This is a genomic window from Vibrio sp. 2-1-2a, assembly GCF_032648565.1.
Lineage (GTDB): Bacteria > Pseudomonadota > Gammaproteobacteria > Enterobacterales > Vibrionaceae > Vibrio > Vibrio diabolicus.
On the sequence record NZ_WBOH01000001.1, the window covers coordinates 863,276 to 978,618 of the forward strand.

A 115,343-nucleotide genomic window follows, 5' to 3' on the forward strand; every position below is an offset into this window, starting at 1 on the left:
CGCGTGATACTTTTTGTTGGTCGATGACAGAAGGCGCATATCATGTACACCGAGATCCGCAAGAATCTGTGAACCAACGCCAACACGGCGAGACGTGCCTTGTTTTTTAGCAAGCGTTGGGGCTTCACCTTTGTCTTGCGCTTCGAACATCTTCACGCGATGAATAAGTAGATCGGTCGATTCTTCATGGCCAAGAACAACCAGTACACCGCCCTCTTCACCAATCCGTTTCATTGCTTTATCTAGTGTCCAGCTGCGCTCTGCATTACGATCGCTACGTAGCAAGTCGGTAAAAACGTCTTGAAGATGTACGCGAACCAGTGGCGCTTTTTCTTTCAAATCGCCCTTGCACATTGCGTAGTGCACTTGGTTATCAATGGTGTCTTTGTACGTGACTAACGTGAACTCACCAAACTCTGTCGGTAACTTGCACTCAGCCACACGTTCAATCGTTGTCTCAGTGTTATTGCGGTACTCAATTAGGTCGGCAATAGTGCCCAATTTAATACCGTGCTTCTCTGCAAAGATCTCTAGATCAGGGCGACGAGCCATGGTGCCGTCGTCATTTAAGATCTCAACAATCACCGATGCAGGCTCTAAACCAGCAAGGCGAGCCAAATCACAGCCAGCTTCAGTGTGACCAGCGCGAGTCAGTACGCCGCCATCTTGGGCCGCGAGCGGGAAGATATGACCAGGCTGCACCAAATCCGCAGCTTTGGCGTTTGGCGCGACTGCCGCTTGAACCGTACGTGCGCGATCCGCGGCTGAAATACCCGTCGTTACCCCTTCTGCCGCCTCAATCGAAACAGTAAAGTTGGTTGTGTATTGCGCATTATTGTCTTGCACCATTGGTGGCAGACCTAGGCTTTCGCAACGATCTTTGGTCATGGTTAAACAAATCAGGCCACGGCCATAGGTTGCCATAAAGTTGATGGCTTCCGGCGTAATATGCTCGGCAGCCATGATCAAGTCACCTTCATTCTCGCGGTCTTCATCATCCATTAGGATGACCATTTTGCCTGCGCGAATATCATCAATAATTTCTTGTGGCGTACTGATTGGCATAGTCTGTTTTCCCGTTATTCTAAATTTGTTATTGCGGCAGCAATGAAAAAATCATGTTGCAGTGAATGCTGGTGAGGTCAATAGTTTGAGCTTTGCACCAAGCAAGTCAATGAATCTCGCGGTGTTCTGTGAGTCTGCTCTTTATCGCATGCCTCACGCAGCCACTCCCAAGACTTATGCAAAACCGTTTTGCTGTAAAAAGTCCATCGTGATACGAGACTCGGCCTTATCTTCTTGTTGCCCCTGCAGTAAACGCTCCATATAACGCGCAAGTACATCAACTTCTAAGTTTACTTTGCGCCCCACTTGAAACTGGTCAATCGTAGTTTCTTCACTCGTATGAGGAACGATCGTCAGCTTAAAAGCATTTTTACGTAAGTCGTTGACGGTTAGGCTAATACCATCAACAGTAATCGAGCCTTTCTCTGCAACGTACTTGCTAATTTCCGCTGGCATTGCAACCCAAAACTCTATCGCACGGCCAACTGAATTGCGTTCGACAATTTCACCAACCCCATCGACATGGCCAGAAACGATATGTCCCCCCAATCGCGTTGTTGGTAACATGGCTTTTTCTAGATTCACCTTCTCGCCTACTTGGTATTCAGCAAACCCAGTTTTCTTCAAGGTTTCTAATGACAGATCAGCACTGTAATAGTGGCTTCCGAAGTCAACTACCGTTAAGCAAACACCATTGGTCGCGATGCTATCGCCTAACTTAACGTCTGACATATCAAGCGTACCAGTTTCAACCGTGACGGTGATATCTTCGCCCTTCGGCGTAATCGCAGCTAACTTGCCAACTGCTTCTACTATTCCTGTAAACATACTATTTCTTATCTAAGTTCTTTACGTTTGATGGTGGCGGTGATACGAATGTCTACCCCGACCATACGAACGTCTGTAATGTTTAAATCAATGACGTCAGCCATAGCGCTTAATCCTAAAGCACCGATAAGCCCCCGACCATCGCTGCCCATGAGTTTTGGCGCAAGGTAAACAATGAGCTCATCTACAAGATTAGCCTTTATCATCGCACTCGCTAGCGTGGCTCCAGCTTCAACCCATAAGTGATTGATGTGGTGCTCATCCGAGATACGTTTTAATGTTGTTGATAAGTCAATTTGGTCAGCGCCGTCCAATAGAGGGATACAGTCTTCATCTGGGCTAACAATAACTCGCTCTCCATCGGTGTGGAACAGCTTGAGCGCATCCGTTAAATGCTTCTGACGGTCTAAGATTACACGTACTGGTTGACGAAGTTCTTCTCGTAAATACTGCGCTTGAACACTGGTAGGTAAGTCATCCCAACGCACATTGAGTGACGCATTATCATCAATCACCGTTTTGCTGGTAGAGAGAATGCCACCACTCATCGCTCGATAACGCTGCACATCTTGGCGGGCCGCTGGGGAGGTGATCCATTGGCTCTGCCCATTGCTGAGTGCGCTTTGCCCATCCAAACTGGCTGCCATTTTTAATTGAACAAACGGCATGCCTGTACGCATGTACTTTATAAAACCAGGGTTAAGGGCAAGGGCATCTTGCTCTAACAAGCCGATTTGTACTTCAATTCCGGCATCACGCAACATCTGGATGCCCCGCCCCGCAACTTTAGGGTTTGGGTCTACCATTGCGCAAACCACACGTGCTACTTTAGCTTTGATTAGCCCTTCAGCACATGGCGGTGTACGGCCGTAATGAGAGCAAGGTTCGAGCGTCACATAAGCGGTTGCACCAACTGCTTTTTCACCCGCCATGCGCATCGCGTGCACTTCGGCATGCGGCTCACCAGCGCGGTGGTGATAGCCCTCACCAACAATTTCTTCATCACGAACGATGACGCACCCCACATTTGGATTTGGGGCGGTGGTATAAATGCCACGTCTCGCTAACTTAATAGCTCGTGACATCATGGCGAAATCTAAATCAGAAAACGCTCTTTCAGGAGTGTGTTGAGTCATGAGCTACTCAGTCTTCTAGGCGGGCAATCTCTTCGCCAAACTCGCGAATGTCTTCAAAACTGCGGTAAACTGAGGCGAAACGGATATAAGCGACCTTGTCGAGTTCTTTGAGTTGGTCCATGACTAAATTACCAATCATTTCACTCGGAACCTCTCGTTCACCCGTCGCACGCAGTTGTGATTTGATCATGCTGATCGCTAACTCTATAGAATCGGCACTCACTGGGCGTTTCTCTAATGCGCGCTGAATACCGCCAACCATTTTATCTTCATCAAATGGTTCACGGTTGCCATTCGATTTGATCACTTTAGGCATCACTAACTCTGCGCTTTCAAACGTAGTAAAACGCTCGCTACACGCCAAGCACTGACGGCGACGTCGAACTTGATGGCCATCAGCCACTAATCGGGAATCAATAACTTTGGTATCGTTCTCGGAACAAAAAGGACAATGCATATCACCTCCATATCTATACCAAAATAACCTCATGAGCAATCACGAATAACCACACGTTCATGGTTATACGGACTCTATTAAAGCTATTTGGGTATAACGCTTTCAAACCGAAATAAAAGCTCATGTAGTGTAGCGGAATTGGTATGTTAGACAAAACAAAAAGGGGCCCAAAGGCCCCTTTTTCACTCAAGATCTCGTTGAATGTGTTAACTGCGTGCTAAGTAATTCGCTTTACCAACCCACTTGTAGCTAGTTAGCTCTTCTAAGCCCATTGGACCACGGGCATGTAGCTTTTGCGTGGAGACTGCGACTTCTGCGCCAAGGCCAAATTGCGCACCGTCTGTAAAGCGCGTTGAAGCATTCACATAAACCGCCGCCGAACCGACAGAATTGATGAACAGTTCTGAGTTTTCCAAACTATTGGTCATGATCGCATCTGAGTGGCTCGCGTTATGAACACGCATATGATCAATGGCATCTTTCACATCAGACACGACTTTTACACCAAGGGTGTAGCTCAACCATTCCGAATCAAAGTCACCTTCAACAGCATCGCGTACTTGTTTCGCTTGCTCCATGAGTTCTTTTGCTTTTGGCTCTGCCACGAACGTCACTTTTTCGTCCATACGCTCAACGATCATTGGTAGAAACTGTTCTGCAATTTTTTCATGCACGAGCAGCGTATCTAGTGAGTTACACGCAGATGGACGTTGAACTTTAGAGTTCTCAACCACATTCAGGGATTTATCTAGATCAGCGGATTCGTCGACAAAGATATGGCTGATACCAAAGCCGCCAATAATCACCGGAATCGTGCTGTTTTCTTTACACATTTTGTGTAGGCCAGCACCACCGCGTGGAATGATCATGTCGACGTAATCGTCCAGTTTAAGCAGTTGAGAGACTAGCTCACGATCTGGCTTTTCAATGTACTGAACCGAAGCGGCAGGAAGGTTCGCCTTTGCTAGCGCAGACTGAATAACCTTCACTAATTCCATATTCGAGAAAAATGTCTCTTTGCCGCCACGCAAAATGCTTGCGTTGCCGGTTTTCAAGCACAGTGCCGCAATATCAATAGTTACGTTAGGACGCGCTTCATAAATTACGCCCACAACACCCAGTGGTACGCGGCGACGAGACAATGACATTCCATTTTCCAGTACCTTACTGTCGATTTCGCTGCCTACAGGATCGTTCAAGCTAATGACGTTGCGAACATCATTAGCAATTGCAGTCAATCGTTCTTCATTAAGCAAAAGGCGATCAAGCAGTGCGTCGGTTAAACCCGCTTCACGGCCAAGTTCGATGTCTTTAGCGTTTGCCGCCAAAATAGCAACGGAGTTTGCTTCTAGCTCATCAGCAATGATGGCTAATGCTTGGTTCTTCTGCGCAGTTGACGCTGTCGCTAATTCGAAAGCTGCATCTTTAGCAGCTTTACCCATATTCGTTAAATCCACTTTGCTTCCCTCTAATTCTATTCCTGAATGACAACCAAATCATCGCGATGAATCACCTCAGAGCCATAATCATGACCCAAAATAGAGATGATATCTTTACTGTGCTTACCAGTAATTTTAGTTAGGTCATCACTTGAGTAGGCGCTAATGCCACGAGCCACCAACTTACCGTGAGAATTTGTTATACGCGCCACTTCGCCTCGTGCAAAGTCACCACTTACTTTGATTACCCCTTTAGCAAGTAAGCTACTGCCCTTACCGACCACGGCATTTACCGCACCATCATCAATAATGATGTCGCCCGATGCCGCAGGTCCCGCCAGAATCCAGCGTTTACGGTTTTCTAAAGCTTCAGCGCAAGGTAGGAAGCGTGTGCCTTGTGGCTCTGCACTCAAAGAGTCAAAGATAACATTCGGTGCACTACCGGCAGCAATAATAACCTCGATACCAGCGCGGCGAGCGATGTCTGCGGCTTGCAGCTTCGTTGCCATACCGCCTGTACCCAATGTTGTACCACTTCCTCCTGCGATTTTACGCAGCGTATCGTCGATGGTTTTTACTTCCTTGATCAGCTCTGCGTTCGGGTCTTTACGAGGGTCAGCAGTAAACAGACCTTTTTGGTCAGTTAAAAGCAAGAGCTTATCTGCGCCACACAAAATGCCCACCAAAGCGGAAAGGTTGTCGTTATCGCCCACTTTAATCTCACTGGTCGCAACGGCATCATTTTCGTTTACGATAGGAATAATATCGTTCGCAACGAGCGCATTGATGGTGTCACGTGCGTTTAGGAATCGCTCGCGATCTTCTAAATCAGCACGAGTTAGTAGCATTTGGCCGATCTTGATACCGTAAATACCAAACAAAGACTCCCATGTTTGAATCAAGCGACTTTGCCCCACCGCCGCAAGTAATTGTTTACTCGCCATCTCGTTGGGCAATGCGGGGTAACCAAGATGCTCACGGCCTGCTGCAATAGCACCAGACGAAACCATTACCACTGAATGGCCTTGTTTTTTAAGCTCAGCACACTGGCGCGCTAACTCAACCATGTGAGCACGGTCGAGTGCCAGAGTGCCGCCTGTCAGCACACTTGTACCCAGTTTCACAACGACAGTTTGTGGTTGTGAAACAACTGCATTTTGTTGATTCGTTGTCATGATGTCTTCTGAAGTGAAAAACAAATAAAGAGAGGATGTTTTAACAATCAAAGAGGGAATTAACAAGAGAAAAGGTGCGTTTTCGCACCTTTTTGTTTGGTATTAAATGAAAACAACCAAATTAAGCGAAATCGAAAGACTCCGTGTGATATTCGACTTCTAATTTGAAGTGTTCTTCTAAAGTATCAACCAGCTTTTGATGGAATGTGCTCTGCGTCAGATACACTTCCCCTACCGCTTTTTTAGGCAGGGCTTCAGATACCCATTGCCCTTCTTTGTTGTACTTGCCGATATGATATTTGGCAGTAAAGCCTCCTTCGATGGATTCTAAATCCATCCACCAGCCCCAAAATTCACGCTTCTCAGGCGATTTTTTGTCGTCTACACAAACAGATAGACAATCAAAATAATAGCGCCCTTCTTGCGATTGTGGTTCGCGCAGGTAAGGCCCTATCGCCTTCAACTTTGACATCAAGCGAAAGTGAGTCGGGCCCTGAGTCGTCTCTGACATATGAATCTCCGTTTTCATAGTTAAAAGTAAACACCCAAGAATGATTATTATTTTTAATTATCATGAGCTTATTTTTTGCTCAGATATATCACTCTTAACTAATTTAGGAGAATTGTCACCCTAATAATTCATCTTCTAGCCACTTTATAGCTAAATCGAGGGATTGCTCATATCCTTTTGTAATCGTTTTGGAACTGATTTTTTTCGCTCTGCCATACTGGCTAAACAGCGCGACGAGTTGGTTATCACTGTGTGGGGACACCGGATCGCCTTCAAGGCTCAAAGCTAAAATAGGTACTTTGGTTTTTCTACTGCTCAAGAAGCCCTGAACCTTCAATGACCAGGCCATCATCTGGCCCGCCATGCTATTAATATCAACCGCGCTTTTCCCTAAGCGAGAAGCCAACAGATCCAGATACATCTTCGGCATTTTTTGCAGCTTCTCAGGGGAAGTAAAAATATCATGTACGGGTGCGCCGAGGGCTACACAAGCTTTGATCTTCTCTTGCTCAACAAAAGAGAGTCGGATCATGGCATTACCACCAAAACGAAATCCAACTAACCCCACTTTGTGATGATCCACCCAAGGCAATGAATACAGCTCATTTAGTACCGCTTGGTGCAGACAGCTTGAGTTCTCCGTCAAAGGCCAATGAGAACTGTGCCCTACCGAGGGCATGTCAACCGTCAACATCGCAATATCTCGTGGTGCAAGATGATTGCGGAACAAACGCCACATGTCGGTTTGTAACGTATCGAGACCAGCGCTCACCATCACCACAGGCAGTTGTTTGTCGGTTCTTGGCAAATGAAGGTTCGCGATGATTTTGCGATTTTGGTAAGGCACTTCAATTTGCTTGATGGTGTACTTGGTCTTCTCTGCGCCGTCAGAATACGCTTTGTTTGCCAGCACTTGAGCCTGTAAGGCCAAATTATCATTCTTCAGATGTGGGTAGCCTGCGATACTAAAACATAGAGATGCAGTGAAGAGTTCATCGGCGGCCTCCTCACCTTGCATTTCATTTGAACGCTTCTGATGCTCCATGCCGAGCTTAATCCACTCAAATGTCCAGTTGCCGTTGTGGTACCCCATTACGGTGTCTAACCAATCATCATTGGTTCGAGAGTGGGAAGAAGAAGCGATTTTAGAAAGCACACCTTCCATCTCTATCGGAGACAACCCTTGCCAAGCCCATTGCAAGCGGCGCAAATGACGATACCAAGCACGATCTCCCTGCGCCTCTCGCTCATCAAGTATTTTTTGACTGGTCGGCATGTACTGGGTAAGCGCAGAGGTTTCTTTTGCTTGCTTATGTTTCACGAACAAAGTTTCGGAAAGATTTTTACTGACGTCTTCAGACATAGGAAGAACCTTAGGCTATTAGCATGAGTTGTTATGATAATAAAAAAAATGCCCCTATACAGGGGCATTTCTCAATATTCTTTAATAGCGTTTATTTTTGCTTGCGGTTTACAGGCTCAGCATACTGGATTGACATGTCCCAAGGTTGTTCAATCCAAGTGTCTTGCGCGATATCTACCACATAATCATCTAGCAACGCTTTGCCTGAAGGTTTCGCACACACAGCGATCATCTTCGCTTTTGGATACATCTCACGTAGTTTGCGCGCCGTATCACCACTGTCTACTAGGTCTTCAACGATTAGGTAACCTTCACCATCGCCTTCAGGTGCTTTTAGTACCGTCATATCGCGCTGATGATCATGGTCGTAGCTTGAAATACAGATTGTATCAACGTAACGAATACCCAGTTCACGAGCCAAGATAGCGCCGGGAACCAAACCACCGCGGCTTACCGCCCAAATCCCTTTCCATTGCTCAGCTGGCATTTGTTTTTCAGCCAGTTCACGGCAGTAAGTCTGCATTGCATCCCAAGTGATAATGAATTTTTTACTCATTGTAATAACCTAATAATTTGAAAATATGCATCCTCAAAATCTAGCGAACTCACTCAAAAGCGGAATGCTCACTGACCTCTCCAAAACGTATGGAGATGAGGATTTCAAGCTGCGCAAACGATTATTCTACCGAAACACACCGTTAATACCAACGGTGATATCAAAATTCTCTGCCTATTCCGCAGAAAAACCGTCTGAAGTGAACAACGTGAAAAAAGAAAAAGCCAGCGTGAATAAATCCACACTGGCTTTTTGCTCGAGAAATTAACCGACGAGGTATTTGACGATGAAGATGGCAGACATCACCCACACACTCATCGACACTTCACGGCCCTTGCCGCTGAATAATTTGATCGCCGAGTACGCGATAAAGCCTAACGTAATGCCCTCTGCAATCGAGAACGTTAATGGCATTACCAAACAAGTCACAACAACTGGTGATGCTTCCGTTAGGTCACGCCAATCAATGCTTACCAGCCCAGACAGCATCAAAATCGCGACATAGAACAGAGCACCCGATGTTGCGTAAGCTGGGATCATTCCTGCTAGCGGTGAGAACAATAGAGCAAGTAGGAAGAGTACACCAACAACCACTGCTGTTAGACCAGTACGACCACCAGCCGCCACACCAGAAACACTCTCAATGTAAGATGTGGTGTTTGAGGTACCAAGTAGTGCACCTACTGACGTTGCCGTTGAGTCTGCAAGTAACGCTTTGTTTAAACGCGGGATGTTGCCATTCTCATCCGTGAGGCCTGCTTTTTGAGAAACGCCAACTAGCGTACCTGCGGTATCAAACAAATCGACAAATAGGAAAGCAAACACAACGGAAATCATGCCAACTTCAAACAAACCAGAGAAATCCAGTTGCATGAAAGTGGGTGCAATGCTTGGTGGCGTTGACATAATGCCGCTCCACTGCACATCACCAAATAGAAGGCCAAGCGCTGTAACACCAAGAATGGCGATCATCACCGCACCTTTCACACCACGGTGAACAAGCGCGATAGTAAGGAAGAAACCAATCGCAGCCAATACAGATGGCAATGATGTGATGTCTCCCATAGAAACTAATGTCGCGGGGTTATCAACGACGATGCCTGCATTTTTTAATGCGATAAATGCTAAGAAAAGACCGATACCGGCTGAAATACCAGTTCGAAGAGAATGCGGGATCGAGTTAATAATCCACTCACGGATCTTAAATATACTCAAAAGAATAAACAGCAGGCCTGAAACAAACACCGCCGCTAACGCAACTTGCCACGTATAGCCCATTCCCAACACAACAGAGTAAGTGAAAAATGCGTTCAGCCCCATTCCTGGTGCTTGTGCAATTGGGTAGTTGGCAACAAATCCCATGATGAAACAGCCGATAGCGGCCGCAAGACAAGTTGCAACAAAAATGGCACCACGGTCCATACCGGTATCCGACAGGATCGCTGGGTTTACAAAAATAATGTAAGCCATGGTTAGGAAGGTGGTAACACCTGCAATGATCTCAGTGCGCACATTTGTGCCATTGTCACTGAGCTTAAAAAGCCTCTCGAGCATGATCGAATCCTGTAAAGGTAAAAAGTAAACGGTTGCGTAATCGATTGGCGGGAATTATAAAGTTATCAAATAGCAAATTCTAGATAGAATCTTCACTCTAATGCGATTTTTTTCTTTGGATATGAAACCCATTCGCTAATTCTTAAAAGCAAAACAGAAAATATATTCTTATAAAACAACAACTAATAATTATTGCTCAGAACCCAACAACAGAATAAAAACTGAACAATGTACTAAACTTTCAAATAGAAACTGGGCGTTTTAAGCGTCATATCTAGGTGGATTTGACGGGGAAGTCGATAAAACTGAAGAACAGAGAATAGAACCCAGCCTTGATGGCAGAAAATGTGTCAGAAAGAAAAAGTGGAGATAAAAAAACGCCACCCAATTTGGGTGGCGGCGAATCATGTCAGCACTATCACTGAAAAAAAATTCCAATTTATAGGGGTGAACAAACTGTTCGAGTCACATGCGTTGACTTCACTTAGTAGCCAAAGCTTGTTGGGTATACAAAGTTGCCGGTGTAAACAGACTTGCTATTCCAGAACATTGTACTTGGTAAACCTTTCATAACTATCACCTTTTAAATCAATTAAACATTCGTTGATTTCTCGGTTCCTTGGAGGCGATAAAACGGACTCATCCTTTGAGCATTTCATTCTTCTCTCAGAAGCTGGTTACAAATATACCACCAAGAAATTTAATTACAAGGATTTTAGTGACTAGAATCACAAAAAATATATAAATTGACCTTCGTCAAAGTTTAAATGTAATTAAATTACAGTTTTGTGAATTAAAAAATAAAGCCACTTTCAGAATGTATGATAAAGAACACATAGTGCCTGTTATTGTGTTCACAAACTGTGACAGTTCTGAGAGAAATCCTTGTGCACGCGACTACTCGTACTCCTTATCTGGTGGTATGCTAAACGGCAATTTGAAGGCCAAATCGTCTAGCATTTAATGCTATCTCGACAATATTTTTACGGTATATATTTGGCAAAGCACATCAAAAGGAGTCCTCCGTGTCTGAGTTCCATTCTGAGATCAGTACCTTATCACCTGCTCCACTTTGGCAGTTTTTCGATAAGATTTGTTCTATCCCTCACCCATCTAAACATGAAGAAGCATTAGCACAGTACATTATCAACTGGGCAACAGAGCAAGGCTTTGACGTTCGCCGTGATCCAACCGGTAACGTGTTCATCAAAAAGCCCGCGACACCTGGAATGGAAAATAAGAAAGCTGTTGTACTTCAAGCACACATCGACATGGTGCCGCAGAAAAACGAAGACACCGAACACGACTTCACCAAAGATCCAATCCAACCTTACATCGATGGCGAATGGGTAACGGCGAAAGGCACGACGCTTGGTGCAGATAACGGGATTGGTATGGCTTCTTGCCTTGCTGTATTGGCATCTAAAGACATTAAGCACGGCCCAATCGAAGTTCTGCTGACGATTGATGAAGAAGCAGGCATGACTGGCGCATTTGGTCTTGAGGCTGGTTGGTTAGAAGGTGAGATCCTTCTAAACACAGACTCTGAACAAGAAGGCGAAGTCTACATGGGTTGCGCCGGTGGTGTTGATGGCACCATGACTTTCGATATTTCTCGAGAAGCAACACCTGCAGGTTTCGTAACACGCCAACTGACGCTGAAAGGCCTAAAAGGTGGTCACTCAGGTTGTGACATTCACACAGGTCGCGGTAATGCCAACAAATTACTTGGTCGTTTCCTCGCGGGTCATGCGCAAGAGCTTGATTTACGTTTGGTAGAATTCCGTGGTGGTAGCTTACGTAATGCAATCCCTCGCGAAGCGTTTGTCACTGTCGCTCTTCCTGCTGAAAACCAAGACAAACTTTCAGAGTTGTTCGATCACTACACTGATCTGCTTAAAACTGAGCTGGGTAAAATCGAAACAGGTATCGTAACCTTTAATGAATTGCTTGCTAGTGACGCACAAGTATTTTCAATCGCCGATCAGCAACACTTCATTGCCGCACTTAACGCTTGTCCAAATGGTGTCATGCGCATGAGCGACGAAATTGAAGGTGTGGTCGAAACGTCACTGAACGTTGGCGTGATCACTACTGAAGAAAATAAAGTGACAGTTTTGTGTCTGATTCGCTCTTTGATTGACTCTGGCCGCAGCCAAGTTGAGAGTATGCTACGTTCAATTGCTGAATTAGCAGGCGCACAAATTCAGTTCTCAGGTGCTTACCCTGGCTGGAAGCCAGATGCAGATTCCGAGATCATGGCAATTTTCCGTGATATGTATGAAGGCATTTACGGTCATAAGCCGAACATCATGGTCATCCATGCTGGTCTTGAGTGTGGCCTATTTAAAGAACCATACCCACACATGGATATGGTTTCTTTCGGTCCAACAATAAAATTCCCTCACTCACCAGATGAGAAAGTGAAGATTGATACTGTTCAGTTGTACTGGGATCAGATGGTAGCGCTTCTAGAGGCAATTCCAGAGAAAGCGTAATTCAATCACGAAATACAACAAAGGGTGCTTTACGGCACCCTTTTTTGTTTGGCTGGACCAATTTACACGCGATTTTGCGTATAAGCAGCTAGCTCATCCATTGAGGTTTGTGCAACGACCTCGCCATCAATGTAGTAAGTGACAAACTCACCATCGCGCACACCCATGAGTGTCGCCTTCTCGCCGTTATTGTAAGTAATATCCATTTGAACAGTATTCTCATCGATTTGCTGCATTCGACCCTGCTCAATAACACGGTTCTTCGCTAACGGTGCAATTGGCGCCGTCGTTAACGATTTATCTAACTGGTGGTTTACATCAATGTAAGTATCCATCTTTGTATCGAAGATATGTGGCTTACCATTTAAAGGGTTCTTACCCGTCCAAAACTCTAGAGAGTTAAATACGATGTAGTCCGCTGCGATTGCGACACCATAAACAGGTGCTAAAAGCATGTTTAGACCACCTCGAGCGTAACGGTTATCTACAGCTTTCAAGTTAAACCCCATGACATAACCTGTCACGGCATTACTGCCAACGCAACCTGAAAGTGAAACTGCTACAGCAGTCAATGCACCAATTTTAGCAATTGCCTTTTTCATCAAAACCTCTAGTTAGAAATGTTAGACCTCAAATTCGGCGCGGATATTATCGGATAAAAAGTAGGGTTAAAAGTCCGTTTTTTTGTCCCTCATTATCAGTATTATTTTTAATACAGTCACATTTTTTAAGCCTATGATTGCTCTTCCTTCTGTACCTCTCGTTATGTATTAAACTGATAGAAAAGATCATATTGAAAACAAAAACTTCACACATGCTGAGGTTTCGCGCATGACGATTAAAGTAATTTGTCGTGTCCTTAATGAGAATGATTAGTGCGATTTTGCAGCAATTGTTACATTGCTGATAACGCATTTGACAGAGATGGTTTATGGCCAGAAGTAAAAAAAGCAAAGTGTTTGAGCTCTTAGGGCATCAAATACAACCAGGACAACGATTAGAGATCGAATTTGAAGCAGCGAAACTATACACACATTCGCCTTTATCTATTCCTGTGGAAATCATCCATGGGAAACAAGAAGGGCCTGTGTTAATGGTCAATGCTGCTATCCATGGTGATGAGCTTAATGGCGTAGAAGTCGTTCGTCAGATCATTAACCAACTGGATCCACAAAAACTGAAAGGCACTGTCATTGCAGTACCTATCGTTAACGTTTTTGGTTTCATCCATAAATCACGGTACTTGCCCGATCGACGAGATCTCAACCGTTGTTTTCCTGGCAGTGAAAAAGGCGCGCTTGCATCTCGAATGGCACACGGCTTCTTTAACAACATAGCCAAACGTTGTGACTACATTTTGGATCTGCACACTGGGGCCATTCACCGCACGAACTTGCCACAGATTCGCGCAAACTTAAGCAACCCAGAAACTCTGCGTATTGCTCAGGCGTTTGCGACGCCAGTGATTGTTGATTCAGCATTGCGTGATGGCTCTTTACGCAGTGAAGCAGAAAAATGTGATATCCCCGTGCTCACCTACGAGGCTGGCGAAGCATTGCGTTTTGATCCACTGTCAATCAGCGCTGGTGTACTCGGGGTTCGGCGTGTAATGCAAGCCATTGGCATGCTGCGCGCTAGCCGAAAAAAGCTGCCTGAGCCTATCATAGCGAAGTCCACCAGTTGGGTTCGTGCGTCAGGTAACGGTATTTTGCGTACTGTCGTTAATCTGGGAGACAAAGTGGAACAGGGTGAAACTCTCGCCTATATCAGCTCTCCTCTTGGACATGATGAAGTAGAGCTCAAAGCGCCAAAGCGTGGCTTGGTGATCGGTCAACAAACTTTGCCACTGGTTAATGAAGGCGATGCGATCTTCCACCTTGCTTACTTCAACCAAGGTGATGATTCGGTAGAACAAGCCGTTGAAAGTTACATTGAAGGACTAACCGAGTTCGATGTCGAGCCACTGACTACCGGACAGATCCCGTTAGAAACTCAGTAACTCCTACCAAGGACGCACTTGATTAGCTAACAGTGCTCGCACCATCTTGTTTAAAAGCCAATGAGCTCAGCGTCCATGATGCTGGGCTTTTTGTTTTCTGTAAGCTACAGATACTCATCGTAGTTTCCACGAATGGATAAAAAACTTTACAAGCCATCGCAAAAACACATTTGATAATTAATCTCATTATCATTTATTAATAGTAATAATGTTCTTATAATCCGAGCTTCATAAAAACACTATAAATCATCAATATGAAACGATTAAAAAGTCATCCATTCAAAGTAAATCTCATTTCACTGACTTTGCTCTTCCCTCTTTATTCATATGCCGAGACAACGCCAAATGAAGAGCTTGAAGTCATCGGTGTGCGTTATGCCAAACCCATCACCGTTGCTGAGCCTGCGCAAACCACCATTGATTGGTCAGAGATTGAAGAGCAACAGTACTCTAATTTTGCCTCAATGATCGATGCCGTTCCGGGCGCATCATTAGATGGTGGCGGTCGTTCTGGTGGCGAACGTATTAACATTCGTGGTTTTGATGATCCAAGCGATATCGCCGTGTTTGTCGATGGCGCTCCAATTGGCTTTCAACAATACCGCTACGGTACTTTCTTTTTTGATCCGTTCTTGATTGGTGAAGCCGAAATTATCAAGGGCGCGCACGACTATCGAGCACTCAACGGGAAGTTTGGTGGCTCCATTCGCATTAAAACCAAGAGTGTCGATGACCTACTGTACGGTGACAGAAACTTTGGTGCTCGCATCTCAAGTGCATATAACACCAACGGCGATGAGAATGCCTACACGCTAACACTCTATGGTAAAAACGATACTGGTTTTTATTTTCTAGCGAATGGCTCGGTAAAAGATTCTGATGACATTAAAGTCGGTGGTGGTGAAACGCTGGATTACTCAGGTTATGAGCAAGAAAACATGCTCGTAAAAGTCGGTTATGAAAACAACGATCACGAGTTTGAAATTAGCCACACTCGCTACAAAGATGAAGGTCGTAAACCTTGGGCTAACCGCCGCGGAAAAATGCCTAACATCACTGAGTACAACATCAAGAAATACGGATCATTAGAAAAAGCCAAATACGCATACACCGTCGATAATAAATACACAGATAACACCACGACCATCTCTTACCACTACATGCCGACTAACCCGTATATTGATTTCAATATCAAAATGGCACGTTCTGAAAACGATCGTCACTGGGTTCGCCCTGACGTGGCATTCGAGAAAATGTTCGTTTCTGTTGGCGGTTACGGTCACGAGTCTTGGTTGAGTTACGAGCGTGACTATGCTGATGTGTTTAACCAAGCACAGTTCGGAGACCACACTCTAGTCACAGGGCTTCAATATCAAAAAACCGATAGAGACTCATTAGTATTCAACGCATCATACGACAGTAATGAAGCCAAAAACTACGGTTGGTATACCCCTTACTACGAACCATCTGGCACTCAGTCAATTTATGCGGCTTACATTGCTGATCACTATCAAGCAACAGACCGTCTAACCATCACACCTTCTCTGCGTTACGAATACATCAAGAGTGAAGGAAAAGGGAACGCCGCGCCGGATTATAATGATCCAGCCGCCGGACATGACTACGGTGAAACGACGCATAAAGGCTTTAGCCCACGTTTGGATATCGACTTTGATGCGACCAATAATACGCGTTTAAACGCCTCCTACGCCTACGCTTTAAAAGCACCAACCGTTGATAACATCTACTCAGTGCAATATGCGCGAGCTACCGCTACGGCTACTGCTTTGAATCTGGACGTGTCTCGTATCCATGCTTATCAAGCAAGCGTTATCAACTTAACGGAAGGGCTGGTGAACTCTCGCGATAACCTCGCAACAGAGTTAACTTTGTTCTATAACGATGTTAGCGACACAGTTGATATACGAACGGGCGAAAACCTCGACAAAAATACTACTGAGTTACAAAGCTGGAATACAAACCTAGATGGCTTTAAAAACTACGGCTTTGAGCTAATTTCACAATACCGGATTGAAGATTTCTACAGTAATTTCTCAGCAAGTTACATTCGCGGCAAAAACAAAGGCAGTTTATCTGACTCTACAGGTTCAGATGATGATCACCCTGATGTGCCACCATTAAACATTAATCTGGGTTTAGGTTACGAATGGATTCCAGGTTTACGCACTGGCTGGGAAGTCCGTTGGTATGATGCGCAAACCAAAACCAAGGCAAGCGGTAACAATTTAAAAGTGAAATCGCCAAGTGAGCAATACACGCTACAAAACGCTTACGTGGTTTGGGAAATACAACAAGTCGAAGGCTTGAGTGTTGGCGCGGTTGTGAAAAACTTAACCGATCGTTACTACGAAGCATACCTATCTAATGGCGTGCCTTCGCCTGGTCGTGAAGTCAAACTGCACCTCACTTATCAATACTAACCATACCTAAAAGATTCAGGGCAGATATTAACTGCCCTGCTGTTTCTTAACTAACAACCATAATTGCACACTGTTTTATTTATCAGTACTATCACTTCTTTTTGCTTGCATACACACTATGAACAACTTAAAAACACTGTTTCTTCTTGCTTGCTTCGTTCCAGCAAGTCAAAGCCTGGCACAGACTTCCGAGAGCATTGCTGACTACTTACAAGAGCAGAGTCAGCACCAAGTTATTGAGGATCATTACGCAAAACCAACAACAAATAATCTGAATCTAGACGCCAAAGCAAACGCGTTAACTTGGCACGAAGATGGCAAGCCGGATCACTGTCGTTACGCCAAGCAGCCCAAGGACGTCGCAACACATTTCGACTACGGTGAAGCAAACGATCTATCTGACGGATTGCAACACTTTGATTTACCAGAGAGGCACTCGGCAAAGGGTAAGTCAACACATCGCACTTATGCTAATAACCCTCACCTTCTTCCTAGCAATAAACAATTTGCAGCCCCTGAAGACGGTACGTTTAGTCTGTCAGTATCCTCGGATTGTTTTTAAGTCGATACAATAAAAAATGCCCTGAGACAAAGCTCAGGGCATTTTCACCTTTTGTTTGATGGGTGACGTCACCATCTCACCGACTTGAATCTATTCTTCGTCAGCGTCTACTTCAGCGTCACGTGCTTTGCGGGCTTCTTCTTTACGAACTTTTGCCGCTAGTTGTTCTGCTTCACGCTCTTGACGTTGCGCTGCTTTACGCTCGTTACGAACCACTTGGTTTTGGATAAAACCAGCCAGTTCTTGTTCAGCCCAAGCTTGTGCTTTCTCTTCGCTGTCAAAGCCAGTTTCACGCTTTGATACTACAGTCTTACGAGATGTCACTTGGCGAGTGATTTCTGCGCTCCAGCCGTTACGTTTTTCAGTGACGCGGATAGCAAATTTTGGATTCTTAGACATTTCTTTCATTTCCTAAGGGATTTAGGGATCAATCAGGGATTCGGTCAACTTGATAACTCCATCTAAGCTGAGCTGTTTAACACCATCCCTTGGTAAGCGCGGTATTAGAGCATAAAAGTAATCTAAACGCTGCAAGTTTTTTATGCGAGATAATAGATGACAAAGAAGAGGCAGAACAAAGCAACGTTTCGCCTAGTCACGAGAAAGAGCGACGAAGAAAAAAGAGTAATAAAAAAAAGAAAGCGCTGGTCTCTCAACCAACGCTTTACTTAAGCTAGATTAACCTGAGGTTAATTAACCGATATTCTTACGTGCATTTTGGAACATACGCATCCAAGCGCCATTTTCACCCCAACCTTCCGGAGCCCAAGAGTTTGCAACTGTGCGGAATACGCGCTCTGGGTGAGGCATCATGATAGTTACGCGACCGTCTGCTGTTGTTAAACCGGTAATCGCGTTTGGCGAACCGTTCGGGTTGTTCGGGTATTGTTGTGTTGGGTTACCGAGGTTATCCACGTAACGAACCGCAACCGTACCTGATGCCTCGATCGCTGCTAGGTGCTCTGCATCACGTACTTCTACACGCCCTTCTCCGTGGGAAACCGCGATTGGCATGCGCGAACCAGCCATTCCGTCGAAGAATACAGAATCAGATTTCTGAACTTCAACTAGGCTAAAGCGCGCTTCAAAACGCTCAGATTCGTTACGAACAAAACGTGGCCACAAGTCTGCACCCGGGATCAGCTCTTTCAGGTTAGAAAGCATCTGACAACCGTTACATACACCTAAAGAGAACGTCTCTTCACGGTTGAAGAAGGCTTGGAACTGTTCACGAGCTTGTGCGTTAAACAGGATAGACTTAGCCCAGCCTTCACCCGCACCTAGTACGTCGCCGTAAGAGAAGCCACCACAAGCTACTAGGCCATGGTATTCATCCAGAACGGCTTGACCCGTTAGGATATCGCTCATATGAATGTCGGTTGCTTCAAAACCTGCGCGGTCAAACGCTGCTGCCATTTCAACGTGGGAGTTAACACCCTGCTCACGTAGAATCGCCATCTTAGGCTTAGCACCTTTCGCAATGTACGGTGCTGCAACGTCTTCATTTACGTCGAAGCTGAGCTTAACGTTTAGACCCGGGTCAGAGTTGTCTTTCTTAGCTTCGTGCTCTTGGTCAGCACACGCTGGGTTATCACGTAGACCTTGCATCTTATGCGTTGTTTCAGCCCAGATAACGCGTAGTTCGGTACGTGAACGTTCAAGCACAACTGCATCACCAGAAGTGATAATAAAGTCGTCTGAAGCGTTAACTGAACCAATCACATGTGAACATGCCTCTAAGCCGTTTGCCGCCAGAGTAGATAGAACTGAATCCAGATCATCATTCTTAACTTGAACAACCGCACCTAGCTCTTCGTTAAATAGAACGGCTAGCGCATCATCACCCAGCTCTGCGATGTTCGCTTTTACGCCACAGTGACCCGCGAACGCCATCTCAGCCAGTGTAACAAATAGACCGCCATCGCCCTTATCGTGGTAAGCCACTAGCTTGTCATCACGTACTAACGCTTGCATTGCATCAAAGAAGCCTTTTAGCTGCTCAGCGTTATCTACGTCAGCAGGTTTGTCACCCAGCTGTTTGTATACTTGTGCCAATGCTGTCGCACCTAAGCGGTTTTTGCCGTTACCCAAGTCAACAAGAACTAGAGAAGTGTCGCCTAATCCTTCCAAGGTATCAGATGTGCGTAGTTGTGGAGTCACGGTCTTACGTACGTCTTCCACACGACCAAATGCCGTGATAACTAGCGACAGTGGAGAAGTGACTTCTTTACTCTCGCCGTTCTCTTCCCACTTGGTTTTCATCGACATGGAGTCTTTACCAACAGGGATAGTCAAACCTAATGCAGGACAGAGCTCTTCACCCACCGCTTTGACTGCTTCATAAAGACCTGCATCTTCACCTGGGTGACCCGCTGGCGACATCCAGTTCGCAGACAGTTTAATGTGTTTAATATCACCGATGTCTGTTGCCGCAATGTTCGTTAGTGACTCACCAACCGCTAGGCGAGCCGATGCACCAAAGTCTAGTAATGCCACTGGCGTGCGCTCACCCATCGACATTGCTTCGCCGTGGTAAGTGTCATAGCTTGCCGCTGTTACTGCACAGTTTGCTACTGGTACCTGCCAAGGGCCAACCATTTGATCACGAGCAACCAGACCCGTTACTGTTCGGTCACCGATAGTAATTAGGAATGTTTTTTCTGCAACCGCTGGAAGACGAAGTACGCGATCCACCGCTTCATTAAGCTCAATACCATCACGAACAATGGCAGGGCTTTCCACCTTTAGTGTGGTTGCGTCGCGGTGCATCTTCGGTGGCTTACCAAGCAGGATATCCATTGGCATATCGATTGGCGTATTGTCGAAGTGAGAATCTTCTAACGTTAGATGACGCTCTTCTGTCGCCACACCCACCACTGCATACGGTGCGCGTTCACGCTTACAGATTGCGTCGAATGCTTCCATGTTTTCTGGCGCTACCGCTAGAACGTAACGTTCCTGTGATTCGTTACACCAGATTTCCAGTGGGCTCATGCCCGGCTCATCGTTTGGTACATCGCGTAATTGGAACTTACCGCCACGCTCACCGTCGTCGACAAGTTCAGGCAATGCGTTAGAGATACCGCCTGCACCCACATCGTGGATAAATGCGATTGGGTTGTCGTCGCCTAACTGCCAACAACGGTCGATCACTTCCTGACAGCGACGTTCCATCTCTGGGTTTTCACGCTGTACTGACGCGAAGTCCAGATCTTCTGCTGACTGACCAGATGCCATGGAAGATGCCGCACCACCACCAAGACCGATGTTCATTGCCGGACCACCAAGTACGATTAAGCTCGCACCCACTGGAATTTCTTTCTTCTGCACGTGTTCGTCACGAATGTTACCCATACCACCAGCAATCATGATTGGTTTGTGGTAACCACGAATTTCTTCACCCGCATGAGAAGTGACTTTTTCTTCGTAAGTACGGAAGTAACCCAATAGATTTGGACGACCAAATTCGTTGTTGAATGCCGCGCCGCCTAGAGGACCTTCAAGCATGATGTCTAGCGCATTTACAATACGACCAGGCTTGCCGAAGTCGGTTTCCCACGGCTGTTCAAAACCAGGAATACGTAAGTTAGAGGTTGTAAAACCAACCAGACCCGCTTTTGGCTTACCGCCGATACCCGTCGCACCTTCGTCACGGATCTCACCGCCTGAACCAGTCGATGCGCCCGGCCATGGAGAGATTGCTGTTGGGTGGTTGTGCGTCTCTACCTTCATCAAGATGTGCGCATCTTCATGGTGGTAAGTGTATTGACGAGATTTAGGGTCTGGGAAGAAACGACCCGCTTTAGAACCCGTCATAACGGCCGCGTTGTCTTTATATGCAGACAGCACATAGTCAGGTGTCGTTTCGAACGTGTTTTTGATCATTTTGAACAAAGACTTAGGTTGATCTACTCCGTCGATAGTCCAATCTGCGTTAAAAATTTTGTGGCGACAGTGCTCTGAGTTCGCCTGAGCAAACATCATCAATTCAATGTCGTTTGGGTTACGCCCAAGCTTAGTAAAGTTCTCTACCAAGTAATCAATTTCATCTTCTGCGAGTGCCAAGCCAAGGAAAACGTTTGCTTCTTCAAGCGCAAGACGACCGCCCGCTAAGATATCAACATGTGCGACAGGCTTAGGCTCTGCGACTGTAAACAGCGCTGACGCAGCTTCAAATTCTGTAAATACCGTTTCCATCATGCGGTCATGAATTAACGCTTTGACAGCGTCAACTTGAGCTTCTGATAGAACAACTGAAGATTCGACATAATAAGCCGTACCGCGCTCTAGACGTTTCACTTTATCCAAGCCACAGTTAACAGCGATATCGGTAGATTTAGAAGACCAAGGCGAGATAGTGCCTGGACGAGGCGTAACAAGAAGTAGAAGACCTTCTGGCTCATGCTCTTCGATGGTTGGGCCGTAAGTTAGTAACTTTTCAAGTTTTTCTAACTCTTGGTCATCAAGGTCAGACTTTAGATCGACAAAGTGCATAAACTCGGCATAAATGCCAGTTACAGGCAGATCTTGTTCACGACAAAGTTCCAGTAGTTTATTAACACGAAACTCAGAAAGAGCTGGGGAGCCACGCAAAATTCTCATGTGCTTAGGTCTCTTATGCAATTGATTAAGGTGATATTGGAATAAATTCAGACACTTAAAATAAGCCCTGTCGAACCTATGCCGATTCCACCTCGTCATTGCGAGCGCATTATATAGCAATTGTTTTTGTGATGTAACATCAAAAGCAACCGTTTGCGTCATTTTTTTTGTCAAATTTGAATTACGACTAAAATGTCGATAAAACACACAATGTCACGCTATAAGTGTGTGATTCACTTTGCCCCATGAGCTCGCTTTGATATAAAGGCAAATAGAAATTTCCTAAGATGTACCTATTAATGCAAATAAGCCAGCTCAACCGACTCAAGCGCAGCGCCCTAATTTTTGTTTCTGTGCTACTACTCTCTGCCTGCCAGATTGAGTCGGAACCCAAAAGTGAATTCGAAAAAATTCAGGAACGTGGCGTGCTTCGTGTTGGCACGCTAAACAATCAGCTTTCCTATTATATTGGTCCCGATGGTCCCGCTGGGTTGGATTACGAATTGGCGCGTCAGTTTGCGGAGCAGCTCGGCGTCAAGCTCGAGATTAAACCAGCCTTTCGCCAAGCCGAGCTTTTTCCTGCTCTTAAGAAAGGAGATATTGATCTCATCGCCACGGGCTTAAATCAAACGTCACAAGCGGTAAAACGCTTTAGACCGGGCCCTGCTTATTATTATGTAAGCCAACAAGTTGTGTATAAAAAGGGGCAACTTCGACCACGTGATATCGAACAGCTGATTGAATACCAAGCATCGAAAGACAGCGAATCTGACGAAGATACAAATGCAGGCGCGCAAACATTAAAGATCGTCGAACAATCGCAATATGTTCCGACCCTAACCGCATTAAAGAAGCAATACCCAGAGCTGCAGTTTGAAATTGTTGGCGATGCTGACACGAGAGACTTACTTAAATATGTATCCACTGGTGAGTTGCGTTTTACTGTGACTGACTCTGTGGAGCTTTCCCTAGCTCAGCGCCTTTACCCCGATCTTGCGCTCGCGTTTGAACTTACAGAAGATCAACCAGTATCGTGGTTTACTCGACGCTCTGAAGACGAAAGTTTGTATGCGATGCTGATAGAGTTTTTCGGTAACATTAAACAATCAGGAGAACTGTCCACTCTCGAAGAGAAGTACATTGGTCATATTGAAGCATTTGACTACGTTGATACTCGCGCATTCATTCGAGCTCTGGATGACAAATTGCCTAAGTGGGCACCTTTATTCCAAAAGTACAGCGAAGAGTTCGACTGGCGCTTAATTGCAGCATTGGCGTATCAAGAATCACACTGGAAGCCAGCGGCAAAATCGCCAACGGGTGTTAGAGGGATGATGATGCTTACTCTGCCAACAGCGAAAAGCGTCGGGGTAACAAACCGTTTAGACCCTGAGCAATCTGTTCGTGGTGGTGTCGAGTACTTACGTCGCATTGTAGGTCGCGTGCCTGATAGCATCAACGAGCATGAAAAAATATGGTTTGCCCTGGCTTCATACAACATTGGCTACGGCCACATGATGGACGCACGACGACTTACTAAAGCGCAAGGTGGCGATCCAAACGCTTGGGCGGATGTAAAAGACAGATTGCCTTTACTGCGTCAGAAGCGTTACTACAGTCAAACTCGCTATGGGTACGCCAGAGGTGATGAAGCGCGTAATTACGTAGAAAATATTCGACGTTACTACCAATCCATCATTGGTCATGTCAGCCAAAGACCAGCCATTGATGAGAATAGCGATGACTTGCAAGTTATCCCGCCGCTCAACCCTGATATTTTGATATCAGGAGCAGTAGAGACCGTTGTAGAGCAAATATCTGGCGCTTCTGACGTCACGGTTGAAGAAGACACCGAACAAGAAAGCCTTGAAGAATAGACCCGCTGTAAACTAAAAAATGACGAGCCCATGAGCTCGTCATTTTTGTTGAGTCCTAGCGAAAACTTATCTAGAATCCAAGACTCTGAGTGACACCAACCACACTCAACCATTCCTTTGGTTGGTCGCCTTTTTTTCACCGTTAGTTAAACTGATTGCTTTGTAACAGATTGCTTCGTAATCACATGGTTTAGCTCACTGATGAAGCGGCGCTATCGGCTACGCTCTGCCGAAATAACGTCACTCCTATTATTAAGCATCGTATTGAAATTATTTGCTGGCTCTGTGCAATACAGGAGTCAAATGAAGAACGTTTAAACCATCAAATGTTTAGTGCGATTATCGAGCCTATTGTAAAGCATCGATGAACCGCTATTTACTGGTATAAGTCTTGCCTGCAGGAGGTTTTGAATATGAGAAGACGTAGAGTGCAGTCAAAGCGTTTAAATAACACAGTAGCTGCTATCCGACGTAAACGTAAACTGACATGTATGAAAAAGAAAGTAAGTTCACGTAATCGTGTTTTTGTACACTTAGTCAATCACTAGTACGTTCAGGCAAACATCTACCCGGTTGTAGATGTTTGCTAACTCTCACTATTTCCATAATTTTGTCCACTCTCTCCATTTTCTAATGCTTTTTGTGCTTGTTTCTTCGCTTTAATTTCCTTACGGCGACGCTTAAAAAACGCTTGTAGCTGAGTACGGCACTCATCTTCTAGCAGCCCCTTTTCAACTATGGCGTAATGGTAAGCAGCTTGGCTTTCAAACAAATTAAGCACTGTTCCTGCTGCTCCCGCTTTTAAATCTGGCGCTCCAAAAACGACCCGCTTAACGCGGCTATGCAGTAAGGCTCCGGCACACATTGGACATGGCTCAAGTGTTACATACAAAGTCGTATCCAGAAGGCGGTAATTTTCTATCTTTTGGCCTGCTTTACGCAGTGTTTGAATCTCAGCATGTGCGGTAGCGTCATTAGTACCAATAGAGCGATTCCACCCCTCAGCGATAATTTCACCATCTTTGACAAGCACTGCGCCGACAGGTACTTCCCCCTCAGCTTCTGCTTGCTCAGCAAGCACCATCGCTCTACGCATAAACAATTCATCTTGAGGGGTAAACGGATGGTTAGACAAAGGAGGCTCCAAAGAAACAAAAAACGATTGAATTCAGGAATTTTAGCACCAACTTCGGTTTCACTACAGCAACACATCACGGGACAAAGTTTGCAACTCCAAAAAACCTAGTTACAAGACCTATCGATGTTCGTTTGCGAGAACAAAAAAGCGCAGATCGAAGACCTGCGCTTTTTGGCTGCCAATTAGCGGCTTTCACACCCTACACGTTTTTACATTGTGTAAGTGTAAGGAGCTTGAATGCCTAGCGGGATACCTACCATCCAATAAGCAACTAGGAAGATAGACCAACCGATCAACATTGCGATCGAGAATGGCATCATTAGTGACGCAAGCGTACCGATACCAGCCGACTTCACATAACGCTGACAGTAAACCACTACAAGAGGGAAAAATACCATTAGAGGCGAAATGATGTTCGATACAGAGTCACCCACACGGTAAGCCGCTTGAGACAGCTCAGGCGAGATACCAACCGCCATTAGCATTGGCACTAAGATTGGACCAATTAAAGCCCATTTTGCCGATGCCGAACCAATAAGTAGGTTTACAGACGCGGTTAGAAGGATCATACCGATGATGGTCACTTCACCTGGTAGGTTCATCGCTTTTAAGCCTTCTGCGCCATACAACGCTAGCATCGTACCGATGTTTGACTGAGCAAATGCAGATAAGAACTGAGCACAGAAGAACGACATTACAATGTATGCGCCCATGGTTGACATGGTGTCAGCCATCGCTTTGATAATGTCGTTGCTGGTCTTGAACGTTCCAGACACTTTACCGTAAACGTAACCAGGAATGATAAACAGAATAAAGATCAACGGCACGATAGACTTCATTATCGGTGCTGAGAAGGCCGTAATTTCACCTTCAGGCGAGCGAAGTGCTGATGTTTCTGGAATTAACGCTGCAACAAGTAAAGCAATACCCGCCATCATTGCCCAACCTGCATAACGGAATGCTTTTGATTCCAGTTCAGTAAATGAACCTAGGTTTGGCGCGGTTTCCGCATCGTCATCAATTGGCATTTTTGATAAACGAGGCTCGATGATTTTCTCTGTCACGTACCAACCAATCCCCACAATAATGATGGAAGATAGGCCAGTAAAGAAGATGTTCGCTAATGGGTTAACCACGTATTCAGGATCAAGAACCTGCGCCGCGGTTTGCGTAAAGCCTGCAAGTAGTGGATCGATACCAGAAGGGATAAAGTTTGCAGAGAAGCCACCAGATACACCTGCAAATGCTGCCGCAATACCCGCTAGAGGGTGACGACCTGCCGCATGGAAGATAATACCGCCCAGAGGAATAACCAGAACATAGCCTGCATCTGCCGCAGTATGCGACACAATAGCAACCAAAATCAGCATTGGAGTAAGAAGCTTAGCTGGCGTGAAGTTCAGCATCTTCTTAAGACCCGTCGTAATAAAACCCGAAGAATCTGCAACACCCACACCTAGCATTGCGACAAGTACGATACCCAGTGGCGCAAAGCCAGTAAACGTCGTCACCATGTTAGCAAGGAAACTTGCTAGCGCTTCGCCCGTAAGTAAATTAGTGATGGTAAGAGCTTCGCCCGTTCGAGGGTTTGGAAGATCGAATGATACATTCGATAAAAGTGCTGACGCCGCCCAAGTAATGATCAATGCCCAGAAGAACAAAATCGCAGGATCAGGGATTTTGTTACCTGTCCTCTCGATAAAGTTTAAAAAGCGCTCCATCCCGCTCGGCTTCGATGATGGTGCCTTATTTACAGCTTGGTTACTCATGGTAACTCCATAGTGAATGATGTTGGTGCCAAGGCCTATTTGAGTAATTATGACGGCCTACTATCCAACGAGTATTCTAGTAAACACTAATGGAGAAAGCACAAGGTTCTATATTTTTTTTCATAATTGGAGACATATTTTGCAAAAACACCACTTCAATTAAACATAATAAAAACAGTAGCACATCAACTCGATTAACAGTTCAAAAACCATTTATTAACCGTGACAAATCCGGTATCAAACAGGAATTACACCCGCATTTGTCTCAGCGCATGCATGCAATTGAACTTAGTTTTCGAATTCACTGTATTGTGAGATCATCGTTTTAAGCTGAACTGATCGCGTCTCGCCGATTCTATCCTTCCAGCTAGAGGTAATAGTGATAGTTTTCAGTGTTCCTGAAACCGTGGCAGCTGGAACTTCCCACTCGACGACATAAGATCCAGTAACAGAAGAGCCTGTTGCAATAGAAGCAAAATTTGCAGGTGTGATGGTAGACATCGCCGCAGAAGCACCACGCGTCCGGAACCATTCGAGCTGGTTTTCTGCTAGACGCAGTGCTTCAATACTTTTTATGGCATATTCGGATTCGCGTTCTAGATACACGTTTAGCTTCGTTAAACCTAGAGCCCCAACACCGATAAGCAGAAAAGAAATTAGAACTTCAAGAAGGTTAAAACCTTTTTGTTTAGAGATCATTCCAAGAGCCCTTCTTCCATCTAGGAATTGCATGCGCATTCCTTGAATTGTCTATCACATCTTTATTGTATCTAAAGTCCAAAGAATCGAAGAAAACCGCTGCCTGATCTTCACTATCAAAATATTGACCACCAGATACCGTAAAAGAACCATGCTGATAATAAGAAGCTATTGTCCTGTATGAGTCTTCTACAACACTTGGCACATGATTTAGGTGAGCATTGGCTTCGAACCCAACCCAATCCGCTGTTGCCGGAGCATAATCATGATTGAAATGAAACAAGACCCCTTTAAACTTATTTGATGTAGCGCCGGAGCTCGGTGGTCCCATCACGGAGAAAAGACCATCATGAATGAGCACTGTTACGCCATTGGTCGATGATGTAGCATTCACCAAATCATTGTATTCCGATTGCTTGATTTCACAGCTCCCTTCAACCCATAAATGATGCTTCCCTGACTGAATTTCTGCTGTTAAAGCAGCACCACAATTAGGTATGCCACCAGCCACTGAGCCCGTCATAACATGAAATACACCATTATCTCGGACATCGTTATGCTCTTCAGCCTTTACTCCAAAGAAGGATTCAAATGGCTTTAAATCTGTATCTTGAGTAAAATCATCACCAGCACCAACCCCGCCAACACTAGATGAGAGATGACGGTTTGCCGTCGTGTTTGCGCAATCTTTATTTGTAAGGTTGTTAAAATCGGCATAGGGAGACTCTCCATGAATTACGCCTTTATTATCAACTGAAGAGGAGTAAAAGCGCTTTTTATACCTTAACGCAATACACTCCCACCCATCGCTGCTCAATTCCCCTGGATCTGGAGTAGAAAACGTTGCACTAGAATGAAAATAAATGTCGGCACTAGACTGCATTGCACCATAGCTCAAGTTACCTCCCAAAATAATCTCCTTACTAATGCTTGTAAATCCAACATTAGAAGTAACCAAATACCCATTGGAAGTACTCGTAAAATTCGGAACCGTCCAAAGCCCTGAGCCACAATCTGTTATTACTGCAGGTACAATATTACTAACTCTAAATTGCGCCCATGCACATTCAACACCTCCTTCAGCTAACCAATGTGCTTGTCGAGATTTTATTTCGTTTTGCGCAACTTTTATTTGAAAAAATACACCTTTGGATGATGCTAATGATGCAATTAAAGCAAGTAATAAAAGTATAGAAGTCACAAGCAAAGTGGTATAACCGGAATAGCTATATTTAGATGTCATTGCCAATTCCTTTGTTTGATAGAAAACTCCGCGACTTCACTAAAGATTCCATCAATCGTTTGCAAACCTAACTTAACGTTCGTGACCGAACTTACATTTCCTCCATTAGTCACTGTTTCTGAACTAACAGTGAATTGGGTAACTTGGAAAATATCATCATCAAATAGAGAACGACAAAAATCTATACCATCAAAAGATAATATTTGTGTTTGAGACACAACGCCTTTTTCACATATAAAAAACCGAGTATCTCTCTTCTCATACTTAATATTTCGATAGTCTTCATTGGCAGCTGAGTCTTCTTTAAAATACACAAAACCAACAGAAGAGGCGCCGCTCAGCATTATGGTTCCTGTAGCTCCGGATAATTTGAGTGAACTACCGTTCCCACCATCATAACCTGCTCTTTGAATATCTTCTTTCATAACAGATAAAGTGATATTAAGACCTTGCAATAAATTTAGCTCTAAGCTTTTTTCTTTTGCTGTTTTTTGTAAACTCAAGAATATAGAGCCCACTACACTAAGAACAATTAACCCAATTAAAGAACTAATCATTAATTCAATTAAAGAGCTACCTCTTTGATAGCGTTTGTTAGCACTGATGGTAATCATATAACTTCGCTCCAGAATTACTACAAATCTTAATCCTCCCAGGAGGGTTTGAGAGCTTTGCTTGTAGTTTTATGTTTTGAGCATTGGTTGGGAAAAACTCTATATTTCCTCCTTGGGGCCGTCCACGGACCTCATCGAAGCTTATTTTTTGATTATCGTAACTGTGCTTCAAAGATAATTCAGAGTATGCGGAGCCGGAAAGGTTTAAGATTACTCCCCCTGAGCCGCTAGATGAGTCAGTTAACTGTAGAGACCATGCGCCTTGACTGACAACAACGTTTTTAGCCATGGAGAAATGTATATATAACTTTTGATTTCTCATTACCGCCTCGGACTTACTTTGGCTTAGAAAACCAGCTAATTCAGTTGCCAATCGCTGCATTTGCACAGTTTGTGAAACACGGCTAAAGCTTGGAGCTGCAAACGCCAATATAATACTCAGTACAGCAACAGTAATAAGAAGCTCCAACAACGTAAACCCGCGAGGCATTTCCCAAATTCCTATGTAAACGGCAAAAGGGCCGTAATTCATCTTGCACAGATGCTATCACCTGCCAAAAATAGGCGGAAAAGTGAAAAGGAAACTACTCGTGATGATTCGAATTTCTCGCTGTAACAGCTACAAAAAAAGATTGGGAGGGATGACATTGATCGAATTACTGATAGCCGTAGTGATTGTTGGGATCATTGCGGCTGTCGCCTACCCTTCTTACATCAATCATGTAATTAAGTCTCATAGGACGGTTGCCTTGAGCGATCTTAGTCGAATTCAGCTAGAGCTAGAGACATCTTATGATGGTGGGTACGACTGGAGTCATATTATCTCTGGAGGCACATGCACTCTATGTGATTCAGACACAGATAGATTTTCTTTCAATATTGCGAGCTCTGCAAGTACGGCCTATACCATTACAGCAACAGCAAAATCGGCTCTGGGACAAGACGACGACGAGTGCTTGACTGGCGCTAAAACGATTACTTTAACGTCAACAAATGTCGAAGAACCAAGTGATTGCTGGAATTAGAAAGAACACCGAGATGCAAAAAGGCCTGCATTTTAGCAGGCCTTTGTATTTGTGCTTTTCACTAACGTCTAGCTGGTTAAATCATCAAAGAACTTTTTCACACCGTTGAAAAAGCCTTCTGATTTAGGCTTGTGCTTTGTCGCCGCTTCACCACCACAAGACTCTTCAAACTCTTTGAGCAGTTCTTTTTGGCGTGAGCTTAGGTTTACTGGTGTTTCAACAACCAACTTAACAATCAAGTCACCGATACCGCCACCGCGAACGCCTTTCACACCTTTACCACGCATGCGGAACATACGACCTGTTTGCGTTTCTGAAGGTACTTTTAGGCTTACGCGACCATCTAGAGTTGGTACTTCAACTTCACCACCTAGAGCCGCCATCGCAAAGCTTACAGGCACTTCACAGTATAGGTTGTTACCATCACGTTCGAAGATATGGTGCTCTTTCACGTGCACTTGTACATACAAGTCACCCGCAGGAGCTCCCATCTCTCCTGCTTCACCTTCGCCAGATAGACGAATACGGTCGCCAGTATCAACACCTGCTGGGATCTTAACGTTAAGTGTTTTGGTTTTCTGTTTACGACCTTGACCATGACACTCATTACAAGGGTCTTTAATGATCTTGCCTTTACCGTGACAGGTAGGACAGGTTTGTTGCACTGCGAAAAAGCCTTGGCGCATCTGTACTTGACCATGACCATGACAGGTACCACATGTTTCAGCAGATGAACCTTTCTTCGCGCCACTACCATCACAGGTATCACAGTGTACTAGTGTTGGTACTTCGATCTCTTTCGTTACACCACGAACCGCCTCTTCTAGCGTCAGTTCCATGTTGTAACGTAAGTCCGCACCACGTTGAGCACGGTGACCACCACCGCCACGACGACCACCACCAAAAATGTCGCCGAATACATCGCCAAAGATGTCGCCGAAATCAGCACCGCCGCCACCAAAGCCGCCGCCACCGAAACCACCGCCGCCTTGTTCAAAAGCAGCATGACCGTACTGGTCGTACGCCGCTTTCTTTTGAGGGTCGGTCAGAACTTCGTACGCTTCTTTTACTTCTTTAAACTTGTCCGCCGCAGACTCATCACCCTGGTTTCGGTCTGGGTGGAATTTCATCGCTAGACGCTTATACGCCTTTTTGATATCGCGCTCTGAGGCATCACGGCTTACGCCTAATACTTCGTAAAAATCACGTTTTGACATGTTCTTCGTCACCAGTTAATTACTACAAACGGCATCGATTCACCGCTTGGTGTTTGTATCGTTCTAGGTAAGTGCACTTATCCGCAACATACTTAACTAGAAAGACAGCGTTTACAAACAGACGGGCGTAAGAGTTGCCCCAAACGCCCGCACACGAAGTCTTATCGACCCCAGATGGCTTTGCAGCCATCTGGTTAAGAAATATTATTTCTTGTCGTCTTTAACTTCTTCGAACTCAGCATCTACAACGTCGTCTTCTTTAGACTGTGCATCGGCGTCAGCACCTTGTGCTTGCTGCGCTTGAGCTTGTTGTTGAGCGATTTCCATCAGTTTTTGAGAAGCTGTCATTAGTGCTTGAACTTTAGCATCGATAGCTTCTTTGTCTTCGCCTTTGCGCGCTGTTTCTAGCTCAGAAATTGCTGCTTCAATCTTCTCTTTCTCTTCTGCAGGTAGTGCTTCACCAGCTTCTTCTACTTGCTTACGAGTACCGTGAATCATTTGGTCAGCTTGGTTACGTGCAGTCGCTAGCTCTTCGAACTTTTTGTCCGCTTCTTTGTTAGCTTCTGCTTCTTGAACCATTTTCTCGATGTCTTCATCGCTCAGGCCGCCAGAAGCTTGGATAGTGATCTTCTGCTCTTTACCAGTCTGCTTGTCTTTCGCTGACACGTGTAGGATACCGTCCGCATCAAGGTCAAAAGTAACCTCGATTTGTGGCATACCACGTGGTGCAGGCTGGATGCCTTCTAGGTTGAATTGACCTAGAGACTTGTTGTACATCGCTTGCTTACGCTCACCTTGTAGAACGTGGATAGTAACCGCGCTCTGGTTGTCTTCCGCTGTAGAGAAAACTTGGTTCGCTTTAGTTGGGATAGTTGTGTTCTTCTCAACTAACTTAGTCATTACGCCACCCATTGTCTCGATACCTAGAGACAGTGGAGTTACGTCTAGTAGTAGTACGTCTTTAACGTCACCAGCAAGTACACCACCTTGAACTGCAGCACCCATTGCTACTGCTTCGTCAGGGTTTACGTCACGGCGCGCTTCTTTACCAAAGAACTCAGCAACTTTCGCTTGAACCATTGGCATACGAGTCTGACCACCAACTAGGATTACGTCAGTGATGTCGTTTACTGATAGATCAGCGTCAGCTAGAGCTACTTTTAGTGGCTCAAGAGAGCGTTGTACTAGGTCTTCAACTAGAGATTCTAGTTTTGCACGAGTCACTTTAATGTTCATGTGCTTAGGACCAGTTGCATCTGCAGTAACGTAAGGTAGGTTTACGTCAGTTTGAGAAGTAGAAGAAAGCTCGATTTTCGCTTTTTCTGCTGCTTCTTTAACACGCTGCATTGCTAGTGGATCGTTCTTAAGATCGATACCTTGCTCTTTCTTAAACTCGTCTACTAAGTAGTTGATTAGGCGGTTATCAAAGTCTTCACCACCAAGGTGAGTATCACCGTTAGTCGCTAGAACTTCGAATGTTTTCTCGCCTTCAACTTCATCGATTTCGATGATAGAGATATCGAATGTACCACCACCAAGGTCGTATACCGCGATAGTGCGATCGCCGCCTTTCTTATCAAGACCGTAAGCTAGCGCTGCTGCTGTTGGTTCGTTGATGATACGTTTAACTTCTAGACCTGCGATACGGCCAGCATCTTTTGTAGCTTGACGCTGAGCATCGTTAAAGTAAGCAGGTACTGTGATAACTGCGCCAGTTACTTCCTCACCAAGGAAATCTTCAGCAGTTTTCTTCATTTTCTTAAGAACTTCAGCAGAAACCTGAGGAGCCGCCATTTTTTGGCCTTTTGCTTCTACCCAAGCGTCACCGTTGTCAGCCTTAACAATTTTGTAAGGCATGATTTGGATGTCACGCTGAACTTCTTCGTCTTCAAAACGACGACCGATTAGACGCTTAATTGCAAATAGCGTGTTTTCTGGGTTAGTTACTGCTTGACGTTTCGCAGGTTGACCTACTAGCGTCTCACCGTCAGTGTAAGCAATAACCGATGCAGTAGTACGTTCGCCCTCTGCGTTTTCAATTACACGTGGTTTGTCGCCGTCTAATACAGCAACACATGAGTTAGTAGTACCTAAGTCAATACCAATGATTTTACCCATCTGGCTATCTCCGAATAAATTCTATTTTCGTTTGGTTATAACCCCAATGTGGGGGGAGGAGAATCGGGTTTCAACCCTTGCTCACAAACAAAAATAATCAATGTTTGCTTCTCTATGCCACATAGATAAGGGCGGCAAAATGCTTTTCAAGGGCAGAATTAAAAAAAAGCGTCTTTTTTCGAAATTTATGTGTTTCTTTCTGATTAGTTGGGAACTCGTCACACTGCTGTAGCGCAACAAAACGCCATTTCCCAGATGAATTTATTTATGCCCGACTCTTCCTAAACAAAAAACGAGCTCATAAGAGCTCGCTTCAATATTAGGGTTAAAATAAATGATTCAAGACATTATGCGTTCGCTTGAGCAGGCTCAGCGTCAACGCCTTCTTCTTTACCAATCTCACCTTCTGTTTTTGCAACAATGGTGTTTACCGCCGTGTCGCCCACAACATTTGAAGACGTACAGAACATGTCATTAATACGGTCAACCGCAGCAATAATTGCCAAGCCTTCAGGTGGTAAGCCTAGTTGGTGAAGCAAAACGCCTACCATTACCACGCCGCCTCCAGGAACGCCACCAGCACCAATAGATAATAGAAGAATAGTTAAACCAAGCGTGAAGATGTCTGCGGTGTTAATTGGCTGGCCAAAAGCGTTCGCAACAAACATCGTTGCTAGAGCAATATAGATAGACACACCAGACATGTTCATCGTTGCGCCCAGTGGTACACCGAAGCCAGCAACCGATTTAGAGACCTGAAGCTTTTCTGTCAGTGTACGCATCGTTACCGGGATAGTCGCGTTTGAGCTCGCGGTAGATAGAGAGAACAGAATCTGCTCACGAGTTGCACGTAGGAAAGTCTTTGGAGAGGTCCCTGTCGCAAGACTTACTGCCATTGGATAGAAGAAGAAGATCCAGAACACCAACATCGCAACCACCAAGGCCACATAACCAGCCACGGACATCAATGTATTGGCGTTTAGTGTTGCACCCAATTGAATCATTAGCGCGAACACACCATATGGCGCAAGACTCATCACTAACCCAACCAGTTTCATCATGATTTCATTTGCCATTTTGAACGTGCGGATGGCAGGACCACCACGAGAATCCAAAGCTTGAATTGCAAGACCTGTCAGAATTGCCATGAAGATGATTTGCAGCATGTCGCCGTTAGCAAACGCTTGTACTGGGTTGCTAGGAACAATGTTAACAACTAGAGAGAAAATGTCCGGCGTTTCTGTCGTCGTCAGCTGTACGGCCTCAGATACCGTTCCTGCCAGATTAGCACCAGCTCCTGGCTGGAAAATCAAACCAACAGTCAAAGCCGCCGTAATCGCAATGATGGTGTTAAGAATGTAGAGGGTAAAAGTTTTTCCACCAAGACGACCAAATGCACTGATGTCTTTCAAGTCAACAATGCCGCATACGATTGAAACGTAAACTAAAGGAACAACAAGCAATTTGATCAGCGAGACAAACATGCCGCCAACGCCTTCTGCTGCTCCAAGTAGGTATGTATCAAAAATCGCAATACCGCTAAATAAGTACTGAATTGCTGTTCCCAGCACAAGGCCGGCAAACAAGCCTATAAAAATCTTACTAGAAAGCGATTTATCCATTATAAATCTCCGATATGTTGTGTTTGCTATTTACATTTTTGTAGTTATATATGCTTACTTTTAAAGCATTAGTCGCAAATCATACACACAAAGGTTACAAAATAAAGTGATAATTTACATTTTTGTTAACGGAATTGTTGTAGAAAAAATGACTATCTTTACATTCCTATGCAGGACAAACATTCACACAACGAATGATTACAATTACTTATAGCCCTCTTCGTTCATAAACACGCAGTGAGATGAGAAGAAATCTCCTATAGGAAAATAATTAACCAATAAGAAAAAATATGAAGGGGATCAAACTTCCATTTTATCGATATACAATGAAGCTCATTACAACAACTTACGTTTAAAACAAAAAAGCGCCCATCAAAAAATGATGGGCGCTTTATATTTGAAAACAGGCAGTTAAGGTTATTTAGCAACCATTACCATTGCCGGACGAATCACACGGCCGTTTAGTTCGTAGCCTTTTTGCATAACAAACATAACTGTGTTTGATTCATGATCAGGGCTTTCCTGAATCGACATCGCTTGATGGAACTCTGGGTTAAATGCTTCACCTTCAGGGTTGATTGCTTTCAAGCCAAATTTCGCCACAACGTCGACAAACGTTTTGTGTGTTAACTCAACACCTTCTAGGAACGGCTTAACCGTTTCATTCTCTGTATCTGCCGCTTGAATTGCACGCTCTAGGTTATCAATAACAGGAAGCAACTCTTCGGCAAACTTGTTCAACGCAAACTTACGTGCTTTATCGATTTCTTGCTCAGTACGACGACGCATGTTTTCTACTTCAGCTTTAGAACGCAACACCGCATCTTGCTGCTCTTTTACTTTTGCCTCGCTAGACAGTAGTGCCGCTTCTAGTTGAGCAATCTTAGCGTCTGTCTCATCACCAATTTCTTCAAGCTCAGCTTCTACTTCTTGTGCTTCAGCTTCTACTTTTTCAGCCTCTTCGATGATTTGATCAAGCTCTTCTTCTGTAACTTTGTTTTCTTCGTTGCTCATGATATCTCCAGAATTCAACATAATGCCCTTAAAGCCATGCGCGTTTTTGCGGGCTTTAACCACATAAAAATTCGCATATTTAGGTGACTTGCCATTATTATGGGGATGAAGATTCCTGATTCAAGCCTCTTTAATGCGGAAATGCTATGAAAAATCCATGTAACGTGATCGCGATTATCGGAAAACCAAGAGATCAACAAGCAATTCAAACTCATAAAGAGTTGTACCAATGGCTGACCTCTGAAGGCTATAAAGTATTTATTGACGATCGCCTTGCCGCAATACTGGATGATATCCCGCAGAGTCAATTTGCCAGTTTAGTTGAACTAGGAAAAAATGCCGATCTAGCCATTGTGGTTGGTGGGGATGGCAACATGCTAGGCGCGGCAAGAATTTTATCCCGATTTGATGTTCCAGTCATAGGGGTGAACCGTGGAAACCTAGGCTTCTTAACTGACTTAAACCCAGACGAGTTCCAAGCGTCTCTGCAAGCGGTACTCGACGGTGAGTATATTGAAGAAGAGCGCTTTCTCTTAGAAGCGGAAGTACACCGTCACGGGCAAATTAAAAGCCACAACGCTGCGCTAAATGAAGCTGTACTTCACCCAGGGCAAATTGCCCATATGATTGAATTTGAAGTGTACATTGATGAAAGCTTCGCCTTCTCTTTACGAGCCGATGGTTTGATTGTCTCTACACCAACGGGCTCGACCGCATATTCGCTTTCTGGCGGTGGTCCAATTCTTTCGCCTAGCTTGAATGCCATTTCACTCGTGCCAATGTTTCCTCATACCTTGTCGAGTCGACCTTTGGTGGTTGATGGAAAGCGTCGAATTAAATTGGTGGTGTCACCAGAGAACCGAGGAACACAAGAAGTTAGCTGTGATGGACAAGTGTCTCTCCCTGTTTCTCCAGGAGACGAAATCCACATCTATCAAAGTCCAAATGTGCTCAAACTCATCCATCCCAAGGACTACAGCTACTATCACGTTTTACGTAACAAGCTTGGTTGGTCTAGTAAATTGTTCTAACACTTGTTACTCAGGGAAATGACTTCAATAAAAAAGCCAGCAGCTTAATTGCCACTGGCTTTTGGCTTTCTTAGACAAGAAATAGACACAAAGTAGTGAGGCGACACGATATTTGCTGTCATTAAAGAGAAGTTTATAAATTTTGATCCTGTGGGCAAAGTTTACACAAAAGATAGAAAAGCAAATTCAATGATCTATGTCCGGTGATATTCTCACCATGAATAGAGTATTAACTCTATTTCATAAAATCAATAAAGGACATATTATGAAGAAAACCATCATTCTGTCTGTTCTCAGTACATTAGCACTTATTGGCTGCCAATCAGAGGAAACGCAAGTCAACAGTGTATCCAACGCAAAAGCGGAAGATATCACTAAGACGAAGCGTGCCCTCGCTCAACAATTGAGTGAGAACTATGCTGCCATTGAACCCATGTTGAGAAGAGATATTACTCCACAACAGACTAGCGTCTCTGTATCAGCATTTGTTCAACAAAACCCCAACTCCGAGTTTAGCCATCAGCTTGTACAAGCTGACACTCAAATTCGTAGCTGGAAAGGTATTTCTGAATACTCAGATCAGTTGCTGGAAGTTCGTTTAGCGAATGAGAGCATGATATCAGCATGGCAAAGTGGCGAGGTCGAGCCATTATTTGCATTTGAACCAAGTGGTGATGATGAGAATTGGCAATACATCGAAGCATTTGATGTTTATGGCAACATCCATCAACTCGATGTTTACCAGCTCCCTGATGTACCTGTACTTGTCGTTGATAACAACAGCTCTGCAGAGCTAAAGGCTGGCTTGCAAGCTATGCAGGCTGAAATGAAAAAACTCGGTCAGCCTACTTTAGTTCAGCCGTATTTTTCTGATGAACAGCGTCAAAATGCACCGCTATTGTCAAGTAGCACTGTGGGCGAAGCGGCTCCAATTCAAACCACGCAGTTGAAAAAGATCCGTCTAGCCGATGACAAAGAACCTTGGATCTCTGGCAAGGCAGAAATCTACGCTATCGTAACGGGCGTCAATCCAAGTCGTGATGAACCTACTCTCGATTTAGTAGAGCTTCCATACTTAGACTACGATAACCAAGATTACTACCCAAATCAGATCATTATTCACTGGTCTCGTTACCGTTGGGGCGCTGCGGACATCGTGCTCATGGAACAAGATGATGGTACAGACTACAAACAGTTGGCAAAACTCCTTGTTCAAGTTGCTGGGGAAGTGCTGAAAGCGATTCCAGATCCAGAAGTTCAGGCTTACGCGATTATTCCGCAAATCACGAATAAGATCATCGACACGATCCCTGACGGCGTCCTAACGAATGATGATGACTTCGTCGACGTTTACTACACACTAATGCAAGACACATCATACGTGGATCATCCAGGTGCTGGTGTGAATGCAGTAGTCACATTAGAGCCGCTCACGATTAACCCAACTCGTCCGTAACCTGTTCAATTTTAATGAGTCGTTGTAATCACTTCGGCTCATTTTTCCCACTTCATCACAAAAAAGCACCCCACACAGAAATTTTTTCCCACCTGTCTTTACTGTATAAAGAAACAGTATATACTGTTCTCTTATACAGTATTGTTCAGTTATACAGGTAAATAAAAAATGCTGGCTCATCTAAGTGTTAATAATTTTGCGATTGTTAAGTCTTTACAACTCGAGCTGTCTAAGGGCATGACCACCATCACAGGTGAAACAGGCGCGGGTAAATCCATTGCTATCGATGCTTTAGGGCTCTGCTTAGGCGGACGAGCCGATGCTGGCATGGTTCGACAAGGTGAAGAAAAAACCGAAGTTAGTGCCGCTTTTTTACTGGACAACAACCTACATGCAACGCGTTGGCTAGAAGATAACGATCTGCTTGATGGCAGTGAATGTATTTTGCGTCGCATCATCACAAAAGAAGGTCGCTCAAGAGCCTTCATTAATGGCAGTCCTGTCCCACTATCACAACTCAAATCTCTAGGGCAACTGCTGATCAATATCCATGGGCAACACGCTCATCATCAATTGATGAAAAGCGAACACCAAATGGCTATGCTCGACCAATATGCAGGTCATCTAAACCTACTAAAAAGCACACGAAGTGCTTACCAGCATTGGCGTCAGGCAGACAATAACCTCAAGCAACTAAAAGAAAATAGCCAGCAAAACCAGGCGCAAAAACAGTTGCTTGAATACCAAATCAAAGAACTAAATGAGTTATCGCTAGGTGAAGAAGAATTTGCAGAGCTCGAGCAAGAGCACAAACGACTATCCAATAGTGGTGAACTCGCCACTACCTGTCAGCAAGCCATCGAACTTATTTACGAAGGTGAAGAAGTCAATGCGCTTGGTATTTTGCAATCGGCCAATCACTCCCTAATTCAACTAGCTGAGTTAGATGAAAAGCTATCTGAGCTACCCAACATGTTGTCAGAAGCGATGATTCAACTGGAAGAAACGAAGAACGAATTACGCAGTTATCTAGATGGCGTCGATGTGGATCCTGCTCGTATGGCTTATGTAGAAGAACGTTTTTCTAAAGTGATGTCTGTTGCTCGCAAACACCACGTAATGCCAGAGGAACTATATCAACATCACCAAGATCTTCTGGCCCAAGTAGAAGCGTTAGATTGCTCTGATGAACGTTTAGATGAACTCGCGCAAGAAGTGGAACAAAAGTACCAAAGCTTCCTAAACCAAGCAGAAAAACTACACAAATCACGCAGCCGTTACGCAAAAGAACTGAACAAACTGATCACACAAAGCATGCACGAATTGAGCATGGAAAAAGCGGTATTCAATATCGAAGTCAGCAATGAAAACACGCACCCATCACCACTTGGCATGGACAGTGTGTGCTTCTTAGTATCGACCAACCCAGGGCAACCATTGCAACCTATAGCAAAAGTTGCGTCAGGCGGTGAGCTATCACGCATCTCATTAGCTATTCAAGTGATTACCGCTCAGAAAGTGGATACACCAAGCTTGATCTTCGATGAGGTGGATGTCGGTATTAGTGGTCCAACAGCAGCAGTCGTCGGCAAAATGCTACGCAAGCTTGGCGAGTCTACTCAGGTATTGTGTGTCACTCACCTCCCTCAAGTTGCGGGTTGTGGCCATCAACAAATGTTCGTGGCTAAACAAACAAAAGCTGGCCAAACCGAAACACAAATGCACGCATTAGATGAACAACAACGTGTGGCAGAATTAGCTCGCCTACTTGGAGGTAGCCAAATTACAGATTCTACCCTTGCAAACGCCAAAGAGCTCCTCATCGCCGCTTAGCCATGCTCTTTCAAAGATAGAGTCACGAACACTACTCCGTGACTCTACCTCCCCCATCACCATATCAAAGTGCTTGGGTGCTGATTCCCTTTCGAAATAATGGTCAGTGCTACCCCATAGCTCAATAACTTGGCTATTTGTCATTAGTTACCGCTTAAACTGGATAGAAAATCGCTCATCGACATAAACATACATGTGAGAGAATCAATAAATGCAACTCAACTCAAAATTCGTTGTCAGATTTCCTATCATACGACGCATAGCTTTTTACATCTGCGTCGAGCTTGTTTATTATCAGCGCTGTATTTTAAAGGTTACTAAGAAATTATTATGCAATTAAAGAAGTGGTTAGTTGCCGTACCATTAGCAATGACATTGCTGACAGGATGTTCGGTATTGGAAAAACTGGTTTATCGCATTGATATCAACCAAGGCAACTATGTAGAACAAAGTGCGGTAGATAAATTAAAGTTTGGGATGACTAAAGCACAGGTTCGCTTCGTACTAGGGTCGCCAATGCTTATTGAAAACGGCTACCCAAACACTTGGTACTACATTTATCACCATACTCCTGGTCACGGTGATCCAGTGCAAAAAGACCTGATCGTTAACTTTAACGATCAAGGCACACTCGCAGATATCAGTGGTGACTTCCCAAAAAGTGACGCTTTTTACGAGCAGATTCAGTAAACGACTTTTGCAAAAAACCTCTCACATGAGAGGTTTTTTATTATCTAGATATCGCGCAATCACACTTTGAATCAATGACGCCATCCATTGGGATTGATATCAAGTCTACTTATTCTTACGTACAGAGCTAGGCTTACCACCGGTGACTGGGTCTGCATTCCCCTCGGCTTTAGCCTGCTCCGCCCGCTTACGACGAATCTCTTTCGGGTCTGCGAGTAACGGACGATATATCTCTATTCGATCTCGATCTCGAACGGTCGCATCTAACTTCACATTACGACTAAACACACCCACTTTATTCTTAGATAAATCAATTTCAGGGTATAACTCTAACACGCCAGATTGTCGAATGATCTCTTCTACCGTTGCGTGATTATTCACCACTAAATTAAATACACGCTGTTCATGAGGAAGAGCATAGACAACCTCTACGTGAATCATATCTGACTCAATACTCATAACACTCGTAGACCTGTTTTGCGCGTTTAGTGAATGCATTTACCATGTTACTGGTAAGCTCGTTAAAAACCTTACCGAAGGCCATCTCAATCATTTTACTTGAGAATTCAAACTCAAGCTTTAGCTCAACCTTGCAAGCTTGCTCATCTAGCGCGGTAAAAATCCAACCACCACGCAATGTCTTAAACGGGCCATCCACTAAGTTCATCATAATTGCCTGACCGGGGATCAACTCATTTGAAGTAGTAAACGTTTTGCTGATACCAGCCTTCGCCACATCGACAGAAGCCACCATACCATTACCCGAAGACTCAATGATTCTAGAGCCCGAGCAACCAGGCAGAAACTCAGGGTATTTAGCAACATCGTTAACCAGATTGAACATCTGTTCAGCACTAAAAGACACAAGCGCAGAACGGCTGACTTGCTTCATACATACTCCTATCGATACATGTACAGATTTAAAGCTCCTGCCAATTTTACTTTTATTCCACGATTGCGCAAATAAAAGGATTTCCTATCCGATATCCAACCCGTATAATGTCGCTATTATGGCAAAGAAAAAAACGAAACAAAAAGCGGGTAGCAATACTATCGCGCTGAATAAAAAAGCTCGCCACGAGTATTTCATCGATGATGAAATCGAAGCTGGCTTGGAGCTCCAAGGTTGGGAAGTGAAAGCCCTTCGCCAAGGTAAAGCCAATATTTCTGAAAGTTACGTATTTATGCGTGACGGTGAAGCCTTTGTGAGTGGCATGACAATCACTCCTTTAAATCAGGCATCGACACACGTTGTGGCGAACCCCACACGTGTGCGTAAACTACTAATGAGTCGTCGTGAACTAGACAACCTATTCGGACGTGTGAACCGTGAAGGTATGACATTAACGGCCCTTTCTCTGTACTGGTCTCGCTCTTGGGTGAAACTAAAAATTGGCGTAGCAAAAGGTAAAAAGCTGCACGATAAACGTACGGATTTAAAAGAAAAAGACTGGGCAAGAGAGAAAGCACGCGTCATGAAGAGTACACTGCGTTAATCTTGACCACTTAAACGCATAGTACTGGACAGCCAATGCTTTTCTGTTACTATGCGAATATTACCTGGGGCTGATTTAGGATTCGACGGGAATTCAGAAGTCTGAGGTGCATGCCGAGGTGCGGTAGGCCTCGTTAACAAACCGCAAAAAAATAGTCGCAAACGACGAAAACTACGCACTAGCAGCTTAATAACCTGCTCAGAGCTCTCTCGCCCTAGCTTCCGCACGTAAGACGGGGAATAACGAGGGATCAAACCCAAACGCGCTAGCCCGGATTCTCCCGCCTGAGAGATGAACGGCGAATTTTAATTCAGGCTAGTCATTCATTAGCGTGTCGGTTCGCAGGTGGGTGGCGAAATTAAAGATCGACTAAGCATGTAGTACCAATGATGAACGGTTTTCGGACGCGGGTTCAACTCCCGCCAGCTCCACCAAACGTTTGGAAAAGGCCACCTTCGGGTGGCCTTTTTTGTATCAACAATCCACTTTCCACATTGTCTTCTTTTCTCACGCACTCATGCTACCTGATAACTTTTCACGAGCATTGCTGCATAACTCTGAACGTACGCCGATTTAAAAACTCGTTGAGTATTAAGTAACAGACGATACGCTCATAAATACACAACCAAAAGCACATGGAAGTTCAGAAGAACTCATTCAAGGCCAAAAAGTGTGTACTATATGCTCTTCGATTTAAAGTGTTCTAAGTTTTTGGGGTATCAACAACTACGAGTGCTAAATCTAAGTTATAGAATTATGATGGGTTAAAGTTGAACAATTTGGGTTTATCACTAACCATCAAAAGATACTTAATAAGCCTTTTCTTTTGTTCTTGGTTATCACAATTGGCGGAAACATAAATTATCAAGTCAATCTAGCATTACGATGTAAATTAATAAAAACACCTCTTAACCAAGCGACTAATTAACTATTTTAAATATTATTTCATTGTCTGAAACCTAGTATTTATAGAGATCTTTACCATTCGATAGCTCTCGTTTATTTTGCTTCCACATTACCTGATGAAAGCCTCAAAAATCCAATATAATATAACTACCAAAGATTAGCGAAGACTGAGTGTTCCAGATTTAAACTTTATTAATGCTAATAAAAATCGGTCAAGTAGATAAACATAAATCTAAAAATGTAATTTTCAAATTCACAAGTTACAAGGACAATGCAGTACTAATCACATAGTTAACATTAAATATTGTAAAAACACACAATACATATACATTTATAGATTTTTAAAATGAAAAAATTCGATGTGAAAAATTACTTAGTTGGATTTATTACAATCATATTGTTGAGCATTAATATGAGTTTTGGAGAGAGTATATTGAATAGCGATAAAGTTAACCAATACACACCACAAATCAATGGTGTGCTAACAAAAAAAGGGAAGCCGATTAATAACCAAAAGGTTAGTCTTAGTATTGGTTTAAGCGCTTCAGGAAAATCAATAGACTTATCAACATTTACTGACAGCAGTGGTCGGTTTGAATTTTCTCCTGTGTATGAAAACAAAGAGAGCGTTAAGATCCCGCTTATTGAACATTATGTAACTATTGTTTTAACCACAGAACTAGATATTGATGAAAGCGTTATTATTTGGGAAGGTTCGTTCGATGGCTATGAAATAGAGGATTACGTAAAAAACAATATGGCTAATCTAGTCTGTGATGCAGCAAACCCTCTTAAGTACTTTGCTTTTTCAATTGATGATGACGAAAACGATGACTATTACGTAAATAGTCAATGTGATTTATTTGGATATATTGACTCTGACTTATATGGAAATTAAAGAATGCAATCACTCTCACCAAAGCTATCATCTAGAATCGCAGAAATCCCTTATTCTGTATTCGCAACTAATGTTCGTAACGTTAGTGGTTATATAGCAAAGTTTTTTACATTTGATCTAAGGAATGATGTCAAAAAAGGAACGACAAGTGGCTTTATGGGATTTGGTGGAATGACATCAGATTTTGTAGCGATAGGTCGAGGTAAGGGCGAGTTTGCCGATACTTTAGTATTTTCCTTCCGAGGCACTCAAGCAAACATCGGCGACATTATGACCGATGGAAACATTGGGATATCAGGTACCTCATCCGGTTACAGGGTACATGCAGGTTTTGTAAATCTCTTCAATACGATAAAGCCACAACTTGCAGCATACATCGCTGGTTATTCGAAAAAGAACATGAAAGCACCGAAGGCAGTACACTGTGTAGGTCATAGTTTAGGTGGTGCTCTTGCTTCATTAGCGGCAGATTGGGTGAAGAGTCAGTACGGCTATAGCGTACACCTATATACTTTTGGCGCACCAAAAGTTGGCTTTAAACCATACGCAAGAAGGGAGTTAGATTCTTCATATCGCTGCACTCATGGTGCAGATCCAGTTCCGATGTCTCCTCTTTGGCCATTTACTCACGGTGGTATTGAGTATCGGCTAGATGGAAGTTCTGGCATCTACTTCTGCGCTCATGGACTAGGAAAAAAATCTGTTCCGGGTTATGTCAATACCGCTACAAGTAATGAGTGGTCGGCACTACAACCCAAATCTCAAACTTACCTAGAACGCAACGTATTTCTTGACTTCAACAATAGATATAATGCTCGAATGACTGATGGTTGGGTAAGTAAAATAGTCTCTTCAATTTTGACCTTACTAAGAATTTCAGGTCTGGGTCATATAATACAACAAATAGCAACCGCAGGCCTTACTGCTTGGGATCAACTAGCTAAAGCTATGGCGTACATTTCAAAACTAAAAAACGAGTATACAGAACACGTCCGCGGTATTTTAGGTCACATGAATGTAATGTCAGGTAGCGCAGCGATCGACCTATCGAGTATTACTTATAGAGTGATAAAACTTTGTTTTTCGAGACTAGTAAGAAGGTTAGACAGTCATGTTAGAAATGCTCTAAATATAGTAGAGTGACAGTAAAAGACACTAAAAATTATTCTAAAAACTGCTCTATTAGCCTCAACTAGATTGAGCTCAAAAAAAGCGAAGCTATTTAGGCTTCGCTTTTTATTAGGGCTTAGAGTTGTTAACAATATTAAAATCTATATTCCACACCTAGCGATGCTTGGTTAAAATCAGTTTTTGTGTTTGCACCATTCGCTACGTTCTCAGCATTCAGTTCTACGTCATACCACATATATTCTGCGTTAACTAAGAAGTTATCAGTAACTTTAAAACCAACACCGGCACCAGCGAATACACCTTCATCATCTTTGTTGCCTTGGAAGCCCGCAACGTTGTAATCCGTCGAGTACCACATTTGACCGCCTTTTGCGTAAAGATCGACACGATCAGAAATAGGGGCTGTAACTTTTAGTGCTGCGGTGTAACCGTCCGTTTCGGCATTTGCTAAGTTATTACCATAGCTACCAAAATCAATGTAACCGCCCTCTAACGCTAAGTAAGGGTTAAAACGGTAACCAACCAAACCTTGAATAGCATCACTGTCATCATCAAAGTCATCTTGTCCATCAACTTTTAAGTAACCATAATTGGCGCCGACATAAACACCATGATCTTTGGAGTCCGCTGCGTGAGATAAAGTACTAAACGTTGCTAAAGAAAAAAGGCCAATCAAAGTAACAACATTGCTTTTCATTTCGTTCTCCTAATATAAGTGCCATTGAAAGTTCGAATTATACAAAGCAAATGCAATGCCAATTTTAATTTAATGAAAAACATCTTCTACTTTATAAAAAAATGACATTATTTTGAAATTAAAACAACAAAACTAAAAGTTATACCGTTTTATTTACCTTGAGAAAACAATATTAGATTTCTGTAAATACTAATGATGTAAAACATTCTATTTTATTTGTAGTTTTTTCAAAAGATATGAGAAATCAATAAACAAACCCCAATCATCAATTATTTACATACCCATTATATTTAGGATTCTTAATTTTTGGTCTGGATTCTTTATGAAAGAGTAAGGAAGGTAATCACACATCGGCTTTTTCTCTCTTTGCTTCAATAGGTAAATCTCCTACTCTGTGAAGAGGCTATCTCCATGGGACTGAAGTATGTTAAAAGGCAGTGAGTACCCTTCTATCCGAGCATTAAGGACGTTTGTCGCGGTTGCTAATTACCTCAGCTTCTCTAAAGCGGCGGATGCCCTATGCATTACACAAAGCGCAGTAAGCAAACAAATCGCCGCGCTTGAACAACTAGTGGGCTTACCTTTAATACAAAGAGGCTCGAATGGTATTGAGTTAACTGAGGAAGGAAAACGCTACCTACCGCAAGTCACAGAAGCACTAGAACTTATTCAGAATGCAACCGCTAACTTAATCCAATCAGATTCAAAACAAGAATTGCTCACCGTGGATGTTACTCCTTCTTTCGCTAGCCTTTGGTTGGTGCCTCATATTGATGACTTCCACCAGCGACATTCCAATATCCGTGTAAGAATCTGTACCGGAGATGGGAACGTCAAAGGTTCAAGCGGTGAAAGCGACTTGCATATTCGTTGTCTTCCATTGTCCACGCATTATGAATACAGCCACTTGCTATGCGAAGAAATACTACTATTGGTCGGTTGTACTAACGCTCCTGCACTCAAGAGTGTGCACGCTGTTAGCGACTATCCGTTGATACCTCAAATCACTCGCCCTCAGTTGTGGGAGCAATTTAAGGCTGCACATGCAGTAGAATCAACCGTTACCTATCACTCTGTAGGCTTTGAACATTTTTACCTAGCTTACGAAGCCGTCAAAATGGGAAAAGGACTCGCCTTACTTCCTGATTTTATGGCGCAGAATTCTATTTTAAGAGGGGATATCCAACGTATTCTCAACCTATCTTTACAGAGTGGTTATGGTTATTACGTGATGATCCCGAATTATCGCCTATCGGCTAAGAAAGTGGCGGCGTTTTACGAATGGTTGAAGAGCAAACTAAGCTAATATTGTTTTCTTGAAATGCTTTTGGTAAACCAAAACAACTCAAAGACTTCAGTATCTGTCTGCTCCAAATTGTGGCATTCTCATTAACACTGTTTCAAAAGGATAAATGGATTGAAAGATATGGACAGCAATTCGCCCAAACTCTCATTACGTACCATTGAGCCAACGGATTACCCTGAGCTTGCAGAACTAATGGACTTAGTGTTTCCTGATGTTGGCGGCTCATGGCCACGGCTGACGATTATGGATCTCATTCATCAGTTTCCTGATGGCCAAATCTGTATTGAAGATAACGGCAAAATAGTCGGTGCAGCATTAACCATTAAAGTGGACTACAACCGCTTTTCTCTTCCTCACCTGTATACCGACATCATTACCGAAAACAACGTCATACAGAATCAAGTAACCGGTGATGCAATGTATGGTCTCGATGTATTTGTCCACCCAGACTATCGAGGGCTACGTTTAGGTCGACGTTTATATGATGCACGTAAAGAGCTTTGCCGTAGTAAGAACTTCAAAGCCATTTTAGCCGGTGGTCGCATTCCTAATTACCACCAATACGCCGATGAACTGAGCGTTGCAGAGTACATCGACAAAGTAAAACGCCGTGAGCTTCATGACCCTATTTTGTCTTTTCAGCTTGCTAACGACTTCGATGTAAAACGAATCATGCGCGGCTACTTGCCAGAGGATAGCGCTTCTAAAGGTTACGCGACACTGCTGGAGTGGGATAACTTTTTCTACGAAGAGGATATTCAATCCGTACACGATGTAGAAAAGACTCTGATTCGAATTGGTGTTGTACAGTGGCAAATGCGCGCGATGAATGACCTGGAGGATTTGCTCGATCAAGCTGAGTTCTTCATTTCTTCTCTTGCGAATTACAAGGCCGATTTCGCCCTATTCCCTGAGTTCTTTAACGCACCGCTGATGGGCTTGCAAAACGACAAAAATTCCGTTGAAGCAATCCGCTTTTTGGCTAGCTTTACGGAAGAGATCAAAAACCGTTTCTCGCAGATGGCAGTCACCTACAACATCAACATTATTGCAGGCAGTATGCCCGTTATCGAAGATGGCAAACTGTATAATGTGGCCTACTTGCTGCAACGAGATGGTGAAATTAACGCTCAATATAAAATCCACATCACGCCTCATGAACAAAGAGACTGGGTGATCGACGGTGGTGACAATGTTCAAGTTTTCGAAACCGATGCGGGCAAAGTCGGCATACTGATTTGTTATGACAGCGAATTCCCTGAATTGGGAAGAATGTTAGCAGAACAAGGCGCACAAATTGTATTCGTTCCTTTCTGGACGGACACAAAAAATGGCTATCAACGAGTACGAATTTGTTCCCAATCTCGTGCCATTGAAAACGAATGCTATGTTGCAATTGGTGGCAGTGTTGGTAACTTACCTCGTGTTGATAACGTGGACATCCAGTACGCGCAATCTGCCGTATTCTCTCCGTCGGATATCTACTTCCCGCACGATGCGACCTTGACAGAAGCAAGCGCCAACACCGAAATGATGATCTTCGCCGATGTTGATTTGACTAAGTTGAAGCAACTTAATACCGAGGGTTCAGTAACTAACTTACGTCACCGACGTCTTGATTTGTATGGCGCATTTACTAAAGCTAAAGAGTCATAATGGTGTGCCTTATTCGCCGCCACACGGGAGCGTGGCGGCGAATAAAACAAGCAGCAGATTGATTCCGCACAATAATCAGAGTCATGTCAGTTTTTCTCAGCGGTGAGAAACAAGAATTGACCCAGTAGGACATTCGGAGTATCACTCCAACTTCGTTCCGCTTTTATTAGGGGAAAGCTTTTGGAACACATTAACGAACTTCTCATGTCAATGAAGCCTTTGCTCGAGCAATACGGCTACTTGGCGCTGATTGTCAGTATATTTCTAGAAGGGATAGGTGTACCGATGCCTGGTCAATCGCTGATGATCGCGGCATCTTTGCTCTCTTCAGAACAAGTCATGAACCTAAGTATGGTTATGATGGTATCGTGGCTAAGCTGCTTTTTTGGGAATACCTGTGGTTACCTAATCGGTTATTACTTTGAAGGCTGGTTGGATAAAAAAGGCTATATCTCTGGCCCGAAGATGCAAACACTTCAACTGACTATCCAAAAATACGGCCCTACGTGCTTGGTCGTCAGTCGCTTTATTGAAGGGATGAAGCAATTTATGCCTCTGGCGTGTGGGATAGCAAAAATGCCACGCAGAGAGTTTTTACTCGGCAACGCACTCGCGGCGACGGTTTGGGTATTGGTATTCAGCTTGTTAACTCACTTTGCATTTGAACATTTAAGCGTGTTGAGCAACCTGTACACCGAATACAAATACCTGGTATGGGCATTTGCTGCTGTCTTATTTACGTGGATGGTTTTAGGTATTGTTAAACGCAAAAAAGCCAAATCAATGCAATAACGACAGTCCCTTCATTAGTGCATAACTAAAGCTCGTGGTATCAGTGAGATACGTAATACGAGCTTTTATCTTTTTCTTTACGTGCAAAATTTAAACAGCCATTTAGACGTCTAGACGTTGACAATGCGTAAATGTGATATTAGTCTGCTCTTCTCTCTTATTATTAACATTGTCGTTTACATGTCCGGTTCCCAACAAACAACTAAAACAGTTGCACCTTCTGCGGTCGCACTGATCCCATTGATTGTATTCCTTGCGCTGTTTATTGGCGTAGGCACTTACTTATCTTTGCAAGGCGTTGAATTTGCCTTCTACCAGCTGCCTGCACCCATCGCGGTATTACCAGCCATCATCATTGCGTTTCTTTTAAGTAAAGAGAAACTTAACCGCTCAATCGAACACTTCATGCGTGGTGTTGGCCACCCAGACATCATCGCAATGTGTATGATCTATCTGCTTGCTGGTGCTTTTGCTGCGGTAGCAAAAGCCTCTGGCGGTGTTGATGCAACGGTGAACCTTGGTTTATCCGCAATTCCAACCAGCATGATTTTGCCGGGCATTTTTCTGATTTCTGCTTTTATCGCAACAGCGATGGGCACTTCGATGGGTACCATCGCAGCCGTTGCCCCCGTAGCGTTGGGGATTGCTGAATCAGCAGGAATGAGCTTACCGTTAACCGCAGGCGTTGTGCTGAGCGGCGCTATGTTTGGTGACAACCTTTCTATCATCTCTGACACCACGATCGCGGCGACACGCTCTCAAGGTTGTGAGATGAAAGACAAGTTTAAAGAGAACATTCGTATTGCTTTGCCTGCGGCGTTGATCGCGATTGCAGTGTTCGCTTTCAACAGTACAGCGACTCAAGTGCCTGCAACTGGCGATATTGAGTGGCTAAAAGTCTTGCCGTACATCACTATTTTGATCCTAGCGGTATCTGGTGTGAATGTGTTTGTGGTTCTGTCGATTGGTATCCTTTTGGCTGGCGGCGTGAGCTTGGCATCGATTGACAATTACGGACTGACTAATCTAGCCCAAGACGTTTATAAAGGCTTTGGTAACATGCAAGAGATCTTCTTGTTGTCCATGCTAATTGGTGGTTTGAGTGAACTGATGCGTCGTCAAGGCGGCCTTGCTTTCCTAACCAATTTCGTTAGCAGCCTTATCCACGCGTTTGGCTCTAGCCACTCTAAGCATGCCAACAGCCGCGCGAGTGAGCTAGGTATCGCAGGCTTGGTGTCGATGGTCAATGGCTGTACGGCAAACAACACCGTAGCCATCATTGTATCGGGCAGCGTTGCTCGCCAACTGGCGGAAGAGAATAATGTCTCTCCTCGCCGCTCAGCAAGCTTGTTAGACATTTTCTCATGCGTGGTGCAAGGCGTGTTGCCTTACGGTGCTCAAGTACTGCTGCTAGGTTCCGTATTCAACCTATCGCCACTTGAAGTAGTTGCTAATTCTTACTACTGTTTTGCATTAGCGATAGCGGCTGTTGTCGCGGTGTTTATCAAACATCCCGCTCGTCAACCTGTAGCGCAAACTGAGAACTAACGACAAATACCAAAAAGGCTCCGGTGGAGCCTTTTTACTTTCTTCTTTATTTTCCTTGCCGCGAACAGATTTACTTCAAAACTGAACGCAAACTTTGCGCACTGTGTAAAGGAATCGCGAAGCAATGCGCCACATCGCGTAGAGCTTCCACCTGAGCCGCATTACTGATTGCTAATTCGCCTGCCACATCGAAGTGGTTATTCTCAAACCCCACTCTCACATCGAATCCAAGTAACATCGCACTCGCTAAACAGTCTTGCTCTCGCGCGCCAAAAGCACAAATGGCACATCGAATTTCCTCCTCGACAAAACGCGCCAAATTCAAACCTCGTAAATCCCATGGTGAAGACTGCTGAGCTTGGTGATAACGCCCTAACACCACTAATGCATGCTGATGCGTTTTAGGTAACACGCCCACATCACGCAGTTGGAAATAACGTTCAATGTCGGTTGCATCGTAGAGAATAATTTGGCTCACGATGCTGTTCTCTGCCAACCAATGGAAAAAGGCATGCCCTTCTTTCTCACTTGCGCGATCGGGGATTAACTCCCTCAATGCGAAAGAAGCCGCTTCTGGTTTCACAGCTTTAACTAACGCCCGCTGTTGTGGCGGAGAATATAAACCCACCGCCTCTGTGGTGAGCTGAACCATCATGGTTTCTCCCACCGCTTCTTTCACGGCATGGTAAATTGCCATGTTGTCGTCGATGTCTAATGAATGACGTCCGTTGGCGTCTCTAGCATGCAAATGGATCATGGCAGCCCCTGCTGTTTGACAAGCGATAGCCTCTGCAACCAGTTCGTCTGTTGTTATGGGTAAGTTGACGTGATCATGCTTGGTTTTTCTTGCGCCGTTTGGAGCCACGATAATGGCGATAGGTTCTCGCAAATATTGGTTTGCTACTTCCATGTCTCCGCCACCTCTTTTAACGTCAGTGAGAGTTTGCCGACTAGTTCATCAATATGGTGAGGCTGAACAATGAAAGGCGGTGCGAGCAAAATATGGTGCCCATTAACGCCATCAATCGTTCCGCCCATTGGGTAGCACATTAAGCCATTTTCCATTGCTCGCTGTTTGATGCGTTTGTCTGCCAATGTGGCTTTACTCAGAGGCGACTTGCTTTCTTTATCCGCCACCAGCTCAATGCCAACAAACAAGCCTTTACCACGAATGTCGCCAATGTACGGTAAATGGGCCAATGCAGAAGTAAGCTCATTACGCAGCAAAACACTTTGCTGATTCACCGCCGTTAATAAATCATCTTGGAAGATGGTTTCAATTGTTGCCACGGCGGCAGCGCACGCCACAGGATGCGCCATAAAGGTATGACCGTGTTGGAAAAAACCGCTTCCATCGGCAATAGCTTGATAGACTCGATCATTCGCAACCACCGCGCCAATAGGTTGATAACCCGCACCAAGCCCTTTAGCCATACAAACCAGATCAGGTTCTGCCTCTTCTTGCTCAAACGCAAAAAAACTGCCACTTCGCCCAACGCCACACATGACTTCATCCAAGATCAATAACACATCGTATTGGTCGCATATTTCGCGAATACGTTTGAAGTAACCTTGAGTCGCTGGCACAGCTCCAGCTGTGGCTCCCACAATGGGCTCAGCGACAAAAGCCATGACATTATCAGCCCCCAACTCAAGAATTTTTGCCTCTAGCTCATTCGCCGATCGCAATGAGTAATCCAATTCCGACTCATGACTCTGCTGATAACGATAAGCGTAGCACGGGGCGATATGATGGCTCGGGTACAAGATGGGTTTGAACGGTTCACGTCGCCATTCATTGCCACCGACCGCCAGAGCCCCCAAGGTATTGCCGTGATAACTTTGCTGACGCGCGATGAATTGCTTCTTCTCTGGCTTACCTGATTCCACAAAATGCTGCCGCGCCATTTTTAGTGCCGACTCCACCGCTTCTGACCCGCCACTGACTAAATACACATGGTTGAACTGCTCAGGCATGTACTGACAAATCAATTCCGCTAGGCGCTCACTGCTGTCACTAGTAAAAAATCCAGTATGAGCAAACGGCACTCGCTCGAGCTGTTCCAACATGGCTTTTTTAACGGCTTGATGACTGTGGCCAAGGTTTGATACCGCAGCGCCGCCACAAGCATCGAGATACTGTTTCCCTTGTTTATCGAATAGATAAACACCCTCACCTTTATCGATGATTGGTAGCGTGGCATGGCAATGACGGTGAAATACGTAAGACATTTGAGTCCCTTCCAATGTGTAATATTTGCACACATCATCAGGAACAACCCCAAACGTGACAAGGGAATAAACCTCACCCTCTATGAGCTTTTGGAATACCACAAACCAAAAGCACCAAAACCTTTGATATTTAAATAATAAAATAAAAACAGGCCAGCTTTTTTAAAGGCTGGCCTATGGGTAACCAAAAGCTAAAAACAGAATCGTTTTACGCGTTTAGTGCCTGTTCTAAATCGGCTAGAATATCGTCAATGTGTTCAATACCCACCGATAAACGAATCATCTCTGGAGACACACCAGCTTGTTTTTGTTCTGCTTCGCTCAACTGACGATGGGTCGTCGAGGCGGGATGGCAAGCCAATGACTTTGCATCGCCAATGTTCACCAAACGCTTAAAGATTTTCAGAGCATCATAAAAACGCACACCTGCGTCATAACCGTCTTTTAAACCAAACGACAAAATCGCAGAAGGCTTACCTTTCATGTATTTTTCGGCGAGATGGAAGTGATCAGAACTTGGCAATCCGGCATAACTCACCCAGCTGACTTTGTTATTCTGTTCCAAGAACTCAGCCACTTTGAGTGTGTTCTCGGTATGACGCTCCATACGCAGTGGCAACGTTTCTAGCCCTTGCATAAGCATAAACGCATTCATTGGTGATAATGCCGATCCGGTATTACGCAATGGTACGGTACGCGCACGCCCGATAAATGCCGCCTCACCAAACGCTTCGGTATACACCACGCCGTGGTAAGAAGGTTCTGGTTGATTGAAAACGGGAAAGCGGTCTTTGTGCTGCGCCCAAGGGAATTTACCGGAATCCACAATCACGCCACCCAAAGTGGTGCCATGTCCACCGACGTATTTAGTGAGAGAGTGAACTACGATATCGGCACCAAACTCGATGGGTTTGCACAGCACCGGAGTCGCGACGGTGTTATCCACAATCACAGGCACACCTTGTGCGTGAGCAAGCTCCGCCACACGTTCTAAATCAATGATATTACCGGCTGGGTTACCAATGCTCTCGCAGTACACCGCTTTGGTATTTTCATCAATTAACTCAGCCAAACTTTCTGGTTTGTCATCTTTGGCAAACTTCACCTGAATACCTTGATTTGGCAGCATATGCGCAAACAAGGTGTAAGTACCGCCATAAAGTTGCGGCGTAGAAACGATGTTATCGCCCGCTTGTGCTAACGTCAGAATCGCATAGTTAATTGCCGCACTCCCCGCACTCACGACCAACCCGGCAATGCCGCCTTCTAACGCCGCCATGCGCTTTTCCAGAACGTCGTTAGTCGGATTCATGATGCGAGTGTAGATATTCCCCGGTACTTCCAAGTTAAACAGATCAGCGCCGTGCTGCGCGTTATCAAACTCGTACGCGACCGTTTGATAAATCGGTGTCGCGACAGATTTAGTGGTAGGGTCAGTTTCGTAACCAAAATGGATGGATAGCGTTTCGTCTTTCATGTTCTTCCTTGAGCGTCATCGAGATAAATCGTGGACTTATCATGCCGACTTTTTAACCACAGAACCTCGTTATGGGTCACATTGCCCAAGTCCAGAAACGTTTATTAAATGGGAAAAGGTAACATTTTTGATATTCATCGATAGGTATAACTTGCGCTTGATTGAAAGTCTTTAATCTTGTTGATAATCCTCCTTAAATATGAACTAAAGTGAATGTGACCTATTGAGTTCTCAAACTCATTGAGATGGGAGCAATAGGCAAAAAACTTACTCTGTATGGAGATGACCGATGAACAAAAACTGGATCCCCATTGCCCTATCTGGGCTTGCTTTAACGGGGTGTTTTTCTGAAGAAGCGAAAGAAGTAGAAGCCGTCGCCGAGCCACTCAAAGTAACCGCCGCAGACAAAATTTATTATGGTGGCGACATCCTAACTATGTCTGGCGATAAGCCAGAGTACGCCGAAGCCGTCGCGACATTAGGCGAGAAAATCATTTATGTCGGCAGCAAAGATGGAGCGATGGAACACAAGTTCGGTAAAACACAGTTGGTCGACTTAAAAGGCAAAACTATGTTGCCTGGCTTTGTTGATCCGCACAGTCATGTGTATGGTGTTGGTCTGCAAGCCATGGTCGCAAACGTGCTGCCATCTCCTGATGGCGAAGCCGATACCGTTGCGAAAATCATCGAAACTCTGAAAAATGCCGAGAACAATAATACGCAACGCCTATTCATTGAGAAAACCGGATGGATTTTAGGTTTTGGTTACGACGACGCCCAACTGGATTACTACCCTACCAAAGCGGATCTCGATAAAGTCAGCACAGATAAGCCTGTATTGATCATCCATACTTCGGGGCATTTGAGTGTCGCAAACAGTAAAGCGTTAGAGCTAGCAGGCATCACATCAGAATCGGAAGATCCAAAAGGTGGCATTATCCGCCGAATGGAAAACAGCCAAGAACCCAATGGGGTCCTAGAAGAAAACGCGCACTTTGCAATGCTGTTCAACCTCAATAAGTTGATTGATTCTGAACTTCAAGATCGCATGTTAGAAGCGTCGCAAAGTATGTACGCGAAATATGGCTATACCACGGCTCAAGAAGGACGAGCAACATCAGAAGGTTATGAAGCGATGAAACGCGCGTCGAAAAACGACAAGCTGATGATCGATTTGGTTGCGTACGCCGATATGGTATCGAGCAGTGATTTTATGGACTCGGAATACAACACGCCAGAGTACACAAACCATTTCCGCATCGGTGGCGTAAAGCTGAACTTTGATGGCTCTCCACAAGGTAAAACGGCATGGCTAAGTCAGCCTTACTTCCACCCGCCACATGGACAAGATAAAGACTACGCTGGCTACCCAACCTTTGAAGATCAACAAGCTTACGATTACGTAGAAACGGCCTTTAAAAATGAATGGCAAGTGCTGACGCATGCCAATGGTGACGCTGCGATCGAGCAATTTATCAATGCAGTGACCAAAGCAAATGAAAAGCTAGGAAAACAAGACCGCCGACCTGTACTCATTCACGGCCAAACCATGCGCCAAGACCAAGTGGATCGCTTAGCGGCGCAAGGCATCTTCCCTTCTCTATTCCCAATGCATACTTTTTATTGGGGTGACTGGCATGTGGACTCGGTGCTCGGCCATCCTCGTGCCGATTTTATTTCACCAACTCAAGCGGTGAGAAAGGCAGGGTTAAAGTTCAGTACTCACCATGACGCACCTGTGGCGCTGCCAAGTTCATTCCGAGTATTGGATGCGACCGTCAATCGCACCACCAGAACTGATAAAATACTGGGTGCAGATCAGCGTGTTGACACTTATACCGCACTGCAAGCCATGACGATTTGGCCAGCTTACCAACACTTTGAGGAGTCGTATAAAGGTTCTATCGAAGTGGGTAAGAATGCGGATTTAATCATCCTCGATAACAACCCGATGAAGATTGAACCTAAGGCGCTAAAAGATCTCAACGTGGAAGAAACCATCAGCAGAGGTGAATCGGTTTATCAACGACAGTAATCCAAAATAAAACACCGCCGTCATCGAGGCGGTGTTTTCTATCTGACTCACCAGGCACTTTATCTATTTGCTCGCCACTTGCTGTAATAACCAAGTACGAAACTTGTTTGTGGACTGGCTTCGTGTGTTCATGATCAAGTAGTATCCTGCATTGGCTGGAACCGGCTGAAAGGGAGAAACTAAACGCTCTGTCGTCAATTCATCCTCAATCAGTGCCATTCGTGCCATCGCAATCCCAACTCCTGCTTCCGCTGCAGACATCGCCATATCCGTTCGATTAAAAAAGTGTCCAACATCGGTTTTAAAGTCTAATCCCATTGCTGACGCCCAATATAGCCACTCATAGTCACGCGTCGCTTTTTCCCATGGCATCGCATCGTGTAGTAGCGTCGCCTCCTGCCATTTCTTCACTGACATTGAGGATTCTTGTTCATCAAAAGGCACTTTTAGCCAACCATGATCCTCAAGGTACTTCGGACTCATTACGGGCAGCAGTTGCTCATCCAAAATCAACTCCGCGTTAGCATTTCGGTAAGGATGAAGACCATAGTCTATCGCGACGTCATAATCTTTTATCTCACTATTCACTAACGCCCCTTCCGCGAAGATTTGCACTTGGATATCCGGGTTCTCGTGATGAAAACTTTCCAGCTTTGGGACTAACCATTTAAAAGCAAAAGAAGGCGTTAATTTTAAGCGGATCTCATTGGTGTGCTTTTCTACTTTGAGCTCATCAAGCAGTTTGCTCAGCTCAGAAAAGTGAAACTGCGTTGCTTGGTGTAACTGAGTGCCTTTAGCGGTTAAACGAATACCGCGGGAATGGCGTTCAAATAAAGTAAAACCTAATAACTCTTCCAAATGAATAATTTGTTGGCTCACGGCTCCCGTAGTGAGGTGCAAAAACTTAGCCGCGCCAGTAAAGCTGCTGTGTTCCGCGACTTGGCTAAACAGACACAAGCCACTTATTAAATTACTTCTCATCCTTGAGCCTATAGTTTTTCTAAACGCTGTATGTAATTTATATCGATTGTTAACAAAAGGTAAAGAAAAGAAACTAACCACTCAGATAAATGTGTGGAGTACATCAATGGAAGTCATCGTATTAGGCAGCGGCGTCATCGGCTTAACCTCTGCTTGGTATTTATCTCAAGCAGGCTATCAAGTTACTGTTATTGACCGTCAACCAAGCAGTGCAATGGAAACAAGTTTCGCCAATGCTGGGCAGATCTCGTACGGCTATTCTTCGCCTTGGGCTGCGCCTGGTGTTCCTGTTAAAGCCATAAAGTGGTTAATGGAAGAGCATGCTCCACTCAAAATCAAACCAACCCTCAATGCCGATATGATCAGTTGGGCAAGTAAGATGGTGGCCAACTGCACCCTGTCTCGCTACCAAGTCAACAAAGCTCGCATGCTTTCGATAGCTAACCACAGTCGTATGTGTCTGGAACAATTACGTCAAGAACATGCCATTGAATATCAAGGTCGCCAGTTCGGCACCTTGCAAGTATTTCGAACGCCTCAACAGCTGCAAGCCATTGAAAAGGATATGCAGCTTCTAGAGCAAAGCGGGACTCGGTTTGAGTTGATGGACGTAGAACGCTGCATTGAACAAGAACCTGGACTGGATCTTGTGAAAGATAAACTGGTTGGTGGCTTGCATCTGCCAGATGACGAAACAGGCGATTGCTATCAGTTTTGCCAACAACTAACAGAGCTCGCTAAGGCCCATGGCGTGAGGTTCGAGTTCGACACCGAAGTAAGCAATTGGGTTACAGTAGGCAAAAAGATCATAGGTGTCCAAACGAATCGAGGACAGTTTAAAGCGGACCAATATGTGGTTGCCTCTGGCAGCTATTCTACAGCACTACTCAAGCAACTCGACATTGAGATTCCTGTCTATCCAGTAAAAGGCTATTCGCTCACCATCCCAATGGAAGATGAGCACTTCTCTCCTCGATCTACTGTGATGGATGAAACCTATAAAGTCGCCATGACTCGGTTTGATGACAGAATTCGCGTAGCGGGCACCGCAGAATTAGCAGGGTTTGATGCCTCCCTTCCGCAAAAACGAAAAAATACCATCGAAATGGTCATCCGTGATCTTTTCCCTCGCTGCGGCGACTTTAACCAAGCCGAGTTTTGGAGTGGCTTTAGACCAATGACGCCTGATGGCACACCGATTATCGGCGCGACCAAATACGATAACCTTTTTACTAACACTGGACACGGTACTCTGGGTTGGACGATGGCTTGTGGTTCTGGTCAATTACTAGCGAGCATTATGGCTGGTGAAAAAGCGAAAGTGATGGATGACACAGAGCTTAACCTTTGCCGTTATGCATAAGGACATATCTGCATAAAAAACAAACAGGCCTTTACTCCACAAAATGCATAGTATTTGGCATTTTTAACTCATCAAATGTGCAGCACATTTTAATGACAATGTGCTGCATATTTAATCATCAGACAAATCTTCTACCTCAAAGGAGCAAATAAGCGACAAGAACTAAATTTTAACAATCACTCTCCATTCTGTGTTCACCATCACGCTACAAAGGATTTATAGCCAAAAAAGTTAACAATTGCATTACATAAAGGGTAATGTATTGTGTGAAAAACAACCACAAACACAACTAACAGGGAAAATACTCATGCAGTCATTAGTTGATTTTCTGAATGGAATTATTTGGAGCCCGGTACTGATCTATTTGTGCCTTGGTGCAGGTTTGTTCTATTCAATCATGACGCGTTTTGTACAAATTCGTCACTTCTTTGAGATGTGGCGCTTATTACTTTCAGGGAAGAGTTCAACAAAAGGGATATCATCATTTCAGGCACTTGCCGTTTCACTATCTGGCCGTGTAGGTACAGGTAACATTGCTGGTGTTGCTGCCGCTATCGGTTTCGGTGGCCCAGGCGCCGTATTCTGGATGTGGGTCGTTGCCTTCTTTGGTGCGGCAACCGCATACGCAGAGTCGACACTTGCGCAAATCTATAAAGAAGAAGACGAAGGTGAATTCCGTGGTGGTCCTGCTTACTACATTGAAAAAGCAATGGGACAAAAATGGTACGCTTGGATCTTCGCTATCGCGACCATCTTTGCATGTGGTGTTCTACTTCCTGGCGTTCAATCGAACAGCATCGGTAACGCAGTAGAAGCAGCATTTGGCTCAGGTGACATGATTGAAACCGCTATTGGTACCTTCAGTTTTGCTAAAATTTTCACTGGTACGGTTGTCTGTGTCATTCTGGCCTTCATCATCTTCGGTGGCGTAAAACGTATTGCGAACTTTACCCAAATCGTTGTGCCATTTATGGCGCTGGCTTACATCATCACTGCATTTGTCATCATCCTTCTAAACATTGGTGAGGTTCCACGCATTTTCGGCATGATCATTGGTGACGCGTTCACACCAATGGCAGGTGTTGGTGCGGCAATCGGTTGGGGTGTAAAACGTGGCGTTTACTCCAACGAAGCAGGTCAAGGTACTGGTCCTCACGCTGCAGCTGCAGCGAGTGTTGATCACCCAGCTCAGCAAGGTCTTGTTCAATCTTTCTCTATTTACATCGATACACTACTTGTGTGTTCAGCAACCGCGTTTATGATTCTTATCACTGGCGCGTACAACGTAAATGGTGCAGTTGAAGGTACGTTCCTAATTCAAAACCTACCGGCTGATATTGGTGCGAATGGTCCTGTATTTACGCAAATGGCGATCGAAAGTGCTCTACCTGGTGTGGGTAAGCCATTCATCGCAATCGCACTCTTCTTCTTTGCGTTTACGACCATTCTAGCTTATTACTACATTGCAGAAACGAACATTGCTTACATTCGTCGTACATTCAAAGTAAATGGGCTGATGTTTATTCTGAAAGTCATCATTATTTCATCCGTGTTCTACGGAACCGTGAAAACCGCCAACTTAGCCTGGGCGATGGGTGATGTAGGTGTAGGTCTAATGGCATGGCTTAACATCGTCGGTATTTTGATCATCTTCTTTATGTCGAAACCAGCTCTCAAAGCATTGAACGATTACGAAGAACAACAAAAACGTGGTGTGACCGACTTTACATTCAACCCTGTAGCGCTAGGCATTAAAGGCGCAGATTACTGGGAAGATAAGTACAAGCGTAAAACGGGTAAGGCACCAACGGCAGACAACAGTACTACAGAAACTGTTGAACAACCATCAACATAGCCTTAACGCATAAACAAGAAAAAGCAGTGGTCCGTTTAAGGGCATAAAAAAGGGGATTAACCATTGGTTAATCCCCTTTTCTGCATTATGTGTAAAGGATTAAGCAGCGACAGCTTCAACTTTACGAGCGATTTTTGCTTTACCTACAGGTAGAACTTCACGACCAAATTCGTTGTTTAGTACTTGTGCCATTGCGAAGTAAATCGCGCTTGCACCACAGAAGATACCTTCGAAACCAGCGATAGCACCGATCACTTCACTACCAGTAAAGTCACGAGCTGCGAGTAGGAAGAACAAGATAGTTAGAGAACCAAATACCACTTGCTTCGCTGTTGGGTAGCATAGAGAACCAATGAACATGAAACCAGTGAAGATACCCCATAACGCTAGGTACCAACCCATAAAGCTTGCTGGGCTTGCAGGAAGACCCATGTGAGGCATTACGATCAAGCCTACTAGTGTTAGCCAAAATAGACCGTAAGAAGTAAACGCAGTTGTGCCGAACGTGTCGCCGCGTTTAAAGCACATGATGCCAACGATTATTTGGCTAAGGCCACCGTAAAAGATGCCCATCGCTAGAATCATAGAGTCAATTGGGAAAAATCCTGCGTTATGAATATTAAGCAGAATAGTGGTCATACCGAAACCCATTAGACCTAGCGGTGCTGGGTTAGCCAGTTTTGTCGACATGTACAAATACCTTTTTTCAAAAATGTTGATAAAAAATGCGCGCGAATTTTAATGGGCGCCAGAACAAAAGAGAAAAACTGTTATTGAAAACTTAGATTCCATAAATAAGCAACCGCTCAAATAAAAAAAGACCCCGCTAAAAAGCAGAGTCTTTATAGATGGTTAGACTATTTTTCAATCAACTACAGGCAAGAGATCTCGTCCCAGAACCAGTTACTTTGCGTTGGGCTTTCCCACACACCTGGACCATTTTTCGCAACAAAACATTTGTTTTGGTACGTCACTTTATCGCCGTTAGCGACTTGCGTTACGCCCGGCTCCCACTGAATAAAATTACCTGTCACTGGTGGTTCTGGCTCGGTTACTGGTGGCTCAGGTTCTGTGACGGGCGGTTCTGGCTCAGTCACCGGCGGTTCAGGTTCCGTTGTTGGCGGCTCTGTCGGAGTGCCTGAGACCAACTTCCACGGATCACCTTGCGTGGGTTCATTACCTTGTGACCACCATTTCGCTTCATAAACAGCACCTTGGTAAGAGACTTGATCACCTGTGTTATACACTTTACCTGCATCCCAAGCCGCCACGCCACCTACAGGTGGATCGACCGGATCAACAGGGTCTAGTTTTTCAACCACACGAACTTCTGGCCACCCCGCATGAGATTGGTAAAAGTTAGTTACACACTTCTCATAATCACCCGCAACTAGCGCAGAGTAAGCAGTTTGGAAACCAACCAGCTCACATTCAAATGAGTGACCTCCCGGACGATCTGAGTAGTATTTCCAGTTACCATCCCAGTTGGTGTAAAGCACGTCTGTCGCACCATTTAGGTTCAGACTGCCGTAAGGCGTCTGCTGCCAACAAGTGTTTGTTTCATCAGCTTCAATTGGAATTTGATAATGGGCGGCAAGACCTTCCCAATAACGAATACGGTTAACAGGTTGACCTTTATCCTTGTTTTGCTCACCACACTCAATACCACCATTGATCACGTTGATGGTGGTACCAAAGCCGTAACCAATGCCAGCATCAAGCTCACGCTGTGAAGGCACCCAAGTACGGTCAATCACATGCAGCATTGCAGGTTTCGGTGCTTGTGGAGTTAGGAAGAACCAGATAGCCGATGCCAAGTTCAGCCATGAATCCGCAACCAAGCCTGGATTTTTTAGCAATACAGATGCATCACCATCAAACATCACTTCAGAGAACGCGCCATAGTTAAAATGGTAAGAAAGCTGTTTAGCACCACGTCCAAAGTAACCTTGTCCTGGTTCACATGGCCAACGCTTATTTTGCCAGTCATTCTGACCACAACCTGTCGTGTAACCTTCTTGACCTTCTGACCAGCCCATTTCACGCACATGAACCAAAGCTTGCTGCCACTCTTCCAATCCAAGAGGGTTATCCGATACGTTATCAATCGAAATATGACCACCAGTTTCCTGCGCAAAGTGAGCAAAGGCAGTCACGATCGATTTTTTACAAATCGCATCCGAATCTCGACCATCCGTGTACTCACCACAGAATGCTGGGAACTTACCAATTGCACGTAGGAAACGCGTGTAAGTGTATTCAGGTGCCGCCATTTGAGTCAGGAAGTCCCACTCACTTTCAGGGAACACACGCTCTACACGCTTCACGTTTTCTGGATTGGTTGCCGCTCCAGGAACAATCGCCTCCACCACTGAGTTCGGTCGCGTCTCTAATGCTTGTGACCAAATGGCATACATAGGGTCAGAGGTTTTGCTTTGCTCTACGGCTTGAACGTCACCACGAGCAATGACATAACCGTTTGGATTCTGCGGATCGGGCTGGATATTCATACTCGCATTCGCTTGTGCAGCTAGGACACAACTCAATGCAAGAGGAAGATGTTTGAGTGCAAACATGTCTAGTCTCCGGATTTTAACAATACAATATACAAGGAATAACTAGACATATAGTGGATCATATATACAAAACGCCGAGCTAAGTGCGTTGATTCTGCGAGACAAAATGAATAAATAAGTCCTCGCACACATTTTGTCACAAGAAAAATGTTACCTTGACTCAAAAGAAAAGCGGAGACCCAATGAGCCTCCGCTTTATGATATTTCTATCTTTATTGTTCTGCCGAAACCACGTCTAGCTTCGCGGTTGATTTTTGTTTAGACAACACAAAATAAACCACACACTGGGCAACAATAGCGGCAAGCACAATCACTGGCGAGGCGTTGATTCCAGCTAAAAGGAAACACCCTAATGCAATCATTCCATTGAGTAATGCGTAAGGCAACTGTGTACGGAAGTGCTCATACTGCTCACACCCTGCCCCTGTCGACGACAAAATCGTCGTTTCAGAGATTGGAGAACAGTGGTCGCCAAACAGACCACCAGATAACACCGCACCAATACAAACTAACAATGGAGCATCAATCGCGACGGCCGTTGGGATCACTAATGGCATCATGATGGCAAACGTCCCCCAAGATGATCCCGTCGCAAACGAGATAATACCGGCCAGTAAAAACGCAACCGCTGGCAATAACCAGTAAGGGAAACCGGCTTGAGCTTGTTCAGCAATGTATGCAGCTGCACCTAATTCTTTCCCAACCGAGCTAAGCGCCCAAGCCAATACCAGAATCACCGCCACTGACATCATGTTTGACATCCCTTTCAGATAAACCTGAATACCATCCGAAAGCTTTCTTACGCCATAAAACGCCATCAGCGCAATTAAAGTGAAGGCCGCGAAGAAATATGCAGAAGAAAGTGCAGCCCTAAACGTTGATCCTGCCACTTTTTGAAATGGAAAACCGTGTGGCACGAGGATGGTACATAAAACCACCAGCATAACGAGCAAAGGCGCCCATACAAAACTAGATTTTGCATTTTTATGCGTAAATACATTCATAGACTCCTGCACTTTCCCAAAGTCGGAGCCCTGTTCTGCTAGTTGTTCAGCCTTCGCCATCGGTCCGAAATCTAATTTGAAGAAAGAGACAATCGGCACAATCGCGATCGCAAGAAAGGCGTAAAACTGATACGGGATCGCGCCAATGAAAGCATCCCAATCACTCATACTGACATTCAGGGCAGTAAACTCTTTTTGAATCAACCCCATGATGTAAACACCCCACCCGATAAAAGGAATTAAGATTGCGACGGGAGAGGAAGTAGAATCGATAATAAAAGCTAATTTTTGGCGTGATACTTTTAACTTATCAAATAAAGGGCGAAAAACAGGACCAACAATCAACGGTGTACCAAGGTCAGAGAAGAAAATAACCACACCACCGAACCATGCGGACAGTTGAGCTTGGCATTTACTCGCAACCCATTGAGTAACCTTTTTAGCAAAAGCAACACCACCACCAGACTTTTCCATCAGCGCAACGAAACCACCAATGAACACTAATAATAAAATCACACCAGCGTTGTAGCTATCCGTAAGTTGCGGCAGTAGATAGCTTTTCATCAATGCACTAAACGAGTCTAGTGGCCCTTTTTCGACAAAGGTGCCTTCAAGCATGGCGACACCACTAACCACACCGGCGAATAAACCAACGACGACATTTCGTGTAGTCAGCGCGAGAAAAAGAGTAATAAGGATGGGAATGAGAGAGGTAACGTCAGCCTGTTCCATAGCAATACCATTTTTAATATTTAAACAACAAAAAATGAATATATATTTAATTCAATCGCATGTATATATCTCTCACAAAAAGTTGAGTCCCCTATTCACAAATTTGAAGCACAAAAAAACCAGCCCGGAGGCTGGTTCTTATAAACTCAACAGTCTAGAGGAAAATTATTCCCACTCGATAGTCGCTGGTGGCTTACCAGAAATGTCGTAAACAACACGAGAAATACCATCAACTTCGTTGATAATACGGTTAGATACCTTACCTAGGAAGTCATATGGTAGGTGTGCCCAATGGGCAGTCATAAAGTCGATGGTTTCTACTGCACGCAGTGATACAACCCAGTCGTATTTACGGCCATCGCCCATTACACCTACAGAGCGAACTGGTAGGAATACCGTGAACGCTTGAGATACTTTGTCATATAGGTCTGCAGCGTGAAGCTCTTCAATGAAGATAGCATCAGCACGACGTAGCAAGTCACAGTATTCTTTCTTGATTTCACCAAGAACACGAACACCTAGACCTGGACCTGGGAATGGGTGGCGGTAAAGCATGTTATAAGGCAGGCCTAGCTCTAGACCAATCTTACGTACTTCATCTTTGAACAGCTCACGTAGTGGCTCAACAAGACCCATTTCCATTTCATCTGGTAGACCGCCCACGTTGTGGTGCGATTTGATCACGTGCGCTTTACCAGTCTTAGATGCCGCGGACTCGATTACATCAGGGTAAATCGTACCTTGAGCTAGCCATTTCGCGTTTTTCAGCTTCTTAGACTCTTCATCGAATACATCTACGAATACGTGACCGATAGTCTTACGCTTCTCTTCTGGGTCAGACTTGCCTTTCAGAGCTTCAAGGAAACGATCTTCTGCATCAACTTTGATGATGTTTAGGCCGAACTTATCGCCAAACATATCCATCACTTGTTGGCCTTCGTTTAAACGAAGTAGACCGTTATCGACAAATACACACGTTAGCTTGTCGCCAATTGCGCGGTGCACCAGCATCGCAACAACAGATGAATCCACACCACCAGATAAGCCTAGGATAACTTCATCGTCACCCACTTGCTCTTTAATGCGAGCAACCGCGTCTTCGATGATAGATTCCGATGTCCATAGACGCTCACAGCCACATACGCCAAGAACAAAGTTCTCAAGCATTTGTAGGCCACCTTTTGTGTGTGTCACTTCTGGGTGGAACTGAACGCCGTAGTATTTCTTCTCTTCGTTCGCCATCGCAGCGTAAGGACAAGTGTCTGTCTCACCAACTTTTACGAAATCGGCTGGGATCTCTACTACTTTGTCGCCGTGGCTCATCCAAACGTCTTGAGTTGCTTCAAGATCTTTAAATAAGGCACATTCACCAGAAACTTTAACCTGAGCGTAGCCAAACTCACGTTCGTTAGAGCCTGCTACTTTGCCACCTAGTTGTTCCGCCATAGTTTGCATGCCGTAACATACGCCAAGTAAAGGAACACCAGAATCAAACACATATTGAGGCGCGCGTGGAGAGTTCTCTTCCGTTACGCTTTCTGGACCGCCAGATAGGATAATGCCATCTGGGTTGAATTCGCGAATATCCGCTTCTTCTACATCCCAGCTCCATAGTTCACAGTAAACGCCGATTTCACGTACGCGGCGTGCTACTAATTGAGTGTACTGAGAACCGAAGTCCAAGATCAGAATACGTTGGTCATGGATATTTTTAGTCATTTTGAGCAGTCTTTTTAAGGCTAAGTGATTAAAACCGAGGCGAGTGTACTCGCCTCTTCTTAATGCTTCAAGGAAAAAGCAAACGTTTTCGTTAGGTAATTAGTTCCCTAGACGGTAGTTCGGCGCTTCCTTAGTAATTTGAACATCGTGTACATGAGACTCTTGCATACCTGCACCAGAGATACGTACAAATTCAGCTTTCGTACGCATATCTTCGATAGTTGCAGAACCAGTTAGACCCATGCTTGAACGTAGACCACCCATTTGTTGGTGTACGATCTCTTTTAGACGGCCTTTGTATGCGATACGACCTTCGATACCTTCTGGTACTAGCTTGTCCGCTGCGTTGTCAGACTGGAAGTAACGGTCAGAAGAACCTTGAGACATTGCACCAAGAGAACCCATTCCACGGTAAGACTTGTAAGAACGGCCGTTGTATAGAATCACTTCACCCGGCGCTTCTTCAGTACCTGCAAACATAGAACCAACCATCACACATGATGCGCCCGCTACGATTGCTTTACAGATGTCACCTGAGAAACGGATACCACCGTCAGCGATAACTGGAATACCATAATCATTAGCCACTTCTGCCGCATCTGCGATTGCAGTGATTTGTGGAACCCCCACACCCGTTACAATACGAGTTGTACAGATAGAACCAGGGCCGATACCAACTTTCACTGCGCTTACGCCAGCTTCGATTAGTGCTTTAGCACCAGCACCTGTTGCTACGTTACCACCGATGATGTCTAGATCTGGGTAAGCTGCACGTGTTTCACGAATGCGGCTTAGAACACCTTCAGAATGACCGTGTGAAGAGTCGATAAGTAGAACGTCAACGCCAGCTTCAACTAGTGCAGCAACTCGCTCTTCGTTACCAGCACCAGCACCAACTGCTGCGCCAACACGTAGGCGACCACGCTCGTCTTTACATGCGTTTGGTTTACGTTCTGCTTTGTGGAAGTCTTTCGCAGTAATCATACCGGTTAGTTGGAACTCATCATTCACAACCAATACTTTCTCTACGCGAGCTTCGTGCATTTTCTCTTGCACTTCTTCTCGTGTAGCACCTTCTTTAACCGCTGCCAACTTCTCTTTTGGCGTCATTACTGAAGATACTTTCTTAGAAAGGTCCGTCACAAAACGAACGTCACGACCAGTGATAATACCAACAAGCTCATTGCTCTCAGTGACAACAGGGAAACCTGCAAAACCATGCTTTTCAGTGAGTGCAACAACATCAGCGATGGTCGCGTCAGGGTTTACTGTAACCGCGTCAGTCACCATACCAGCTTCGAACTTCTTAACTTTACGAACTTCGGCTGCCTGCTGCTCAATAGACATGTTCTTGTGGATAAAGCCAATGCCACCCTCTTGCGCTAGCGCGATCGCTAGACGAGCTTCAGTAACAGTGTCCATAGACGCTGAAATCATTGGGATGTTTAGGGTGATGTTCTTAGTTAGCTGAGTGCGAAGATCAGCTGTGTTTGGGAGAACGGTGGAGTGTGCTGGCACAAGTAGTACGTCATCGAATGTCAGCGCTTCTTTGGCAATTCTTAGCATTTGCAATATCTCACAATTAGAGGAGTAAAAAGAACAATCCAATCTCATCGTTTCGCATAATGAGGGTAACCTGTGTTAGCAACAAGCTACATTTGGATTAGATATTGCGGAGGGATTATACGGTTAACGCAATCGCTTGACCACAAATTTTTTAATTTTTTTCTTGCAATTACCCCCTTGCTATGTATTATATTGCCGCTAATTTCCATACTCACGTCTAAGAGATTAGCTGTGCTCTCCAAGACCAATCAAAACATCTTTACTGTTTCTCGTCTCAACGCAGAAGTTCGTTTACTCCTTGAAAACGAAATGGGGATCGTTTGGCTCGTCGGAGAGATATCCAACTTTTCAGCTCCAGTCTCTGGTCACTGGTACCTCACTCTTAAAGACTCTCGCGCTCAAGTTAAATGTGCCATGTTTCGTGGTAACAATCGCCGCGTTACTTTCAAGCCCGCTAACGGTAATCAAGTCCTAGTAAAAGCTCGTCTTTCTCTTTATGAGCCTCGCGGTGACTACCAATTGATCATCGAAAGCATGCAACCGGAAGGTGACGGCCGTCTTCAGCAAGAGTTTGAAGAGCTGAAAATCAAGCTTGCCGCAGAAGGTTTGTTCGCTCAAACCAACAAGCAACCTTTGCCTGAACACCCAAAACGTGTTGGCGTCATCACATCGAAAACTGGTGCCGCGCTTTACGATATCTTAGACGTATTGAAACGTCGTGATCCTTCCCTACCCGTTGTGATTTATCCGACAGTGGTACAAGGTGAAGATGCAGCCATTCAAATCGCACAAGCCATTGGTCGCGCTAACAGCCGTGATGAATGTGATGTGCTAATTGTGGGCCGAGGTGGTGGTTCATTAGAAGACTTATGGTGCTTTAACAACGAGATATTAGCTCGTACGATTGCAGCAAGCCAAATTCCTATTATTAGCGCCGTTGGGCATGAAGTCGACGTGACAATAGCAGATTTTGTCGCCGACGTACGCGCACCTACTCCATCAGCAGCCGCTGAGCTAGTAAGTCGTGATAACAGCCACAAAGATCAAGCTTTAGTTACCCGCCAGCATAAGTTAGCGAGCGCGATGCGTTACTACCTAGCACAGCAAAAGCAGCAATCTGCGCAATTAATGCACCGTCTAGAGAGACAGCACCCAAGCTATCGCTTGCAACGTCAGACTCAACAGTTAGATGATTTGGACATGCGCTTACAGCGAGCGATGAGTCGTTTTATTGCCTTGCGCCAACAGCGAATCGAGCGTCAACATTACCGACTACAATTGAATTCTCCTGTAACACGCCTTGGCGAGCAGAAATCGAAGCTAGAACGTGTTGAGCAAAAGCTCATGGATGCAATGGATCGCAAATTACTGACTATGCGCCATCAACTCGCGATTGCTGCAGAGAAGTTAGACACCGTCAGCCCACTAGCGACATTGAAACGAGGTTACTCAATTACTCAAACTGAGCAAGGTAAAGTAATTACGCAATCTTCAGATGTAAAGTCGGGAGATATATTGATTACCCGATTAGCCGAAGGCGACGTTCGTTCTACCGTTAACTGAATACAAACTCTGGTTAAGTGACTTTCTGGAACTCAAATCGGACACGTGATTTTGATTTGAGTTCATTACACACATTACAAAAGTAGCTCGCAGCACCGCATGCTTGCAGCTTCTCCAGCTCCGCCTCACAATCAGGGCAAAAACCTACTTTTTTAAAATCCGATTCACACTGTGCACAATGGTATTGTCCTGTCCATTCCAGTTCGACATTGCAAGTCGGGCAAATGTTCTGCTGCATATCCCGTTCCTCTCTCTAAACTAAGCAATTTCGAGTAACGCATGCTACTCAAAATAACGAACAAGTATGTTGATCTTCATCACCGCCCTAACAAGTTCTAAGAGGCGACAACCATACTTGATACGTAGGATCTTATACTGATCGTCTGATATTTACTCCTTGATCAGCGATCACCCCTTAAAAGAATATTTATATAACCACACACCGAAAGCATAAGTTACATATTCTGCATTCCAATTTAAGGAAGAATAAAAGCCTAATTTGAATTTAATTAAACGAAAAAATTAGAATTTAATAAAAAGATCTTATTCAGAAAGCAGTGTTTACATTGGTGTGCATTTCGATAGTTTGAGCGTCGAGCTCAACGAGTTTAACTTGGATAAAAGCAAACTCATTTAAATGGCTCGCATGCGTTCCACCACAAGGGATGACCGCTAATTGACCTTCCCCTAAATCGCACTTCCAATAGCGAGAATCAGTTAATCTATCGCCGTGGCATTCCATGGTGATCATCGCATCTCTTTGAAGCCATTCAACCAGTTGGCCATTCACTTTTTCTGCAATCGCCTGGAGGTCATTCAGCATATCTGCACTGTTTAATCCTCTTTTACGGAGTGTTTTGCCTAAACGGTACGTATCGAGGCACTTGTCTGGAGTAACATAACTCGTAACTTGCGCATAGCTATTAAAGTCATAATAACCATGCGGGTCTTTGCGGTCTGCGTCTTTTCGCCAATAGTCTTCCGCTAGTACTTTATTCAACGCCAAATACGCTAAGTGTCCTGCAGTGTGGCCTCGGCTCAAAGCATTTTGATAGTCTTTATCTACCGCTAATGTCACCAAGTCATTAATTGCAAGTGATTCCGTACGTGATAAAACATGCACGACGACAAACACCCAACCTTCAGCATCACGCTTTACAGGAATGTCACTACCCACATACAGAGCACCACTTTCCTGCTCCACTGCTCCAACTTGGCAATCTACCACGTCATGCTCAGCCCCATTCACCTTCAACGTTCCTTTGTCTGCAGGGTGATCCGGCCATATGTGACTAACGGGATGGAACGGCGTGACATCTGTAATAACGTAAGTCACTTCTTCCGTAGATTGAACGAGCTGTATTTGTGCTTCTAATTGCCATGTTTGATGACAAAAACGAGTCTTTGTTGCTGTGATAGTCATTTTTACGATTACTTTTGATAAAAAAATACCCAAGTAGAAACTTGGGTATTCGAATTTCATTATTTATTGCGGTTTTTCACCATCGACATCATACGCTTACGTTTACGCTCTTGTGATAGCGTAAGCTTATTCGTACGGTTCTCGTATGGGTTATCACTGTTGTGGAAGTTAATGCGAATCGGTGTTCCCATAATTTCCAGAGACTTACGGAAGTAGTTCATTAGATAACGTTTATACGAATCTGGCAATTCACGAACCATGTTACCGTGGATAACAACGATCGGTGGATTGTAACCACCTGCGTGTGCGTATTTGAGTTTGATACGACGACCACGAACCATTGGCGGCTGGTGATCATCCACTGCCATCTTCATGATACGCGTCAGTACTGACGTACCCACGCGCGTTGTCGCCGAGTTATATGCTTCTTGGATAGATTCAAACAAGTGACCAACGCCAGTACCGTGCAGCGCAGAGATAAAGTGGATACGCGCGAAATCGACGAATCCTAGACGGCGGTCCAGTTCTTTCTTCACGCTTTCTTTCACGTCACTGTCTAGACCATCCCACTTGTTAACGGCGATGACAATTGAGCGGCCAGCATTCAGTGCAAAACCAAGCAAGCTTAGGTCTTGGTCTGAAATATTTTCACGTGCATCAATCACCAGTAGAACGACGTTTGCATCTTCTACCGCTTTCAGCGTCTTAACAACAGAGAACTTTTCAACCGTTTCATTGATACGACCACGACGACGAACACCTGCGGTATCAATTAGTACGTATTCGCGTCCATCACGCTCCATCGGGATGTAGATAGAATCACGCGTCGTACCAGGCATATCGTATACAACCACACGTTCTTCACCCAGAATACGGTTAGTCAGTGTCGATTTACCTACGTTAGGACGACCGATGATCGCCAACTTAATCGGCTGCTCTTGAAGGCGCTTGAATTCAGCTTCTGCGTCTTCTTCAGTGTAATCTTCAACAAGAGGCTCTTCGTCTTCGAATCCAGTCAGGTCTTCAATCTCACCTTCTTCAGATTCACTTGTTAGTAGATCATCAAAGAATGGAGATAAAGCACGCTCAAGCAGAGCGGTCACACCACGGCCATGAGCGGCCGCAATCTGGTACATATCATCCACGCCGAGCTGCCAAAAATCAGCACACGCCGCATCGGCATCAATACCATCTATTTTGTTTACCACCAGCATCGCTGGCTTTTCAATTTTACGCAGATGCGCAGCAATTGCTGCATCTGAAGGAGTCAGACCAGCACGACCGTCAACAAGGAACAATACAACATCAGCCTCATCAATCGCGGCTAATGACTGTTCTGCCATCTTTGTTTCCACGCCTTCTTCTGTGCCATCAATACCGCCGGTATCAATCACAATGAATTCGTGCTCTTCACCAAGTCTCGCCTGGCCATACTTACGGTCTCGCGTTAGGCCTGGAAAGTCCGCAACCAACGCGTCACGAGTGCGAGTCAATCGGTTAAATAGTGTAGATTTACCTACGTTCGGACGCCCTACTAGAGCTACAACAGGTACCATAAAAACCTCTACAATAATCTTTCTTCTGTAGTTATAGGTAACGACTTGCTCGATGCCAAATCAAACCAGCTTTTTACCTATAACCACGTCAGGGTTAATAAATTCAAACAACAAAACGGCTCCTAGCTGTCACCAGCCAGGAGCCGAATGTGAATTATATCACGATATTATTCGTTAATGGTTAGTTTCTTTACATCGCCGTTGCGAGTTGTAATCACATAACCATCCGACAATAACGTCGGGCCAACGGCCAAGCCGCTATCATCGATAAACTGCTGTGCAACAAATTCGCCCGTTGAGCGATCCATCCAGTGAAGGTAACCAAGCGTGTCACCGACAACGAGATAATTGCCGACAATAACTGGCGCTGTAAGTTGTCGGTGCTCAAGCAAGCTGTTTTCCCACAACTCAGTCCCACTTCGTGAATCAACGGCAACAACATGATCTTTTTCCGTTATCACAAAGATGCGGCTACCATCTGTAGAAATGTCTGTTGCAGATGAGTAATTACGCTTCCAAATCGGGTTCGCTGAACGCAAATCAATGGCGATAAGTTGACCATTGTATCCAATGGTGAAAAGAGTACCGCCTAACACAATTGGCGATGAATCAACATCAACCAAACGATCAATTTCTGTCGCGCCTTTTGGCGTACCAACAGGCTGTTGCCAAATCAGCTGACCACGCTCAACGATAGCAGCTGCGAGTCGGCCATTTGCCGTTCCCCAAAATACACCGCCGCCAATTGCAGTCGGAGTACTGTCGCCACGTAAAGTTAGGTTAGGCACTTCTGTACTCAATGCCCAGCGTTGCTCACCAGTACTCTCATTAAGGGCAATCAACATGCCTCGGCTAGTATTGATGATAATAAGGCCTGAGTCTGCAACTGGCTTCGCCAGTACCTCACCACCAACTTTTACACGCCAAACAATTTCACCTGTTTCTTGGTCAAGAGAGATGACTTCACCATTCTCAGAGCCAATGTAAAGGTTTCCGTATGCTGCTGTGATACCACCAGAGAGACGAGCAATTACATCTTCTTCTAGGTCCGTTTGCCAACGTTGTTTACCGTTTTCAGGATCCAGCGCTTTTACTAAGCCATCGCGACTTGCCACGAACAATGTATCATTCGCAAATACAGGGGATAGCTTTGAAAAGTAATGACCAACACCATCGCCAACCGATGTACTCCACTCACTACTGGTTGTAAACTCACTGTCTACCTGAGGTAGCGGCGCCATTACAATGGTATCTTTCTCGCCAGCACAACCGGCAAGAATTCCCATTGTTAACGCCCCTAACAAGGCTTTGTTAAAGACTCTTTTCATCCAATGCGGTCCTTATTTCGCCAGATCGTCCAATTTCATTTGTAGCGTCGGGCTTGCGTCTGCCGCTTGCTGAGCTTCAGTATAAGCAGCATATGCGGCATCTTTGTCACCTTGGCGAATCGCAATATCGCCACGAAGTTCAGCAATACGACCTGTCCATGCTGCATCAGTGACGTTACTTAGCTCTGCCGTTGCAGCGTCGAAGTTACCCATTTCCGTTTCAATGCGCGCAATGCGGTAACTAATCAATGGTAACAGCGCAGCATCTTGAGTGTTGCTTTGCGCCCACTTCAATTGCTCTAATGCAGCAGAAAGATCTTGAGCTTCAACTTGCGCTTTAGCAAGTTGAAGCGCAGCCAATACTGAATATTCTTTTACTTCATTTGACTCAATGAAAGCTTTCACGTCAGCTTGAGCATCAGTACCTTTATCTTGCAAAGCATTCATTGCTGTCGTGTAGCTTTGAGAAGCTGCTTCACTCGCCTGAATCACAGAATCCTGGTAGTAACGCCAGCCAAATAGACCACCTAAGCCAACAACCGCACCGATGATGACGGCTTTGCCGTTTTCCTTCCACCAGTCTTTAATGGCTTCAACTTGTTGTTCTTCAGTATCGTAAAGTTCCACTTCCTGTCCTCTTAAAACATGTAAATGGCAGCTTAGCTGCCATTGTTCCTATTTCGTTTAAAGGCTCCACATTTGGGAGCCTTAGCTTACGAACTAGGATGTAATTTTGTTAGATTACTAAAAGACTTAAATCAGTGCTGCGATCTTTTCTGCAACTTCTGCTTGGTTGTAAGTCTCTTGCTCACCACCGGCCAAGTCTTTCAGCACTACGGTATTATCCGCAACTTCGTTTTCACCCAGAACTAATGCTATAACAGCACCAACTTTGTCTGCACGTTTAAACTGTTTCTTGAAGTTACCGCCACCGAAGTGATTCATCACACGAACGCCAGGGATAGATTCACGAAGCTGCTCTGCTAGCTTCATTCCTGCCATCATGGTGCCTTCGCCTGCTGTTACTACGTAAACATCCACACTGCGACGAACGTCTGTTAGTTCTAGTGTTTCTAGCATCAGAACAAGACGCTCTAGGCCCATTGCAAAGCCAACTGCTGGTGTTGGTTTACCACCTAATTGCTCTACAAGACCATCGTAACGACCACCGCCACAAACGGTGCCTTGAGCACCTAGGCTTTCAGTGATCCATTCAAATACCGTGCGGTTGTAGTAATCCAGACCACGAACTAGACGTTCGTTAACTGTGTATTCGATACCTGCAGCGTCTAAAAGTTCACATAGACCTGCGAAGTGTGCTTTAGATTCTTCACCTAAGTACTCCGAAAGGCGAGGTGCATCACCTAAAATAGCTTGAACGTCAGGATTCTTCGTATCCAGAACACGCAGTGGGTTCGTGTGCATGCGACGCTTACAATCTTCGTCTAGCACATCGATATGTTGCTCAAGGAATGCAACGAGTGCTGTGCGGTAGTCTGCGCGGTCTTCTTGAGAACCGATAGAGTTCAGCTCAAGACGAACATGTTCATTGATACCTAGCTCACGCCATAGTCGAGCCGTCATCATGATAAGCTCTGCATCAACATCTGGACCATTTAGACCAAACACCTCAACACCACACTGGTGGAATTGACGGTAACGACCTTTCTGCGGACGTTCATGGCGGAACATAGGCCCCATGTACCACAGACGCTGTTCGTCACGGTTGATCAGGCTGTTTTGAATACATGAACGTACACAACCCGCCGTACCTTCAGGGCGAAGTGTTAGGCTGTCTCCGTTACGATCATCAAAGGTGTACATTTCTTTTGAAACGACGTCTGTCTCTTCACCAACAGCGCGGCTGAATAGGTTTGTTTCTTCAACGATTGGCATGCGCACTTCGTTATAACCGTATGCGCTAATTACATTTTTCACTGTGTTTTCTAGTTTCTGCCACAGTGGAGACTGAGTTGGGAGGCAATCGTTCATGCCTCGAATTGCTTGAATTGTTTTTGCCACAATACTTACCGTAATTCTCGTTGAGATTAATCTTGTACTTTAACTTCGATGCGGTTTTCGCCATTCATCATGGCTGCTTTCGCACGGATCTTAGCTTCTAGCTGATTCACAAGGTCATCGTTATCAAAGCGTTCTTTCTGGCGTTTACCATCTTCGTAGAATGCGCTCTTCTTGTTACTACCTGCTAGACCTAAGTGAGAAACTTCTGCTTCACCAGGGCCGTTTACCACACAACCGATGATAGACACATCCATTGGCGTGATGATGTCTTCTAAACGCTGCTCAAGTGCGTTCACTGTGCCAATCACATCAAATTCTTGGCGCGAGCAACTTGGGCAAGCAATAAAGTTGATGCCTCGAGAGCGAATGCGCAGAGATTTAAGGATATCGAAACCGACTTTGATTTCTTCAACTGGATCGGCAGCCAAAGAGATACGCAGCGTATCGCCGATCCCTTCAGATAACAGCATACCTAAGCCAACAGATGACTTAACAGCGCCAGCGCGAGCACCGCCCGCTTCTGTAATACCCAAGTGAAGAGGCTGATCGATTTTCTTTGCTAGTAGACGGTATGAATCCACCGCAAGAAAAACGTCTGAAGCTTTCACGCTAACTTTAAATTGGTCAAAGTTAAGACGATCGAGATGATCTACGTGACGCATCGCCGATTCAACCAAAGCTTCTGGCGTTGGTTCACCGTATTTCATCTGTAAATCTTTTTCCAAAGATCCACCGTTGACACCAATACGGATTGGGATGTTTTTATCGCGAGCACAGTCAACAACAGCGCGAATGCGCTCTTCATTGCCGATGTTACCTGGGTTGATACGTAAACAGTCAACACCGTACTCCGCCACTTTCAGCGCGATACGATAGTCGAAATGAATATCAGCCACTAATGGTACAGAAACTTGCTGTTTAATCAGTTTGAAAGCTTCTGCTGCGTCCATGGTAGGTACAGAAACTCGAACGATATCTGCACCGACTTTTTCTAGTGCTCGGATTTGAGCGACTGTCGCTTCTACGTCAGTCGTGCGAGTGTTAGTCATTGACTGTACGGCAATTGGCGCACCATCACCAATTGGCACATCACCCACATAAATACGCGTCGATTTACGACGAATAATTGGAGATTCGTGTTGCATAATTTTTTATAACGGTAGAGTGAATCTAGCTACTTTGCCTGAAGTATACCCAGAAAGGTCGACAGGTTCACTTGCAAATGTCATTGTAACCCCTTCCGGTGCGCCTAATATCACTTTAAACGGCGCTTTTCCGGTAAGTTCTACATCTTGTCCTGGTTTATGAGTACCACTTACCAGCGTTTTACCATTGGTGTCTTTTACTTGAATCCAACAGTCCGCTTTAAACTTCATAGTAAGAAGTGTCATGCCTTCAGGTACGACTGGCGCAGGCTGTTCCTCTTCCGCAGTTTCAATCACGGCAACAGGTTCTTCAGAATCTACGCTTGTTGTATTTTCAGTTTCAGCAAGCAGAGGATCGCTACCCTGCTCGACTGGTACTTCACTCGTTTCAACAACATCATTACTTGTTGAAACAACTTCTTCAGGAGTACTTGCGATTAACTCCTCAGCCGTCATTAAATCGATATCAGCTAACTCTTGCGCTGTGGGCTTCGGCGCTTCAACACTTGAATCCGTAACTTCCTTCGTTAGGCTATTCTCTTGCTGGTTTTGCCACCACCAAGCTGCAGAAATACCAATAATGACCAACCCGATAACCCAAGTCAGGAGCATGATACGGCTATTGTGCTTCTCATCTTTTGTTTTGCGAGAGAAGCTCTGCATTTCAATTTCTTGCTCTTGCGGCTGTACATCTGCTGTCTGCTCTAACGCAGTCAAAACCATCTTCTCATCAAGGCCCACGAACTTCGCGTAAGAACGCAAGTAACCACGCGTAAATGTCGCAACTTGTTGAGACTCAAATCGGTTATTTTCAATATCTTCAATAACAGAAACGCGAAGCCTCAGGCGATCAGCAACTTGCTTTTGACTCATCCCAAGAGATTCGCGTTTGTTTTTCAGTAATGTGCCAGCTTCAATAGAAAGTGGCACTTCATTCGTATTTTCGTGTTCTGTCATAATGGTGGTATTTAATCTGTTTTAGTGGCTAACGTGGTTATGTATTTTCGTTATTGTTCTTAAGCCTCTTTAAAAGATAGCTAGCCTAAACGCGTTAACCAAAATAATAATTTTAAGAAACTCTCAGCGATTTGAGTGTGAATACCCGTTTTGCAAAAATCAGCAAAGCGTATGTGAGAAAATGCTGAGAATTATCGGTGTCATCGTTAATGTCACATATCATGATAAGCGAATGTGTAACGAAGACAAAAACTCTTTACACTCAAACTAACAGATAGCTCAAGCTTTTGTCCAAACTTTGACAAAGGAATTCGAAATTATACCCAAATAACCTCGAGTTGGAGAGTTGTCGTCATAAATCTTGGCAGAAATGCTCTTATCGATAAACAAAATAGCCAGAGCAAATGGCTCTGGCTATTTTTGAATTCCGGTCGTTTATACCGCTTTTACTTCAATGGTATCAGCACCGCGCGACGCTTTTAACATTGCAGTACGTTTAGTTCGGTCAATCACATCACCGACTAACTGACCACACGCTGCATCAATGTCATCGCCACGAGTCTTACGAACCGTTACTGTATGCTCATATTGCATCAATGTTTTTTGGAAGCGATCAATACGTGAGTTACTTGGTTTCTTGTAAGGTGAACCTGGATACGGGTTAAACGGAATCAAGTTAATCTTACATGGTGTGTCTTTCATCAGCTCAGCCAGTTCACGAGCATGGTCCATGTCATCATTCACATGATCAAGAAGTACGTACTCAACCGTTACCTTACCGCGGTTTGCATTCGATGAAGCGATGTAACGACGAACTGATGCTAGGAAATCTTGAATATCCCAACGATCGTTAATTGGCATGATTTCACTACGCAACTTATCGTTTGGCGCATGAAGGGAAATTGCCAACGCGACATCGATTTTGCCTGTCATCTGATCAAGACCAGAAACCACACCTGATGTAGATACAGTCACACGACGTTTTGACAAACCAAAGCCAAGGTCGTCCAGCATTAGCTCTAATGCCGGGATCAAGTTCTTCATGTTTAGAAGCGGTTCACCCATCCCCATCATCACGACGTTAGTAATTGGGCGGCGACCTGTTTCTTTCTCAAGACCAATTTCACGTGCAGCGCGCCACACCTGACCGATGATCTCTGAAACTTTCAAGTTACGGTTAAAGCCTTGCTGTGCGGTTGAGCAGAACTTACATTCCAACGCACAACCTACTTGAGAAGACACACAAAGCGTTGCACGGTCATCTTCTGGAATGTAAACCGTCTCCACATCCTGATCACCAACGTTCATCGCCCACTTGATTGTACCATCAGAAGAGTGCTGAGCTTCTGCTACTGTTGGTGCCTTGATTTCGCACTTGTGTAAAAGCTTTTCGCGCAGCTTCTTGTTAATGTTTGTCATTTTTTCGAAGTCATCTACACCGAAATGGTAGATCCACTTCATAACCTGATCGGCACGAAACGCTTTCTCGCCGAGTTCTTCTGCGAAAAACTGACGCATGCCTTTGCGATCAAAGTCGAGTAGATTGATTTTTTCAGTGGTCATGTTGCCTCTCAATGACTGAAACAAGAATAAGGGCGCGAATTGTACAGCCTTTATGCAGCTACAACAAGGGGTGTAAAACCCTGAGTTTGCTAAGGCATTAAAATCAAAATGATTAAATTTTAAGCACCCCTTGTGCTATAAGTGGCTATTACACTATCAAAAGTAAAAGCGTAGAAATCGTAAAGGGAAAAGACTAAAAATAACTCACGTTACTGGGCTTTAAAGCCCATTATATAGTCAGACTAGTTAGCGTGTAAGAGATCACTTATGCAGTCAACATTGCCCTCAACTTAGGTATATGAAATGAAAAAGCCTCGGAAAGTTCCGAGGCTTTTCTGTATCAGAGCATCACTAACAAGTGAAGTATCACGCCTAATTAGCGAGAGAAAACCTCTGACTCAGGGAAGAAAAACTCAATTTCACGCGCTGCAGATTCAGGGCTATCGGAACCATGAACTGAATTGTGACGCATGCTAAGTGCGTAATCAGCACGCAAAGTGCCGCATGCCGCTTCCTCTGGGTTAGTTTTACCCATCAGCTCACGGTAACGTGCAATCGCATTTTCACCTTCCAGTACCTGAACCATAATAGGACCAGATGTCATGAACTCTTTTAGTGGAGGGAAAAACTCTTTGCCTTCATGCTCTGCATAAAAACCGCTTGCCTGATCTTCAGTCAGGTGAACCATTTTAGCAGCGACAATACGTAGGCCAGCCTTTTCAATACGGTTATAGATTTCACCAATCAGGTTTCGCTCTACCGCATCCGGCTTAATGATTGAAAATGTTCTTTCTAGAGCCATAAAATTTCCTTTCTGTACTTGTAATAATAGTTGTGTTTTTAAAGTGACTTACTGGGTAAGAGCAGCACTCAAACAAGGAGTGCTGAAATCAATCTTATTTACCAGCTTGCTCATTGAGGAAACGAGCAAGTGTACGAACGCCCATACCCGTAGCTCCCGCAGCCCATTTATCAGACGCGGCTTTACGGTATGTACCCGCACAGTCGAAGTGCAACCAGCCTTTTTTGTAGTCTTCTACGAAGTAAGACAAGAATGCTGCTGCTGTGCTTGCACCCGGAGAGTAATCGCCAGAACTGATATTCGATAGGTCAGCAAAGTTTGACGGCAGCATTCCACGGTGGAAGTCAGCAAGTGGTAGCGGCCATAAACCTTCTTTTTCTTGGTTTGCCGCAGTGAGCGCTTGATGCGATAACTCGTCATCGAAACTCATTAATGCGTGATAATCATTACCCAACGCATTCTTCGCCGCACCTGTTAGTGTTGCACAATCAATGATTAACTCAGGCTTTTGCTCACTGGCGTAGATAAGACCATCAGCAAGCACTAAACGACCTTCTGCATCGGTGTTCATGATTTCAACGGTTTTACCGTTTTTGTAGGTGATGATGTCGCCAAGCTTGAGTGCGCGACCAGAAACCATGTTCTCTGCACAACAAAGGATCAGTTTTACACGCTTGTTCAAACCACGAAGAATCGCCAGTGCAAGACCACCGGTGATGGTGCCTGAGCCACCCATGTCTGCTTTCATTGCGCTCATGAAGTTAGAAGGCTTCAAGCTGTAACCACCCGAATCAAAGGTGATACCTTTACCGACAAGACACGCGAATATTGGTGCGTTCTCGTCACCTGTCGGGTTGTAGTCTAGCTGGAGCATCGCAGAAGTACGCTCCGAACCACGGCCTACGGCGTAAATACCTTCCCAACCTTCTGCCAACAAGTCTTTGTCTTTGACGATACGAGCTGTCACTGTGCCTTTAGGCGCAACAGATTTGATGAATTCAGCGGCCATTGTCGCTAGCTGACGAGGGGCAACTTCTTCTGCGGTTTTATTGATGATATCGCGGGTAAAATCAGTCGCGGTAATACGCGCTTGAAGCTCTGCTTGATCTTCTTCAGACAATGCAGACCACTCAACTGAGCCATGTTTTTTGGGGTTACGGTAACCTTGGTGGAAAGCCCAAACGCTCTCTAAATCCCAGTTATCACCGGAAAGAAAAATAGAACGAATTCCTTGGCCATCTAGCTGACGAGCTGCACGTTGAATTGCACCAAGATCGTGACCTTCACCTAAATGAATGGTTGCGCCGTTTTCAGCGAATGAAAGCAGTGCTTTTTCACCCCAATGTGGTGCTGCCGACTCTTGACTTAAAAATACAGACATCTGTGTAGACATGGTTTCTCCTTGTCTTATAGCAGCGTTGCCTACGCTGCTTCTTTTTAATAACTCACGGATGTTAGCATTATGTAGGGCAAAAATGTCAATTGGATAAAAAAACGGACCTAAAGGTCCGCTTTTTTTAGTAAGAATTGTTAACTAGGCTGTGTTTTACAGACTTAGTCTGCTTCATCCATCCAGCACATGATAACGGCTTCCAGAATCTTTTCGTTACAATGGTTTGGGTCATCTTCAAACTCATCTAACTCCATGATCCATTGATGAAGATCGGTAAAACGCACCGTTTGCGGATCAACATCTGGAAACTTGTCACAAAGTTCAATCGCGATATCGCGAGAATCTGTCCATTTCATTGCTCATCTTCCTTTTGCTTCTTCCCTATATTGGGAAGATAGTTTTAGTGATCTTCTGAAGCGTGGTTTAGCGTGTACTTAGGAATTTCTACCACTAAGTCTTCATCAGCAATTTTCGCCTGACACCCTAGACGTGATTCAGGCTCTAGACCCCACGCTTTATCCAGCATGTCGTCTTCCAGCTCTTCACTTTCTTCTAGCGAATCAAAACCTTCACGGATGATCACGTGGCAGGTGGTACAAGCACATGATTTTTCACACGCATGTTCAATACCGATACCATTTTTTAGCGCTACGTCCAGAACGGTTTCACCAGTGTTTGCTTCCAACACTGCGCCTTCTGGGCACAAATCGTCGTGTGGTAATACAATAATCTTAGGCATAACTACTTATCTCTTATATATCGTCTACTGATTGACCTGACAGCGCAGCTCGAATCGATTTATCCATACGGCGCGATGCGAAATCTTGGCTCGCTTTATCGGTATCTTTAATGCCTTGCTCAATCGCATCGGCATCATCACCATTACGCAGCTCAATCAAGGCTTCGATGGCTTTTATCAGGTCTTGTTTCTCTTGTTCTGATAGTAGTTCGTCACCATCAGCTTGCATCGCTGCAATCAAGCCTTCTATCACACGGTCGGCCTCAACACGCTGCTCAGCTAGCGCACGAGCTTGCATGTCTTCTTTAGCGTGAGTCATTGAATCACGCAGCATATCCGCCACTTCATTATCGCTTAACCCGTAAGAAGGTTTTACTTGAATCTCTGACTGAACACCGGTGCTCTTTTCCATTGCCGTAACAGAAAGAAGACCGTCAGCGTCAACTTGGTAAGTCACACGAATATGTGCCGCACCCGCCGCCATCGGTGGAATGCCTTTCAATGAGAAACGAGCCAGCGAACGACAATCATCAACCATTTCACGCTCACCTTGTACCACATGGACACTCATGGCCGTTTGGCCATCTTTGAATGTGGTAAATTCTTGCGCACGCGCAACAGGAATCGTGGTATTGCGAGGGATGATCTTCTCAACCAAACCACCCATGGTTTCAATACCAAGCGACAGTGGGATCACGTCAAGAAGTAACATTTCTGAATCAGGCTTGTTACCCGCTAGAATGTCGGCTTGGATACCCGCGCCGATTGCGACAACTTCATCAGGATTAATGCTTGTTAGCGGTGTGCGGCCAAAAAACTCGCCTACCATTTCACGAACCAGCAATGTGCGTGTTGAACCACCAACCATGACAACTTCGAGTACTTCGTCTGCGTTAACATCAGCATCTTTTAATGCACGACGACAAGACATTAGTGTTTTCTTCACTAATGGGCGAATCAGATCTTCGAACTGCTCACGAGTAACGGTGCCCTTCCAGCCAAACACGTCAACATCAACGCTGTCTTGCTCAGAGAAAGCAATCTTAGTCGCAGTAGCAATGTTCAGTAGCGTACGGTTTTTTTCAGCAGAAAGTGGGGCTTCGAGACCCGCTTGCTCCATTAGGTAATCCGCTAACAGATGGTCAAAGTCATCACCGCCTAAGGCAGAATCGCCACCTGTTGCTAATACTTCAAATACGCCTTTCGATAAACGTAGGATAGAGATATCAAAAGTACCGCCACCTAGATCGTAAACCGCAATCACACCTTCTTGGCCTGAGTCTAGGCCATAAGCAATTGCCGCGGCGGTTGGTTCGTTAAGCAGACGGAGAACATGAAGACCAGCTAATTTCGCGGCGTCTTTCGTACCTGCACGCTGAGCATCATCAAAGTAAGCAGGAACAGTGATCACAACACCCGCTAACTCACCACCTAACGTTTCTTCTGCTCGCTTACCTAGCGCTTTTAGAATGTCCGCAGATACTTCAATCGGGTTTTTGTCACCTTGAGGCGTTTGCAGGATCGGAAGACCATTTTCACTCTCTCTAAAACGATAAGGAAGTGAAGAGTAACGGGACTGAATGTCCTTTAATGAACGACCGATCAAACGTTTTACAGAGATAATAGTGTTCTCTGGTTCAAGCTCTGCTTTGGCTTTGGCTTCGTGGCCAACCGTTAACGTTTCCTCAGTGTAATTAACGACTGAAGGTAAAATAGTACGGCCCTGCTCGTCCGCAAGTGGAGTTGCATCGCCGCTACGTACAGAAGCAACCAAAGAGTTGGTAGTACCTAAGTCGATACCCGCTGCTAACTTATGCTCATGAGGTGCCGAGCTTTGGCCCGGTTCTGCGATTTGAAGTAGTGCCATGATAGGTCCTTGTCACGCTAACTAGCCGAGGAGTTTGTCTTCGACTAGTTCAATTTCGTTCTTTAGTTTGGCAATGAATTTTAGCTTACGAACTCGGTCTGCGGCTTCAGCCCAAAGACCATCATCAAGCTCTTGCTCGACGCTTGCCAGATGCTGTTTGTACATTTTGCTGACCTTAGAATCGAAGTCAAAAAGCGCCGATTCAGGATCGGTGCTGTCAGCAATTTCTTCCAGTTCTTCGCGCAGCTCCATTTGCTCCATTAAGAACATTGGATCTTGCATTGTCTGCTGTTCACCTCGGATCTCAACTCCCTGCTCTGCGAGGATGTACTCGGCACGGGAGATAGGTTTTTTCAGAACTTGATAGGCATCGTTGATTTGCGCTGCCTTTTGCACCGCCATCAAACGGTCACGTTCAGATCCCGTTGCAAAGTTATCCGGGTGGAAGCGTTTTTGTAGTTCTCGGAACTGAGAAGAAAGAAGGCTACCATCCAGCTTAAACTGACTTGGTAGCCCAAATAATTCAAAGTGATTCATTAAGTTCGGGTCCTAGTAAAGCCTTCCGGACTCGCTTGCCCAGAAGGACAATCAATTAGACGTTGAAGCTTTCACCACAACCACATTCACTTTTCGCGTTAGGGTTGTTGAATTCAAAACCTTCATTCAACCCTTCTTTCACGTAATCCAATTCGGTACCGTCTAGGTACACTAAGCTTTTTTTGTCGATGATGATTTTCACTCCAGAGAGTTCAAAAACTTCATCTTCTTCGTTAAGCTCATCAACAAACTCAAGTACATATGCCATGCCTGAACAACCAGTCGTCTTCACTCCAAGACGTAAACCGATACCTTTGCCTCGGTTATCTAGGAATGCTCTTACGCGACTTGCCGCTGATTCTGTCATTGTGATGGCCATACTGCACCTTAGTCTGTCTAAATTTCGATTGGAATGGGAGCGTCAAAGCTCCCATTATATTACGGAATAATTATTCTTGGTGTTTTTTCTTGTAGTCTGCAACCGCTGCTTTGATTGCATCTTCAGCAAGAATTGAACAGTGAACTTTCACTGGTGGAAGCTCTAGCTCTTCAGCAATTTCAGAGTTTTTAATTGCTGCTGCTTCATCAACTGACTTGCCTTTTACCCACTCAGTTACTAGTGAGCTTGATGCGATTGCACTACCACAACCGTATGTTTTGAACTTCGCATCTTCGATGATACCTTCCGGTGTCACTTTGATTTGAAGCTTCATTACGTCACCACAAGCTGGAGCGCCAACCATGCCGCTACCTACTGATGGGTCTTCTTTATCGAATGAACCAACGTTACGTGGGTTCTCGTAGTGATCAATTACTTTTTCGCTGTATGCCATGATAAATTACCTCGAATCCTCTATTTCAATCCCTGAGATTAATGGTGAGCCCATTCAACAGTGCTCAAATCAATCCCTTCTTTGTACATATCCCATAGAGGAGACATGTCGCGTAGCTTAGTCACTGCAACGCGGATTTGTTCAATTGCGTAATCAATTTCTTCTTCAGTCGTGAAACGACCAAACGAGAAACGAACCGAGCTGTGAGCCAATTCATCATCCATGCCTAGGGCACGAAGAACGTAAGAAGGCTCAAGGCTTGCAGACGTACAAGCACTACCAGAAGATACCGCTAGATCTTTAAGCGACATTAGTAGTGATTCACCTTCTACGAATGCGAAGCTGATGTTTAGGTTGTGTGGTACACGTTGCTCAAGGTCACCGTTTACCGTCACTGCTTCTAAGTCTTTCACGCCATCAAAAAGACGGTTACGAAGCGCTAAAGCGTGATCGTAATCTTTTTGCATGTCTTCTTTTGCAATGCGGAATGCTTCACCCATACCAACGATTTGGTGAGTAGGAAGTGTACCAGAACGGAAACCACGCTCATGGCCGCCACCGTGCATTTGCGCTTCAAGACGAATACGAGGCTTACGACGAACGTAAAGTGCACCGATGCCTTTAGGGCCATAAACTTTGTGAGCAGAAAGCGAAATTAGGTCAACTTTCATCTCTTGAACGTCGATTGGTAATTTACCTGCAGATTGCGCTGCATCCACGTGGAAAACAATTTTACGCTCACGACACAATTCGCCGATCGCAGTAATGTCTTGAACCACACCAATCTCGTTGTTTACGTGCATAATAGACACAAGCACTGTGTCATCACGCATTGCCGCTTTAAGCTTCTCTAGATCGATCAAGCCATTTGATTCTGGCTCAAGGTAAGTCACTTCAAAGCCTTCACGCTCAAGTTGACGACATGGGTCAAGAACGGCTTTGTGCTCTGTTTTACAAGTGATTACGTGCTTGCCTTTCTTCGAGTAAAAGTGCGCTGCACCTTTAATAGCAAGGTTGTCTGATTCTGTCGCACCAGATGTAAATACGATTTCGCGAGGATCTGCATTTAGAAGGTCAGCAATTTGCTCACGAGCAGTATCGACCGCTTCTTCTGCCTGCCAGCCGTAACGGTGCGAACGCGACGCTGGGTTGCCAAATGTGCCATCCATTGTCATGTACTGAACCATTTTTTCAGCAACACGTGGATCAACTGGACATGTAGCGGAATAATCAAGATAAATCGGCAGTTTCATTCTCTACTCCAATGTAAAAAGCTGACCGCTAAGAGCGGACGTTTACACCGATGGGCGCGGCGGTTGTATTTTTGTTTGATAGCCCATGGGTTACCGCCAGATCAATGTCCTGACGATCAGAAATTTCGAGGACTTCATTGTCTGTCATCAACTCACCAAGAGTGATGTTATTCAAGAAGTCACTAATGCGAGAGCTTAAGTCGCGCCATAGCGTGTGAGTAAGGCAACGTGTTCCACCTTGGCAATCTCCTTTGCCCTGGCATTTGGTTGCATCGACTGACTCATCAACGGCTGCAATCACGGTACCAATAGCGATACTGTGTGCGTCGGCACCAAGTCGGTAACCACCACCAGGACCACGAACGCTGGCAACGAGACCTGCTTTACGCAATTTTGAAAATAGCTGCTCTAAGTAAGAGAGCGAGATCCCCTGACGCTCTGAGATGTCAGCAAGAGGTACAGGGTTTTGTTGCGAATGCAGTGCCACATCCAGCATGGCTGTCACCGCATATCTTCCTTTAGATGTAAGTTTCATACCACACCGTATCCACATGGTTTGTAATGGTTAAGATTTTTCCATACCTGAGTAATTTGGTCAAGTATTTATTTGACCATTTTACTCAGGTATTCATCCTTACACCTAAAGTGGTTATTATTTATTCAGAACTTCTTTTCTATCGAGGTCAAAATGCCGCGTAGAATATTGAGCTCCTGGGTTTCTGGCCGAGCACGAGAGAACAAGCGACGCAATTTATTCATCACCTGCCCTGGTTGCTCTTTATTGATAAACTGGGTCTCAACCATCACCTTTTCAAGATGCTCGAAGAACATTTCGAGCTCTCTATGACGTGGGTACTCTTCCGGCTCATTTGGGGCAAACTGGCTTTGCTCTAAGTTCAAATGCGCAACTCGTACTTCGTAACTCAGAGTTTGTACGGCCATCGCTAGGTTAAGCGAGCTATATTCAGGGTTAGCAGGAATGCAAACATGGTAGTGACACCTTTGCAGCTCTTCGTTTGTTAGACCAGTTCTTTCACGACCAAACACGAGCGCGACAGGGTGTTTTCTACCCTCAACCGCAAATTTCTCACCACATTCACGTGGCTCAAGCATTGGCCATTCTAATGTACGAGAGCGAGCACTGGAGCCCACCACAAGGCTGCAATCTTCAACCGCTTCCTCTAATGTGCCGACAATCTTTGCATTTTGAGCAATATCACCAGCACCCGCAGCCAAAGCAAGAGTTTGTTTATCCACTTCACATTGTGGATCGACTAATACTAGTTGGCTTAAACCCATCACTTTCATAGCTCGAGCTGCTGAGCCAATATTGCCTGAATGAGAGGTACCTACGAGTACAATTTTTACTTGATCCAACATCTGTGTTTGCTACCTAAATTAAAACCGCAGAATGTTACCATAGTTTTTTAACACACCCTAGGGCGAAGCAGGCCTCTCTTCTCATTCTTGGTCATTGTTCTCGTTCGCCTCAAGCTAAATACAATAAAACCACTGACTTTAGAACAAAAAATAACCACTTCCCTTTTTACTGATCTCTGGTATACTCGCCGCCGCTTTCATTTGTTCTTTAACATCCGTTGGGAAATTCGTATGCATCCAATGCTAAACATTGCTATTCGCGCTGCGCGAAAGGCAGGCAATCATATTGCTAAATCATTAGAAAACACTGATAAAGTAGAATCTACTCTTAAAGGCACTAATGACTTTGTCACTAATGTAGATAAAGAAGCAGAATACATCATCATCGATACTATCAAGCAGTCTTACCCTGAGCACTGTATCGTTGCTGAAGAACAAGGTCTTATCGAAGGTAAAGATAAAGACGTACAATGGATCATCGACCCACTGGATGGCACCACTAACTTTGTAAAAGGTTACCCAACTTTCGCGGTTTCTATCGCAGTTCGTATCAAAGGCAAAACTGAAGTTGCTTGTGTTTACGATCCAATGCAAAACGAGCTATTCACTGCACAACGTGGTGCAGGCGCTCAACTAAACAGTGCGCGTATCCGTGTTGCTCAACTAAAAGACCTTCAAGGTACTGTTCTAGCTACTGGTTTCCCATTCAAACAGAAACAACACGCTGAGTCTTACATCAAGATCGTTGGTGCGCTATTCACTGAATGTGCTGATTTCCGTCGTAGCGGCTCTGCTGCTCTTGACCTATGTTACGTGGCTGCTGGCCGTGTTGATGGTTACTTCGAGCTAGGTCTAAAACCTTGGGATATGGCAGCAGGTGAGCTTATTGCTCGTGAAGCTGGCGCAATCCTAACTGACTTTGCTGGCGGCACTGAGTACATGAAGTCTGGTAACATTGTTGCTTCAAGCGCTCGTGGCGTAAAATCTATCCTTAAGCACATCCGCGAAAACGGTAACAGCGCGATCCTTAAGTAAGATTTGAAAGTCATATTTAGCCCGTCACGCTGATGACTTTAGAAAGCCCCACTCAATGAGCGGGGCTTTTTTGTATCTACTGAACCGTATCTACTTAGCTGTAATGTAAGGCTCTCCATACAGTAAGGTTCTACAAGCATACGGCTCGATTCAGATACAAAAAAACCGCTGATTGCTCAGCGGTTTTTGTTTTCGATTCTCAACCTGCCTTATGGCATTTCGTCGAACTCTGCGCCTTCTTTTTCTACTTGAGGTGGCATCAAGTGCTCTTTCTGGATGCCCAGTTTTAGCGCTAGTGCTGATGCTACGTAGATAGAAGAGTAAGTACCTACAGTGATACCAAGTAGAAGTGCGGTTGCGAAGCCGTGAATCATCGCACCACCCTGCATGAACAGTGCAATTACCACGAACAATGTTGTACCCGAGGTAATCAACGTACGGCTCAATGTTTGGGTGATTGAAGCGTCCATGATATCGGCTGGCTCACCTTTACGCATCTTGCGGAAGTTTTCACGGATACGGTCAAACACAACGATGGTATCGTTGAGCGAGTAACCGACTACCGTTAATAGTGCTGCGACGATGGTTAGGTCAACTTCTATTTGTAGGAATGAGAAAACACCTAACGTGATAATGATATCGTGAGCCAATGCCATAACCGCACCAGCCGCTAGACGCCATTCAAATCGCATCGAGACATAAAGCAGGATACAGATCAGCGACACGAGGATCGCTAGACCGCCAGCTTCTGTTAGCTCATCACCAACGTTAGGACCTACGAATTCAATACGACGCATTTCTACGCTTTCGCCAGTACCATCTTTGATAGCACCAATGATTTGGTTGCCCAGCGTTTCACCAGAAACGTCGTCACGTGGACGAAGACGAACCATTACTTCACGAGCACTACCGAAGTTTTGTACTGTCGCATCACCAAAACCTTTCGCATCTAAAGCGGTTCGGATTTTTTCAAGGTTCGCAGGTTTTTCAAAGCCAACTTCAATTAGCGTACCGCCAGTGAAGTCTAGGCCCCAATTTAGCCACTTAGTTGACAAAGTGAAGATAGAAGCAGCAATCATAAAGATTGAAAAAACGAATGCTACTTTCGACCAACGCATAAAGCCGATCGTCTTCTCTGCTTTTAGAATTTGAAACATATTAATTCCCAGCCTTAGATCGACAATTTATCAACGCGTTTGCCACCGTAAATCAGGTTCACGATACAACGTGTACCAATAATGGCGGTGAACATTGAAGTTAAGATACCGATAGATAGAGTAACCGCGAAACCTTTCACTGCACCAGTACCGACTGCAAATAGGATAATTGCAGTAATCAATGTCGTGATGTTCGCATCTGCAATCGTACTGAATGCATTCGCGTAACCTTGGTGAATAGCTTGTTGTGGACTACGCCCATCACGAAGCTCTTCACGGATACGCTCGAAGATCAGTACGTTCGCATCAACCGCCATACCGACCGTTAACACGATACCGGCAATCCCCGGAAGCGTCATGGTAGCGCCTGGAATCATCGACATCACACCAATGATCAACACTAAGTTAGCCATTAGAGCGATGTTGGCAATCAAGCCAAAGCCACGGTAGTAAAGCAGTGTAAATAGCATTACCGCAACCATACCCCAGATACACGCTTGGATACCCATATCGATGTTTTGCTGGCCCATTGATGGACCAATAGTACGCTCTTCAACGATAGAGATAGGTGCGATCAGTGCACCAGCACGTAATAGAAGTGCAAGGTTGTGCGCTTCAGCTGCGGAGTCTATACCCGTGATACGGAAGTTACGTCCAAGAGCCGATTGAATCGTCGCTTGGTTGATGACTTCTTCATGCTTATCTAGGATGACTTTGCCTTCTGGCGTACGACGACCACTGTCTTTGTACTCAGCAAACACGGTAGCCATTAGCTTACCGATGTTCTTCTTAGAGAACGCTGACATCTTGTTACCACCTTCGCTGTCTAGCGAGATGTTAACTTGTGGACGACCGTATTCATCGACACTTGAGCTTGCATCCGTAATGCTTTGACCACCAAGAATAACACGCTTCTTAAGCACAACCGGACGACCGTCTCGGTCCATTTTGATTTCACTGCCTGCTGGCGCACGACCATTTGCCGCCGCTGATAGGTCAGCTTTATCGTCAACTTCACGGAATTCTAGCGTTGCAGTCGCACCTAGAATCTCTTTTGCACGAGCAGTATCTTGAACACCAGGAAGCTCAACAACAATTCGACTTGCACCTTGACGTTGAACGAGAGGCTCTGCAACACCTAGCTCGTTTACACGGTTACGTAAAATCGTAATGTTTTGCTCAACAGCGTAGTTACGGATCTCTTGTAAACGTTGCTCGGTAAAGGTCGCAGTAAGAGCGTAACGGCCATTTGAATCAGATTCGACAAAGAGCATGTCCGGGTGATTCTTTTCTAGCATTGCTTTCGCTTCTGCTAATTGCTCTTCGTTACGTAGCAGAACCTCTACCGCTTCTTTGCCAGAAGGGCGGATAGCACGATAACGAATTTTTGCCTCACGAAGTTCGCTACGGAAAGCTTCTTCTTGCTGACCAACGAGCTTTTCCATCGCAGCGTCCATGTCTACTTCCATTAAGAAGTGGACACCACCACGAAGGTCAAGACCCAGCTTTAATGGTGACGCGCCAATCGCTTCTAGCCAATCGGGTGTAGAAGGAGCAAGGTTAAGTGCAACAATTGTGTCTTTGCCAAGCGCTTCGCTGATGACATCACGAGCACTGATTTGCGTGTCAGTGTCGTTAAAACGAACAAGAATTGATCCATTCTCGAGAGCAATGGATTTATGAGAGAGTTGCTCTTTATCAAGAGCAGTAGTGACAGCATCCAGCGTTGACATATCTACAGAGGCGCCACGCGCCCCTGTAACTTGAATAGCCGGATCTTCACCGTAGATATTTGGAAGTGCGTATAACGCAGCGGTGATGATGGCAAAAAATACCATCAAGTACTTCCATAATGGATAACGGTTTAGCACAGCGAGGATCCTTTAGCTGTTTTATAGAGACTTAAGCGTACCTTTTGGCAACACTGCAGTGATGAAGTCTTTCTTGATTACCACTTCATTGTTCGCGTTAAGCTCGATTGAAATGTAGTCATTGTCTTCAGCAATCTTAGTGATTTTACCCACTAGGCCACCGCTAGTTAGAACTTCGTCGCCTTTGCCCATAGAAGCCATTAGGTTCTTGTGCTCTTTTACACGTTTCGCTTGTGGGCGGTAAATCATGAAGTAAAAGATCACTGCGAACATGCCAAGCATGATTAGCATTTCAAAACCACCGCCTGCTGGCGCGCCTTCTGCTGCTGCGTGAGCCTGAGAAATAAACATTAAAACATCCTCATTATATTTTATTGATAATCCAACAAGTTGGGCTTTCGCATTTTAGATTCAAGTCTGAGAGTAACTAATAGCGATCACTCTCTCAAAAATAACGTGCGTTAGCCTACTTTATTAGCAAAAGCCTCTGGCGACATGCCAAAGGCTTTAATTCTTTTTAGTCCGTCAATGACTGTTCTTTTGCTAGTGGTGGCACTTCACGGCCACGACGCTCATAGAACTCGGTAACAAACTCATCAAAACGATCTTCATCAATCGCTTTACGAATACTTTCCATCAGACGCTGGTAGTAGCGTAGGTTGTGGATCGTATTCAGACGAGCACCCAGAATTTCATTACAACGCTCTAAGTGATGAAGGTACGATTTACTGTAGTTTTGACAAGTGTAACAGTCACAGTGCGGATCCAACGGGGTTGTATCCGTTTTATGTTTCGCATTACGGATCTTGATCACACCACCAGTCACAAACAGGTGACCATTACGCGCGTTACGCGTTGGCATTACACAGTCAAACATGTCGATACCACGGCGAACACCTTCAACCAAGTCTTCTGGTTTACCCACGCCCATTAGGTAGCGAGGCTTGTCTTCTGGAAGCTGCGGACAAGTGTGCTCAAGAATACGGTGCATATCTTCTTTAGGCTCGCCTACTGCCAAGCCACCAACCGCGTAACCGTCAAAACCGATTTCCGTTAGACCTTTTACCGACACATCACGTAGATCTTCGTAAACACCACCTTGAACAATACCAAACAGGTTGTTCGGGTTTTCTAGCTTCTCGAAGTGATCACGTGAGCGCTGTGCCCAACGTAGCGACATTTCCATCGATTTCTTCGCTTCATCGTGTGTCGCTGGGTATGGCGTACACTCGTCAAAAATCATGACGATGTCAGAACCTAGGTCTTTTTGAATTTCCATCGACTTTTCTGCGTCCATGAAAATCTTGTCACCATTAACTGGGTTACGGAAGTGCACACCCTCTTCGGTAATAGTACGCATCTTGCCAAGGCTGAATACTTGGAAGCCGCCTGAATCAGTAAGAATAGGACCGTGCCAGTTCATAAAATCATGCAAGTCGCCGTGCATTTTCATGACTTCTTGACCAGGACGCAGCCAAAGGTGGAACGTGTTACCTAGTAGGATTTCTGCGCCCGTACCTTTCACTTCTTCTGGCGTCATGCCTTTAACCGTACCGTAAGTACCAACTGGCATAAACGCTGGGGTTTGAACAGTGCCACGTTCGAAAGTCAGTTGACCACGACGCGCATTGCCGTTTTTCTTCTTAAGATCGAATTTTAATTTCACGATGCCTCCAGGTGTCAGAGAAACAGTCTGACTGAGTGTTTAGGGCTCTACCCTACTTTAAGGAGCGGTCGCTTTTCCTTGCGAGAGATAAAGCAGAGGTTCTGCTCTATTTCCTAGCTTACTGCTAGCACTCGTAAATCTTATTTTTTACTAAATCGTTTTCTTCTTGATGAACATTGAATCACCATATGAGAAAAAGCGATATTTGTTTTCTACCGCATGCTTGTAAGCATTCATGGTGTTCTCATAACCTGCAAATGCACTCACCAACATGATCAGTGTGGATTCTGGCAGGTGGAAATTGGTAATCAAGCAATCCACAAGCTGATATTCGTAGCCAGGGAAAATAAAGATTTCTGTATCACCAAAGAATGGGGCCAACTCAGTCCCTTTTTTCAATGCGTCTTGCGCTGCGCTTTCAAGTGAGCGTACCGATGTAGTACCAACAGCAATAATTCGTCCACCGCGCGCTTTCGTCGCTTTAATTGCTTCGACGACTTCTTGCGGTACTTCTACGTACTCAGCGTGCATATGGTGATCGTTGATGTTTTCTACTTTTACTGGCTGGAATGTACCAGCACCAACGTGCAAAGTGACGTAAGCAAACTCTGCGCCTTTCGCTTTGATTTTCTCTAGTAGAACATCATCAAAATGAAGACCCGCTGTCGGCGCCGCTACTGCGCCTGGCTTCTGGTTATATACGGTTTGGTAACGCTCTTTATCTGCATCTTCATCTGGGCGGTCAATGTAAGGAGGAAGTGGCATGTGGCCGATTTCTTCCAAAATTTCTAATACCGTCTTATCAGCGTTAAATTTCAGTTCAAATAGAGCGTCGTGACGCGCCACCATTTCTGCTGAGTATTCATCATTCTCGCCAACAATGATGGTTGTACCTGGTTTTGGAGATTTAGAGCAGCGAACGTGCGCGAGGATGCTTTTCTCGTCAAGCATGCGCTCCACCAGCACCTCTAGCTTACCACCCGACTCTTTACGACCAAAAAGACGAGCAGGTATAACACGAGTATTATTAAACACCACGAGATCACCGGGTTGAACTTGGCCCAATACATCAGTAAATGTGCCATCAATTAGCTCTCCGGTATTGCCGTCCATTTGTAATAGTCGGCTAGCGGTACGCTCTGGCTGAGGGTAACGAGCGATAAGTTCATCTGGAAGGTCGAAATGGAAATCTGATACTTGCATGTTACTTGTCTTATATATTGGTCAAATCACGTCTAGGACGACGATAAAATTGCGACGAGTTTTTCGCAGCAGACTAGTATATGTTTACATACTGCAATAGCAAGCAAATCCCCAGAATATCACTGTAAAAGCCATGATGAAGAGTGTAATAAAACGTGAAAAACCGCGATCACTTGGCATTATTTTTCAGTTTAAGTCGAAAGAAATGGAACATTAAAAAGCAAAGCAGCGCATAACGCTGCTTACTTGTTTAGTATTCAAATCGCCCTATCAAACCTCACGCCTTCGCCACCACGCCAAGGGCACGAATAGACCCAATAGCCACAGACCGAGACTGCCGCCATCATCATCTGACCCTTTGAAATCACAGTTATTGGTTGCGATACCGTCGTGACACTCTTTATCTCCGCCGACTTCGTTATTAGCCTCTTTAATAAAGTTCGGTGCAATGATGTAGCTACTTGGTGGCACATCGGCAGTAATGTAAGACTGTACCCAGTCGTAATATTGGCTCACCTTAGTGTAGAAACTTGGAATCGTCAAAGAGCCACATGTCGGAAGAATGAGAGGTCCACCGCTAACAATACCAATCTGTTTTCCCGTCGCCACATCGACCAGCGGACCACCACTGTCACCTTTACATGCAGAGTTACCATATTGGGTGTGGCTATCCGGCTCTAATACTCGGTTTTTCGTTGGTAGCGTACAAATTTTGGTTTGGTTTTCTCTTGAGTCGATGAGCCCCGGAAAACTGCTGCCAATTTCTAAACGCTCATAACACTTGTCGATGGGCAAAAATGTACTAATGGTGGTTTTGAGAGTATTGGAAGGTTCAGAAGCATCCGGCTGAGTGGTCCCCCACCCAAACACTTGCACATTTTTGACACGTTGATTGGTCAGGTAATTATCGTTCCAATCCGCTGCCAAACGCGCTTCGATACTCTCCATGTCGGTTTTGTTTGCTAAATCAGCAAAGCTTGCGTTTGCCACTGGGCGCGTGAGATACAGCAACGCGATGTCTGAGTCTAAACCGGTTTGGATAGGTTTCACGTTGCCATTACTGTCGGTCTCAGCTTTTGAAATCCGCGTGTAATCAGGGTGAACCACAACGTGAGACACCGGATAGAAGTTATCAAGCCCTGCTGAATTAAGTTCATGCACATTCGCATTCACCGACAACTCGCCCGGCGGGGTCACATAGTAGCTTGCTTCGTTCGTTCCCTGCCCCATTACCACGCAGTGTGCCGCAGTCAACACCCACTGCTCCGTCAGCATGGTGCCGCCACACAGTGGGAACTCTGCCATATTACTTGCTCGTAAAGTAACGCGGTCAACAGAGTCGGTTAGTTCATCTCCTAACACAATCGCCTGTGCTGATTGCACACTGAATGCCGCCACTGCCAGCGCAATGAGTTTGTTACACGTTGTTCTTTTCATTTAGGTTGCTGTCTTCAATTTGGTAAGCCTGAGCGTATCTTCTTCGAGAGACGAATCTTGGAAAATCCAACGAATAAAAATGTGCGATTCAATTCATTGGATTACCTTGGGTACACATTCAATATCAATCAAAAATGCCAACTGACTCGCACGCAAACCGACTTATTCAAATTAATAAAAACGTCGATAAGACACAGATTACGCAGACAAAAAGAAGCGCAAGTGTATTGTGCTATTTAATTGATGAAAAACGAGTTAGCTCCCAGATATACAGAAAAATATTCTCTATATTTAAGAGAAGGACAATGCCGCTGGAGGTCTCTATGATCAAGGTTGAAGACATGATGACTCGTAATCCTCATACCTTACTGCGCACGCACACCTTGCGTGATGCAAAAAGCATGATGGATGCGCTTGATATTCGACATATTCCGGTTGTTGATGCCAATAACCACTTACAAGGCTTGGTGACTCAACGCGACATTCTTGCTGCTCAAGAATCGAGCTTGCACCCAGATGAGGCTGAACAATCTTTTACTCTAGATACACCGCTCTACGAAATGATGCACACTAACATCATGACGGCCGAACCCATCGCGGGGCTTAAAGAGAGCGCTATCTACATGCAAAAGCACAAAGTTGGCTGTTTACCTGTTGTCACCAAGGGTCGATTGGTAGGCATCATTACTGACAGTGACTTTGTGACCATTGCGATTAACTTATTGGAACTGCAAGAAGAAGTGGAACCCGAAGAAATAGAGCCAGAAGAATAATACGCAAACGCGTTATCTTGGGTGTAAATTTCGTTTCTTAAACGTTTTAAACGAAAAAAGAGCGGCAGGGTTGCCGCTCAAAATGCCATTACTGACGCTGATTAAGGAAGTGTTTCTCTGCCAATTAGAATTGGTCTTCTTCGGTCGAACCGGTCAATGCGGTCACTGAAGAGTTACCACCTTGGATAGTATTGGTCATTCTATCGAAGTAACCTGTACCTACTTCTTGTTGGTGCGCAACAAACGTATAGCCTTTTTCAGCCGCTTGGAATTCAGGACGCTGAACTTTCTCAACATAATGACGCATACCTTCACCTTGAGCGTAAGCGTGTGCCAGTTCGAACATGTTGAACCACATGTTGTGAATACCTGCTAGCGTGATGAATTGGTACTTGTAGCCCATGTCTGCCAGCTCTTGTTGGAACTTAGCAATAGTTTCTGCATCTAGGTTCTTCTCCCAATTGAAGGACGGCGAACAGTTGTATGCCAACAGTTGATCTGGGTATTCAGCGTGAATCGCTTCTGCAAACTTACGTGCTTCTTCCAAACATGGCGTCGCTGTTTCACACCAGATCAAATCTGCATACGGTGCGTAAGCTAGGCCGCGAGAGATGGCTTGGTCGATACCAGCGCGAACGCGGTAGAAACCTTCTTGAGTACGCTCTCCTTCAATAAAGTCTTTATCGTATGGGTCGCAATCTGAAGTAATGAGATCTGCCGCATTCGCATCAGTACGAGCAATAACTAATGTTGTTGTTCCCGCCACATCAGCAGCCAAACGAGCAGCAACCAGTTTTTGCACCGCTTCTTGCGTTGGAACTAATACCTTGCCGCCCATGTGGCCACACTTCTTCACCGATGCTAGCTGGTCTTCAAAGTGAACGCCCGCTGCGCCTGCTTCGATCATCGACTTCATGAGCTCGTAAGCGTTAAGCACACCACCAAAGCCCGCTTCAGCATCCGCTACGATAGGTAGGAAGTAATCAATACCACCTTCATCTTCAGGCGATTTACCTGCTGACCATTGGATTTGGTCTGCACGACGGAACGAGTTATTGATGCGTTTTACTACTGACGGTACAGAATCGACTGGGTATAGAGACTGGTCAGGGTACATCGTTGAAGCGGTGTTGTTGTCCGCTGCAACCTGCCAACCAGATAGGTAAATCGCTTCAATACCAGCTTTAGCTTGTTGAACAGCTTGGCCGCCAGTTAACGCACCAAGACAGTTTACGTAACCTTTTTTCGCACTACCGTTGACCAGTGACCAAAGTTTGTCTGCACCACGTTGTGCAATTGTGTTGGCAGGTACCATAGAACCACGCAGTTCCACCACTTCCTCAGCAGTGTATGTACGCTTTACATTTTTCCAGCGCGGGTTAGTTGCCCAGTCTTTTTCCAGAGCTTCAATTTGTTGGCGGCGAGTTAAGTTAGTCATTGGTCTATCCCTCTTTATAATTTGCACTTTATGCGTGTGCGTTGAGTTTCCGTTCTCAGGCAGTACTTCCCTATCTGCCCTGAAAATCCTTCACGTTATTGGTGTTACAGTTATTCTTTATTAATCCAGGTAGTCATAACCAGGAATTGTTAAAAAGTTGGTCAGCTCATCGCTCGTAGTGAGCCTTGCCATCAAGTCTGCCGCTTCTTCAAATCGACCCGCTTGGTAGCGCTGCTCGCCAATTTCTTGTTTCACTACTTCAATCTCTTCTTTTAGATAGAGCTCGAACAGATCCTTAGTGACCTTCAATCCGTTATCTAGCGACTTGCCGTGTTGAATCCATTGCCAGATAGAAGCGCGAGAGATTTCAGCTGTCGCCGCATCTTCCATCAAGCCATAAATCGGTACACAACCATTACCAGAAATCCAAGCTTCGATGTATTGCAGCGCAACACGAATATTGTGGCGCATTCCGGCTTCTGTACGCTCGCCTTCACAAGGCTCGAGTAGTTCAGCCGCTGTAATAGGTGCATCCTCTGAACGACTCACATCCAATTGGTTGGTGCGCTCGCCCAGTACAGCACTAAAAACTTCCATCGCGGTGTCAGCCAAACCTGGATGAGCTACCCAAGTACCGTCGTGACCATTGTTTGCTTCTAGCGATTTGTCAGTCTGAATCTTGTCTAATACTTTTTGATTCTCTTGCGGGTCTTTCGCTGGGATAAAGGCAGCCATTCCTCCCATCGCGAAAGCACCTCGTTTATGACAAGTACGCACCAATAATCGCGAGTAAGCGTTCAAGAATGGCTTGTCCATAGTGACCACTTGGCGATCTGGCAGTACGCGTTCAGGGTGCTTCCTCAAGGTTTTGATGTAGCTAAAGATGTAATCCCAGCGACCACAGTTCAAACCAACGATGTGTTCTTTAAGTGAGAACAGAATCTCATCCATTTCGAATACGGCTGGTAAAGTTTCAATCAGCACAGTCGCTTTGATGGTGCCTGTATCAAGACCGAAATAGTCTTCCGTGAAATGGAACACTTCGCTCCACCACTTCGCTTCGTGATGCGATTGCAGTTTTGGAATGTAGAAATAAGGGCCGCTGCCTTTTTGAAGTAACGCTTTGTAGTTGTTATAGAAGTACAGAGCGAAATCGAATAGCGCACCTGGAATGATCTGACCGTGCCACGTAACGTGTTTTTCTTTTAAATGAAGGCCGCGAACACGGCAGATCAACACCGCTGGGTCATCTTCCAGCTGATAATGCTTGCCATTGCCAGGGTTAGTGTAACTGATGGTGCCATTCACGGCATCGCGTAAATTCACTTGCCCATCCAGCACTTTACTCCATGCTGGAGACATTGAATCTTCGAAGTCTGCCATGAACACTTTTACATTCGCATTCAGTGCGTTAATCACCATCTTGCGATCAGTTGGTCCGGTAATCTCCACACGGCGATCTTGCAGATCTTGTGGGATTCCCAGGATCTTCCAGCTTCCTTCACGGATGTCTTGTGTCTCTGGTAAAAAGTCTGGCAGCTCACCTGCATCGATACGCGCTTGCTTCTCTTCTCGTGCTTCCAGCAACTGCTCAACACGTCCGGCAAATTTTTCACACAGTAGAGATAAAAAGGTTTGGGCTTCAACAGGGAAAATTGCTTGATGTTCTGGAGCAACGACTCCATTCACCTCAAGCATGCCTTGGGTTTGCTTTAGTTGTTGTGTTTTTTGTTCTGTCTGAGCAAGCATAATCATTCATCCTTAACGTGCTTTATCCATCTTGGGCAGTCAGCGTAAAGCTACATTTGTAAGTTATGAACAACAAATTACATCCTTTAACTTTGTGTTCAACTCGTCTAGCCATGTCGATAGATTGCGTAATATTATGTGTATTTTCAATCTAGACATAAGTCTTATCGGCCTTTAAATAAGCTATCTCAACAAAGGGTTTAACGAAACCCCCAAGATAAACAAAACAGAAAATTCGAAGTTTTATTCGGCAGGGTAAAAACCGCCTATCGAACACCTATTTTTGCAATTTATTACGTAATTAAATTACATTAATTTTAAGGTCGATTTATCATTTCAAACGAGTGTATGAATATAGACTGGTAAACAAACGCCTTGTATTCACAAGGGCTGGCAAGGTGGATTCAAACAAGGGTCAAACAAGACATACAAGGTTTTGTGTAAAATTAACATTGTGAAATTTCACTATTTTATGAAAGCTTCATCAAAGAAGAGCTGTAAAATTTTACAAGTCAAAGTTCACCAACAGAATAAAATACTAGAAAGCGCACTGTTTTCAGTGCGCTTTTAGATAAATAATGGAGATGTAGAGGCTAATACTAATAGCTAAAGCAGTTCGGAAACGACTTCTGCAAGCTGATTAAATGTTTTCGTTCTTGATGAACTCGGACGCCAAACTAAGCCAATTTCGCGATAGGCTTGCTTTCCTGGGGGATCGATCACGACTAAATTCTGGTTATGCAGCAGGCCGTGGTCGATAGCCATTTGAGGAATGAACGTCGTTCCCAAACCATTCGCAACCATTTGCACCAAAGTATGAAGGCTGGTTGCTGTAAACGGATTAATTTTTTCTTTATCTGTTAATTTACACGCAGATACCGCGTGTTCCGTTAAGCAATGCTCTTTCTCTAATAAAAAGACGGATTCGTCAGGTAAATCTGCGTAACGAATCGGCACAGGCACCGATTGGGCTTGATTCGCACTAATAACCATTCGAAACGGATCCTTACCCACCACTCGACTTTCCATACCGTCAATTTCCACTGGCAACGCTAAAATGAGCACATCCAACTCACCGTGTCTAAGCGCTTGAAGTAAGTTTGTTGTCGTGTCTTCTCTTAATAAAAGATTCAGTTGTGGGAAACGGTAGTTAACCTCTTGCACCAAATCACACAGTAAAAACGGAGCAATTGTTGGTATGCATCCCACTTTTAGCTGGCCTTGCATATCGTCGCCTTGGCACATACGTCCAAGCTCGACCAAATCTTGCCCTTTTGCTAACAGCTCTCGCCCCTGCTTTACTACCATTTCTCCCGTTTGGGTAAAAACCAGTGGACTTTTCTTGTCTTTCTTTTCATATAATGGACAACCAATCAATTCCTCTAAGTTTTGAATACCTTTACTTAAAGTCGACTGACTGACAAAACAACGCTCTGCAGCGTCACTAAAATGTCTTGTTTCATGCAGCGTGACTAAGTAGTGCAACTGCTTCAAACTGGGCCATTTATTCATAATTGTATTTGTATCTACCGCCGTTCCAGTGATCGAGTTAAGAGTTTTGCTATTATCGTTTTTTTCGATTAACTCAATCTATTTATTTCGCTTTTTTCAATACTACAATCTGTACTATAGTTTGTCTCGTACAAACACGGACCAAACCGACACAACTGAATTCGGTTTGGAACTAACCATACTTTTTAGGAGCAAAAAAATGGTACTAGTAGGTCGTCAAGCCCCTGATTTTACTGCAGCAGCTGTTCTAGGTAACGGTGAAATCGTTGAAAACTTCAACTTTGCAGAGTTCACTAAAGGTAAGAAAGCAGTAGTATTCTTCTACCCACTAGATTTCACTTTCGTTTGCCCATCTGAGCTAATCGCATTCGACAACCGTCTAGCTGATTTCCAAGCTAAAGGTGTTGAAGTAATCGGTGTTTCTATCGATTCTCAGTTCTCTCACAACGCATGGCGTAACACTGCTATCGAAGATGGCGGTATCGGTCAAGTTAAGTACCCACTAGTTGCTGACGTTAAGCACGAAATCTGTAAAGCTTACGACGTTGAGCACCCAGAAGCAGGCGTTGCTTTCCGTGGTTCTTTCCTAATCGACGAAGAAGGCGTTGTACGTCACCAAGTAGTTAACGACCTACCTCTAGGCCGTAACATCGACGAAATGCTACGCATGGTTGACGCTCTTAACTTCCACCAGAAGCACGGCGAAGTATGTCCTGCACAATGGGAAGAAGGTAAAGCAGGTATGGACGCATCTCCAAAAGGTGTTGCAGCGTTCCTATCTGAGCACGCAGCTGACCTAGGCAAAAAATAATAGACCTTCACCCTAGCTCAACGGGTGTGATGGTTGGATGTATATAAAGCAAAAAGCTAATGCGGAAAACCGCAAACGCCAATCAGTCTAAGTAAAGTCCTATCAAAGCCCAGAGCAAATGCTCTGGGCTTTCTTTTACCTTCAGATAAACCGCCAAAATGAGGTAACGCTGCAGCGTAAACTTTACCTCTATTTCTCATGCCCTCCATACAGATTCTGCTTACTGGCCCTGTTAATATCTTAGCCACAACACTTATTTGTAACGTTAGCAGGATAAATGAACGTGGTTACTCACCTAGAAGTCTGTATCGATAATATTGAATCTCTGCACTACGCCATTGCTGGCGGCGCCACTCGGATTGAGCTTTGCTCCTCTTTGGCTTTAGGCGGACTAACACCCAGTTATGGCTTTATGCAGCAAGCGGCTAAGCTTTCTAGTGTTCCAGTTTATGCCATGATCCGCCCACGCCAAGGTGACTTCTTCTACAATGAAGAAGAGATCGAAATGATGCGGTGGGATATTGAAGCTGCTCACCAATCGGGCTTGGATGGTGTGGTTTTAGGTGTACTCACTCAAGAGGGGGATATTCACATGCCCTTTGCAACAGCACTGTGCGAATTCGCACAGGAATTAGGGCTGGGCATAACGTTCCATCGTGCTTTTGATCAATGTAGAAACGCTCAATCAGCATTGGAAGAGGTCATCAGTTTGGGCTGCGAACGCATTCTCACTTCAGGGCTCGCACCTTCTGCGCCAGCAGGCCAGAAAGTACTTAAATCTCTTGTTGAACAAGCCCAAGGACGCATTGCAATCATGGCGGGTGCTGGCGTTAATGCGAGTAACGTACGTGCATTAGTAGAAGACACTCAGGTTCCTGAAATCCATTTGTCAGGGAAAACGACTCGACCGAGTAAAATGACCTTTATTGCTGAACAAAGCAAAATGGGCGCAACTGATGTCGATGATTTCTTAATCCCCATCACAAGTACACAAGCCATTACCGATGTCGTAGCAACTCTCAAATAGACCACCGCAACCTCACACGCATAGCTTTTGAGTGCTAACATATTGTTTATCAAGGAGTGAGGAAAGATGTATGTCTAAATTGAAGAAAAAGGAATACGAAAAGGAGCTCAAAAACCTTCAAGTTGAGCTCGTAAAACTTCAAGAGTGGGTCAAACACAAAGGGTTAAAAGTGGTGGTTCTGTTTGAAGGCCGTGATGCTGCGGGCAAAGGCGGGGTGATTAAACGCATCACAGAAAAGCTAAACCCGCGTGTTTGTCGCGTGGTCGCTCTGCCTGCACCGACAGAAAAAGAAAAAACACAATGGTACTTCCAACGTTACGTCGCTCATTTACCATCTGCTGGTGAAATCGTTTTATTTGACCGAAGTTGGTATAACCGAGCGGGTGTCGAAAAAGTCATGGGGTTCTGCACTCCAGACGAATACGAGGAGTTTTTACGCTCTTGCCCTGAGTTCGAGAGAATGTTGCAACGCTCTGGGATTATTCTGATTAAGTATTGGTTTTCGGTTTCAGACGAAGAGCAGGAAAAACGTTTTCTAGGTCGAATTAATACGCCGATCAAACGTTGGAAATTCAGCCCAATGGATTTGGAGTCACGTCACCGCTGGGCGGAGTATTCGGAGGCAAAAGATAAGATGTTTGCCTATACAGACACGAAAAACTGCCCTTGGTGGGTCGTCCCTTCTGATGATAAAAAGAAAGCGCGCTTGAACTGTATCAGCCATTTACTTAGCCAGATTGATTACAAAGCACTTGAGTACTCACCCATCGAATTACCTGAACTCAATAAAGAAGGTTACGTCAGAGCGCCCATTGATGACCAGACCTTCGTTCCTGATAAATATTGACGTGCTTTCCCTCTCCCTAATAAATAGACCAGACTAAAAGCTGGTCTATTTGTTGAAATCAGTTACTTCAGTACGTCATCAATACTTTGATCACCTAGGTGGCGTACATCTTTCCCTTTCACGAAGTAAATAATGTATTCACAGATGTTCTGGCAACGGTCCCCCACGCGTTCAATCGCGCGTGCCGACCACATCACTTGCAGAATGTTGGGGATATTTTTTGGATCTTCCATCATGTAAGTCATCAACTGACGAATCACCGCTTCATACTCTGCGTCTAGTTTGTCATCTTGCTTGTGCACCTCTGCTGCCGCTTCTACATCCATGCGGGCAAACGCATCCAAAACCTGATGCAGCATATTAATTGCCTGACGGCAGAGAGGCTCTAACGACACTTGGAATTGTCGTTCTTTTGATGATGGGCTTTCAATGGCAACGTAAGCAATGCGTGTCGCCACGTCACCGATACGTTCTAAATCAGTGATCGTTTTGATGATAGCCATGATTAAGCGCAAGTCTTTTGCCGTTGGCTGACGCTTAGCAATAATGCGTGTGCAGGCGTCATCGATCGAGACTTCCATCGCATTCACTTTATGATCGTCACGCACAACCTTACGCGCCAGTTCGATGTCTTCTTTATGCAAGGCTTGAATAGCATACGAAAGCTGCTGTTCTACCAAGCCACCCATGGTTAATACATGAGTACGAATCGATTCTAGCTCTACGTTAAATTGTCCTGAAATATGACGTCCAAAGTGCATGATGTTCCTTATTCCGTATAGAGTCGCGACTTAACCGTACCGACCCGTAATATAATCTTCGGTCTGTTTCTTCATTGGCGAGGTGAAGATCGAGTCCGCGTCAGAGTATTCAATTAACTTACCCATATGAATGAATGCGGTGTGATCACTCACTCGCGCCGCTTGCTGCATGTTATGGGTAACGATAACGACAGTATATTGAGTCTTAAGCTCATTGATAAGCTCTTCAATAGTTAAAGTTGAGATTGGATCCAACGCTGATGTCGGCTCATCCAATAACAGGACTTCCGGCTCAATCGCCACCGCGCGCGCAATGACCAAGCGCTGTTGCTGACCACCAGATAAACCAAATGCGTTCTCATGCAAGCGGTCTTTTACCTCATCCCACAACGCCGCCGAGCGCAAGGATCGCTCCACTGCGTCATCTAAACTGCGGCTGTTTTTTACACCTTGTAAGCGTAAGCCATAAACTACGTTTTCATAAATAGACTTAGGAAATGGATTGGGTCTTTGAAACACCATCCCCACTCGGCGTCGAAGTGTCGCAACATCGACATTAGGATGATAAACATTCTTGCCATGTAGACGCACTTTGCCTGTGACTCGACACCCTTCCACTAAGTCGTTCATGCGATTGATGCAACGTAATAACGTCGACTTTCCACACCCTGAAGGACCGATAAAAGCGGTGACTCGCCCTTTGGGAATTCGCATCGAAATATCATGCAGCGCCTGAGTTTGACCATAGAACAGATTAAGGTTCTCGATTGAGATTGCTGTTTGTTCATCCGTTAAATTATGAACGTCCAATGGTGGCTCATAACCTAATGTACTATCAAAATTAAACATACTTAATCTTGTCCTAACGTTCTGTATTTTTCTCGTAAATTATTGCGAATACTGATTGCTGTTAAGTTTAGCCCGACAATCACTGTCACGAGTAAGAAAGAGGTAGCATAAACTAATGGTCGCGCCGCTTCGATGTTGGAGGTTTGAAAGCCAACATCGTAAATGTGAAAACCTAAATGCATGAACTTTCTATCCAAATGCACATAAGGGAATTGCCCGTCAACCGGTAAACTGGATGCCAATTTCACGACCCCCACCAGCATCAGTGGCGCTACTTCGCCAGCTGCACGCGCAATCGCAAGGATCAGCCCTGTGATAATAGCTGGCGTCGCCATAGGCAAAACCACACGCCATAGTGTTTCGAACTGAGTTGCACCAAGCGCCAGAGAACCATGTCGTACTGAACTCGGAATACGAGTTAAACCTTCTTCTGTTGTCACAATCACAACTGGAAGCGTCAGCACGGCAAGAGTTAGTGCAGACCACAACAAACCCGGAGTACCAAAGGTTGGTGCCGGTAACTTTTCCGCATAGAATACGTTGTCGATAGAGGCACCAATCGTATAAACAAAGAAGCCTAAACCAAATACGCCATAAACAATCGATGGAACACCCGCTAGGTTTATAACCGCAATACGAATAACCCTGGTTAGAGCGTTATTCTTAGCATATTCATGTAGATAGATAGCGGCGATCACCCCAAGTGGCATCACAATGATCGACATGATAAGTACTAAGAAAACCGTACCAAATATCGCAGGGAACACGCCTCCTTCGGAGTTTGACTCTCTTGGATCTTCAGATAAAAACTTCCAAACCTGTTTTCCCCAATGCATGACTTTATCAGGCAGTGACATTTGGTTTGGATACCAGTAGTCCAAAATATCTTCGAGCGGAATCGATACTTGTGATCTCGTCATATCCTCGACAATCAAGGCATAGTCAGAGAGCTGAAGTCGTAAACCATCAAGTTGCAAATCTAACGTCTCAAGCGCTTTCTCTATCTGCTCTTTTTTCGTCTGATTTTCCTTTAAGAAGCTTTCTGTCAGCGTGTCATTCAATTCATGCTTGCGCTTTTCTAATCGCAACTGCTCTAGCTTCCAACCAAGCTCTTTAAGCTGATCGACCACCAAAGAATCAATCTCATGGCGCAGAGTTTCTGCATCATCAAGCTTTTTATTTAGTACCGATTGAATATCACTGGTGTATATATTATCGCCATCTTGAAACGCCACCAGCTTACCAAAGAAATAACCACCGCTACTGCGCTCTATCACCGCCCACTCTTTTGGCGTCGTAGGCTCATCCAACTGCATTTGCAATACGGAGATAAAATCGGCGGGATACAACTCTCGGTTAGCGATTTTGATACTGAGTCGCGTGGCAAAGTCTTCATCGTCTTCTAACTGCTGTGCTGCGCTTTCAGGCAGATAACTCTTCGGTACAAAGCTGCGCTCATACACTTGGCCAATCAGAATAGTATTTTCATGTAGCACTTCGCCTTGTACAGGCGTCAATGCTGCAACATTCCACTGATACAAGGGAGCTGGCCAAAAGTAAGTCAGGCCTTTCCAGCCGATAAGGAGTAACAACCCTAATACCGACAACAAACTGATGCTGACTGCACCGCCTGTTAGCCATATCCACGGTGCGCCAGAACGAATCCAATTTAACACGTCATTACTCGCTCTTTATTCAAACCATTATTACAACGCACGGTACTTATCTCTCAGTCTTTGACGAACCCATTCCGCAAGCGCGTTTACTGCAAACGTAAATACAAACAAAATCAATGCAGCTAGGAACAGCAGGCGATAATGCGAACTTCCAACTTCCGACTCTGGCAACTCAACGGCGATGGTCGCCGACAGGCTGCGCAATCCTTCCAAAATATTCCAATCCATTAATGGCGTATTGCCCGTTGCCATTAACACAATCATGGTTTCACCAACAGCGCGTCCCAGCCCCATCATAATGGCAGAAAAAATACCCGGGCTTGCGGTAAGCAAGACAACATAGATTAAAGTTTGCCAAGGCGTGGCCCCTAATGCCAAAGAGCCATCCGATAAATGCTTCGGCACAGAGAAAATGGCATCTTCGGCGATGGTAAAAATCGTCGGGATAACAGCAAACCCCATCGCTAACCCCACCACCAATGCATTACGTTGATCGTAACCAATGCCATGCTCGGTTAAGAACAAGCGCATATCGCCACCAAAGAACGTCTGCTCAATCGTAGGCGAAATCCACACTCCAAGCCCAATCAGTACCAATATGACAGGCATGAGCACTAAAGCATGCCAACCATTAGGCAGACGATTCCGCAAAGGTTGCGGTATTAACGCCCATAACCCGCCCATAATCATGGTGCTCAAGGGCAAAACAAACAGCATGACGACGATCGTAATCAGGTGGTCTTCGACAATAGGTGCGAACCACAGCCCCGCTAGGAAACCAATGATCACCGTCGGCAGTGCTTCCATTAGCTCAATCGACGGTTTTACGACACGACGCATGCGTGGCGACATAAAGTAAGCCGTATAAATAGCACCTAGCACTGCGAGCGGTACTGAAAACAGCATCGCAAACATCGCCGCTTTTATCGTCCCAAACGCAATAGGTACTAGGCTGAACTTAGCCTCAAAGTTATCGCTCGCCGAAGTCGATTGCCACACATATTCAGGCTCAGGATACCCTTCGTACCACACTTCTTGCCATAATGAGGACAATGAAATTTCCGGATAGGCATTGTCCACTTCCGCAACATTTAACTCATTATTTTGCCAAGTGATTAAGTAGCGTTCATTGTTAGACATTGCTGCGATTGCGGGCACTTGATTGTACGCACGCTTAAACAACACCAGTTTTTCACTGGTTGTATAATGGCTTTGCAACGTGCCGTTGGTGTAAAAGCTATAAAATCCTTTTCGATGAGAATCCGGCAACAAATACTTAAGCTCTGATGCCAATTTAAAATCACGAATATGCGTTAACGTGCGCTTTTCTTCTTGCAGCGTATCAAACCATTGCGACACCCGACCATCGTTGTGCGTCACCAAAAGCGAGTAAGCACCAGCCAATAAATCTATCGTACGAACGGAATGCTTCTTATCACCTTGAGTGAGATCGACCACCTCTCGCACAGCAAATTTACGTGCGGTTTTCTTTAACACGATCAACTCAGAGCCATCGCGTAAATAAAGCGTTTCACCATCAGGTGTCAATAACATTTGCTGAGGTGCATCAAAGCCTGAAGAGAACGTAAAATCGATCGTTGTAGGAGGCGTACCCAAAGACGAATCCACTTGCCAGCGAGCTTTCACTTCACCGCTTTGCGTCTGCCAAACAATCGTTGGTAACGGCGTCGAAGCTGCAAATACAAACTGAGTCACAGGATCTTGAGGCGTACTTAGTGTCAGATCCATGCTGGTGTCTAGCTCAATCACTTCCGGAGGACGTGTATTTTCTCTCAACGTGGCATTAAATTCTGGCTTGAAAAGGTGCGCTTTACCCTGCCCATCAACAAATCCATACCAACCTAGCCCAGGAGCAGATTGAGAGAAAGCGACGGGTTTCTGGACGATTTGCTGTTTATCCACCGCAGGTTTCGTAGGATCGTCCATCGACAAATATTGAATCTCACCACTTTGGGTTAGAACGAACGCGAGCTGAGCGTAATCATCCACTGAAATCGCCAGTGGTGTTTCAATATGAGTGGCTCGAATTGCTTGGTTGGTTTTGATCTCCGCATCAGAAAAAAGCGGAATGATCACCATGGCGAGGTAGACAAAGATCAAAATAAGCGCCGCGAGTACGCCGACACCACCGGATGTCACTGCAAGTCGAACTAAACGATCTTTTATCAGTCGTTTCTTATCTTTTTCCTGCAATGAAAACTCGGCTTGTGCCATTTAAATCTCTACCTTTTTTGACTTAGTACTAGAATATGTCGTTAAGATGACAATTATATTACAGATCACATTAAACACCTGAAAAGAATACAACTCTTATGCAATGCGTGGTATGAAATAAATCTGTAATGAAAATCTCATAATGTTCTCACTCATCCATTTTTCCAAGATGAGTACGTATTACTTCACTTTTGGCTAGGTAAGGTTATGAGCGCAGAAAAACTATATATAGAAAAAGAGCTGAGTTGGTTGTCTTTCAACGAACGAGTATTACAAGAAGCTGCCGATAAAACCGTCCCTTTGATCGAACGTATTCGCTTTCTTGGGATCTTTTCCAACAATTTAGATGAATTTTACAAAGTACGCTTTGCGGACGTGAAGCGCAGAATCCTAATCAGCCAAGAGCGCGGTGGCAGTGATAGCCCTAAACGACTGTTAACCAAAATGCAGTCGAAAGCACTAAAGCTTAACGAACAATTTGATGAGCTTTACAGCGAATTGATTCGAGAAATGGCGCGACGTCGCATTTTCTTGGTCAACGAACAACAACTGGATGAATCGCAACAAAAGTGGATCGCAAAATACTTCCGTAGAGAGGTCATGCCGCATATCACTCCCCTCCTAATGAAAGACGAGATCGATGTTCTGCAATTTCTCAAAGACGAGTACGCTTACATCGCCGTAGAACTGCGTAAAGAAGAACATTACCAGTACGCTCTTATCGAAATTCCGACCGATCACCTTCCCCGCTTTGTGATGGTACCAGAACAGAAAGGAAAGCGTCGAAAAACCATCATCTTACTTGATAATATTATCCGCCACTGTTTGGACGAGCTGTTCAAAGGCTTTTTTGATTATGATGAGCTTAGCGGCTATGCGATGAAAATGACGCGTGACGCTGAATACGATTTACGCAATGAAATTGAGTACAGCTTGCTTGAACAAATGTCAGAGGGTGTCAATCAGCGACTGACAGCAAAGCCCGTTCGCTTCGTCTACGAACGCGATATGCCGCCTCAAATGTTAGAGTTTCTGTGTAACAAACTTAATATCTCTAACTACGATAACCTTATCCCCGGCGGACGCTATCACAACTTTAAAGACTTCATCGGCTTTCCAAATGTTGGACGAGAGTATCTTGAAAATAAACCTCTCCCGCCAATGAAATGTGCCGATTTCGAAGGTTATGCCAACAGCTTTGACGCGATTAAAGCGAAAGATATTCTGCTCTATTATCCCTACCACACTTTTGACCACATTAGTGAGTTAGTGCGCCAAGCCTCCTTCGATCCCAAAGTACTTAGTATCAAGATTAACATTTATCGCGTCGCGAAAGATTCTCGCTTGATGAACTCTTTAATTGATGCGGTGCACAACGGCAAAAATGTCACCGTGGTCGTGGAGCTGCAGGCTCGCTTTGATGAAGAAGCCAATATCGAATGGTCAAAAGTGTTGACCGAAGCTGGTGTGCACGTCATCTTCGGAGCGCCTGGCCTTAAGATTCACTCAAAGCTACTGATGATCAGTCGCCGTGAAGGTGAAGAAATTATTCGCTACGCGCACATCGGCACAGGCAACTTCCATGAGAAGACGGCACGAATTTATACCGACTTCTCTCTCCTTACCGCAGATCAAGAAATCACTAACGAAGTTCGTAATGTCTTCGGTTATATTGAGAATCCATACCGCCCAGTGAAGTTCAACCACCTCATGGTATCTCCACGTAATTCTCGTACCCAAATCTACCGCCTGATCGATAATGAAATTGCGAATGCCAAGCTCGGCAAGAAAGCCGCTCTTACGATCAAGGTCAATAACCTAGTCGATAAGGGCATCGTCAATAAGCTATATGGAGCAAGTACGGCGGGAGTGAAAATAAATATGATCATTCGCGGCATGTGCTCATTAGTACCGGGCATTGAGGGGATCAGCGACAATATTCGCATCATCAGTATTGTTGACCGCTTTTTGGAACACCCACGCGTGGTGATTACCCATAACGATGGCGATCCGCAAGTCTATATCTCCTCTGCTGACTGGATGACAAGAAATATCGATCACCGCATTGAGGTGGCGGCGCCAGTCCGTGATCCACGTTTGAAACAGAGAATTATTGATATAACGAATATCCATTTTACCGATACAGTAAAGGCTCGTTTTATAGATAAGGAAATGAGCAACGCTTACGTACCACGAGGTAATCGCAAAAAAGTTCGTTCTCAAATCGCTATCTATGACTATCTTAAAAATATAGAAAAGCAAACTAGAAAACAAAATTCAGATGCCTCAAATACTTGAACAAGATACTCGCTACATTGCCGCGATAGACCTCGGCTCAAACAGTTTCCACATGGTGGTGGCCAAGGTTGTAGGCAGTGACTTACAACTGGTTAGCCGTCATAAACAGCGTGTTCGCTTAGCATCAGGACTCGACAGTGAATTGAACTTAAGTCATTCCGCGATGGAACGCGCGTTAGAGTGCTTAGCCATGTTCGCTGAGAGGCTGCAAGGGCTTGATGAGTCGAATGTGCGTATCGCCGCGACACACACACTAAGACGCGCTAAAAATGCTCATCTATTCATTGAGCGTGCGAAAGAAGTGATGCCCTTCCCAATAGAAATCATCCCAGGGGAAGAAGAAGCCCGCCTGATATACTTAGGTGTCGCTCACACTCAAGTAGAGTCAAACTCCAAGTTGGTCGTTGATATTGGTGGCGGCAGTACCGAAATGATCATTGGACAAGAGTTTGAACCTGAGCTTCTCAACAGTAAACAGATGGGATGCGTCAGCTTTACAGAGCAATATTTTAAAAACGGCAAACTGTCTGGGAAAAACTTTAATAAAGCGATGTTAGCCGCCGAGCAAAAACTCGAGTCCATCGCTTCAGCATACCGTAAAAAAGGCTGGGATATCGCTCTCGGCTCATCAGGAACCATCAAAGCGATTCAAGAAGTGCTAGTAGGATTAGGTTTTGAAGATGGCCTGATCACCGCGAAGAGACTGGACACGCTTATTGAAACTCTGTGTAATTTTGATTCAATTGAAGAGATTGAACTGACAGGTTTAACAGAAGAACGTAAGCCCGTATTCGCGGCAGGCGTGGCGATTTTGTCCGCAATTTTCAAAGCACTTCGCATTGAGCAGATGTTTTTCTCCGATGGTGCTCTGCGCGAAGGCCTGTTGTACGAAATGGAAGAGCGTTTTGCGCGCTCCGATATACGTATGCGCACAACTGAAAATTTAGCCAACAAACACCGGGTTGACTTAGAGCATGCTGCTCGTGTTAAAGGCCATGCACGTGAGATGTTATGTCAGGTGCGCTCTGAACTAGGCATTAAGAAAAAGAGTGAGTTATTTGACTTACTAGAATGGGCAGCATTGCTTCATGAAGTCGGATTAAGTATCAACTTACGTAGCTTCCATCGCCACTCT

The 115,343-nt window shown here is 44.8% G+C and carries 95 protein-coding genes, 1 other RNA gene and 2 pseudogenes (2 of these 98 running past the window's edge); 29 read left to right on the forward strand and 69 right to left on the reverse strand.

All coding sequences use genetic code 11. The annotated features are described in order from the left end of the window. From ribBA to F7Y48_RS04155, 10 genes are all read right to left on the reverse strand, one after another. On the reverse strand, positions 1-1,065 hold the 5' portion of the coding sequence (ribBA, locus tag F7Y48_RS04110) for a bifunctional 3,4-dihydroxy-2-butanone-4-phosphate synthase/GTP cyclohydrolase II (RefSeq protein WP_005381573.1). Its footprint begins 45 nt before the window's first position; the window shows 1,065 of its 1,110 coding nt (coding positions 1-1,065); the start codon lies at positions 1,063-1,065; its stop codon lies off the left edge, out of view. Between the two features lie 174 nt (positions 1,066-1,239). Then, entirely contained in the window at positions 1,240-1,893 is a 654-nt protein-coding gene (locus F7Y48_RS04115) for a riboflavin synthase (protein WP_176320456.1), read from the reverse strand. Between the two features lie 8 nt (positions 1,894-1,901). After that, complete coding sequence (ribD, locus tag F7Y48_RS04120; RefSeq protein ID WP_316681618.1) at positions 1,902-3,029, reverse strand: bifunctional diaminohydroxyphosphoribosylaminopyrimidine deaminase/5-amino-6-(5-phosphoribosylamino)uracil reductase RibD; 1,128 nt, start codon at positions 3,027-3,029, stop codon at positions 1,902-1,904. A gap of 7 nt (positions 3,030-3,036) precedes the next feature. Then, positions 3,037-3,486: a transcriptional regulator NrdR gene (gene nrdR / locus F7Y48_RS04125; protein WP_005381578.1), complete on the reverse strand. Its 450-nt coding sequence runs from the start codon at positions 3,484-3,486 to the stop codon at positions 3,037-3,039. 206 nt (positions 3,487-3,692) lie between these two features. Beyond that, positions 3,693-4,943 carry a glutamate-5-semialdehyde dehydrogenase gene (locus F7Y48_RS04130; RefSeq protein WP_258508388.1) on the reverse strand — a complete coding sequence of 417 codons (1,251 nt, stop codon included), beginning with the start codon at positions 4,941-4,943 and terminating at the stop codon, positions 3,693-3,695. Positions 4,944-4,960: 17 nt separating this feature from the next. Beyond that, positions 4,961-6,100, reverse strand: coding sequence for a glutamate 5-kinase (gene proB, locus F7Y48_RS04135; RefSeq protein ID WP_145474374.1), 1,140 nt, complete (start codon positions 6,098-6,100; stop codon positions 4,961-4,963). A gap of 121 nt (positions 6,101-6,221) precedes the next feature. Further along, positions 6,222-6,611: a sigma factor-binding protein Crl gene (gene crl, locus F7Y48_RS04140; protein WP_316681624.1), complete on the reverse strand. Its 390-nt coding sequence runs from the start codon at positions 6,609-6,611 to the stop codon at positions 6,222-6,224. A gap of 115 nt (positions 6,612-6,726) precedes the next feature. After that, the gene (gene frsA / locus F7Y48_RS04145; protein ID WP_005391416.1) at positions 6,727-7,974 is read right to left on the reverse strand and encodes an esterase FrsA; all 1,248 of its coding nucleotides are present in this window, start codon (positions 7,972-7,974) and stop codon (positions 6,727-6,729) included. A gap of 91 nt (positions 7,975-8,065) precedes the next feature. Further along, entirely contained in the window at positions 8,066-8,530 is a 465-nt protein-coding gene (gene tet(34) / locus F7Y48_RS04150) for an oxytetracycline resistance phosphoribosyltransferase domain-containing protein Tet(34) (RefSeq protein ID WP_005391418.1), read from the reverse strand. 264 nt (positions 8,531-8,794) lie between these two features. Beyond that, complete coding sequence (locus F7Y48_RS04155; protein ID WP_006741838.1) at positions 8,795-10,084, reverse strand: NCS2 family permease; 1,290 nt, start codon at positions 10,082-10,084, stop codon at positions 8,795-8,797. A 1,025-nt stretch (positions 10,085-11,109) separates the two neighbouring features. Between F7Y48_RS04155 and F7Y48_RS04160 the strand changes: the two genes are divergently transcribed. After that, positions 11,110-12,582 carry an aminoacyl-histidine dipeptidase gene (locus F7Y48_RS04160; RefSeq protein ID WP_258508387.1) on the forward strand — a complete coding sequence of 491 codons (1,473 nt, stop codon included), beginning with the start codon at positions 11,110-11,112 and terminating at the stop codon, positions 12,580-12,582. 62 nt (positions 12,583-12,644) lie between these two features. Here the strand turns inward: F7Y48_RS04160 and F7Y48_RS04165 are convergent, their stop codons facing one another. Further along, positions 12,645-13,184, reverse strand: a complete 540-nt coding sequence (locus F7Y48_RS04165) for a DUF3332 domain-containing protein (protein WP_258508385.1) — start codon at positions 13,182-13,184, stop codon at positions 12,645-12,647. Between the two features lie 329 nt (positions 13,185-13,513). Here F7Y48_RS04165 and F7Y48_RS04170 point away from each other — a divergent pair, with 329 nt between their 5' ends. The 3 genes from F7Y48_RS04170 (at position 13,514) to F7Y48_RS04180 (ending at position 17,584) form a co-directional block, all read left to right on the forward strand. Then, a complete protein-coding gene (locus tag F7Y48_RS04170; protein WP_248381788.1) occupies positions 13,514-14,581 on the forward strand; it encodes a succinylglutamate desuccinylase/aspartoacylase family protein in 1,068 nt (355 codons plus the stop codon). Between the two features lie 254 nt (positions 14,582-14,835). Continuing rightward, positions 14,836-17,022 carry a TonB-dependent receptor domain-containing protein gene (locus tag F7Y48_RS04175; protein ID WP_258508383.1) on the forward strand — a complete coding sequence of 729 codons (2,187 nt, stop codon included), beginning with the start codon at positions 14,836-14,838 and terminating at the stop codon, positions 17,020-17,022. 118 nt (positions 17,023-17,140) lie between these two features. Next, on the forward strand, positions 17,141-17,584 hold the full coding sequence (locus F7Y48_RS04180) for a DNA-directed RNA polymerase subunit beta (RefSeq protein ID WP_258508381.1): 444 nt from the start codon (positions 17,141-17,143) through the stop codon (positions 17,582-17,584). Between the two features lie 90 nt (positions 17,585-17,674). On the opposite strand, the gene F7Y48_RS04185 is transcribed toward F7Y48_RS04180, so the two are convergent. Together F7Y48_RS04185 and purL are read right to left on the reverse strand one after the other, a co-directional pair. Continuing rightward, positions 17,675-17,983, reverse strand: a complete 309-nt coding sequence (locus tag F7Y48_RS04185) for a DUF3622 domain-containing protein (protein WP_005391432.1) — start codon at positions 17,981-17,983, stop codon at positions 17,675-17,677. A gap of 294 nt (positions 17,984-18,277) precedes the next feature. Next, positions 18,278-22,186, reverse strand: a complete 3,909-nt coding sequence (gene purL / locus F7Y48_RS04190; protein WP_316681632.1) for a phosphoribosylformylglycinamidine synthase — start codon at positions 22,184-22,186, stop codon at positions 18,278-18,280. 299 nt (positions 22,187-22,485) lie between these two features. Between purL and mltF the strand changes: the two genes are divergently transcribed. Then, positions 22,486-24,063, forward strand: coding sequence for a membrane-bound lytic murein transglycosylase MltF (gene mltF, locus F7Y48_RS04195; RefSeq protein ID WP_012842083.1), 1,578 nt, complete (start codon positions 22,486-22,488; stop codon positions 24,061-24,063). 586 nt (positions 24,064-24,649) lie between these two features. Here the strand turns inward: mltF and tadA are convergent. From tadA to F7Y48_RS04225, 6 genes are all read right to left on the reverse strand, one after another. Beyond that, complete coding sequence (tadA, locus tag F7Y48_RS04200; RefSeq protein WP_374045042.1) at positions 24,650-25,159, reverse strand: tRNA adenosine(34) deaminase TadA; 510 nt, start codon at positions 25,157-25,159, stop codon at positions 24,650-24,652. Between the two features lie 251 nt (positions 25,160-25,410). Beyond that, positions 25,411-26,970 carry an AbgT family transporter gene (locus F7Y48_RS04205; RefSeq protein ID WP_017635695.1) on the reverse strand — a complete coding sequence of 520 codons (1,560 nt, stop codon included), beginning with the start codon at positions 26,968-26,970 and terminating at the stop codon, positions 25,411-25,413. Positions 26,971-27,258: 288 nt separating this feature from the next. Continuing rightward, positions 27,259-27,669 carry a prepilin-type N-terminal cleavage/methylation domain-containing protein gene (locus F7Y48_RS04210; protein ID WP_005381606.1) on the reverse strand — a complete coding sequence of 137 codons (411 nt, stop codon included), beginning with the start codon at positions 27,667-27,669 and terminating at the stop codon, positions 27,259-27,261. After that, on the reverse strand, positions 27,659-28,912 hold the full coding sequence (locus F7Y48_RS04215; RefSeq protein WP_258508379.1) for a hypothetical protein: 1,254 nt from the start codon (positions 28,910-28,912) through the stop codon (positions 27,659-27,661). Before F7Y48_RS04215 ends, F7Y48_RS04210 begins: the two co-directional genes overlap by 11 nt. Beyond that, entirely contained in the window at positions 28,909-29,526 is a 618-nt protein-coding gene (locus F7Y48_RS04220; RefSeq protein ID WP_237283646.1) for a PilW family protein, read from the reverse strand. Before F7Y48_RS04220 ends, F7Y48_RS04215 begins: the two co-directional genes overlap by 4 nt. Further along, entirely contained in the window at positions 29,507-30,016 is a 510-nt protein-coding gene (locus tag F7Y48_RS04225) for a GspH/FimT family pseudopilin (RefSeq protein WP_047010169.1), read from the reverse strand. Before F7Y48_RS04225 ends, F7Y48_RS04220 begins: the two co-directional genes overlap by 20 nt. A 103-nt stretch (positions 30,017-30,119) precedes the next feature. On the opposite strand from F7Y48_RS04225, the gene F7Y48_RS04230 reads away from it, so the two are divergent. After that, entirely contained in the window at positions 30,120-30,551 is a 432-nt protein-coding gene (locus F7Y48_RS04230; RefSeq protein WP_226421997.1) for a type IV pilin protein, read from the forward strand. Positions 30,552-30,619: 68 nt separating this feature from the next. Here F7Y48_RS04230 and dnaJ read toward each other — a convergent pair whose 3' ends face one another. From dnaJ to grpE, 4 genes are all read right to left on the reverse strand, one after another. Next, positions 30,620-31,768, reverse strand: coding sequence for a molecular chaperone DnaJ (gene dnaJ, locus F7Y48_RS04235; RefSeq protein WP_005391453.1), 1,149 nt, complete (start codon positions 31,766-31,768; stop codon positions 30,620-30,622). Between the two features lie 204 nt (positions 31,769-31,972). Next, complete coding sequence (gene dnaK, locus F7Y48_RS04240; protein WP_005391455.1) at positions 31,973-33,886, reverse strand: molecular chaperone DnaK; 1,914 nt, start codon at positions 33,884-33,886, stop codon at positions 31,973-31,975. 347 nt (positions 33,887-34,233) lie between these two features. Then, on the reverse strand, positions 34,234-35,508 hold the full coding sequence (locus F7Y48_RS04245) for a dicarboxylate/amino acid:cation symporter (protein WP_012842090.1): 1,275 nt from the start codon (positions 35,506-35,508) through the stop codon (positions 34,234-34,236). A gap of 417 nt (positions 35,509-35,925) precedes the next feature. Then, positions 35,926-36,522, reverse strand: coding sequence for a nucleotide exchange factor GrpE (gene grpE, locus F7Y48_RS04250; protein ID WP_012842091.1), 597 nt, complete (start codon positions 36,520-36,522; stop codon positions 35,926-35,928). 146 nt (positions 36,523-36,668) lie between these two features. Between grpE and nadK the strand changes: the two genes are divergently transcribed. The 4 genes from nadK (at position 36,669) to bamE (ending at position 41,532) form a co-directional block, all read left to right on the forward strand. Then, complete coding sequence (gene nadK, locus F7Y48_RS04255) at positions 36,669-37,553, forward strand: NAD(+) kinase (protein ID WP_005391462.1); 885 nt, start codon at positions 36,669-36,671, stop codon at positions 37,551-37,553. A gap of 265 nt (positions 37,554-37,818) precedes the next feature. After that, the gene (locus F7Y48_RS04260) at positions 37,819-39,009 is read left to right on the forward strand and encodes a DUF3103 domain-containing protein (RefSeq protein WP_316681645.1); all 1,191 of its coding nucleotides are present in this window, start codon (positions 37,819-37,821) and stop codon (positions 39,007-39,009) included. A gap of 168 nt (positions 39,010-39,177) precedes the next feature. Continuing rightward, positions 39,178-40,842 (forward strand): DNA repair protein RecN, encoded by a 1,665-nt coding sequence (gene recN / locus F7Y48_RS04265; RefSeq protein ID WP_258508377.1) that lies wholly within the window; start codon positions 39,178-39,180, stop codon positions 40,840-40,842. Positions 40,843-41,172: 330 nt separating this feature from the next. Then, complete coding sequence (gene bamE / locus F7Y48_RS04270) at positions 41,173-41,532, forward strand: outer membrane protein assembly factor BamE (RefSeq protein WP_005391468.1); 360 nt, start codon at positions 41,173-41,175, stop codon at positions 41,530-41,532. 105 nt (positions 41,533-41,637) lie between these two features. On the opposite strand, the gene F7Y48_RS04275 is transcribed toward bamE, so the two are convergent. After that, positions 41,638-41,991 carry an RnfH family protein gene (locus F7Y48_RS04275; protein WP_005391471.1) on the reverse strand — a complete coding sequence of 118 codons (354 nt, stop codon included), beginning with the start codon at positions 41,989-41,991 and terminating at the stop codon, positions 41,638-41,640. After that, positions 41,981-42,424, reverse strand: coding sequence for an SRPBCC family protein (locus tag F7Y48_RS04280; protein WP_005391473.1), 444 nt, complete (start codon positions 42,422-42,424; stop codon positions 41,981-41,983). Before F7Y48_RS04280 ends, F7Y48_RS04275 begins: the two co-directional genes overlap by 11 nt. Before the next feature lie 118 nt (positions 42,425-42,542). Between F7Y48_RS04280 and smpB the strand changes: the two genes are divergently transcribed. From smpB to F7Y48_RS04300, 4 genes are all read left to right on the forward strand, one after another. Then, positions 42,543-43,028: an SsrA-binding protein SmpB gene (smpB, locus tag F7Y48_RS04285; protein ID WP_005391476.1), complete on the forward strand. Its 486-nt coding sequence runs from the start codon at positions 42,543-42,545 to the stop codon at positions 43,026-43,028. Between the two features lie 66 nt (positions 43,029-43,094). Further along, positions 43,095-43,462: a transfer-messenger RNA gene (gene ssrA / locus F7Y48_RS04290) on the forward strand. Positions 43,463-44,280: 818 nt separating this feature from the next. Next, positions 44,281-44,832 carry a DUF6795 domain-containing protein gene (locus tag F7Y48_RS04295; RefSeq protein ID WP_226977485.1) on the forward strand — a complete coding sequence of 184 codons (552 nt, stop codon included), beginning with the start codon at positions 44,281-44,283 and terminating at the stop codon, positions 44,830-44,832. A 3-nt stretch (positions 44,833-44,835) separates the two neighbouring features. Next, a complete protein-coding gene (locus tag F7Y48_RS04300) occupies positions 44,836-45,975 on the forward strand; it encodes a lipase family protein (RefSeq protein WP_258508376.1) in 1,140 nt (379 codons plus the stop codon). 121 nt (positions 45,976-46,096) lie between these two features. Here the strand turns inward: F7Y48_RS04300 and F7Y48_RS04305 are convergent, their stop codons facing one another. Then, positions 46,097-46,660, reverse strand: a complete 564-nt coding sequence (locus tag F7Y48_RS04305; protein ID WP_258508375.1) for a porin family protein — start codon at positions 46,658-46,660, stop codon at positions 46,097-46,099. A 424-nt stretch (positions 46,661-47,084) separates the two neighbouring features. Between F7Y48_RS04305 and F7Y48_RS04310 the strand changes: the two genes are divergently transcribed. From F7Y48_RS04310 to F7Y48_RS04325, 4 genes are all read left to right on the forward strand, one after another. Then, complete coding sequence (locus F7Y48_RS04310) at positions 47,085-47,966, forward strand: LysR family transcriptional regulator (RefSeq protein ID WP_258508374.1); 882 nt, start codon at positions 47,085-47,087, stop codon at positions 47,964-47,966. A 120-nt stretch (positions 47,967-48,086) separates the two neighbouring features. Further along, entirely contained in the window at positions 48,087-49,622 is a 1,536-nt protein-coding gene (locus F7Y48_RS04315) for a bifunctional GNAT family N-acetyltransferase/carbon-nitrogen hydrolase family protein (RefSeq protein WP_005391488.1), read from the forward strand. Between the two features lie 204 nt (positions 49,623-49,826). Beyond that, complete coding sequence (locus F7Y48_RS04320) at positions 49,827-50,414, forward strand: DedA family protein (RefSeq protein ID WP_005391489.1); 588 nt, start codon at positions 49,827-49,829, stop codon at positions 50,412-50,414. Between the two features lie 180 nt (positions 50,415-50,594). After that, positions 50,595-51,962 carry a Na+/H+ antiporter NhaC family protein gene (locus F7Y48_RS04325; RefSeq protein ID WP_005381672.1) on the forward strand — a complete coding sequence of 456 codons (1,368 nt, stop codon included), beginning with the start codon at positions 50,595-50,597 and terminating at the stop codon, positions 51,960-51,962. Between the two features lie 70 nt (positions 51,963-52,032). On the opposite strand, the gene F7Y48_RS04330 is transcribed toward F7Y48_RS04325, so the two are convergent. The 3 genes from F7Y48_RS04330 to F7Y48_RS04340 form a co-directional block, all read right to left on the reverse strand. After that, on the reverse strand, positions 52,033-52,872 hold the full coding sequence (locus F7Y48_RS04330; protein WP_316681656.1) for a 3-keto-5-aminohexanoate cleavage protein: 840 nt from the start codon (positions 52,870-52,872) through the stop codon (positions 52,033-52,035). Continuing rightward, positions 52,863-54,194: an aspartate aminotransferase family protein gene (locus F7Y48_RS04335; protein WP_316681657.1), complete on the reverse strand. Its 1,332-nt coding sequence runs from the start codon at positions 54,192-54,194 to the stop codon at positions 52,863-52,865. Before F7Y48_RS04335 ends, F7Y48_RS04330 begins: the two co-directional genes overlap by 10 nt. A 208-nt stretch (positions 54,195-54,402) precedes the next feature. Next, the gene (locus tag F7Y48_RS04340) at positions 54,403-55,671 is read right to left on the reverse strand and encodes an O-acetylhomoserine aminocarboxypropyltransferase/cysteine synthase family protein (RefSeq protein WP_258652596.1); all 1,269 of its coding nucleotides are present in this window, start codon (positions 55,669-55,671) and stop codon (positions 54,403-54,405) included. A 289-nt stretch (positions 55,672-55,960) separates the two neighbouring features. Here F7Y48_RS04340 and F7Y48_RS04345 point away from each other — a divergent pair, with 289 nt between their 5' ends. Further along, positions 55,961-57,706 carry an amidohydrolase gene (locus F7Y48_RS04345; RefSeq protein WP_316681661.1) on the forward strand — a complete coding sequence of 582 codons (1,746 nt, stop codon included), beginning with the start codon at positions 55,961-55,963 and terminating at the stop codon, positions 57,704-57,706. A 63-nt stretch (positions 57,707-57,769) separates the two neighbouring features. Here F7Y48_RS04345 and F7Y48_RS04350 read toward each other — a convergent pair whose 3' ends face one another. Continuing rightward, complete coding sequence (locus tag F7Y48_RS04350; RefSeq protein ID WP_258508371.1) at positions 57,770-58,687, reverse strand: LysR substrate-binding domain-containing protein; 918 nt, start codon at positions 58,685-58,687, stop codon at positions 57,770-57,772. 106 nt (positions 58,688-58,793) lie between these two features. Here F7Y48_RS04350 and F7Y48_RS04355 point away from each other — a divergent pair, with 106 nt between their 5' ends. Continuing rightward, positions 58,794-60,050: a D-amino acid dehydrogenase gene (locus F7Y48_RS04355; RefSeq protein WP_134647850.1), complete on the forward strand. Its 1,257-nt coding sequence runs from the start codon at positions 58,794-58,796 to the stop codon at positions 60,048-60,050. A 307-nt stretch (positions 60,051-60,357) separates the two neighbouring features. Beyond that, a complete protein-coding gene (locus tag F7Y48_RS04360; RefSeq protein WP_012842106.1) occupies positions 60,358-61,905 on the forward strand; it encodes an alanine/glycine:cation symporter family protein in 1,548 nt (515 codons plus the stop codon). A 99-nt stretch (positions 61,906-62,004) separates the two neighbouring features. On the opposite strand, the gene F7Y48_RS04365 is transcribed toward F7Y48_RS04360, so the two are convergent. The 5 genes from F7Y48_RS04365 to guaB form a co-directional block, all read right to left on the reverse strand. Beyond that, positions 62,005-62,595: an acetate uptake transporter gene (locus tag F7Y48_RS04365; protein ID WP_258508370.1), complete on the reverse strand. Its 591-nt coding sequence runs from the start codon at positions 62,593-62,595 to the stop codon at positions 62,005-62,007. Between the two features lie 182 nt (positions 62,596-62,777). Beyond that, the gene (locus F7Y48_RS04370) at positions 62,778-64,481 is read right to left on the reverse strand and encodes a chitinase (RefSeq protein WP_170903107.1); all 1,704 of its coding nucleotides are present in this window, start codon (positions 64,479-64,481) and stop codon (positions 62,778-62,780) included. A 212-nt stretch (positions 64,482-64,693) separates the two neighbouring features. Continuing rightward, positions 64,694-66,217, reverse strand: coding sequence for a Na+/H+ antiporter NhaC family protein (locus tag F7Y48_RS04375; RefSeq protein WP_258508369.1), 1,524 nt, complete (start codon positions 66,215-66,217; stop codon positions 64,694-64,696). A gap of 165 nt (positions 66,218-66,382) precedes the next feature. Then, entirely contained in the window at positions 66,383-67,936 is a 1,554-nt protein-coding gene (guaA, locus tag F7Y48_RS04380; RefSeq protein WP_005391523.1) for a glutamine-hydrolyzing GMP synthase, read from the reverse strand. 99 nt (positions 67,937-68,035) lie between these two features. Next, complete coding sequence (gene guaB / locus F7Y48_RS04385; RefSeq protein ID WP_005391524.1) at positions 68,036-69,502, reverse strand: IMP dehydrogenase; 1,467 nt, start codon at positions 69,500-69,502, stop codon at positions 68,036-68,038. 231 nt (positions 69,503-69,733) lie between these two features. Here guaB and xseA point away from each other — a divergent pair, with 231 nt between their 5' ends. Then, complete coding sequence (xseA, locus tag F7Y48_RS04390) at positions 69,734-71,065, forward strand: exodeoxyribonuclease VII large subunit (RefSeq protein ID WP_134647844.1); 1,332 nt, start codon at positions 69,734-69,736, stop codon at positions 71,063-71,065. Positions 71,066-71,078: 13 nt separating this feature from the next. Here xseA and F7Y48_RS04395 read toward each other — a convergent pair whose 3' ends face one another. The 20 genes from F7Y48_RS04395 to trmJ form a co-directional block, all read right to left on the reverse strand. Continuing rightward, positions 71,079-71,303, reverse strand: a complete 225-nt coding sequence (locus F7Y48_RS04395) for a zinc ribbon domain-containing protein (protein ID WP_047010185.1) — start codon at positions 71,301-71,303, stop codon at positions 71,079-71,081. A 309-nt stretch (positions 71,304-71,612) separates the two neighbouring features. Next, a complete protein-coding gene (locus F7Y48_RS04400) occupies positions 71,613-72,488 on the reverse strand; it encodes an alanyl-tRNA editing protein (RefSeq protein ID WP_272166037.1) in 876 nt (291 codons plus the stop codon). A gap of 59 nt (positions 72,489-72,547) precedes the next feature. Further along, positions 72,548-74,044: a ribosome biogenesis GTPase Der gene (gene der / locus F7Y48_RS04405; RefSeq protein ID WP_005391527.1), complete on the reverse strand. Its 1,497-nt coding sequence runs from the start codon at positions 74,042-74,044 to the stop codon at positions 72,548-72,550. A 167-nt stretch (positions 74,045-74,211) separates the two neighbouring features. Continuing rightward, positions 74,212-75,372, reverse strand: a complete 1,161-nt coding sequence (gene bamB / locus F7Y48_RS04410) for an outer membrane protein assembly factor BamB (RefSeq protein WP_005391528.1) — start codon at positions 75,370-75,372, stop codon at positions 74,212-74,214. Between the two features lie 12 nt (positions 75,373-75,384). Next, complete coding sequence (locus F7Y48_RS04415; protein WP_005391529.1) at positions 75,385-75,999, reverse strand: YfgM family protein; 615 nt, start codon at positions 75,997-75,999, stop codon at positions 75,385-75,387. Positions 76,000-76,125: 126 nt separating this feature from the next. Then, positions 76,126-77,394 (reverse strand): histidine--tRNA ligase, encoded by a 1,269-nt coding sequence (hisS, locus tag F7Y48_RS04420; protein ID WP_006741882.1) that lies wholly within the window; start codon positions 77,392-77,394, stop codon positions 76,126-76,128. Positions 77,395-77,420: 26 nt separating this feature from the next. Continuing rightward, complete coding sequence (gene ispG / locus F7Y48_RS04425; RefSeq protein ID WP_005391537.1) at positions 77,421-78,539, reverse strand: flavodoxin-dependent (E)-4-hydroxy-3-methylbut-2-enyl-diphosphate synthase; 1,119 nt, start codon at positions 78,537-78,539, stop codon at positions 77,421-77,423. 6 nt (positions 78,540-78,545) lie between these two features. After that, on the reverse strand, positions 78,546-79,496 hold the full coding sequence (gene rodZ / locus F7Y48_RS04430; RefSeq protein WP_046874337.1) for a cytoskeleton protein RodZ: 951 nt from the start codon (positions 79,494-79,496) through the stop codon (positions 78,546-78,548). A gap of 435 nt (positions 79,497-79,931) precedes the next feature. Then, positions 79,932-81,059: a bifunctional tRNA (adenosine(37)-C2)-methyltransferase TrmG/ribosomal RNA large subunit methyltransferase RlmN gene (locus F7Y48_RS04435; protein ID WP_005391540.1), complete on the reverse strand. Its 1,128-nt coding sequence runs from the start codon at positions 81,057-81,059 to the stop codon at positions 79,932-79,934. Between the two features lie 376 nt (positions 81,060-81,435). Further along, a complete protein-coding gene (gene ndk / locus F7Y48_RS04440; protein WP_005391542.1) occupies positions 81,436-81,861 on the reverse strand; it encodes a nucleoside-diphosphate kinase in 426 nt (141 codons plus the stop codon). 94 nt (positions 81,862-81,955) lie between these two features. Further along, on the reverse strand, positions 81,956-83,254 hold the full coding sequence (gene pepB, locus F7Y48_RS04445; protein WP_005391544.1) for an aminopeptidase PepB: 1,299 nt from the start codon (positions 83,252-83,254) through the stop codon (positions 81,956-81,958). A 161-nt stretch (positions 83,255-83,415) separates the two neighbouring features. Then, positions 83,416-83,610, reverse strand: coding sequence for a Fe-S cluster assembly protein IscX (gene iscX / locus F7Y48_RS04450; RefSeq protein WP_005391546.1), 195 nt, complete (start codon positions 83,608-83,610; stop codon positions 83,416-83,418). A gap of 44 nt (positions 83,611-83,654) precedes the next feature. Then, a complete protein-coding gene (gene fdx, locus F7Y48_RS04455) occupies positions 83,655-83,993 on the reverse strand; it encodes an ISC system 2Fe-2S type ferredoxin (RefSeq protein ID WP_005391548.1) in 339 nt (112 codons plus the stop codon). Between the two features lie 13 nt (positions 83,994-84,006). Then, complete coding sequence (gene hscA, locus F7Y48_RS04460; protein ID WP_046874339.1) at positions 84,007-85,860, reverse strand: Fe-S protein assembly chaperone HscA; 1,854 nt, start codon at positions 85,858-85,860, stop codon at positions 84,007-84,009. A gap of 21 nt (positions 85,861-85,881) precedes the next feature. Continuing rightward, positions 85,882-86,397 (reverse strand): co-chaperone HscB, encoded by a 516-nt coding sequence (gene hscB / locus F7Y48_RS04465; protein WP_316681674.1) that lies wholly within the window; start codon positions 86,395-86,397, stop codon positions 85,882-85,884. A 55-nt stretch (positions 86,398-86,452) separates the two neighbouring features. Beyond that, the gene (gene iscA, locus F7Y48_RS04470; RefSeq protein ID WP_005391554.1) at positions 86,453-86,776 is read right to left on the reverse strand and encodes an iron-sulfur cluster assembly protein IscA; all 324 of its coding nucleotides are present in this window, start codon (positions 86,774-86,776) and stop codon (positions 86,453-86,455) included. Between the two features lie 70 nt (positions 86,777-86,846). Continuing rightward, the gene (iscU, locus tag F7Y48_RS04475) at positions 86,847-87,230 is read right to left on the reverse strand and encodes a Fe-S cluster assembly scaffold IscU (protein WP_005381718.1); all 384 of its coding nucleotides are present in this window, start codon (positions 87,228-87,230) and stop codon (positions 86,847-86,849) included. Positions 87,231-87,268: 38 nt separating this feature from the next. Next, positions 87,269-88,483 (reverse strand): IscS subfamily cysteine desulfurase, encoded by a 1,215-nt coding sequence (locus F7Y48_RS04480; protein ID WP_005391556.1) that lies wholly within the window; start codon positions 88,481-88,483, stop codon positions 87,269-87,271. Positions 88,484-88,511: 28 nt separating this feature from the next. Beyond that, complete coding sequence (gene iscR, locus F7Y48_RS04485; RefSeq protein ID WP_005381720.1) at positions 88,512-89,018, reverse strand: Fe-S cluster assembly transcriptional regulator IscR; 507 nt, start codon at positions 89,016-89,018, stop codon at positions 88,512-88,514. 125 nt (positions 89,019-89,143) lie between these two features. Further along, positions 89,144-89,863: a tRNA (cytosine(32)/uridine(32)-2'-O)-methyltransferase TrmJ gene (gene trmJ / locus F7Y48_RS04490; protein WP_258508365.1), complete on the reverse strand. Its 720-nt coding sequence runs from the start codon at positions 89,861-89,863 to the stop codon at positions 89,144-89,146. A gap of 231 nt (positions 89,864-90,094) precedes the next feature. On the opposite strand from trmJ, the gene suhB reads away from it, so the two are divergent. Then, entirely contained in the window at positions 90,095-90,898 is an 804-nt protein-coding gene (suhB, locus tag F7Y48_RS04495; protein ID WP_047010191.1) for an inositol-1-monophosphatase, read from the forward strand. A gap of 209 nt (positions 90,899-91,107) precedes the next feature. Here the strand turns inward: suhB and secF are convergent, their stop codons facing one another. The 6 genes from secF to F7Y48_RS04525 all read right to left on the reverse strand — a co-directional run bounded on the left by secF (position 91,108) and on the right by F7Y48_RS04525 (position 98,232). Then, on the reverse strand, positions 91,108-92,055 hold the full coding sequence (gene secF / locus F7Y48_RS04500) for a protein translocase subunit SecF (RefSeq protein WP_005391572.1): 948 nt from the start codon (positions 92,053-92,055) through the stop codon (positions 91,108-91,110). Between the two features lie 14 nt (positions 92,056-92,069). Next, entirely contained in the window at positions 92,070-93,926 is a 1,857-nt protein-coding gene (gene secD / locus F7Y48_RS04505; RefSeq protein WP_006741889.1) for a protein translocase subunit SecD, read from the reverse strand. Between the two features lie 21 nt (positions 93,927-93,947). Beyond that, positions 93,948-94,277, reverse strand: a complete 330-nt coding sequence (gene yajC, locus F7Y48_RS04510; protein WP_005381725.1) for a preprotein translocase subunit YajC — start codon at positions 94,275-94,277, stop codon at positions 93,948-93,950. Positions 94,278-94,443: 166 nt separating this feature from the next. Further along, the gene (gene tgt, locus F7Y48_RS04515) at positions 94,444-95,592 is read right to left on the reverse strand and encodes a tRNA guanosine(34) transglycosylase Tgt (RefSeq protein WP_005391577.1); all 1,149 of its coding nucleotides are present in this window, start codon (positions 95,590-95,592) and stop codon (positions 94,444-94,446) included. 150 nt (positions 95,593-95,742) lie between these two features. Then, entirely contained in the window at positions 95,743-96,795 is a 1,053-nt protein-coding gene (queA, locus tag F7Y48_RS04520; RefSeq protein WP_006741890.1) for a tRNA preQ1(34) S-adenosylmethionine ribosyltransferase-isomerase QueA, read from the reverse strand. A 270-nt stretch (positions 96,796-97,065) separates the two neighbouring features. Then, on the reverse strand, positions 97,066-98,232 hold the full coding sequence (locus F7Y48_RS04525) for a S1 family peptidase (protein WP_182036891.1): 1,167 nt from the start codon (positions 98,230-98,232) through the stop codon (positions 97,066-97,068). A 323-nt stretch (positions 98,233-98,555) separates the two neighbouring features. Between F7Y48_RS04525 and F7Y48_RS04530 the strand changes: the two genes are divergently transcribed. Then, a complete protein-coding gene (locus F7Y48_RS04530; RefSeq protein WP_005391583.1) occupies positions 98,556-99,005 on the forward strand; it encodes a CBS domain-containing protein in 450 nt (149 codons plus the stop codon). Positions 99,006-99,129: 124 nt separating this feature from the next. Here F7Y48_RS04530 and aceA read toward each other — a convergent pair whose 3' ends face one another. The 3 genes from aceA to F7Y48_RS04545 form a co-directional block, all read right to left on the reverse strand. Then, positions 99,130-100,443 (reverse strand): isocitrate lyase, encoded by a 1,314-nt coding sequence (aceA, locus tag F7Y48_RS04535; protein WP_005391585.1) that lies wholly within the window; start codon positions 100,441-100,443, stop codon positions 99,130-99,132. A 120-nt stretch (positions 100,444-100,563) separates the two neighbouring features. Continuing rightward, a complete protein-coding gene (gene aceB / locus F7Y48_RS04540; RefSeq protein ID WP_316681678.1) occupies positions 100,564-102,192 on the reverse strand; it encodes a malate synthase A in 1,629 nt (542 codons plus the stop codon). Positions 102,193-102,798: 606 nt separating this feature from the next. After that, positions 102,799-103,704, reverse strand: coding sequence for a hydrogen peroxide-inducible genes activator (locus tag F7Y48_RS04545; protein ID WP_005383681.1), 906 nt, complete (start codon positions 103,702-103,704; stop codon positions 102,799-102,801). A gap of 199 nt (positions 103,705-103,903) precedes the next feature. Between F7Y48_RS04545 and F7Y48_RS04550 the strand changes: the two genes are divergently transcribed. The 3 genes from F7Y48_RS04550 (at position 103,904) to ppk2 (ending at position 106,389) form a co-directional block, all read left to right on the forward strand. Then, entirely contained in the window at positions 103,904-104,515 is a 612-nt protein-coding gene (locus tag F7Y48_RS04550; protein ID WP_005381738.1) for a peroxiredoxin C, read from the forward strand. A gap of 283 nt (positions 104,516-104,798) precedes the next feature. Continuing rightward, positions 104,799-105,542 (forward strand): copper homeostasis protein CutC, encoded by a 744-nt coding sequence (locus F7Y48_RS04555; RefSeq protein WP_109170053.1) that lies wholly within the window; start codon positions 104,799-104,801, stop codon positions 105,540-105,542. A 70-nt stretch (positions 105,543-105,612) separates the two neighbouring features. Continuing rightward, on the forward strand, positions 105,613-106,389 hold the full coding sequence (ppk2, locus tag F7Y48_RS04560; RefSeq protein WP_005381743.1) for a polyphosphate kinase 2: 777 nt from the start codon (positions 105,613-105,615) through the stop codon (positions 106,387-106,389). 62 nt (positions 106,390-106,451) lie between these two features. Here ppk2 and phoU read toward each other — a convergent pair whose 3' ends face one another. From phoU to F7Y48_RS04580, 5 genes and pseudogenes are all read right to left on the reverse strand, one after another. Then, positions 106,452-107,150, reverse strand: coding sequence for a phosphate signaling complex protein PhoU (gene phoU, locus F7Y48_RS04565; protein WP_005381744.1), 699 nt, complete (start codon positions 107,148-107,150; stop codon positions 106,452-106,454). A gap of 30 nt (positions 107,151-107,180) precedes the next feature. Further along, entirely contained in the window at positions 107,181-107,999 is an 819-nt protein-coding gene (pstB, locus tag F7Y48_RS04570; RefSeq protein ID WP_005381745.1) for a phosphate ABC transporter ATP-binding protein PstB, read from the reverse strand. Positions 108,000-108,001: 2 nt separating this feature from the next. Continuing rightward, positions 108,002-109,378 (reverse strand): annotated as a pseudogene (gene pstA, locus F7Y48_RS04575) (phosphate ABC transporter permease PstA); the annotation flags it as partial. A gap of 65 nt (positions 109,379-109,443) precedes the next feature. Further along, positions 109,444-109,675: pseudogene (locus F7Y48_RS23595) on the reverse strand (phosphate ABC transporter, permease protein PstA); the annotation flags it as partial. Between the two features lie 30 nt (positions 109,676-109,705). Then, entirely contained in the window at positions 109,706-111,910 is a 2,205-nt protein-coding gene (locus tag F7Y48_RS04580) for an ABC transporter permease subunit (protein WP_316681774.1), read from the reverse strand. A gap of 207 nt (positions 111,911-112,117) precedes the next feature. Between F7Y48_RS04580 and ppk1 the strand changes: the two genes are divergently transcribed. Both ppk1 and ppx read left to right on the forward strand, forming a co-directional pair. Next, positions 112,118-114,208: a polyphosphate kinase 1 gene (ppk1, locus tag F7Y48_RS04585; RefSeq protein WP_017820555.1), complete on the forward strand. Its 2,091-nt coding sequence runs from the start codon at positions 112,118-112,120 to the stop codon at positions 114,206-114,208. Further along, positions 114,192-115,343: the 5' portion of an exopolyphosphatase gene (ppx, locus tag F7Y48_RS04590; RefSeq protein ID WP_316681778.1), read on the forward strand. The gene runs 354 nt beyond the window's last position; only the first 1,152 of its 1,506 coding nucleotides appear in the window; its start codon is at positions 114,192-114,194; the stop codon falls past the right edge of the window. The genes ppk1 and ppx overlap by 17 nt, the downstream gene beginning before the upstream one ends.

What these genes read in the sequence shown, in the direction of transcription:
- F7Y48_RS04115 (WP_176320456.1), bottom strand. Translation starts at nt 1,893, where the DNA reads ATGTTTACAGGAATAGTAGAAGCAGTTGGCAAGTTAGCTGCGATTACG.
- ribD (WP_316681618.1), bottom strand. Translation starts at nt 3,029, where the DNA reads ATGACTCAACACACTCCTGAAAGAGCGTTTTCTGATTTAGATTTCGCC.
- nrdR (WP_005381578.1), bottom strand. Translation starts at nt 3,486, where the DNA reads ATGCATTGTCCTTTTTGTTCCGAGAACGATACCAAAGTTATTGATTCC.
- proB (WP_145474374.1), bottom strand. Translation starts at nt 6,100, where the DNA reads ATGACAACGAATCAACAAAATGCAGTTGTTTCACAACCACAAACTGTC.
- crl (WP_316681624.1), bottom strand. Translation starts at nt 6,611, where the DNA reads ATGTCAGAGACGACTCAGGGCCCGACTCACTTTCGCTTGATGTCAAAG.
- frsA (WP_005391416.1), bottom strand. Translation starts at nt 7,974, where the DNA reads ATGTCTGAAGACGTCAGTAAAAATCTTTCCGAAACTTTGTTCGTGAAA.
- F7Y48_RS04155 (WP_006741838.1), bottom strand. Translation starts at nt 10,084, where the DNA reads ATGCTCGAGAGGCTTTTTAAGCTCAGTGACAATGGCACAAATGTGCGC.
- F7Y48_RS04165 (WP_258508385.1), bottom strand. Translation starts at nt 13,184, where the DNA reads ATGAAAAAGGCAATTGCTAAAATTGGTGCATTGACTGCTGTAGCAGTT.
- F7Y48_RS04170 (WP_248381788.1), top strand. Translation starts at nt 13,514, where the DNA reads ATGGCCAGAAGTAAAAAAAGCAAAGTGTTTGAGCTCTTAGGGCATCAA.
- F7Y48_RS04175 (WP_258508383.1), top strand. Translation starts at nt 14,836, where the DNA reads ATGAAACGATTAAAAAGTCATCCATTCAAAGTAAATCTCATTTCACTG.
- F7Y48_RS04180 (WP_258508381.1), top strand. Translation starts at nt 17,141, where the DNA reads ATGAACAACTTAAAAACACTGTTTCTTCTTGCTTGCTTCGTTCCAGCA.
- F7Y48_RS04185 (WP_005391432.1), bottom strand. Translation starts at nt 17,983, where the DNA reads ATGTCTAAGAATCCAAAATTTGCTATCCGCGTCACTGAAAAACGTAAC.
- purL (WP_316681632.1), bottom strand. Translation starts at nt 22,186, where the DNA reads ATGAGAATTTTGCGTGGCTCCCCAGCTCTTTCTGAGTTTCGTGTTAAT.
- mltF (WP_012842083.1), top strand. Translation starts at nt 22,486, where the DNA reads ATGCAAATAAGCCAGCTCAACCGACTCAAGCGCAGCGCCCTAATTTTT.
- tadA (WP_374045042.1), bottom strand. Translation starts at nt 25,159, where the DNA reads ATGCGTAGAGCGATGGTGCTTGCTGAGCAAGCAGAAGCTGAGGGGGAA.
- F7Y48_RS04205 (WP_017635695.1), bottom strand. Translation starts at nt 26,970, where the DNA reads ATGAGTAACCAAGCTGTAAATAAGGCACCATCATCGAAGCCGAGCGGG.
- F7Y48_RS04210 (WP_005381606.1), bottom strand. Translation starts at nt 27,669, where the DNA reads ATGATCTCTAAACAAAAAGGTTTTAACCTTCTTGAAGTTCTAATTTCT.
- F7Y48_RS04215 (WP_258508379.1), bottom strand. Translation starts at nt 28,912, where the DNA reads ATGACATCTAAATATAGCTATTCCGGTTATACCACTTTGCTTGTGACT.
- F7Y48_RS04220 (WP_237283646.1), bottom strand. Translation starts at nt 29,526, where the DNA reads ATGATTACCATCAGTGCTAACAAACGCTATCAAAGAGGTAGCTCTTTA.
- F7Y48_RS04225 (WP_047010169.1), bottom strand. Translation starts at nt 30,016, where the DNA reads ATGCCTCGCGGGTTTACGTTGTTGGAGCTTCTTATTACTGTTGCTGTA.
- F7Y48_RS04230 (WP_226421997.1), top strand. Translation starts at nt 30,120, where the DNA reads ATGATTCGAATTTCTCGCTGTAACAGCTACAAAAAAAGATTGGGAGGG.
- dnaJ (WP_005391453.1), bottom strand. Translation starts at nt 31,768, where the DNA reads ATGTCAAAACGTGATTTTTACGAAGTATTAGGCGTAAGCCGTGATGCC.
- dnaK (WP_005391455.1), bottom strand. Translation starts at nt 33,886, where the DNA reads ATGGGTAAAATCATTGGTATTGACTTAGGTACTACTAACTCATGTGTT.
- F7Y48_RS04245 (WP_012842090.1), bottom strand. Translation starts at nt 35,508, where the DNA reads ATGGATAAATCGCTTTCTAGTAAGATTTTTATAGGCTTGTTTGCCGGC.
- grpE (WP_012842091.1), bottom strand. Translation starts at nt 36,522, where the DNA reads ATGAGCAACGAAGAAAACAAAGTTACAGAAGAAGAGCTTGATCAAATC.
- nadK (WP_005391462.1), top strand. Translation starts at nt 36,669, where the DNA reads ATGAAAAATCCATGTAACGTGATCGCGATTATCGGAAAACCAAGAGAT.
- F7Y48_RS04260 (WP_316681645.1), top strand. Translation starts at nt 37,819, where the DNA reads ATGAAGAAAACCATCATTCTGTCTGTTCTCAGTACATTAGCACTTATT.
- recN (WP_258508377.1), top strand. Translation starts at nt 39,178, where the DNA reads ATGCTGGCTCATCTAAGTGTTAATAATTTTGCGATTGTTAAGTCTTTA.
- bamE (WP_005391468.1), top strand. Translation starts at nt 41,173, where the DNA reads ATGCAATTAAAGAAGTGGTTAGTTGCCGTACCATTAGCAATGACATTG.
- F7Y48_RS04275 (WP_005391471.1), bottom strand. Translation starts at nt 41,991, where the DNA reads ATGAGTATTGAGTCAGATATGATTCACGTAGAGGTTGTCTATGCTCTT.
- F7Y48_RS04280 (WP_005391473.1), bottom strand. Translation starts at nt 42,424, where the DNA reads ATGAAGCAAGTCAGCCGTTCTGCGCTTGTGTCTTTTAGTGCTGAACAG.
- smpB (WP_005391476.1), top strand. Translation starts at nt 42,543, where the DNA reads ATGGCAAAGAAAAAAACGAAACAAAAAGCGGGTAGCAATACTATCGCG.
- F7Y48_RS04295 (WP_226977485.1), top strand. Translation starts at nt 44,281, where the DNA reads ATGAAAAAATTCGATGTGAAAAATTACTTAGTTGGATTTATTACAATC.
- F7Y48_RS04300 (WP_258508376.1), top strand. Translation starts at nt 44,836, where the DNA reads ATGCAATCACTCTCACCAAAGCTATCATCTAGAATCGCAGAAATCCCT.
- F7Y48_RS04305 (WP_258508375.1), bottom strand. Translation starts at nt 46,660, where the DNA reads ATGAAAAGCAATGTTGTTACTTTGATTGGCCTTTTTTCTTTAGCAACG.
- F7Y48_RS04310 (WP_258508374.1), top strand. Translation starts at nt 47,085, where the DNA reads ATGTTAAAAGGCAGTGAGTACCCTTCTATCCGAGCATTAAGGACGTTT.
- F7Y48_RS04315 (WP_005391488.1), top strand. Translation starts at nt 48,087, where the DNA reads ATGGACAGCAATTCGCCCAAACTCTCATTACGTACCATTGAGCCAACG.
- F7Y48_RS04320 (WP_005391489.1), top strand. Translation starts at nt 49,827, where the DNA reads ATGTCAATGAAGCCTTTGCTCGAGCAATACGGCTACTTGGCGCTGATT.
- F7Y48_RS04325 (WP_005381672.1), top strand. Translation starts at nt 50,595, where the DNA reads ATGTCCGGTTCCCAACAAACAACTAAAACAGTTGCACCTTCTGCGGTC.
- F7Y48_RS04330 (WP_316681656.1), bottom strand. Translation starts at nt 52,872, where the DNA reads ATGGAAGTAGCAAACCAATATTTGCGAGAACCTATCGCCATTATCGTG.
- F7Y48_RS04335 (WP_316681657.1), bottom strand. Translation starts at nt 54,194, where the DNA reads ATGTCTTACGTATTTCACCGTCATTGCCATGCCACGCTACCAATCATC.
- F7Y48_RS04340 (WP_258652596.1), bottom strand. Translation starts at nt 55,671, where the DNA reads ATGAAAGACGAAACGCTATCCATCCATTTTGGTTACGAAACTGACCCT.
- F7Y48_RS04345 (WP_316681661.1), top strand. Translation starts at nt 55,961, where the DNA reads ATGAACAAAAACTGGATCCCCATTGCCCTATCTGGGCTTGCTTTAACG.
- F7Y48_RS04350 (WP_258508371.1), bottom strand. Translation starts at nt 58,687, where the DNA reads ATGAGAAGTAATTTAATAAGTGGCTTGTGTCTGTTTAGCCAAGTCGCG.
- F7Y48_RS04355 (WP_134647850.1), top strand. Translation starts at nt 58,794, where the DNA reads ATGGAAGTCATCGTATTAGGCAGCGGCGTCATCGGCTTAACCTCTGCT.
- F7Y48_RS04360 (WP_012842106.1), top strand. Translation starts at nt 60,358, where the DNA reads ATGCAGTCATTAGTTGATTTTCTGAATGGAATTATTTGGAGCCCGGTA.
- F7Y48_RS04365 (WP_258508370.1), bottom strand. Translation starts at nt 62,595, where the DNA reads ATGTCGACAAAACTGGCTAACCCAGCACCGCTAGGTCTAATGGGTTTC.
- F7Y48_RS04370 (WP_170903107.1), bottom strand. Translation starts at nt 64,481, where the DNA reads ATGTTTGCACTCAAACATCTTCCTCTTGCATTGAGTTGTGTCCTAGCT.
- F7Y48_RS04375 (WP_258508369.1), bottom strand. Translation starts at nt 66,217, where the DNA reads ATGGAACAGGCTGACGTTACCTCTCTCATTCCCATCCTTATTACTCTT.
- guaA (WP_005391523.1), bottom strand. Translation starts at nt 67,936, where the DNA reads ATGACTAAAAATATCCATGACCAACGTATTCTGATCTTGGACTTCGGT.
- guaB (WP_005391524.1), bottom strand. Translation starts at nt 69,502, where the DNA reads ATGCTAAGAATTGCCAAAGAAGCGCTGACATTCGATGACGTACTACTT.
- F7Y48_RS04395 (WP_047010185.1), bottom strand. Translation starts at nt 71,303, where the DNA reads ATGCAGCAGAACATTTGCCCGACTTGCAATGTCGAACTGGAATGGACA.
- F7Y48_RS04400 (WP_272166037.1), bottom strand. Translation starts at nt 72,488, where the DNA reads ATGACTATCACAGCAACAAAGACTCGTTTTTGTCATCAAACATGGCAA.
- der (WP_005391527.1), bottom strand. Translation starts at nt 74,044, where the DNA reads ATGGTACCTGTTGTAGCTCTAGTAGGGCGTCCGAACGTAGGTAAATCT.
- bamB (WP_005391528.1), bottom strand. Translation starts at nt 75,372, where the DNA reads ATGAAAAGAGTCTTTAACAAAGCCTTGTTAGGGGCGTTAACAATGGGA.
- ispG (WP_005391537.1), bottom strand. Translation starts at nt 78,539, where the DNA reads ATGCAACACGAATCTCCAATTATTCGTCGTAAATCGACGCGTATTTAT.
- rodZ (WP_046874337.1), bottom strand. Translation starts at nt 79,496, where the DNA reads ATGACAGAACACGAAAATACGAATGAAGTGCCACTTTCTATTGAAGCT.
- F7Y48_RS04435 (WP_005391540.1), bottom strand. Translation starts at nt 81,059, where the DNA reads ATGACCACTGAAAAAATCAATCTACTCGACTTTGATCGCAAAGGCATG.
- ndk (WP_005391542.1), bottom strand. Translation starts at nt 81,861, where the DNA reads ATGGCTCTAGAAAGAACATTTTCAATCATTAAGCCGGATGCGGTAGAG.
- pepB (WP_005391544.1), bottom strand. Translation starts at nt 83,254, where the DNA reads ATGTCTACACAGATGTCTGTATTTTTAAGTCAAGAGTCGGCAGCACCA.
- iscX (WP_005391546.1), bottom strand. Translation starts at nt 83,610, where the DNA reads ATGAAATGGACAGATTCTCGCGATATCGCGATTGAACTTTGTGACAAG.
- fdx (WP_005391548.1), bottom strand. Translation starts at nt 83,993, where the DNA reads ATGCCTAAGATTATTGTATTACCACACGACGATTTGTGCCCAGAAGGC.
- hscA (WP_046874339.1), bottom strand. Translation starts at nt 85,860, where the DNA reads ATGGCACTACTTCAAATCGCAGAACCGGGCCAAAGCTCGGCACCTCAT.
- hscB (WP_316681674.1), bottom strand. Translation starts at nt 86,397, where the DNA reads ATGAATCACTTTGAATTATTTGGGCTACCAAGTCAGTTTAAGCTGGAT.
- iscA (WP_005391554.1), bottom strand. Translation starts at nt 86,776, where the DNA reads ATGGCCATCACAATGACAGAATCAGCGGCAAGTCGCGTAAGAGCATTC.
- iscU (WP_005381718.1), bottom strand. Translation starts at nt 87,230, where the DNA reads ATGGCATACAGCGAAAAAGTAATTGATCACTACGAGAACCCACGTAAC.
- F7Y48_RS04480 (WP_005391556.1), bottom strand. Translation starts at nt 88,483, where the DNA reads ATGAAACTGCCGATTTATCTTGATTATTCCGCTACATGTCCAGTTGAT.
- iscR (WP_005381720.1), bottom strand. Translation starts at nt 89,018, where the DNA reads ATGAAACTTACATCTAAAGGAAGATATGCGGTGACAGCCATGCTGGAT.
- trmJ (WP_258508365.1), bottom strand. Translation starts at nt 89,863, where the DNA reads ATGTTGGATCAAGTAAAAATTGTACTCGTAGGTACCTCTCATTCAGGC.
- suhB (WP_047010191.1), top strand. Translation starts at nt 90,095, where the DNA reads ATGCATCCAATGCTAAACATTGCTATTCGCGCTGCGCGAAAGGCAGGC.
- secF (WP_005391572.1), bottom strand. Translation starts at nt 92,055, where the DNA reads ATGTTTCAAATTCTAAAAGCAGAGAAGACGATCGGCTTTATGCGTTGG.
- yajC (WP_005381725.1), bottom strand. Translation starts at nt 94,277, where the DNA reads ATGTTTATTTCTCAGGCTCACGCAGCAGCAGAAGGCGCGCCAGCAGGC.
- queA (WP_006741890.1), bottom strand. Translation starts at nt 96,795, where the DNA reads ATGCAAGTATCAGATTTCCATTTCGACCTTCCAGATGAACTTATCGCT.
- F7Y48_RS04525 (WP_182036891.1), bottom strand. Translation starts at nt 98,232, where the DNA reads ATGAAAAGAACAACGTGTAACAAACTCATTGCGCTGGCAGTGGCGGCA.
- F7Y48_RS04530 (WP_005391583.1), top strand. Translation starts at nt 98,556, where the DNA reads ATGATCAAGGTTGAAGACATGATGACTCGTAATCCTCATACCTTACTG.
- aceA (WP_005391585.1), bottom strand. Translation starts at nt 100,443, where the DNA reads ATGACTAACTTAACTCGCCGCCAACAAATTGAAGCTCTGGAAAAAGAC.
- aceB (WP_316681678.1), bottom strand. Translation starts at nt 102,192, where the DNA reads ATGCTTGCTCAGACAGAACAAAAAACACAACAACTAAAGCAAACCCAA.
- F7Y48_RS04545 (WP_005383681.1), bottom strand. Translation starts at nt 103,704, where the DNA reads ATGAATAAATGGCCCAGTTTGAAGCAGTTGCACTACTTAGTCACGCTG.
- F7Y48_RS04550 (WP_005381738.1), top strand. Translation starts at nt 103,904, where the DNA reads ATGGTACTAGTAGGTCGTCAAGCCCCTGATTTTACTGCAGCAGCTGTT.
- ppk2 (WP_005381743.1), top strand. Translation starts at nt 105,613, where the DNA reads ATGTCTAAATTGAAGAAAAAGGAATACGAAAAGGAGCTCAAAAACCTT.
- phoU (WP_005381744.1), bottom strand. Translation starts at nt 107,150, where the DNA reads ATGCACTTTGGACGTCATATTTCAGGACAATTTAACGTAGAGCTAGAA.
- pstB (WP_005381745.1), bottom strand. Translation starts at nt 107,999, where the DNA reads ATGTTTAATTTTGATAGTACATTAGGTTATGAGCCACCATTGGACGTT.
- F7Y48_RS04580 (WP_316681774.1), bottom strand. Translation starts at nt 111,910, where the DNA reads ATGGCACAAGCCGAGTTTTCATTGCAGGAAAAAGATAAGAAACGACTG.
- ppk1 (WP_017820555.1), top strand. Translation starts at nt 112,118, where the DNA reads ATGAGCGCAGAAAAACTATATATAGAAAAAGAGCTGAGTTGGTTGTCT.